Annotated in this window: 111 protein-coding genes and 1 tRNA gene (2 of these 112 cut by a window edge); 53 read left to right on the forward strand and 59 right to left on the reverse strand. The window is 37.0% G+C overall.

The features are described from left to right. Positions 1 to 879: the 5' portion of an NCS2 family permease gene (locus DYE19_RS05750; RefSeq protein WP_115322933.1), read on the reverse strand. 435 nt of this gene lie to the left of the window's left edge; only the first 879 of its 1314 coding nucleotides appear in the window; the start codon lies at positions 877 to 879; its stop codon lies off the left edge, out of view. A gap of 150 nt (positions 880 to 1029) precedes the next feature. Then, positions 1030 to 1434 carry a DUF805 domain-containing protein gene (locus DYE19_RS05755; protein WP_115322934.1) on the reverse strand — a complete coding sequence of 135 codons (405 nt, stop codon included), beginning with the start codon at positions 1432 to 1434 and terminating at the stop codon, positions 1030 to 1032. Positions 1435 to 1644: 210 nt separating this feature from the next. Here DYE19_RS05755 and galE point away from each other — a divergent pair, with 210 nt between their 5' ends. The 3 genes from galE (at position 1645) to adk (ending at position 4740) form a co-directional block, all read left to right on the forward strand. Continuing rightward, complete coding sequence (galE, locus tag DYE19_RS05760) at positions 1645 to 2661, forward strand: UDP-glucose 4-epimerase GalE (protein ID WP_115322935.1); 1017 nt, start codon at positions 1645 to 1647, stop codon at positions 2659 to 2661. A gap of 2 nt (positions 2662 to 2663) precedes the next feature. Then, a complete protein-coding gene (locus tag DYE19_RS05765) occupies positions 2664 to 3947 on the forward strand; it encodes an AmpG family muropeptide MFS transporter (protein WP_049216001.1) in 1284 nt (427 codons plus the stop codon). 148 nt (positions 3948 to 4095) lie between these two features. Beyond that, complete coding sequence (gene adk, locus DYE19_RS05770) at positions 4096 to 4740, forward strand: adenylate kinase (RefSeq protein WP_049216003.1); 645 nt, start codon at positions 4096 to 4098, stop codon at positions 4738 to 4740. 66 nt (positions 4741 to 4806) lie between these two features. Here the strand turns inward: adk and sucD are convergent, their stop codons facing one another. From sucD to sucA, 5 genes are all read right to left on the reverse strand, one after another. Next, positions 4807 to 5676 (reverse strand): succinate--CoA ligase subunit alpha, encoded by an 870-nt coding sequence (sucD, locus tag DYE19_RS05775; protein ID WP_049216005.1) that lies wholly within the window; start codon positions 5674 to 5676, stop codon positions 4807 to 4809. A gap of 1 nt (position 5677) precedes the next feature. Further along, positions 5678 to 6844, reverse strand: coding sequence for an ADP-forming succinate--CoA ligase subunit beta (gene sucC / locus DYE19_RS05780; protein ID WP_115322937.1), 1167 nt, complete (start codon positions 6842 to 6844; stop codon positions 5678 to 5680). Positions 6845 to 6941: 97 nt separating this feature from the next. After that, a complete protein-coding gene (locus DYE19_RS05785) occupies positions 6942 to 7322 on the reverse strand; it encodes a VOC family protein (RefSeq protein ID WP_115322938.1) in 381 nt (126 codons plus the stop codon). Positions 7323 to 7408: 86 nt separating this feature from the next. Then, the gene (gene odhB / locus DYE19_RS05790) at positions 7409 to 8632 is read right to left on the reverse strand and encodes a 2-oxoglutarate dehydrogenase complex dihydrolipoyllysine-residue succinyltransferase (protein WP_115322939.1); all 1224 of its coding nucleotides are present in this window, start codon (positions 8630 to 8632) and stop codon (positions 7409 to 7411) included. Positions 8633 to 8700: 68 nt separating this feature from the next. After that, positions 8701 to 11496 carry a 2-oxoglutarate dehydrogenase E1 component gene (sucA, locus tag DYE19_RS05795; protein WP_115322940.1) on the reverse strand — a complete coding sequence of 932 codons (2796 nt, stop codon included), beginning with the start codon at positions 11494 to 11496 and terminating at the stop codon, positions 8701 to 8703. Positions 11497 to 11809: 313 nt separating this feature from the next. Between sucA and DYE19_RS05800 the strand changes: the two genes are divergently transcribed. Further along, positions 11810 to 13102 carry a citrate synthase gene (locus tag DYE19_RS05800; protein ID WP_049216013.1) on the forward strand — a complete coding sequence of 431 codons (1293 nt, stop codon included), beginning with the start codon at positions 11810 to 11812 and terminating at the stop codon, positions 13100 to 13102. Positions 13103 to 13247: 145 nt separating this feature from the next. Here DYE19_RS05800 and DYE19_RS05805 read toward each other — a convergent pair whose 3' ends face one another. Then, positions 13248 to 13379: an entericidin A/B family lipoprotein gene (locus DYE19_RS05805; protein WP_049216015.1), complete on the reverse strand. Its 132-nt coding sequence runs from the start codon at positions 13377 to 13379 to the stop codon at positions 13248 to 13250. Positions 13380 to 13639: 260 nt separating this feature from the next. On the opposite strand from DYE19_RS05805, the gene DYE19_RS05810 reads away from it, so the two are divergent. Next, complete coding sequence (locus DYE19_RS05810) at positions 13640 to 15460, forward strand: AMP-dependent synthetase/ligase (protein WP_115322941.1); 1821 nt, start codon at positions 13640 to 13642, stop codon at positions 15458 to 15460. A 143-nt stretch (positions 15461 to 15603) separates the two neighbouring features. Here DYE19_RS05810 and znuA read toward each other — a convergent pair whose 3' ends face one another. The 3 genes from znuA to mltA all read right to left on the reverse strand — a co-directional run bounded on the left by znuA (position 15604) and on the right by mltA (position 18680). Beyond that, positions 15604 to 16674: a zinc ABC transporter substrate-binding protein ZnuA gene (gene znuA, locus DYE19_RS05815; protein ID WP_115322942.1), complete on the reverse strand. Its 1071-nt coding sequence runs from the start codon at positions 16672 to 16674 to the stop codon at positions 15604 to 15606. A 144-nt stretch (positions 16675 to 16818) separates the two neighbouring features. Then, the gene (gene tcdA / locus DYE19_RS05820; protein ID WP_049216022.1) at positions 16819 to 17580 is read right to left on the reverse strand and encodes a tRNA cyclic N6-threonylcarbamoyladenosine(37) synthase TcdA; all 762 of its coding nucleotides are present in this window, start codon (positions 17578 to 17580) and stop codon (positions 16819 to 16821) included. Beyond that, entirely contained in the window at positions 17580 to 18680 is a 1101-nt protein-coding gene (gene mltA / locus DYE19_RS05825; RefSeq protein WP_115322944.1) for a murein transglycosylase A, read from the reverse strand. The genes tcdA and mltA overlap by 1 nt, the downstream gene beginning before the upstream one ends. A gap of 237 nt (positions 18681 to 18917) precedes the next feature. On the opposite strand from mltA, the gene DYE19_RS05830 reads away from it, so the two are divergent. Further along, positions 18918 to 18994: transfer RNA gene (locus tag DYE19_RS05830), tRNA-Met, on the forward strand. Between the two features lie 127 nt (positions 18995 to 19121). Here the strand turns inward: DYE19_RS05830 and mpl are convergent. Further along, complete coding sequence (gene mpl, locus DYE19_RS05835) at positions 19122 to 20495, reverse strand: UDP-N-acetylmuramate:L-alanyl-gamma-D-glutamyl-meso-diaminopimelate ligase (RefSeq protein WP_049216026.1); 1374 nt, start codon at positions 20493 to 20495, stop codon at positions 19122 to 19124. Positions 20496 to 20638: 143 nt separating this feature from the next. Between mpl and fbp the strand changes: the two genes are divergently transcribed. The 4 genes from fbp (at position 20639) to dcuC (ending at position 25090) form a co-directional block, all read left to right on the forward strand. Continuing rightward, positions 20639 to 21640: a class 1 fructose-bisphosphatase gene (fbp, locus tag DYE19_RS05840; protein ID WP_049216028.1), complete on the forward strand. Its 1002-nt coding sequence runs from the start codon at positions 20639 to 20641 to the stop codon at positions 21638 to 21640. A 121-nt stretch (positions 21641 to 21761) separates the two neighbouring features. Further along, entirely contained in the window at positions 21762 to 22256 is a 495-nt protein-coding gene (locus tag DYE19_RS05845; RefSeq protein ID WP_115322945.1) for a hypothetical protein, read from the forward strand. Positions 22257 to 22561: 305 nt separating this feature from the next. Further along, on the forward strand, positions 22562 to 23683 hold the full coding sequence (locus DYE19_RS05850) for a M20 family metallopeptidase (protein WP_049216032.1): 1122 nt from the start codon (positions 22562 to 22564) through the stop codon (positions 23681 to 23683). Between the two features lie 12 nt (positions 23684 to 23695). Then, on the forward strand, positions 23696 to 25090 hold the full coding sequence (dcuC, locus tag DYE19_RS05855) for a C4-dicarboxylate transporter DcuC (RefSeq protein WP_115322946.1): 1395 nt from the start codon (positions 23696 to 23698) through the stop codon (positions 25088 to 25090). A 70-nt stretch (positions 25091 to 25160) separates the two neighbouring features. On the opposite strand, the gene DYE19_RS05860 is transcribed toward dcuC, so the two are convergent. Then, a complete protein-coding gene (locus DYE19_RS05860) occupies positions 25161 to 25970 on the reverse strand; it encodes an HI_1241 family integral membrane domain (protein WP_115322947.1) in 810 nt (269 codons plus the stop codon). 135 nt (positions 25971 to 26105) lie between these two features. Between DYE19_RS05860 and DYE19_RS05865 the strand changes: the two genes are divergently transcribed. The 8 genes from DYE19_RS05865 (at position 26106) to DYE19_RS05900 (ending at position 36483) form a co-directional block, all read left to right on the forward strand. Then, positions 26106 to 26786 (forward strand): trimeric intracellular cation channel family protein, encoded by a 681-nt coding sequence (locus DYE19_RS05865; protein ID WP_049216038.1) that lies wholly within the window; start codon positions 26106 to 26108, stop codon positions 26784 to 26786. A gap of 16 nt (positions 26787 to 26802) precedes the next feature. Beyond that, positions 26803 to 28065, forward strand: a complete 1263-nt coding sequence (gene proA, locus DYE19_RS05870; protein WP_115322948.1) for a glutamate-5-semialdehyde dehydrogenase — start codon at positions 26803 to 26805, stop codon at positions 28063 to 28065. Between the two features lie 98 nt (positions 28066 to 28163). After that, positions 28164 to 29516, forward strand: a complete 1353-nt coding sequence (gene lysC, locus DYE19_RS05875) for a lysine-sensitive aspartokinase 3 (RefSeq protein WP_115322949.1) — start codon at positions 28164 to 28166, stop codon at positions 29514 to 29516. Between the two features lie 174 nt (positions 29517 to 29690). Beyond that, a complete protein-coding gene (gene purA, locus DYE19_RS05880; protein WP_049216044.1) occupies positions 29691 to 30989 on the forward strand; it encodes an adenylosuccinate synthase in 1299 nt (432 codons plus the stop codon). Positions 30990 to 31183: 194 nt separating this feature from the next. Further along, positions 31184 to 32581 (forward strand): cytochrome-c peroxidase, encoded by a 1398-nt coding sequence (locus DYE19_RS05885; protein ID WP_049216290.1) that lies wholly within the window; start codon positions 31184 to 31186, stop codon positions 32579 to 32581. Between the two features lie 301 nt (positions 32582 to 32882). Next, positions 32883 to 35024, forward strand: coding sequence for an anaerobic ribonucleoside-triphosphate reductase (gene nrdD / locus DYE19_RS05890; protein ID WP_115322950.1), 2142 nt, complete (start codon positions 32883 to 32885; stop codon positions 35022 to 35024). A gap of 237 nt (positions 35025 to 35261) precedes the next feature. Beyond that, on the forward strand, positions 35262 to 35726 hold the full coding sequence (gene nrdG / locus DYE19_RS05895) for an anaerobic ribonucleoside-triphosphate reductase-activating protein (protein WP_115322270.1): 465 nt from the start codon (positions 35262 to 35264) through the stop codon (positions 35724 to 35726). 79 nt (positions 35727 to 35805) lie between these two features. Beyond that, positions 35806 to 36483, forward strand: coding sequence for a glycosyltransferase family A protein (locus DYE19_RS05900; RefSeq protein WP_167409462.1), 678 nt, complete (start codon positions 35806 to 35808; stop codon positions 36481 to 36483). Between the two features lie 33 nt (positions 36484 to 36516). Here the strand turns inward: DYE19_RS05900 and DYE19_RS05905 are convergent, their stop codons facing one another. The 3 genes from DYE19_RS05905 to DYE19_RS05915 are packed head-to-tail and all read right to left on the reverse strand — an operon-like array spanning position 36517 to position 38440. Continuing rightward, a complete protein-coding gene (locus DYE19_RS05905) occupies positions 36517 to 37317 on the reverse strand; it encodes a TatD family hydrolase (protein ID WP_115322951.1) in 801 nt (266 codons plus the stop codon). Between the two features lie 12 nt (positions 37318 to 37329). Next, positions 37330 to 37887, reverse strand: a complete 558-nt coding sequence (locus DYE19_RS05910; RefSeq protein WP_082303082.1) for a peptidylprolyl isomerase — start codon at positions 37885 to 37887, stop codon at positions 37330 to 37332. 43 nt (positions 37888 to 37930) lie between these two features. Beyond that, positions 37931 to 38440, reverse strand: a complete 510-nt coding sequence (locus DYE19_RS05915; RefSeq protein ID WP_115322271.1) for a peptidylprolyl isomerase — start codon at positions 38438 to 38440, stop codon at positions 37931 to 37933. 153 nt (positions 38441 to 38593) lie between these two features. Between DYE19_RS05915 and cysS the strand changes: the two genes are divergently transcribed. Continuing rightward, positions 38594 to 39973 (forward strand): cysteine--tRNA ligase, encoded by a 1380-nt coding sequence (gene cysS, locus DYE19_RS05920; protein WP_115322952.1) that lies wholly within the window; start codon positions 38594 to 38596, stop codon positions 39971 to 39973. Between the two features lie 76 nt (positions 39974 to 40049). Here cysS and DYE19_RS05925 read toward each other — a convergent pair whose 3' ends face one another. After that, positions 40050 to 40697: a tellurite resistance TerB family protein gene (locus DYE19_RS05925; RefSeq protein ID WP_115322953.1), complete on the reverse strand. Its 648-nt coding sequence runs from the start codon at positions 40695 to 40697 to the stop codon at positions 40050 to 40052. Between the two features lie 508 nt (positions 40698 to 41205). Here DYE19_RS05925 and frdA point away from each other — a divergent pair. From frdA to frdD, 4 genes are read left to right on the forward strand one after another with little or no spacing between them, the layout of a single operon-like run. Next, positions 41206 to 43020: a fumarate reductase (quinol) flavoprotein subunit gene (frdA, locus tag DYE19_RS05930; RefSeq protein WP_115322954.1), complete on the forward strand. Its 1815-nt coding sequence runs from the start codon at positions 41206 to 41208 to the stop codon at positions 43018 to 43020. Next, on the forward strand, positions 43013 to 43783 hold the full coding sequence (locus DYE19_RS05935) for a succinate dehydrogenase/fumarate reductase iron-sulfur subunit (protein ID WP_049216061.1): 771 nt from the start codon (positions 43013 to 43015) through the stop codon (positions 43781 to 43783). Before frdA ends, DYE19_RS05935 begins: the two co-directional genes overlap by 8 nt. A 10-nt stretch (positions 43784 to 43793) precedes the next feature. Next, on the forward strand, positions 43794 to 44192 hold the full coding sequence (gene frdC / locus DYE19_RS05940) for a fumarate reductase subunit FrdC (protein WP_049216063.1): 399 nt from the start codon (positions 43794 to 43796) through the stop codon (positions 44190 to 44192). Between the two features lie 13 nt (positions 44193 to 44205). Next, positions 44206 to 44556: a fumarate reductase subunit FrdD gene (frdD, locus tag DYE19_RS05945; protein ID WP_049216065.1), complete on the forward strand. Its 351-nt coding sequence runs from the start codon at positions 44206 to 44208 to the stop codon at positions 44554 to 44556. 250 nt (positions 44557 to 44806) lie between these two features. On the opposite strand, the gene lptG is transcribed toward frdD, so the two are convergent. Next, on the reverse strand, positions 44807 to 45874 hold the full coding sequence (gene lptG / locus DYE19_RS05950; RefSeq protein WP_174694534.1) for an LPS export ABC transporter permease LptG: 1068 nt from the start codon (positions 45872 to 45874) through the stop codon (positions 44807 to 44809). An 8-nt stretch (positions 45875 to 45882) separates the two neighbouring features. Further along, positions 45883 to 46989 carry an LPS export ABC transporter permease LptF gene (gene lptF, locus DYE19_RS05955; RefSeq protein WP_049216069.1) on the reverse strand — a complete coding sequence of 369 codons (1107 nt, stop codon included), beginning with the start codon at positions 46987 to 46989 and terminating at the stop codon, positions 45883 to 45885. A 115-nt stretch (positions 46990 to 47104) separates the two neighbouring features. On the opposite strand from lptF, the gene DYE19_RS05960 reads away from it, so the two are divergent. Further along, positions 47105 to 48586, forward strand: a complete 1482-nt coding sequence (locus DYE19_RS05960) for a leucyl aminopeptidase (RefSeq protein ID WP_115322955.1) — start codon at positions 47105 to 47107, stop codon at positions 48584 to 48586. 142 nt (positions 48587 to 48728) lie between these two features. On the opposite strand, the gene mtnN is transcribed toward DYE19_RS05960, so the two are convergent. The 4 genes from mtnN to dsbC all read right to left on the reverse strand — a co-directional run bounded on the left by mtnN (position 48729) and on the right by dsbC (position 52597). Beyond that, a complete protein-coding gene (gene mtnN, locus DYE19_RS05965) occupies positions 48729 to 49418 on the reverse strand; it encodes a 5'-methylthioadenosine/S-adenosylhomocysteine nucleosidase (protein WP_115322956.1) in 690 nt (229 codons plus the stop codon). Further along, positions 49418 to 50089 (reverse strand): thiol:disulfide interchange protein DsbA/DsbL, encoded by a 672-nt coding sequence (locus DYE19_RS05970; protein ID WP_115322957.1) that lies wholly within the window; start codon positions 50087 to 50089, stop codon positions 49418 to 49420. Before DYE19_RS05970 ends, mtnN begins: the two co-directional genes overlap by 1 nt. 9 nt (positions 50090 to 50098) lie before the next feature. Then, positions 50099 to 51820: a single-stranded-DNA-specific exonuclease RecJ gene (gene recJ, locus DYE19_RS05975; protein WP_115322958.1), complete on the reverse strand. Its 1722-nt coding sequence runs from the start codon at positions 51818 to 51820 to the stop codon at positions 50099 to 50101. Between the two features lie 90 nt (positions 51821 to 51910). After that, complete coding sequence (gene dsbC, locus DYE19_RS05980) at positions 51911 to 52597, reverse strand: bifunctional protein-disulfide isomerase/oxidoreductase DsbC (RefSeq protein ID WP_049216080.1); 687 nt, start codon at positions 52595 to 52597, stop codon at positions 51911 to 51913. Between the two features lie 159 nt (positions 52598 to 52756). Here dsbC and prfB point away from each other — a divergent pair. The 9 genes from prfB (at position 52757) to rnb (ending at position 61938) form a co-directional block, all read left to right on the forward strand. Then, positions 52757 to 53855, forward strand: a protein-coding gene (gene prfB, locus DYE19_RS05985) for a peptide chain release factor 2 (RefSeq protein ID WP_115322959.1) whose coding sequence is annotated in 2 segments (ribosomal slippage) — positions 52757 to 52831 and positions 52833 to 53855 — 1098 coding nt in all. Because the reading frame shifts where the segments join, the coding sequence is not laid out codon by codon here. An 85-nt stretch (positions 53856 to 53940) separates the two neighbouring features. Next, a complete protein-coding gene (gene lysS, locus DYE19_RS05990) occupies positions 53941 to 55446 on the forward strand; it encodes a lysine--tRNA ligase (protein WP_049216083.1) in 1506 nt (501 codons plus the stop codon). A gap of 48 nt (positions 55447 to 55494) precedes the next feature. Then, positions 55495 to 56166: an acylneuraminate cytidylyltransferase family protein gene (locus DYE19_RS05995; protein WP_115322960.1), complete on the forward strand. Its 672-nt coding sequence runs from the start codon at positions 55495 to 55497 to the stop codon at positions 56164 to 56166. 141 nt (positions 56167 to 56307) lie between these two features. Further along, a complete protein-coding gene (gene queC / locus DYE19_RS06000) occupies positions 56308 to 56982 on the forward strand; it encodes a 7-cyano-7-deazaguanine synthase QueC (protein ID WP_115322961.1) in 675 nt (224 codons plus the stop codon). A gap of 3 nt (positions 56983 to 56985) precedes the next feature. Then, positions 56986 to 57411, forward strand: a complete 426-nt coding sequence (gene queD / locus DYE19_RS06005; protein WP_115322962.1) for a 6-carboxytetrahydropterin synthase QueD — start codon at positions 56986 to 56988, stop codon at positions 57409 to 57411. An 8-nt stretch (positions 57412 to 57419) separates the two neighbouring features. Further along, positions 57420 to 58049 (forward strand): 7-carboxy-7-deazaguanine synthase QueE, encoded by a 630-nt coding sequence (locus DYE19_RS06010; RefSeq protein WP_115322963.1) that lies wholly within the window; start codon positions 57420 to 57422, stop codon positions 58047 to 58049. 229 nt (positions 58050 to 58278) lie between these two features. Continuing rightward, positions 58279 to 59034: a Nif3-like dinuclear metal center hexameric protein gene (locus tag DYE19_RS06015; protein WP_115322964.1), complete on the forward strand. Its 756-nt coding sequence runs from the start codon at positions 58279 to 58281 to the stop codon at positions 59032 to 59034. Between the two features lie 77 nt (positions 59035 to 59111). Then, positions 59112 to 59894 carry an enoyl-ACP reductase FabI gene (gene fabI, locus DYE19_RS06020; protein WP_049216094.1) on the forward strand — a complete coding sequence of 261 codons (783 nt, stop codon included), beginning with the start codon at positions 59112 to 59114 and terminating at the stop codon, positions 59892 to 59894. Positions 59895 to 59961: 67 nt separating this feature from the next. Continuing rightward, complete coding sequence (gene rnb, locus DYE19_RS06025) at positions 59962 to 61938, forward strand: exoribonuclease II (protein WP_115322965.1); 1977 nt, start codon at positions 59962 to 59964, stop codon at positions 61936 to 61938. A 53-nt stretch (positions 61939 to 61991) separates the two neighbouring features. On the opposite strand, the gene murA is transcribed toward rnb, so the two are convergent. Genes murA through mlaF form a run of 7 tightly spaced genes read right to left on the reverse strand, consistent with a single transcriptional unit; the run spans position 61992 to position 66715 of the window. Next, positions 61992 to 63269 carry a UDP-N-acetylglucosamine 1-carboxyvinyltransferase gene (gene murA, locus DYE19_RS06030; protein ID WP_115322966.1) on the reverse strand — a complete coding sequence of 426 codons (1278 nt, stop codon included), beginning with the start codon at positions 63267 to 63269 and terminating at the stop codon, positions 61992 to 61994. 21 nt (positions 63270 to 63290) lie between these two features. Beyond that, positions 63291 to 63548 carry a BolA family protein gene (locus tag DYE19_RS06035; protein ID WP_115322967.1) on the reverse strand — a complete coding sequence of 86 codons (258 nt, stop codon included), beginning with the start codon at positions 63546 to 63548 and terminating at the stop codon, positions 63291 to 63293. Positions 63549 to 63551: 3 nt separating this feature from the next. Further along, complete coding sequence (locus DYE19_RS06040) at positions 63552 to 63908, reverse strand: STAS domain-containing protein (protein ID WP_049216102.1); 357 nt, start codon at positions 63906 to 63908, stop codon at positions 63552 to 63554. 4 nt (positions 63909 to 63912) lie between these two features. After that, positions 63913 to 64551: a phospholipid-binding protein MlaC gene (mlaC, locus tag DYE19_RS06045; protein ID WP_115322968.1), complete on the reverse strand. Its 639-nt coding sequence runs from the start codon at positions 64549 to 64551 to the stop codon at positions 63913 to 63915. Between the two features lie 43 nt (positions 64552 to 64594). Beyond that, positions 64595 to 65101: an outer membrane lipid asymmetry maintenance protein MlaD gene (gene mlaD, locus DYE19_RS06050; protein WP_049216105.1), complete on the reverse strand. Its 507-nt coding sequence runs from the start codon at positions 65099 to 65101 to the stop codon at positions 64595 to 64597. 40 nt (positions 65102 to 65141) lie between these two features. After that, on the reverse strand, positions 65142 to 65924 hold the full coding sequence (mlaE, locus tag DYE19_RS06055; protein ID WP_115322969.1) for a lipid asymmetry maintenance ABC transporter permease subunit MlaE: 783 nt from the start codon (positions 65922 to 65924) through the stop codon (positions 65142 to 65144). Beyond that, positions 65921 to 66715, reverse strand: coding sequence for a phospholipid ABC transporter ATP-binding protein MlaF (gene mlaF, locus DYE19_RS06060; protein WP_115322970.1), 795 nt, complete (start codon positions 66713 to 66715; stop codon positions 65921 to 65923). The genes mlaE and mlaF overlap by 4 nt, the downstream gene beginning before the upstream one ends. Positions 66716 to 66950: 235 nt before the next feature. Between mlaF and lptC the strand changes: the two genes are divergently transcribed. From lptC to rapZ, 5 genes are read left to right on the forward strand one after another with little or no spacing between them, the layout of a single operon-like run. Then, on the forward strand, positions 66951 to 67538 hold the full coding sequence (gene lptC, locus DYE19_RS06065) for an LPS export ABC transporter periplasmic protein LptC (RefSeq protein WP_049216111.1): 588 nt from the start codon (positions 66951 to 66953) through the stop codon (positions 67536 to 67538). After that, on the forward strand, positions 67519 to 68037 hold the full coding sequence (gene lptA / locus DYE19_RS06070) for a lipopolysaccharide transport periplasmic protein LptA (RefSeq protein WP_049216113.1): 519 nt from the start codon (positions 67519 to 67521) through the stop codon (positions 68035 to 68037). The genes lptC and lptA overlap by 20 nt, the downstream gene beginning before the upstream one ends. Before the next feature lie 8 nt (positions 68038 to 68045). After that, positions 68046 to 68771: an LPS export ABC transporter ATP-binding protein gene (lptB, locus tag DYE19_RS06075; RefSeq protein ID WP_115322971.1), complete on the forward strand. Its 726-nt coding sequence runs from the start codon at positions 68046 to 68048 to the stop codon at positions 68769 to 68771. A 2-nt stretch (positions 68772 to 68773) separates the two neighbouring features. After that, positions 68774 to 69301 carry a PTS IIA-like nitrogen regulatory protein PtsN gene (gene ptsN / locus DYE19_RS06080; protein WP_049216117.1) on the forward strand — a complete coding sequence of 176 codons (528 nt, stop codon included), beginning with the start codon at positions 68774 to 68776 and terminating at the stop codon, positions 69299 to 69301. 22 nt (positions 69302 to 69323) lie between these two features. Beyond that, on the forward strand, positions 69324 to 70181 hold the full coding sequence (gene rapZ, locus DYE19_RS06085) for an RNase adapter RapZ (RefSeq protein WP_049216119.1): 858 nt from the start codon (positions 69324 to 69326) through the stop codon (positions 70179 to 70181). Between the two features lie 32 nt (positions 70182 to 70213). On the opposite strand, the gene xseA is transcribed toward rapZ, so the two are convergent. The 4 genes from xseA to DYE19_RS06105 all read right to left on the reverse strand — a co-directional run bounded on the left by xseA (position 70214) and on the right by DYE19_RS06105 (position 73549). Further along, complete coding sequence (gene xseA / locus DYE19_RS06090) at positions 70214 to 71548, reverse strand: exodeoxyribonuclease VII large subunit (protein WP_115322972.1); 1335 nt, start codon at positions 71546 to 71548, stop codon at positions 70214 to 70216. A gap of 63 nt (positions 71549 to 71611) precedes the next feature. Further along, on the reverse strand, positions 71612 to 72811 hold the full coding sequence (locus DYE19_RS06095) for a ribosomal protein uL16 3-hydroxylase (RefSeq protein WP_115322973.1): 1200 nt from the start codon (positions 72809 to 72811) through the stop codon (positions 71612 to 71614). Between the two features lie 8 nt (positions 72812 to 72819). Continuing rightward, a complete protein-coding gene (locus DYE19_RS06100) occupies positions 72820 to 73122 on the reverse strand; it encodes an RnfH family protein (RefSeq protein ID WP_049216124.1) in 303 nt (100 codons plus the stop codon). Further along, complete coding sequence (locus DYE19_RS06105; protein ID WP_115322974.1) at positions 73109 to 73549, reverse strand: type II toxin-antitoxin system RatA family toxin; 441 nt, start codon at positions 73547 to 73549, stop codon at positions 73109 to 73111. Before DYE19_RS06105 ends, DYE19_RS06100 begins: the two co-directional genes overlap by 14 nt. Positions 73550 to 73635: 86 nt before the next feature. Here DYE19_RS06105 and DYE19_RS06110 point away from each other — a divergent pair, with 86 nt between their 5' ends. From DYE19_RS06110 to DYE19_RS06125, 4 genes are all read left to right on the forward strand, one after another. Next, positions 73636 to 74700 (forward strand): glycosyltransferase family 9 protein, encoded by a 1065-nt coding sequence (locus DYE19_RS06110; protein WP_115322975.1) that lies wholly within the window; start codon positions 73636 to 73638, stop codon positions 74698 to 74700. A 58-nt stretch (positions 74701 to 74758) separates the two neighbouring features. After that, positions 74759 to 75343 (forward strand): aminoacyl-tRNA hydrolase, encoded by a 585-nt coding sequence (gene pth / locus DYE19_RS06115; protein ID WP_049216131.1) that lies wholly within the window; start codon positions 74759 to 74761, stop codon positions 75341 to 75343. Positions 75344 to 75380: 37 nt separating this feature from the next. Then, positions 75381 to 76472: a redox-regulated ATPase YchF gene (gene ychF, locus DYE19_RS06120; protein WP_115322976.1), complete on the forward strand. Its 1092-nt coding sequence runs from the start codon at positions 75381 to 75383 to the stop codon at positions 76470 to 76472. 87 nt (positions 76473 to 76559) lie between these two features. Next, positions 76560 to 77969: a basic amino acid/polyamine antiporter gene (locus DYE19_RS06125; RefSeq protein ID WP_115322977.1), complete on the forward strand. Its 1410-nt coding sequence runs from the start codon at positions 76560 to 76562 to the stop codon at positions 77967 to 77969. Between the two features lie 28 nt (positions 77970 to 77997). Here DYE19_RS06125 and DYE19_RS06130 read toward each other — a convergent pair whose 3' ends face one another. Further along, positions 77998 to 78846 carry a LysR family transcriptional regulator gene (locus tag DYE19_RS06130; RefSeq protein ID WP_049216137.1) on the reverse strand — a complete coding sequence of 283 codons (849 nt, stop codon included), beginning with the start codon at positions 78844 to 78846 and terminating at the stop codon, positions 77998 to 78000. Positions 78847 to 78938: 92 nt separating this feature from the next. Between DYE19_RS06130 and DYE19_RS06135 the strand changes: the two genes are divergently transcribed. Then, a complete protein-coding gene (locus DYE19_RS06135; protein WP_115322978.1) occupies positions 78939 to 79541 on the forward strand; it encodes a LysE family translocator in 603 nt (200 codons plus the stop codon). A 141-nt stretch (positions 79542 to 79682) separates the two neighbouring features. Continuing rightward, positions 79683 to 80411, forward strand: coding sequence for a nitroreductase family protein (locus DYE19_RS06140; RefSeq protein WP_115322979.1), 729 nt, complete (start codon positions 79683 to 79685; stop codon positions 80409 to 80411). A 229-nt stretch (positions 80412 to 80640) separates the two neighbouring features. Here the strand turns inward: DYE19_RS06140 and DYE19_RS06145 are convergent, their stop codons facing one another. Both DYE19_RS06145 and DYE19_RS06150 read right to left on the reverse strand, forming a co-directional pair. Next, a complete protein-coding gene (locus DYE19_RS06145; protein ID WP_115322980.1) occupies positions 80641 to 81882 on the reverse strand; it encodes a Zn-dependent hydrolase in 1242 nt (413 codons plus the stop codon). 246 nt (positions 81883 to 82128) lie between these two features. Further along, positions 82129 to 82686, reverse strand: coding sequence for a YtfJ family protein (locus DYE19_RS06150; RefSeq protein ID WP_115322981.1), 558 nt, complete (start codon positions 82684 to 82686; stop codon positions 82129 to 82131). A 143-nt stretch (positions 82687 to 82829) separates the two neighbouring features. Between DYE19_RS06150 and DYE19_RS06155 the strand changes: the two genes are divergently transcribed. Beyond that, the gene (locus DYE19_RS06155) at positions 82830 to 83162 is read left to right on the forward strand and encodes a zinc ribbon domain-containing protein YjdM (RefSeq protein WP_049216147.1); all 333 of its coding nucleotides are present in this window, start codon (positions 82830 to 82832) and stop codon (positions 83160 to 83162) included. A gap of 46 nt (positions 83163 to 83208) precedes the next feature. On the opposite strand, the gene DYE19_RS06160 is transcribed toward DYE19_RS06155, so the two are convergent. Beyond that, positions 83209 to 83421 carry an excalibur calcium-binding domain-containing protein gene (locus tag DYE19_RS06160; RefSeq protein WP_115322982.1) on the reverse strand — a complete coding sequence of 71 codons (213 nt, stop codon included), beginning with the start codon at positions 83419 to 83421 and terminating at the stop codon, positions 83209 to 83211. 197 nt (positions 83422 to 83618) lie between these two features. Between DYE19_RS06160 and rbsD the strand changes: the two genes are divergently transcribed. From rbsD to DYE19_RS06195, 7 genes are all read left to right on the forward strand, one after another. Next, positions 83619 to 84038 (forward strand): D-ribose pyranase, encoded by a 420-nt coding sequence (rbsD, locus tag DYE19_RS06165; RefSeq protein WP_049216151.1) that lies wholly within the window; start codon positions 83619 to 83621, stop codon positions 84036 to 84038. A 12-nt stretch (positions 84039 to 84050) separates the two neighbouring features. Then, the gene (rbsA, locus tag DYE19_RS06170) at positions 84051 to 85547 is read left to right on the forward strand and encodes a ribose ABC transporter ATP-binding protein RbsA (RefSeq protein WP_115322983.1); all 1497 of its coding nucleotides are present in this window, start codon (positions 84051 to 84053) and stop codon (positions 85545 to 85547) included. A gap of 16 nt (positions 85548 to 85563) precedes the next feature. Beyond that, a complete protein-coding gene (gene rbsC / locus DYE19_RS06175; protein ID WP_049216156.1) occupies positions 85564 to 86532 on the forward strand; it encodes a ribose ABC transporter permease in 969 nt (322 codons plus the stop codon). 28 nt (positions 86533 to 86560) lie between these two features. Next, entirely contained in the window at positions 86561 to 87448 is an 888-nt protein-coding gene (gene rbsB / locus DYE19_RS06180; protein ID WP_049216158.1) for a ribose ABC transporter substrate-binding protein RbsB, read from the forward strand. Between the two features lie 88 nt (positions 87449 to 87536). Next, on the forward strand, positions 87537 to 88460 hold the full coding sequence (gene rbsK, locus DYE19_RS06185) for a ribokinase (protein ID WP_115322984.1): 924 nt from the start codon (positions 87537 to 87539) through the stop codon (positions 88458 to 88460). Between the two features lie 157 nt (positions 88461 to 88617). Continuing rightward, positions 88618 to 89613 (forward strand): substrate-binding domain-containing protein, encoded by a 996-nt coding sequence (locus tag DYE19_RS06190; protein ID WP_115322985.1) that lies wholly within the window; start codon positions 88618 to 88620, stop codon positions 89611 to 89613. 300 nt (positions 89614 to 89913) lie between these two features. Then, on the forward strand, positions 89914 to 91377 hold the full coding sequence (locus DYE19_RS06195) for a S8 family peptidase (protein ID WP_115322986.1): 1464 nt from the start codon (positions 89914 to 89916) through the stop codon (positions 91375 to 91377). Between the two features lie 26 nt (positions 91378 to 91403). Here the strand turns inward: DYE19_RS06195 and DYE19_RS06200 are convergent, their stop codons facing one another. From DYE19_RS06200 to DYE19_RS06290, 19 genes are all read right to left on the reverse strand, one after another. Beyond that, positions 91404 to 92567 carry a chorismate mutase gene (locus DYE19_RS06200; protein WP_115322987.1) on the reverse strand — a complete coding sequence of 388 codons (1164 nt, stop codon included), beginning with the start codon at positions 92565 to 92567 and terminating at the stop codon, positions 91404 to 91406. Between the two features lie 58 nt (positions 92568 to 92625). Next, on the reverse strand, positions 92626 to 93780 hold the full coding sequence (locus DYE19_RS06205) for an iron-containing alcohol dehydrogenase (protein WP_115322988.1): 1155 nt from the start codon (positions 93778 to 93780) through the stop codon (positions 92626 to 92628). A gap of 245 nt (positions 93781 to 94025) precedes the next feature. Then, complete coding sequence (lpxC, locus tag DYE19_RS06210) at positions 94026 to 94943, reverse strand: UDP-3-O-acyl-N-acetylglucosamine deacetylase (protein WP_049216172.1); 918 nt, start codon at positions 94941 to 94943, stop codon at positions 94026 to 94028. A gap of 45 nt (positions 94944 to 94988) precedes the next feature. Continuing rightward, entirely contained in the window at positions 94989 to 96296 is a 1308-nt protein-coding gene (gene ftsZ / locus DYE19_RS06215) for a cell division protein FtsZ (RefSeq protein ID WP_049216174.1), read from the reverse strand. 84 nt (positions 96297 to 96380) lie between these two features. After that, complete coding sequence (ftsA, locus tag DYE19_RS06220) at positions 96381 to 97661, reverse strand: cell division protein FtsA (RefSeq protein WP_049216176.1); 1281 nt, start codon at positions 97659 to 97661, stop codon at positions 96381 to 96383. Between the two features lie 24 nt (positions 97662 to 97685). After that, a complete protein-coding gene (locus DYE19_RS06225; RefSeq protein WP_115322989.1) occupies positions 97686 to 98462 on the reverse strand; it encodes a cell division protein FtsQ/DivIB in 777 nt (258 codons plus the stop codon). Then, complete coding sequence (locus tag DYE19_RS06230) at positions 98459 to 99388, reverse strand: D-alanine--D-alanine ligase (protein ID WP_049216293.1); 930 nt, start codon at positions 99386 to 99388, stop codon at positions 98459 to 98461. Before DYE19_RS06230 ends, DYE19_RS06225 begins: the two co-directional genes overlap by 4 nt. Before the next feature lie 12 nt (positions 99389 to 99400). Next, on the reverse strand, positions 99401 to 100849 hold the full coding sequence (gene murC / locus DYE19_RS06235; RefSeq protein WP_049216180.1) for a UDP-N-acetylmuramate--L-alanine ligase: 1449 nt from the start codon (positions 100847 to 100849) through the stop codon (positions 99401 to 99403). Positions 100850 to 100865: 16 nt separating this feature from the next. Then, a complete protein-coding gene (gene murG, locus DYE19_RS06240; RefSeq protein WP_115322990.1) occupies positions 100866 to 101924 on the reverse strand; it encodes an undecaprenyldiphospho-muramoylpentapeptide beta-N-acetylglucosaminyltransferase in 1059 nt (352 codons plus the stop codon). Between the two features lie 81 nt (positions 101925 to 102005). Then, on the reverse strand, positions 102006 to 103196 hold the full coding sequence (ftsW, locus tag DYE19_RS06245; RefSeq protein WP_049216183.1) for a putative lipid II flippase FtsW: 1191 nt from the start codon (positions 103194 to 103196) through the stop codon (positions 102006 to 102008). 9 nt (positions 103197 to 103205) lie between these two features. Beyond that, positions 103206 to 104510 carry a UDP-N-acetylmuramoyl-L-alanine--D-glutamate ligase gene (gene murD / locus DYE19_RS06250; protein WP_115322991.1) on the reverse strand — a complete coding sequence of 435 codons (1305 nt, stop codon included), beginning with the start codon at positions 104508 to 104510 and terminating at the stop codon, positions 103206 to 103208. A gap of 26 nt (positions 104511 to 104536) precedes the next feature. After that, entirely contained in the window at positions 104537 to 105619 is a 1083-nt protein-coding gene (gene mraY, locus DYE19_RS06255) for a phospho-N-acetylmuramoyl-pentapeptide-transferase (RefSeq protein WP_115322992.1), read from the reverse strand. Continuing rightward, a complete protein-coding gene (gene murF / locus DYE19_RS06260; protein WP_115322993.1) occupies positions 105613 to 106998 on the reverse strand; it encodes a UDP-N-acetylmuramoyl-tripeptide--D-alanyl-D-alanine ligase in 1386 nt (461 codons plus the stop codon). The genes mraY and murF overlap by 7 nt, the downstream gene beginning before the upstream one ends. Further along, entirely contained in the window at positions 106991 to 108475 is a 1485-nt protein-coding gene (gene murE / locus DYE19_RS06265) for a UDP-N-acetylmuramoyl-L-alanyl-D-glutamate--2,6-diaminopimelate ligase (RefSeq protein ID WP_115322994.1), read from the reverse strand. The genes murF and murE overlap by 8 nt, the downstream gene beginning before the upstream one ends. 9 nt (positions 108476 to 108484) lie before the next feature. Continuing rightward, entirely contained in the window at positions 108485 to 110299 is a 1815-nt protein-coding gene (gene ftsI, locus DYE19_RS06270; protein WP_049216189.1) for a peptidoglycan glycosyltransferase FtsI, read from the reverse strand. Between the two features lie 17 nt (positions 110300 to 110316). After that, a complete protein-coding gene (gene ftsL / locus DYE19_RS06275) occupies positions 110317 to 110634 on the reverse strand; it encodes a cell division protein FtsL (RefSeq protein ID WP_049216190.1) in 318 nt (105 codons plus the stop codon). Then, complete coding sequence (gene rsmH / locus DYE19_RS06280; protein ID WP_115322995.1) at positions 110634 to 111599, reverse strand: 16S rRNA (cytosine(1402)-N(4))-methyltransferase RsmH; 966 nt, start codon at positions 111597 to 111599, stop codon at positions 110634 to 110636. The genes ftsL and rsmH overlap by 1 nt, the downstream gene beginning before the upstream one ends. Positions 111600 to 111718: 119 nt before the next feature. Beyond that, the gene (gene mraZ / locus DYE19_RS06285; protein WP_049216192.1) at positions 111719 to 112177 is read right to left on the reverse strand and encodes a division/cell wall cluster transcriptional repressor MraZ; all 459 of its coding nucleotides are present in this window, start codon (positions 112175 to 112177) and stop codon (positions 111719 to 111721) included. Between the two features lie 284 nt (positions 112178 to 112461). Continuing rightward, entirely contained in the window at positions 112462 to 114006 is a 1545-nt protein-coding gene (locus tag DYE19_RS06290) for a carbon starvation CstA family protein (RefSeq protein WP_115322996.1), read from the reverse strand. A gap of 290 nt (positions 114007 to 114296) precedes the next feature. Here DYE19_RS06290 and DYE19_RS06295 point away from each other — a divergent pair, with 290 nt between their 5' ends. Further along, positions 114297 to 114527 carry a zinc ribbon domain-containing protein gene (locus tag DYE19_RS06295; protein WP_115322997.1) on the forward strand — a complete coding sequence of 77 codons (231 nt, stop codon included), beginning with the start codon at positions 114297 to 114299 and terminating at the stop codon, positions 114525 to 114527. A 76-nt stretch (positions 114528 to 114603) separates the two neighbouring features. On the opposite strand, the gene artM is transcribed toward DYE19_RS06295, so the two are convergent. Next, on the reverse strand, positions 114604 to 115287 hold the full coding sequence (artM, locus tag DYE19_RS06300) for an arginine ABC transporter permease ArtM (RefSeq protein WP_049216195.1): 684 nt from the start codon (positions 115285 to 115287) through the stop codon (positions 114604 to 114606). After that, positions 115287 to 115343, reverse strand: partial view of an arginine ABC transporter permease ArtQ gene (gene artQ, locus DYE19_RS06305; RefSeq protein ID WP_115322998.1) — the 3' end only. 615 nt of this gene lie beyond the right edge of the window; the window shows 57 of its 672 coding nt (coding positions 616-672); its start codon lies off the right edge, out of view; its stop codon occupies positions 115287 to 115289. The genes artM and artQ overlap by 1 nt, the downstream gene beginning before the upstream one ends.

Raw genomic sequence — 115343 nt, forward strand, 5'->3', positions numbered from 1 at the left:
ACTTACAGAGTCAGATGTTAACGCTTTACCACCATTGATAATTTGACCATCTTTATCTAATAAGTTTGCTTGGCCAGCAACTGCGCGGATTGTACCCGTTGCATCGAATACAGCTGTCATCACAAGGGCAAATACCACAGGTAAAATAGCAGGTTGTAATGCCCCCATAATATCTAATTGTAAGAATAATGAGTTTTCACCGAAAGTTGGCATTTGGAAAACTTTACCACCAAATTTTACATTTGGATCGAAGATTAAACCTACGATAGTGATTGCAATAATCACCCATAAAATGCCACCTTTTACTTGCATTCTTTCTAAGCCGATAATTAATGCCAAGCCGATTAATGACATTAATACAGGAAATGAAGTGAATTCGCCTAATTTTACAGGTAAACCCGCTTGGTTACTCACTACTAAACCCACCCCATTTGCTGCAATTAGTAATAAGAATAAACCGATACCAATACCTGCCCCATGTGCAATGCTGATTGGTAAATTACGTAAAATCCATGCACGAATGCCTGTTGCAGAAATTAATGTGAATACAACCCCCATTAAAAATACCGCACCTAACGCGACAGGAATACTCACTTGTTGACCTAAAACTAAACTGAACGCAGTAAAAGCGGTTAATGAAATCGCACAACCAATTGCCATAGGCACATTTGCCCATAAGCCGATTAAGATTGAGCCAAAACCCGCGACTAAACATGTTGCAATGAATACTGATTCCGGGGGAAAGCCTGCTGCACCAAGCATATTTGGTACAACAATGACAGAATACACCATAGCCAAAAACGTTGTTAATCCCGCGATCACCTCTTGGCGAACACTTGAACCACGTTGAGTGACTTCAAAATATTTTTCTAAAGACATATTGTTTCCTTAAATTAAAGTAGTAAAGTAAAAAAATAAGCGCATATTCTACGCTAAATTTTCTAATAGTAAACGTTTGCGTAATTGATTTTATCTAAATTCTAAAAAAATTGGCACCATTTAGGTGCCAACAAGAAGTTAACGAAAAAACTAACTGACTAATGTTGTTTTATTTTTAGGTTCATCTTTAAGCTCATGAGCTTTAGGATCTTGACCAAAGCGATTGCTACCTGACGTTCCCTTAAAACCACAGAAAATCAGCACCACTAATGACCCTATTGGAATGATATTAAGTAAAACCCACCAACCGCTATAATTAATATCATGTAAGCGTCGCGCTGACACGGCTAATGTCGGCAAAAACGTAGCTAAAACATAAATACTAGAGATAAGCCCAGTCTTTTTTTCTATATCAAAAGTACCAAGATTGATATCAATAAAAACCAGTGCTGAAATAATCAGAAAATGAATCAAACTGTACATCCAAAATTCTTTTCGTCTTGCTCGTCCACTAAACGTCGCATAATTTTTTAAGACTGTTAAATACCAATTCATTGTGTTTCACCCTCAATCAAATAATCATTGTTAAACGAGATTAGTTCATTAAATATACTTTTCAATTTACTGAAAAAACCTGTGAGAGTAAATGGTGACTTTACTAATTTTTATCCTATTTCTTTCCCTTCAGAGCAGAAAGTTTTATACTGTGAACAGTTTTTTATTCATAAATAACATTAACAAATTAAAGCAACTAAGGATAGAACTATGGCAATTCTTGTTACAGGTGGTGCTGGTTATATCGGCTCGCATACTGTTGTTGAACTACTTAATGCAAATAAAGATGTTGTTGTTTTAGATAATCTTTGTAACGCTTCCCCAAAATCTCTCGAACGTGTATCCCAAATCACGGGTAAAACAGTCAAATTCTACCAAGGCGATATTTTAGATAGTGTACTTTTACAAAAAATCTTTGCAGAAAATAAAATCCAATCCGTGATTCACTTCGCAGGGCTAAAAGCCGTTGGTGAGAGTGTACAAAAACCAGCGGAATACTATATGAATAACGTAACAGGATCGCTCATTTTAATCCAAGAAATGAAAAAAGCTGGCGTGTGGAATTTTGTATTTAGTTCTTCTGCCACGGTTTATGGTGACCCAGAAATTATTCCGATTACTGAACATTGCAAAGTCGGCGGCACAACCAACCCTTACGGCACCTCAAAATTGATGGTAGAGCAAATTTTAACAGACGTTGCTAAAGCAAACCCTGAATTTAGTATCACTATCTTACGCTACTTCAACCCTGTGGGCGCACACGAAAGTGGCTTAATTGGTGAAGATCCAAACGGTATTCCAAACAACTTATTGCCTTATATCAGCCAAGTAGCCATCGGTAAATTACCACAACTCTCTATTTTTGGTAGCGATTATGATACTCACGACGGCACCGGGGTACGTGATTATATCCACGTTGTGGATCTTGCTATTGGTCATATTAAAGCGCTTAATCGTCACGAAGGCGATTCTGGTTTACACATTTATAATTTGGGAACGGGCACTGGCTACTCTGTATTAGATATGGTGAAGGCCTTCGAGCAAGCCAATGACATCAAAATCCCTTATAAACTTGTAGATCGTCGTCCTGGTGATATCGCCACTTGTTACTCTGATCCAAATTTAGCGAAAAAAGAGCTCGGTTGGACAGCAGATCGTGGTTTGGAACAAATGATGAAAGACACTTGGAATTGGCAAAAAAATAACCCGAAAGGCTATCGAGAATAATTATGCAAAATAAACCAAGCTTATTGTCACAAATATTTAGTCGTAATATGCTGCTCTGTATTTTTACAGGGTTCAGCTCTGGCTTACCCTTATATTTGCTATTTCAGATGGTGCCTGCCTGGTTATCTTCAAGTAATGTAGATGTAAAAACTATTGGCTTTTTTACTTTGATTGGTTTTCCTTACACTTGGAAATTTATCATTTCACCACTACTCGACCGCTATTATCCTAACTTTTTAGGTCGTCGTCGTAGTTGGATGTTTATGACCCAAGTAGGCTTACTCGGGCTGATAGCTCTACTTGGTCAATATAACCCAGCAGAGAATATCCAAACTGTTGCCATCATTTCAACGACAATTGCTGTATTTTCTGCGGTGCAAGATATTGTCATCGATGCTTACCGTCGTGAAATTTTAAGTGATGAAGAACTTGGTTTAGGTAATTCTATTCATGTTAATGCTTACCGTATTTCTGGATTAATCCCTGGCGGCTTATCCTTAATTCTCGCAGATAGCTTAGCTTGGGATATGGTGTTCATCTTCACCGCTTTATTCATGATCCCTGGTTTGATTCTTTCATTATTCCTCAGCAAAGAACCAAATGTGCCACAAATTGACCGCTCTTTACCGTTCTATCATACTTTTGCACTGCCATTTAAAGAGTTCTTTGGTCGTAAAGGTGTTGCTTCTGCATTAGGCTTAATCCTCTTTATCTTCCTGTATAAATTTGGTGATTCCCTTGCGACATCATTACAAACCAAATTTATTTTAGACATGGGCTTCAGTAAAACAGATATCGGAACCGTTGTGAAACTAAACTCACTATGGGCATCGATTATTTCAGGAATGTTAGGCGGTATTTTGATGCTGCGCATCGGTATTAACCGATCATTATGGTTATTTGGTTTTGTACAATTAATCACTATTCTCGGTTTTGTGTGGATGGCAAGTTACGGCAAATTCGAAACCATAGGCTCATTTGAATTTTTTGTTTTAACCGTTGTAATTATTGGTGAATATATTGGGGTTGGTTTAGGTACCGCAGCATTTGTGGCATTTATGGCGAGAGAAACTAACCCACTTTATACTGCAACACAACTTGCGATTTTTACTAGTTTAGCAGCGATTCCAAGCAAGATCTTTAGCGCATTTTCGGGTGTAATTGTAGCAGATTACGGTTATTATACTTTTTTTTGGATCTGTTTCTTTGCTGCGATTCCTGGCATGCTAATGTTATTTAAAGTCGCGCCTTGGCAAGATAATACTCAGCAAGATAAACAAATTTAACGTGTTTTCAATGGTTGACATTTCTGATGAATTGGGCAACCATTAATTGTTTTGTTACTAAAAACAATGAAAAATAATACCGCACTTTTACGACTCTATTAAAAAAGTGCGTTTAAAAATACGACTATTTTAATCAACAGAGGTCATTATGAAAATTATCCTATTAGGTGCACCAGGTGCGGGAAAAGGAACACAAGCACAATTTATTATGAATAAATTTAATATCCCACAAATTTCAACAGGGGATATGTTACGTGCTGCGATTAAAGCAGGAACCGAATTAGGTAAACAAGCAAAAACCTTAATGGATGCAGGTCAATTAGTGCCTGATGAATTAATTATTTCATTAGTTAAAGAACGTGTAGAACAAGATGATTGCGTTAAAGGTTTTTTACTTGATGGCTTCCCACGTACAATTCCACAAGCGGATGCATTAAAAACAGCAGGTATCCAAATTGATTACGTTTTAGAGTTTGATGTACCCGATGAAGTGATCGTAGAACGTATGAGTGGTCGTCGAGTCCACCAAGCATCTGGTCGTACTTACCATGTGGTTTACAACCCACCAAAAGTGGAGGGTAAAGATGACGTCACAGGAGAAGACTTAATTATTCGTGCGGATGATAAACCTGAAACCGTATTAGATCGCTTAAAAGTCTATCACTCAACAACTAAACCATTGGTGGACTACTACCAAGCAGAAGCAAAAGCAGGGCATACGCAATACTTCCGTTTAGATGGAACTAAAAAAGTCGAAGAAGTCAGTCAAGAATTAGATTCAATCCTTGCTTAATTTGCTTACATCAAATAAAAAGGCTGTGTTAAACAGCCTTTTTTGTTATCTTTCCCAAAGTGCACTTTATTTTAAGAGAGACTTTAATGCAGTGCCTATTTCTGCCAAACTTCGTACAGTTTTCACGCCTGCTGCTTCAAGTGCTGCAAATTTTTCGTCTGCTGTGCCTTTACCACCACTGATAATTGCGCCAGCATGGCCCATACGTTTGCCTTTTGGTGCGGTCACGCCCGCAATATAACTCACAACGGGTTTAGTCACATACTCTTTAATAAAGGCTGCGGCTTCTTCTTCCGCTGAACCACCGATTTCACCGATCATCACAATGGCTTCCGTTTGAGGGTCATCTTGGAATAATCTTAAAATATCAATAAAGCTTGAGCCTGGGATTGGGTCGCCACCAATACCCACACAAGTCGATTGACCAAAACCTTCATCCGTTGTTTGTTTTACTGCTTCATAAGTTAATGTACCTGAACGTGAAACAATACCGATTTTGCCTTTTTTATGGATATGACCCGGCATAATTCCGATTTTGCATTCTTCAGGTGTAATCACACCAGGACAGTTAGGCCCAATCATACGTACGCCAGCTTGAGTTAAGCGTTGTTTCACTTGTAACATATCTAATGTAGGAATACCTTCCGTGATACAAATCACCAATTTAATCCCTGCATCAATGGCTTCTAAAATTGCATCTTTGCAACCTGGTGCTGGTACATAAATTACCGTTGCAGTTGCACCTGTTGATTCAACTGCATCACGCACAGTATTAAATACAGGCAAACCTAAATGAGTAGTGCCCCCTTTACCTGGTGAAACACCACCCACTAATTGCGTACCATAAGCCAGTGCTTGTTCAGAGTGAAATGTACCTTGACCACCCGTAAAACCTTGGCAAATCACTTTTGTATCTTTATTAATTAAAATAGACATATTATTTTCCCTCCGCTGCTTTCACTGCTTGGATCGCAGCATCAGTCAATGTGTTTGCCGCAATAATATTCACGCCACTGTTTGCTAAAATTTCACGACCTAAAGGTGCATTGTTACCTTCTAAACGGACAACAACAGGTACGTTTACACCCACTTCATTCACTGCTGCAATAATCCCTTCAGCAATTAAATCACAACGCACTATACCCCCGAAGATATTCACTAACACCGTTTTTACTGCACTATCAGATAAAATAATTTTGAAGGCTTCTGCTACACGTTCTTTAGTTGCACCGCCACCTACATCAAGGAAGTTAGCTGGTTGACCGCCGTGTAATTTAATGATGTCCATTGTGCCCATTGCTAATCCAGCACCGTTCACCATACAACCGATGTTACCTTCAAGAGCGACATAGTTTAATTGATGAGATTCAGCCAATGCTTCGCGAGGATCTTCTTGGCTTGGATCTTGCATTGCTTTTAATGCTGGTTGACGGTATAACGCATTGCTATCGACGACGATTTTTGCATCTAAACAAAGCAAGTTGCCTTCTTTGGTCACCACTAATGGGTTCACTTCTAAAAGCGCTAAATCTTTTTCCACGAACATTTTTGCCATTTGCACAAAAATATGCGCGAATTGTTTAATTTGGTCTCCTTTTAAACCTAATTTAAAGGCAAGCTCACGCCCTTGATATGGCATTCCGCCTGTTAATGGATCAATTGCCATTTTATGTAATAAGTGCGGTGTTTTTTCTGCCACTTCTTCGATATTCACCCCGCCCTCTGTGGAAACCATAAATACAACACGTTGAGAAGCACGATCAAGTACAGCACCTAAATACAATTCACGCTCAATGTTTGAACCCTCTTCCACATAAATGGTGTTTACTGGCTGACCATTTGCATCGGTTTGGAAAGTCACGAGGCGTTTGCCTAACCATTGTCCTGCGAAATTACGAACTTCCGCTTCATTGCGTACTAATTTCACACCACCAGCCTTACCACGTCCACCAGCATGAACTTGGCATTTTGCGACCCAAACATTACCACTGAGTTTTTTAATTGCTTCTGCTGCTTCATCCGCATTTTTACACGCATAGCCTTTGCCAACTGGTAATTGATATTCAGCAAAAATTTGCTTCGCTTGATACTCATGTAGATTCATTGTGTTGTATTCCTCATCGTTATATGATCAGCTCATCTTTACAGCTAATTATTTATTACAAGCAATGGATAAATGTAACTATTTTAAATTGACTAAGTTACTGCATTGAATGCAAGCCAATACGATTGCCTTCAGAATCTTCAATAACAGCATAAAATCCTTCATCGCCAATGCTCGTTTTTTCTTGTAATAACTTACCACCAAATTGAGTTGCTCGTTCAGCCTCTACTGCGCAGTCTTCACAAGAAAAGAAAAGAGTAAAATTATTTCCTCTAACAACAGGAAAATTTTTATCTTCGTATAACATGCCACCAATACCATATTGCTCATAGTCTGTTGAAAAGAAACAAACACTAACAGGTTCGCCAGACGGGCAATCCCCAATTGTTAGCTGTGCTTGAAAAACATCTTCATAAAATTTTTTGGCTCGTAATAAATTATCAACATGAATTTCAAACCAAGAAACAGGATTTCTCATATTCGCCTCTTAACAGTATTACAAAGGGTGATAAAAGTGCGACCAACTCGAAAAATTTTTAATAATCGACCGCACTTAGTAGGTGATTAAATTTCTAAGAGCAAGCGTGTTGGATCTTCAAGTAGCTCTTTGATTGTCACTAAGAAACCGACTGACTCACGTCCGTCAATTAAGCGATGATCGTATGACAACGCAAGATACATCATCGGGCGAATGACCACTTCACCGTTCACTGCCACTGGACGATCTTTGATGGCATGCATACCTAAAATCGCGCTTTGTGGTGGATTGATGATTGGTGTTGACATTAATGAACCAAATACGCCGCCGTTAGTAATAGTAAAATTACCACCAGTCAGATCTTCTACAGTTAATTTACCGTCACGACCTTTATCAGCTAGCGCTTTAATTTCTTTTTCAATATCTGCCATACTTAATTTATCGCAGTTGCGTAATACTGGAGTAACCAAACCTCTCGGAGTTGAAACTGCAATGCTAATATCGAAATAGTTGTGGTAAACGATATCATCACCGTCAATAGAGGCATTCACTTCAGGATAACGTTTTAACGCCTCTACTACTGCTTTGATATAAAATGACATAAAACCTAAACGAGTACCGTGTTGTTTTTCAAATTTCTCACCGTAAGTTTTACGCAGTTTCATAATTGGAGCCATATCTACTTCATTAAAAGTAGTTAACATCGCAGTGCTATTTTTCGCTTCGAGTAGACGTTCAGCAATACGTTTGCGTAAGCGGGTCATTGGTACACGTTTTTCTTCGCGATTACCTACATTGAAATTCGCTGGAGCTGGTTTGATTTCTGCTTTATTCGCTTGTTGCGCTTTTGCTGCTAACACTTTTTCTACATCTTCACGCGTGATGCGACCACCTACACCTGTACCTTTAATGTCTTCCGCATTTAAATCATGTTCTGCAATTAAACGACGTACACCAGGGCTTACTGAATCTGCGCCAACGGATTCAGTAGTCAGTGTTGCATTATGGCGATCAGCAGGAGTTGGTTCTTGTGTTGCAATTGATTCTTTAGTCACACCACCTGCAACCGCTACAGTAGAAAGTTTACCGAGAAGCTGTTTGCTGATAACAGTCGCCCCTTCTGCTTCAATAATTGTTTCTAATACGCCATCCGATACGGCAGGAACTTCTAACACTACTTTATCCGTTTCAATTTCAACTAAGATTTCATCACGTTTTACAGTATCACCTACTTTTTTATGCCATGTTACCACTGTTGCATCAGCAACTGACTCAGGTAAATCTGGTGTAATAATCTCAAAATTGCTCATTGTTTTTTCCTTTTTTCAGGTTTATTTTCTGAAAAGTGCAGTATTTTTTACCGCACTTTTAGTCTAAATTAAGCTAAAGCCTCTGTGACAAGGGTCGTTTGTTGTTCATTGTGTAATGACATATACCCTACGGCAGGCGAAGCTGATGCGGGACGTCCGACATAGCGTAACTTACCGTGTTCTGGAATAGAGGTAACAAAGTTATGTTGACTACAATACCACGCACCTTGGTTTAACGGTTCTTCCTGACACCACACATAATCAGTAACATGGCTATAAGGAGCTAAAATCGCTTTCATTTCCTCATGTGGATATGGATAAAGCTGTTCAATACGAATAATCGCAACATCAGTTTGATTATTCTTACGACGTTGTTCTAATAGATCGTAATACACTTTACCTGAACACATCACCACCCGTCTGACTTGTTTCGGATCTAACGCATCGACTTCAGGGATCACATTTTGAAATTTGCCATTAATTAATTCATCCATTGAAGAGACTGCTAATGGGTGACGCAACAAGGATTTCGGCGAAATCACCACTAATGGTCGACGCACCTTACGTAACATTTGACGACGTAATAGATGATAAATTTGTGCAGGCGTTGAAGGCACACACACTTGCATATTTTGTTGTGCACAGAGTTGTAAATAACGTTCTAAACGTGCAGATGAATGTTCTGGACCTTGTCCCTCATAACCATGAGGTAACAACATCACTAAACCACACATTCTACCCCATTTTTGCTCACCCGAACTGATGAACTGATCCATCACTACTTGCGCACAGTTTGCGAAATCACCAAACTGCGCCTCCCAAATCGTTAAGGTTTTTGGATCGGTTGTTGCATATCCATATTCAAAAGCTAAGACTGCATTTTCAGTCAGCACAGAATCCCAAACTTCAAAACGACCCTGTGAACCGTGCAAGTTGGCTAATGGAATATAAAGCGTTGCATCTTTTTGATTGTGTAATACAGAGTGACGATGGAAGAACGTACCACGTCCTGCATCTTCACCTGATAAGCGCACATGGTAACCTTCATCTAGCAAAGTCGCATATGCCATAGTCTCAGCCATACCCCAGTCAAAAAGTTTTTCACCTTTTGCCATTAAAGCGCGGTCAGAATAAATTTTATTTACACGAGAATGTAATTCATGCTGTGCTGGATATTCACATACCTTATTAGCGAGTCCCTTAAAACGTTCAGCATCAAATTTGCTTTCGTACTCACTCCATTCACGGCTAAGATATTTCGTCCAATCTTTCGTGGTTAAATCCATCTCTCGCCATTCTTCAACGACACAATCACCACGATCTAATGCATCACGATAGTTGTTAACTAGTTCTGTTGCTTTTTCTTCATTAATTACACCCTCAGCGACTAGGCGATCTGCATAGACTTTACGTGGTGTTGGATGTTTTTTAATGCGATCATACATCAACGGCTGTGTTGCAGATGGCTCATCTGCTTCATTATGCCCATGACGACGATAAGAGACTAAATCAATGAAAATATCACGTTTAAATAAAGTACGATATTCCACAGCCATACGTGCAGCATAAGCAACAGCTTCAGGGTCATCACCGTTGACATGAATCACTGGTGCTTCGATCATTTTAGCGATGTCAGTACAGTATTCTGTTGAACGAGTATCATGTGGATTTGAAGTAGTAAAGCCAATTTGGTTGTTAATCACCACACGAATTGTCCCTCCCACGCTGTAACCACGCGTACCTGACATATTCAAAGTTTCTTGTACTACTCCTTGCCCAATAACTGCAGAATCACCATGCACAGTGACTGGTAGAACTTTGGCTTTTTCATGGTCATTAATACGCTTCTGTCTTGCTCGTACTGAACCAATAACAACAGGGCTGACTATTTCTAGATGGGATGGGTTAAAAGCAAGCACTAAATGTACAATACCATCGTCTGTCATGAAATCAGAAGAAAAACCTTGGTGATATTTCACATCTCCTGTACCATTACCATGATGTTTGCCTGCAAACTCATCGAATAGTTCCGAAGGCTTTTTACCTAATAGATTAACTAGCATATTTAAACGACCACGGTGCGCCATTCCCATTGCAATTTCATCAATACCATTACGCTTACCGTGACGAACAATTTCTTTCATTAATAAAATAAACGAATCACTACCCTCCAGTGAAAAACGTTTGGCACCAGGAAATTTAGCACCTAAATAACGCTCTAGACCATCTGCTGCTGTTAATTCTTCTAAAAATTTTAATTGTTCTTCTTTTTTAAATGACTGTGTTAAACGCGCTTCTAGTTTATTTTGCAACCAAGTTCTTGCTTCAACATCATTCACATGCATAAATTCAAGACCGATAGTGCCACAGTAAGTTTTCTTTAATAAATCAGTTAACTCACGGAGTGAAATTTTATCTTTATTTGCGACTTCACCTCCAACATCAAATACTTCATCAAGATCACTCTCATTAAAACCGTGATATTTATAATCCAACGTTGGGGCTTCCATACGTTGCCATAAATTTAGTGGATCTAAATTTGCATGAAGATGTCCACGATTACGGTGTGCATTGACAAACTGAAGTAATTTAACTAAACGTGCACTCACGTGTGGATCAATAACACCGACACCATTAGGTGAATTATCGCGAGCTAAACGTTTAAAATAATCACGGACTTGAGAATGGGGTTGCTCAACAGCAACATGGGATTTTGGAAGGGAGTTAAAAATTTCTTGCCAACTGGCATCGACGGAGCTTGGTTCACGAAGGTAATCTTCATAGAGTTCTTCAATATAAGACTGGTTGATACCACCTAGAGCACTTGAAGTTAACCATTCGCTAATGGATTTATTTTGTTGCATTATGACCACCTGATACAAGTATTTGGTAATAATAAAGAATATCTTATCTATTATACTGAGAATTTAGTAAGAATATCCCTTTCTTTTCTTCAATCAGAGTTATATAGGATTAAAAAGCAAAACAGCAGAATAAGCAATACAATTATGTAACACCACATTAACATTTTTGCCATTTTTTGATCTCTGTCGCACTTTTAGAAAATAACATTTTATTTACAATTTTTTTTTCACAATAATAAAGACACTTGACTTTTTAAGCGTTATAGTTAATCGAAATACAATAAAACACAACTCAATAAAGGAAGAATGGCTTATGTCTGAATTAACTGCAAAATTAACCCTTAGCGATGGACGTGAATACGATCTCCCTGTACATAAAGGTAGTCTTGGTTATGATGCTATAGATGTACAATCTTTAGTAAAAAATAAACTTTTCACATTCGATCCTGGCTTTATGTCAACTGCCTCTTGCCGCTCTGAAATTACATATATTGATGGGGATAATGGTGTTTTATTACATCGAGGCTATCCTATTGCTGAACTTGCAAAAAATGCAGATTATCTTGAAGTTGCTCATTTATTGTTATTCGGTGAGCGTCCTTCTCCTGAAGAATACAAAAACTTCACCCAACTTGTTCGCCGTCATACCCTCGTTCATGAACAAATTTCTCGCTTCTTCCATGGTTTCCGTCGCGACTCTCACCCGATGGCAATTATGTGTGGTGTCAGTGGTGCACTCGCAGCCTTCTACCATGACTCACTAGATATTAACGATATTACACATCGAGAAATTACAGCTATCCGTTTATTAGCGAAAATGCCAACATTAGCCGCAATGTGTTACAAATATTCTATCGGACAACCATTCATGTTCCCACAAAACCATTTATCTTACTCAGGGAACTTTTTGTATATGATGTTCGCCACACCTTGTGAACCTTATGTTGTGAATCCTGTATTAGAACGTGCAATGGATCGTATTTTTATTCTTCATGCAGACCATGAACAAAATGCATCAACGTCAACAGTACGTACTGCTGCTTCTTCCGGTGCTAATCCATTTGCTTGTATTGCTGCTGGTATCGCATCACTTTGGGGACCTGCACATGGTGGTGCAAATGAAGCCTGCATCAATATGTTGGAAGAAATCGGTACAGTAGATCGTATCCCTGAATTTATTGCTCGAGCAAAAGATAAAAATGATCCGTTCCGCTTAATGGGATTCGGTCACCGTGTTTACAAAAACTACGATCCTCGTGCAAAAGTGATGCGTCAAACCTGTCATGAAGTATTAAAAGAACTTAATATCCAAAACCCATTATTTGATGTTGCAATGGAACTTGAGCGCATTGCATTAAGCGATCCTTATTTTATTGATCACAAGCTCTATCCAAATGTGGATTTTTATTCGGGTATTATTCTGAAAGCGATTGGTATTCCAACATCTATGTTTACAGTTATGTTTGCGCTAGCAAGAACCGTTGGTTGGATTGCCCATTGGAAAGAAATGTTCAAACCTGGCAATATGAAAATTGTCCGTCCTCGTCAACTTTATATTGGCCAAACTGAACGTACATTTGAAGCAATGGATAAAAGTAATTTATAAGGATTTTATAAAATCAATTGCTATTCGATTAAGACGAAATAAAGGCTGAGTTTACACATTATAAACTCAGCCTATTTTATAGTAACTTTACACAACTCTTACTTCATATTGAGTTTATGCTAACTTAACAAGCAATATCGCTTTATTATTTACTTACTGCTTGTTCTAATTTTTCACCTGCATTTTGAATATCTTTGCCAACGCCTTTTGTGGTTTCACAAGCAGTCAACGTCAAGGCAAACATAGTTGATAATAAAATTGCGACTAATTTTTTCATAGATAGCTCCTATCTTTCTTTAAGTTATCAATCGAGCTCAATAAACAAGCTCTATTTAATCCTATACTATTTTTTACAAAAAACAAAATGAGTCACATTATTCTTATCAAAAAGACATTACTAACATTTTTTAAATGTATTAGTCGAATACACTTTTTTTTATTTATTTTCTTCACAATTTTAATAAAAATAGCTAGTCTATTTAGGCGAACAGGTGTAAGCTAATAAAGTTAAGTACATTCTAATAAATCAAGGATACTATGGATAAATTGAACTTACACTTTGTAAACCGCATCCGTGAACAAGCTAAAATTTTATCAAATGAAACCGCTCTGCGTTATCGCAATGATTCTAACTGGCAAGATATAAACTGGAAACAATTCCAACAACATATAGACGAACTTTCTTATGCATTACTTGCTAATAATATCAATGTACAAGATAAAATAGCTATTTTTGCCCATAATATGCCACGTTGGACTATTGCTGATATTGGCACAATGCAAACCCGTGCTATTGTTGTTCCAATTTATGCTACGAGTGCAGCAAAACAAGTAGAATATATCCTCAATGATGCTGATGTAAAAATTCTCTTTGTCGGTGATCAAGAAGAGTACAATTGTACGCTAGAAATATTCGCAAACTGCCCTCAATTGCAAAAAATTGTTGCAATGAAAGAAAGCATTGATTTGCAGAATAACGATAAAGCTTGTCATTGGAAAACATTTATCGCTGAAGGCAGTAATGTACATCAATCTTTATTACATGAACGACTCGAGCATAAAAAATTAGATGACTTATTTACTTTAATTTATACATCAGGTACAACAGGGGAACCTAAAGGTGTCATGCTTGACTATGCAAATCTTGCTCATCAATTACAAGCGCATGACACTGCTTTTGCCACTTTAAACGTCAGCCAATATGATGTATCACTTTCATTTTTACCTTTTTCACATATTTTTGAACGCGCATGGGTAGCATATATACTACATCGTGGTGCAGTCAACTGTTATCTGGAAGATACAAATCAGGTGCGTGAGGCATTAACAGAAATTCGTCCAACATTAATGTGCGCCGTACCTCGTTTCTATGAAAAAATTTATACAGCTGTTTGGGATAAAGTACAAAAAGCACCCTTTTTACGACGTACAATTTTTAATTGGGCAATTTCCATTGGACAGAAAAGGTTTCATCTGGTTGCAGAAAAAAAACCAATCCCTTTCTTATTGCGTCGACAATATGCGTTAGCGGATAAACTAGTACTTTCAAAATTACGCCAATTACTTGGTGGGCGAATTCGCATGATGCCATGTGGTGGAGCAAAATTGGAACCAACTATTGGCTTATTTTTCCATAGCATAGGCATTAATATTAAGTTAGGTTATGGCATGACAGAAACAACCGCAACAGTTTCCTGTTGGGAAGACAGTCATTTTGAACCTAATTCTATCGGCACATTAATGCCAGGAGCTGAAGTTAAAATTGGTGAAAACAATGAAATTTTGGTGCGCGGTGGCATGGTAATGCGAGGTTACTATAAAAAACCACAAGAAACAGCTGAAACCTTCACTGATGATGGTTTCTTAAAAACAGGTGATGCAGGTGAAATTGATCAATATGGTAATTTATATATTACAGATCGAATTAAAGAGCTCATGAAAACGTCGAATGGCAAATATATTGCCCCTCAATATATTGAAACTAAAGTCGGTAAAGACAAATTTATTGAGCAAATTGCAGTAATTGCAGATGCCAAAAAATATGTTTCGGCTTTAATTGTTCCTTGTTTCACGAGCCTTGAAGAATACGCTAAACAATTGAATATCAAATATCATGATCGTATGGATCTGATTAAACATTCTGAAATTATTCAAATGTTTGAACAACGAATCAATGAATTACAAAAAGAGTTGCCTAGTTTTGAGCAAATAAAAAAATTTACGTTATTACCACAAGCTTTTACAACTAAGATGGAAGAAATTACACCTACACTCAAACTGCGCCGTAAGGTGATTGTAGAGCGTTACAAAACTCAAATTGAAGCTATGTACAAAGAATATACCCATAAAAAAGACTAGGATAACTAAAAAATAAAGGGCTTCAATATTGAAGCCCTTTGAATTACTTATCACAGTTATATAAAACTAAACTTAATGGATCCTTATTTAAATAAATGTCGGTAAAAGGAAATCCTTAAAGAGTTCCAAAATACAACCTAATTTTATTTACTTAAACAAGAGAAATAACTGTCCGCGGTGTATTGTAAGAAATTAGCATAAGAATTCACTCCTAAACTAACAGCATCCCCCATGGGATCCAAACGTCCAACATGTACGCCAGTGCCTTTACTTAATCCTTCAATTACTTTTGGTGTAAATTGAGGTTCAGCAAACAAACAATTCACTTTATGCTCTTTAATTTCCGATTTAATCTTAGCAAGCGTTTTTGCACCAGGTGCCACTAACGGATTAATAGTGAAATAACCAGTTTGGTTTAACCCATACGCATTATTGAAATAGCTATAAGCATCATGGAACACATAAAATCCTTTTTCTTTTACAGGCGCAAGTTGTTGCTTAATTTTTTCACTTTGCTCTGCTAAAGTGCGGTTAAATTCTACTAGATTTTGTGCAATTTTATCTTTTTTCTCTGGATAAAGCTCAGTTAAACGTGTTGCTAAACGAGAAGCAACTATCTTACTGATCTCTGGTGAATACCATACATGCCAATTAGTGCTATGGTCATGAGCATGGTCATGTTTGTGATCATGGCCATGTTTGTGATCATGGTCATATTTGTGGTCATGGTCATGCTTGTGGTCATGGTCATGTTTGTGGTCATGGTCATGTTTGTGGTCATGGTCATGCTTGTGGTCATGGTCATGCTTGTGGTCATGGTCATGCTTGTGGTCATGGTCATGTTTGTGGCCATGATCATGTGCCTCTCCTTCTAAAAATTGACCAATTTCAGCAAAATCTGCAATACTGAGGACCTTCTTAAATGGCATTGGACGTAATGTTTTATCAAGGAAAGCATCAATATCTTCACCAATCCAAACAATTAATTCAGCCGATTGTAATTTTTGAATATCTGAAGGCTTTAAGCTATAGTCATGTGGAGAAGCACCAGCAGGGACAAGCACCTCTGTATTGGTTACGCCATCCGCAATTGAAGAAGCAATAAAACCTAATGGTTTAATTGAGGTCACAACATTTGCACTGGCCAGATAAGAAAATGAAGCTAATGCAACAGCCAATGCGGTTTTCTGCAATGTTTTTGGTAAAAGACGCATATACAATTCCTTATTTAAGAATAGTTATCAAAAAGTCGCCCTAGACTACTCTCTTTTCTCATAAATTGCCATCTTTTTTTTATATGAAAAATAAGTTTTCATTAAAAAAGCGAATCACTATTCGCTTATTCTAACAAAATAACCTTAACTTAGTAATTTATCAATGACACGAGAAACAGCGAAAAAACCAAATGTTGCAGTAATCATAGTCGCAGCGCCAAATCCATTAGCACAGTTCATCGTTGCAGAAACATCACAAGAATCACCAACTTGCGGGAAAATTAATGGCTGAGTCGAAAAAACACAATCAATACCAAATTTACGTTTTGGATTTTGACTAAAACGATATTCTTTGCGTAACACAGAACGGACTTTCGCAGCTAATGGATCCTGAATTGTCTTACTTAAATCAGTAATTTGAATCTGTGTTGGATCCGTTTGCCCACCAGCACCACCAATTGTAATCACTTTTATTTTATTTCGTTTGCAATAAGCAATTAAAGCAGCTTTCGTTTTCACACTATCAATTGCATCAATTACATAATCATAGCCACGCGATAAATAATCAACTAAATTCTCAGCACAAATAAAGTCATCAATAATATTGACTTCACATTCTGGATTAATTAGTTTGACTCGTGTATACATGACTTCTGTTTTGAGTTGCCCTATATTGCCAGAAAGTGCATGAATTTGACGGTTAATATTAGTGACACAAATATCATCCATATCAATCATCGTCAATTTACCAACGCCTGAACGCGCTAACGCCTCAACACACCAAGAACCTACCCCACCAATACCAATGACACAAATATGGGCACCTCTCAAACGAGTTAATGCATCAGCACCATATAAACGTGCAATTCCACCAAAACGTTGTTCATAATTATCAATACGTTCCATTATTGTAATACCCACACTCTACCATAATGTTTTGATAAGCCTGCAATATGGCCTGCATCATCTCCTATACCACGATATAAATCGAAATGCTGACCTTTCACCGCGCCCCCTACATCTAGTGCTACCATTAAATGCAACTTATGCTCACCAGTCCAACGACCATGCGTATCAATTTGTGGTACTTCAACTAACAACAAGCTACCTAAAGGAATGACATTACGATCTGCTGCAACAGCAGCCATGGATACTAATGGTACTCCAGCCGCACCTTTTACTTTTCCATAAGGATCATTTTTAAAGAAAACATAGGACTCATTACGCTCAAGTAAAGCTTGTAATCGAGAAGGATTCGCTTTTGCCCAATCACGGATAGCTTGAATAGACATCTTTTCTTTTACAATCTCGCCATCCTCAACTAATAAACGACCTACACTGGTATAAGGAAATCCATTTTGTCCCGCATAAGCAAAATAATTTAAATTACCATCACCAAAGTCAACATATCCGCTACCTTGTACACCTAAAAGAAAATTATCTAACATCGAATCACTATAGGCTAATTCCAAGCCTTTTTTTGCTAAAGCGCCAGCATATACTTGAGCACGGCTAAAACGCTTATGCTTTGGCATAGCATAAATCGGTTGATTATATTTACCTTGTTGTGTACGACGCGCATGAATAACTGGAGAATAATAACCTGTCATTAATACATTTTGATAACCATCAAAGCCTTTCATAATTTGAGCCTGAATACCAAAATTAGCCAAATCTCTTACATCACCACCAGCTAAAACCCAATTAGTCACTTTGACATAATGATGATCAAATTTTTCTGTTAATTGGTTAGAATAATTTCTTACATTAGATACTTGTGTTAAAAAATCACCTTGATTGATAACCGCACTTTGATTATCAACACTTGATACCGTATGCAAAAGAGGATTTTGATATGCACGCCCAGCATACTTTGCCCCAAATTGTTGCGGATCAACTTGGTTTATGGCTGTTGATGTCCCTTTTGGATTAGAAGAGCAAGAAGCAAGCAGCATGACAGCTAAAAGTGCGGTCGCTTTTGCTAAAGATTTACGTAAAAACAGCATGTCTATTCCTAAATAATAATCCTTCAGATTAAAAGGGCATACGCTATCAGAAATCACTTGAAAAATATAGCCTCAAAACTCTATTTTATTTTCTACTTTAATTATCGTAGGTTTACTTAATTACTATAATTTAGAGCAAAAAACAAACGCATTGTTTATTTTTATAACAAACAATCAGATTGAATCCATTTTTTTATTGCAATAAATTTTGAAACCAGTATATTACGCCTCCACAGACGCGGGGTGGAGCAGCTTGGTAGCTCGTCGGGCTCATAACCCGAAGGCCGTCGGTTCAAATCCGGCCCCCGCAACCAGATCAAAAATAAAGCCGTTAGTTGAATGACTAACGGTTTTTTTATATCGTCAAAAAAAATTACCAATAAAAAAGGACAAGCTCATTTGTCCTTTTTCTTATTATTTCTCATGTATGAATAACTAGATTTACTCAAATTTTAACATTAATTTATCTAAGAGTTTTTGATGAATACCACCAAAGCTCCCATTGGACATGACTAAAATATGATCCGAAGGTTTTGACTCTTCGATAATTGCATCGACTAATTTATCTAAATTCATATTCCACATCACGGGCTGTACACATTGATTCGCAATATCAACCACATCCCAACCTATATTCTCAGGTTGAAATAAAAATACACTATCCGCCCTACCTAATGCTGGTGCGATTTCATCTTTATGTATTCCCATTTTCATTGTATTAGAACGGGGCTCTAAGACAGCTAAAATGCGTACTCCTCCACCAACTTTATCACGAAGTGCGGTCAATGTAGCTAAAATTTCGGCTGGATGATGAGCAAAGTCATCATATACAGTAACCTCACCCACCTCGCCTTTTACCTCTAATCGACGTTTTGGACTAATAAAAGTGGTCAACGCATGACAAGCCTCTTGGACGTCAACCCCTGCATGATGAGCTGCGGCAATTGCCATCAATGCATTATGCATATTATGTTGCCCCACGACATTCCAATGTACTTCTGCGACTTTTTCTCCATGATGAAATACAGAAAATTGTGTACAATCATTAGTAATACGTTTGGCAAACCATTCTTGATCTTCGCCTAAAAACTGTTGTTCAGACCAACATCCCATTTCAAGAGTCGTTTTAACACTTTGTTCATCGGCTACTGAGAATATACAACCGCTTGCTGGGATAGTGCGAATCATATGATGAAACTGGCGCTGAATTGCTTTTAAATCATCAAAAATATCAGCATGATCAAAACCAATATTATTAATAATCAACGTTTTTGGATTGTAATGAACAAACTTAGAGCGTTTATCAAAGAATGCAGTATCATACTCATCTGCCTCAATCACAAAATAGTGACTTTCTCCTAAACGTGCAGAAGTACCGAAGTTACCAGAAATACCACCAATCAAAAAACCTGGTTTTAAACCACACTTGTCGAGAATCCAACTTAACATACCTGTTGTAGTTGTTTTACCATGCGTACCAGACACAGCAAAAACCCAACGTTCACGTAATAAATTATCATGCAGCCACTGTGGTCCTGATGTATAAGGCAAATTATTTTCTAACACATACTCAACACAAGGATTTCCACGTTTCATTGCATTACCGATAATGACGACGTCTGGTGCTGGTTGTAATTGTGATACCTCAAAGTGAGGAATAATTTCAATTCCACTTTCCTGTAAAAAAGTACTCATTGGAGGATACACATTCGTATCCGAACCAGTTACTTTATAACCAAGTTGTTTAGCAATGATTGCCACGCCACCCATAAACGTGCCACAAATACCCAAAATGTGAATATGTTTTACTGTCATTTTTCTATCTCTATAAAAAAATTGTCATAAAAGTGTGTCGAAGATCACATTGTTCACATTCGACTTTTTATGAAAAACTCAAGATTGCTATAATAAATCAACTCACTACATGAGTAAAATTTATTAACAATAAGGATTAAAATATGAAAACGTTGGGTCAATTTATTGTTGAAAAACAAGCAGAATATCCTCAAGCAAAAGGAGAGCTTAGTGGGATATTGTCATCTATTCGACTAGTCGCAAAAGTTATTCATCGAGATATTAATAAAGCAGGTTTAACTAATAATATTATTGGTAACTCTGGCGTAGAAAATGTGCAAGGTGAAGCTCAAATGAAATTAGATCTTTTTGCTCACAACACGATGAAAAATGCCTTAATCGCTCGAGAAGAAGTTGCAGGTTTTGCTTCAGAGGAAGAGGAAAACTTCGTAGCCTTTAATACTGAGCGAGGGCGTAATGCCAAATATGTTATATTGACTGATCCGCTAGATGGTTCATCAAATATTGATGTCAACGTTGCTGTAGGTACAATTTTTTCAATTTATCGTCGTGTTTCACCAATTGGTACGCCTGTTACACTAGAAGACTTCATGCAACCTGGCCATCGTCAAGTAGCAGCTGGCTATATTGTTTATGGGTCTTCTACTATGCTTGTCTATACAACAGGTAATGGTGTAAACGGGTTTACTTATGATCCTTCTTTAGGCGTGTTCTGTCTTTCTCATGAAAATATCCAAATTCCTTCAAGTGGTAAAATTTATTCAATTAATGAAGGACAGTATTTGAAATTCCCTGCTGGAGTAAAAAAATATATCAAGTATTGTCAAGAAGAAGACAAACAAACCCAACGCCCTTATACATCTCGCTATATTGGTTCACTCGTATCTGACTTTCATCGTAATATGTTAAAAGGCGGGATTTATATTTATCCAAGTGCTACCAATTATCCAAATGGTAAATTACGTTTATTGTATGAAGGTAACCCAATGGCATTTCTTGCAGAGCAAGCTGGCGGTCTCGCAACTGATGGATTCAATCGGATTTTAGATATCCAACCAACAGCATTACATCAACGTGTTCCTTTATTTATTGGATCTAGAGAAATGGTAAATAAAGCGCAAGACTTTATGGCTGAATTCAGCTAAATGTAAAGTATTTTAAAGAGCCCGTAATTCATTTGACGGGCTATCTCTCTTCTCTTATTATACGCAGCACAAAAAATAACCTTAAAAAAATTATTACTACTTAATTTAGGAAAAGTTAGCTGTGAATTTTAAACAAATCTTGATGGCAGGAGTACTTGCGCTACCGCCTTTTTTACTCTGGAGTTGTGAACGCAGTGCTTCACCGTTAACGACATTGCCTAATAATCAAGAAGAAATCCAATACTTAAAACAATTTAATAGTATTGTTAAAATTACGCCTGCCGAGCGTTATATCACACAAGATGCACAAAACAATGATTTAGCAGCAATGACTTATCATGTACAAAATTTAAGTGATAAACCAATTAAAACCATTCTTTGGAATAGCGTTTATATTTTGGATTCAAACTTCCTTTATACTCATGATCTTCCTATTATTTTTGAAGCACCTTTAGCGCCACGTAGCCAACAAATGATTGCAGAAACAGTGCTTATTAATAATATCCCAAGAAAAAACAGACCATTAGTACTCAATACTAAAAATCCAATTAAAGTCATTATTATTGCTAGAGAAATTATTTTTGATGACGGAACTAAAGTAACAGTATCAAGATAATTCAGTTCGAGCATAAAATGTAAATCATCCATTAAGAATAAGGTTTTCCTGCCCTACGTTATACAAAACCTCAATGATTATATTCGACGAATATCTCATTACTTACTTTTCAATTTATAAAATAAACTTTATGCCAAAATACTAGACCATCAATTTATGTGATCCCTCCCACAAATATCATTATTTCCACCCTGATTACATTGCTATTACTATAAACAATATGTAACTATTTAAACCAAGTAATATCGTGCTGTTTGCTTTTTAGTTTGATCCTATTGAAATCATAAGTAAGAAGGAAAAAGTCTATGTTATTAAATTCATTTCTGAAAGATCTCGAATCTCTCGTCAATATCGATAGTTATAGCTACGATCCTGTTGGTAAAGCAAAAGTTGTTGATTTCTTTAAACAAAAATTCCAATCCATTGGTTGGATAGTAGAGGAACATTTTTTAGATGAAAAAGTCGGCTCTGCGCTTATCTGTAAAAATACACTCTCTGATGAATTTGATGTAGTACTATCAGGTCATATGGACACGGTCTTTAAAACAGGCACTGTAAGTGAAAGACCATTTAAAATCGAAGGTGATAAAGCTTTTGGACCCGGTATTGCAGATATGAAGGCAGGCTTACTTGCTGGCTTTTATGCTTGTCAGGCATTAACTGAAGAAAATGCCCTACAAAATGCACGAATATGTGTCCTATTCAATCCAGATGAAGAAATTAGTTCGATCTATTCTCGTCCACTATTAGAAAAAATTGCACGCAAAACTCGTTATGCCATTATTCTTGAGGCAGCTCGTATCAATGGAAATCTTGTGAATGAACGAAAAGGCATTGGTAAATATGTCATTGAATTTTTAGGTAAGTCAGCTCATTCTGCTGTTGACCCACAAAATGGAGCAAACTCAATTAATACTTTCATTCGTATCGCTCAAGAATTACTCAATAGTACTGCTCCAGAAAAAGGTACTACAATGAATATTGGTACGGTAGAGGGTGGGACCACACCAAATACCGTACCAGATTATGTTAAAACACAGATTGACTGTCGTTTCACATCTCTTGAGGAGAGTGAACGCTTAAATCAAGTCATTTATGCACTCCATGATACCGTGACAGAAGAACGTGTCAAAATTAAAGTCTCTGGTGGTATTACTCGTCCACCTTGGCGTCGTACTGAAGCTGGTTTGAAATTCTGTGCCGCAGTCGATGAGATCAAGGAGCGACTAGGAATAAAAGCAGAATGGGAATCAACTGCCGGGGGATCTGATGGTAATTTCTTTGCTGCACTTGGCGCTATTGTCATTGATGGAATGGGGCCAAGTGGTGGGAAATGGCACAGCCCAGATGAATACCTCAATATTGATTCTATCGAGCCAAGAATCAAATTAGTCACTGAAGTCATTAAATACTGTACTCAAAAATAAAGGGGAATACTTATGTTAGGACTTTTACTGGGATTAGTCGTCACAATAATTGTAGGCTATCTAATCATTAAAAAATATAAAGCCCAATTTGTTTTACTCTGTGGTGGTATTATTTTGATGTGTTTTGCTGTGCTATTTGGTTTAGGTGAAATTCTGCCTGCAAATAAATCTACAGGTTGGGTAGGATTCGATATTTTCGAATTTATTAAAAATTTATTCAGTACCCGTGCAGCCGATCTCGGTTTAATGATCATGGCAGTAGGTGGTTTTGCACGTTACATGGATAAAATTGGTGCAAGTGAAGCATTAGTTAATGTTGCTGTTAAACCATTAAATGCAATTAAAGCACCTTATTTAGTACTAGCACTAGCCTATATAATTGGGCAAATCTTGAATATTTTTATTCCAAGTGCATCAGGGCTTGGTCTATTATTAATGTTAACGATTTTCCCAATTTTAGTGAATCTTGGTGTAAGTAGAGAAGGTGCGGCGGCGCTAATTGCGACGACAGCTTGTTTAGATTTAGGTCCAGCATCTGGCAATGCGGTACTTGCGGCTAAAACTGCAAATATTGATATTGCAGAATATTTTGTCAACTACCAACTTAAACTAGCGATTGTCACGATGATCGTGATTGCGACCTCGCATTTCTTCGTGCAAAAATGGTTTGATAAAAAACAAGCACTACTTGGCAACGGAAGCATCATGGAGAATGGCATTGAGGCAGACACAAAAGTAGAAAACCAAAATAACTCAGCTTTACCTATTCCAACTGTCTACATTTTATTACCACTTTTACCTCTTGTCCTTATTTTAACCTTCAGTAAATTACTAGTAAGTAGTATCAAGATGAATGTTGCTACTGCGATGATCATCAGCTTATTTATCGCAATGCTATTTGAATTTGTTAGAAAAAAAGATGTAAAACAAGTATTTGCTGAAATGCAGGTTTTCTTTGACGGCATGGGTAAACAATTTGCAGCAGTTGTCACATTAATTGTTGCGGGTGAAACTTTTGCAAAAGGATTAACTGCAGTAGGTGCGATTGATACGATTATTTTAGGCGCACAAACCTCTGGTTTTGGTGTATTTTTGATGACTTTAGTAATGGTGTTAATCATTACACTTTCAGCAATCGTGATGGGCTCAGGAAATGCCCCATTCTTTGCCTTTGCAGCATTAGCTCCTAAAGTGGCAACAGGGTTAGGGATCTCGCCTGTATTAATGGTATTACCAATGCAATTAGTTGCAGGTATTGCAAGAAGTATGTCGCCAATTACAGCTGTCATTGTTGCTGTTTCAGGGGTGGCAAACGTATCACCGTTTGATTTAATTAAACGTACTGCGCTACCAATGGCGTTTGCATTACTTACGGTTTTCTTTGGTACATTTGTGCTTTATCATTAATCATGCTTAGCATCTACAAAAAATGGGCGTTTATCTGCGCCCATTTTGCTTGATATAAAAATGACTTTTTCTAGTGAATAAAGGCGAAACTTGCCCATACAGGTAGTGAAGTGACTATCAAAAGTAAAATCGCTAATGTGTTATAACTTAATTTCCATTGTTTAAAAATATGAACTGCAATAATAAGAGCAATCAGTAAATGTAGACAAAAATAGAGTATCCAAGCTAACTGATTCGCAAAAGTGACTGTATTTGACAAATACATCAATAGCCCCAGACCACTAAGTGCATTCAAAAACAAAAGCGATAACATAAAAAATGGTAATAATGCTATTAAGCCTTGTAAGCGGTTACGAGATACAACTAATGCCAGATTAGCCAAAATAATTCCTACTAATCCTTGTCCGAAAATATTGTATTGGATAAAAGAAGAAATAGAGAGTTCGATAAAGATCAATAAATAACAGAGGCTCCCTAATATGCCCATCAATCCTGCAATAATTAGCATCGATTGGCGTAATTGATTGTCTTGCGGTTGACGCCATGTAGCTAAAACAATTGCGATTCCACATAGACTCATCATGTCTGTCAAAATAAAGTGGTAGTTAGAAAAAAAGCTAATAATAAACCACATTCCCCAAAATACTGCAAAATACCAATTAACTTTACTTAAACGTTCACGTTGTCCTGGGCAGATCTGACCTTTCATAAAGACTAATACGCTTACTAATTGTGCTATCAATATACCAAATGCAAAATGAGAAATCGCTTTTGATTGTGGTTGTAAAAACATTGCAAAAAAATCAATACTCAGAATTAATATGAGTGGAAATACAGATGAAAGTGCGGTAAATAATGGGGATTGTTTTTGTTCTGACATAAATCGTGCTGCCTTAATAAAATGAATTTGCCAATTATGCAAGAATTAGAAAGCACGGTCAAAATTTCCTATTCTTTTGTACAATTCCCCTCTAAAATAATCTTATTTTTAACCGCACTTTTAGAGATAAAATTTATGCTGTTAAGTGTATTATACATTATAGGTATTACTGCTGAAGCAATCACAGGCGCTTTAGCCGCAGGGCGCGAAAAAATGGATATTTTTGGTGTCATTATCATTGCTTCTATGACAGCGATTGGTGGGGGGTCTGTACGTGATGTTTTATTAGGTCATTACCCACTAGGTTGGGTGAAAAATCCAGAATATTTTCTAATTGTTGCTGGAGCTGCTGTACTTACTGTCTTCATTGTCCCCTTTATTCGCCCATTTATGCGCTACTTCCACACTATTTTCTTAGTCCTAGATGCACTAGGATTAATTGTATTTTCGATTATCGGCGCGCAAATTGCGCTAGATATGGGGCACGGATTTACTATTGCGATCATAGCCGCAATCATTACAGGTGCCTTCGGAGGGGTGCTACGAGATCTGCTATGCAATCGAATCCCTTTAGTTTTCCAAAAAGAGCTATATGCGAGTATTGCATTGATTGCCACGAGCATTTATATTGGCCTACAACACTTAAATATTGACCAAAATCTTGTCATCATTATTACCTTAATAAGTGGATTTATTGCTCGCTTGTTGGCGATCTATTTTGAATGGGGATTGCCTGTATTTGACTACCAAGAGCAACAAATTGCGAAAAAGCCTAGTGATGATACATTACCGCAAAAAACACAATGGAAAAAATGATTCAGGAATAAACACAATGACAATCAACTTACAGAAAATGGGAGAACAAGCCAGACAAGCCGCGTTTATCCTATCTCAACTTTCTCACCAACAAAAAAATGCCGCTTTATCAATCATCGCGGAGCAACTAGAAGCACAATCAGAATATATTCTTGCTGCAAATCAAAAAGACATTGAGACTGCAAAAAAAAATGGTTTATCAGACGCGATTATTGACCGTTTGTTATTGACTCAAACACGCCTAAATGCAATTGCTAACGATGTACGCCATGTTATTTCACTTCCTGATCCTGTCGGTAACATCATTGATGGGGGAATATTAGACAGCGGTATTAAAGTTGAACGTATTCGTGTACCACTTGGTGTAATTGGTACAATTTATGAGGCTCGTCCAAATGTCACTATTGACGTTGCAACACTCTGCTTAAAAACGGGTAATGCTGTTATTTTACGCGGGGGTAAAGAAACGCAACATTCTAATAAAATCTTAGTGGAAGTTGTACAAAGTGCGTTAGTACAAGCGGGATTACCAAAATATGCAGTGCAAGCTATCACTGACCCAGATCGTGCTTTAGTAATGGAACTTTTAAAACTCGATCGTTATGTTGATATGATCATTCCTCGTGGTGGAGCTGGCTTACATGAACTTTGTAAGCAACACTCAACTATTCCTATTATCGTAGGTGGTATCGGCGTATGTCACTTGTTTGTTGAACAAAGCGCAGATTTAGACAAAGCATTACCTTTAATCGAAAATGCTAAAACTCAGCGCCCAAGTACCTGTAACACACTCGAAACCTTATTAGTTCAACGCTCGATTGCAGCTTCTTTCTTACCGAAATTAGCAGCCCATCTAACTGTAAAAAATATCAAATTTCATGCAGATCAGACCGCTCTTTCAATCTTGCAATCTGTACAAACAAATGTTGAGCCAATACAAGAAGAACAATTAAGTCAAGAGTGGCTTTCTTACGATTTAAATGTTGTTATTGTCGAAGATTTAGCAGAGGCAATTGCCCACATTCGTAAATATGGCAGTCAGCACTCTGATGGCATTTTGACTAATTCACAGCAACTTGCTCAACAATTCATTGCACAAGTCGATTCTGCTGCACTATATGTAAATGCAAGTACTCGTTTTACTGACGGTGGACAATTTGGTTTAGGAGCTGAAGTAGCTGTAAGTACCCAGAAATTACATGCTCGTGGTCCAATGGGGTTAGAGGCACTAACGACATACAAATGGGTTTGTGTTGGGGACTATACGTCTCGTAAATAATTAGAATTAACCCAAATGAATTTATTTGACAATTTTTTATAACTCATTGTTTTATAATATTGATACAACATCATAACAATAATTTTAAGGAGCCAATTATGTCTCATCTGTCTATCGCAAAATTTGGGGGAACTAGCGTTGCTAATTACAATGCAATGTATGCTTCTGCCAAAATCGTTATTAATGATCCTAATACACGTGTTGTTGTTCTATCCGCTTCAGCTGGTATCACTAATTTATTGGTCTCTCTAGCAAATGGCTGTGATTTAGCCGAACGTACAAAACTAATTAATGAAGTACGTCAAATTCAAGAAAACATCTTGAGTGAATTAAAAGATGATAGTGGTGTACGTTATAAAATTGAAAAATTGCTGGCGAATATTGAAGCCCTTGCAGAAGCGGCGAGTCTCGCAACATCTCTTGCACTCACAGATGAATTAATCAGTCATGGAGAAATGATGTCTTCTTTAATTTTCGTTGAAATACTACGTGAATTAAATACGACAGCAACTTGGTTAGATATTCGCACAGTCATCGCAACAGATAGCCACTTTGGAAAAGCCATTCCTCAAGATAAAAAAACACAACAACACAGTGACCAAATATTGAAACCACTGATTGATCGTGGAGAACTCATTATTACTCAAGGGTTTATTGGGCGAGATGAACAAGGCAAAACAACAACATTAGGACGAGGAGGTAGCGACTACTCTGCCGCCTTGTTAGCAGAAGTACTTAACGCTAAAGATGTCTTAATCTGGACTGATGTTGCAGGCATTTATACAACAGATCCTCGTATTGTTCCTAATGCAAAACGTATTGATACAATGAGTTTCTGCGAGGCAGCCGAAATGGCAACATTTGGTGCAAAAGTGCTTCACCCAGCTACTTTACTCCCAGCTGTTCGCAGTAATATTCCTGTCTATGTGGGATCGAGTAAAGCTCCTGAAGCAGGAGGAACATGGGTAGTTCGTGATCCACAACCAAGACCAACTTTTCGTGCAATTGCACTACGCAGAGATCAAGTTCTCTTGACACTTTCTAGTTTAAATATGTTACATGCGCAAGGTTTTCTAGCAAAAGTCTTCACACTCTTAGCGAAATATAAAATATCTGTGGATGTTGTTACAACCTCTGAAGTCAGTATCGCTTTAACTTTAGATAAAACAGGCTCTGCCTCCTCAGGAAATAACTTACTTTCAACAGATTTAATTGATGAATTGACCAAACTTTGTAGTGTCAAAATTGATCATGACTTATCACTAGTTGCCTTAATTGGTAATGAGTTACATACACACTCAGGCATAGCGAAGCGTATTTTTGACACATTAGAAAACTACAACATCCGTTCAATTTGTTATGGCGCGAGTACTAATAATATTTGTATGTTAGTACATAATGAAAATGCCGATGCAATTGTCAGTGCTTTACATCGTTCTTTGTTTGAATAAAATTCTACTAGAAGGGCGGTCAAAATTTTCAATTTTTTGACCGCCCTTTTCTTTTCTACAATTCTAACAAGTTATCAAATAAAAACGTAAATTACATTGAGATTAGTATCAGAAAATAGTAAAGTAATTTGCTGTTCATCTTGTTTATCACAAAGCTTAAAGGCGGAAAATACTATGGGAAAAAGTGTTGTTATCTTAGGCGCACAATGGGGCGACGAAGGTAAAGGGAAGATTGTTGACTTATTAACTGATCGCGTGAAATACGTTGTACGTTATCAAGGTGGTCATAATGCAGGTCACACTTTAATTATTAACGGTGAAAAAACTGTACTTCGTTTAATTCCATCAGGTATTTTGCGTGAAAATGTGACTTGCTTAATTGGTAATGGTGTTGTGCTCTCTCCTGCTGCTTTAATGCAAGAAATGGGAGAGTTAGAAAGCCGTGGTATTAATGTGCGTGAACGTCTCTTAATTTCAGAAGCTTGTCCACTCATTCTTCCTTATCACGTTGCAATGGACCACGCTCGCGAAGCAGCCTTAGGCAAAAATAAAATTGGTACAACAGGTCGTGGTATTGGTCCTGCTTATGAGGATAAAGTTGCACGTCGTGGATTACGTGTAGGTGATTTATTTGATCGCAAGGCATTTGCACAAAAGCTCAAAAATATCTTAGAGTATTACAATTTCCAATTAGTACATTACTACAAAGTTGATCCTATCGATTTCCAGAAAACGCTGGATGAAGTCATGGCTGTTGCTGATATCATTACTAGTATGGTAGCAGATATTACAACAATCTTAGATAAAGCACGTTTGAATAACGAAAATATCTTATTTGAAGGTGCACAAGGCACTATGTTAGATATTGACCATGGTACTTACCCATTCGTCACCAGCTCAAACACAACAGCAGGTGGCGTAGCAACTGGTGCAGGTTTTGGACCTCGTAATTTAGATTATGTATTAGGTATTATCAAAGCATACTGTACTCGTGTTGGCAGTGGTCCATTCACAACTGAATTGTTTGATGATATTGGTGCAGAAATTGCGCGTAAAGGAAATGAATTTGGCGCAGTAACAGGGCGCCCACGCCGTTGTGGTTGGTTTGATGCTGTTGCTATTCGCCGCGCGATTCAACTTAATTCTATTTCTGGCTTTTGTATGACTAAGTTAGATGTATTAGATGGTTTTGACGAAGTAAAAATCTGCGTTGCTTATAAAATGCCAAACGGCGACATTGTTGAATATGCACCACTTGCAGCAAAAGACTGGGAAGGAGTCGAACCAATTTATGAAACAATGCCGGGCTGGAAAGAAAATACTTTTGGTGTAACAAATGTAAACCAACTACCAGAAGCATGCCGAAACTATGTAAAACGTATTGAAGAAGTCACAGGCGTACCAGTGGATATTCTTTCAACAGGTCCTGACCGTATCGAAACGATGATCTTACGCGATCCATTCGAAGCATAATTCATTTGCTCTTATCATCAATGGAAAGCAAAACTTGCTTTCCATTTTCTTTTCGATCTCTAATTGATTGAAAACCTCTATTAATACCATAGATTTAATAAATCAAATTTATTAATTTAGATCAAAAAACCTCATATTTTATAATGTTAATATCCTTACTTAGAATAACAAAAGGAGTGCTTATATTTATGAAAATGAAAAAATTATTATTATCTGCAGTAACGCTCGCAACCGTCGGTTTTTTAGGCACTGTAGGTTATATTCATATCTTCGATAAACAACAGGCTGCTACATTATTAGCACAAACACAATTGAGTGGGCAGGCTCATAATGTTGCCAAAGTACTCTATGACAATGGCTGCCAATATTGTCATACAACAAATACAGAGCTTCCCTTTTATGCTAAATTTCCTATTGCAGATAAAATAATGCAGGAAGATATCCAAAAAGGTACCAGAGTATTTTTACTCAATGATATTCTTGATGGATTAAAAGATCCAAGCAAACTATCTGAAGTAAGTCTCGCCAAATTAGAACAAGTGCTGATTAAAGATGAAATGCCAATCGCAAAGTTCATTCATGTCCACTGGGGCTCACGTCCTGATGTAGAGGAAAAAGCAACAGTATTAAATTGGATCCGAGAACAACGCAAAAACCATTTTCTCCCACCACATACAGAAGGAACTGATCCAACTCGTTTAGTCCAACCGATCCCTGATAGTGTAGACACCGATCCATTAAAAGTCGCTTTAGGTAATATGCTCTATCATGATGGACGGCTTTCTGCTGATGGGACAATTGAATGCCACACTTGTCACCAACTTAAACTTGGTGGCGTCGATGGGCTAGCTGTTTCAACAGGCATTGATGGATTAAAAGGTGGTATCAATGCACCAACTGTCTATAACTCTGTTTTTAACATTTTACAGTTTTGGGATGGACGTGCGAAAGATCTTGCGGCACAAGCAGGCGGTCCTCCTCTCAATCCTGTAGAAATGGGCTCAAAAAGTTGGGATGAGATTGTTGCAAAATTTGAACAAGATGACTCTTTTAAACAACAATTTCTTGCCGTATATCCTGAGATCAGCGAAGCAACGATTACTCATGCTATAGCTGAATTTGAAAAAACATTAATTACACCAAACAGTGCCTTTGACCGTTATCTAAAAGGAGATAAAAATGCACTAAATCAAGATCAATTACGTGGTTATCAATTATTTAAAGAGAACAAATGTGATACTTGTCACGTTGGTGTCGCAATGGGAGGACAGTCATTCGAGTATATGGGATTATTCGATGACTATTTTGCGGCAAGGGGCACCCCATTAACCGAAGCAGATCAAGGTCGTTTTGCACATACACAAGACCCAGCAGATATGCATAAATTTAAAGTACCAACATTACGCAATATTGCATTAACTGCACCTTATATGCATGATGCACGTACTAACGATCTAAAAGAAGCTGTACGAATCATGCTACATTATCAAAGCGGTAAAGACTTACCAAGTAAAGATATCGCAGATATTGCAGCTTTCTTGCAATCATTAACAGGAGAATATCAAGGAAAGTTACTCACAATTGAAAATTAATCATCCCCTCCATATTTCTCTGCAGACCTAGTTTAGACTAGGTCTTTTTTACTTCCCCCTAAGAAAGAAATATTTCGTATTTTTTTGATGCAGGTCACATTTTTACAAAATATATTTGATAATAATTCTCACCTAAAAATAAGAATTTTATTAATAAAACCAATTGCTAATCAGATTACGCCTAATTTTTTATCTCCAAAAGGTCCCATGCAACACAATATATTGTGGTTGAAAATAAAAATACAACTAGATATAGTATTCACGTTATTTGGGTCATACACATAAAATAGGGTAAAACAATATGGCATCGTTCTTTGTAATCAAACGTGATGGTTCACGTGTAGGCTTTGAAATTCAGCGTATTATCAATGCGATCAAAAAAGCAGCACAAGCAGTTAATGTCGAAGATGATCGCTATTGCTATGCTATTGGTCAACAAGTTTGTGATGAAATTTTTGCACGATATCAACAAGAAATTGACATTAGTCACATTCAAAAGATTGTGGAAAATCACCTCATGTCAAGCCAATATCCAGAAGTAGCACGTGTTTATATTGAATATCGTCATGATCGTGATCTGGCTCGTGAAAAACGTAGTCATCTCACTAAAGAAATTGAAGGGCTAATCGAACAAAGTAATGTTGAGTTACTGAATGAAAACGCAAATAAAGATGCTAAAGTCATCCCAACACAACGTGATTTATTAGCAGGTATTGTGGCAAAACATTATGCTAAACGTTATATCTTGCCACGTGATGTTGTTGAGGCCCACGAAAAAGGCGAAATTCATTATCATGATTTAGATTATGCGCCTTTTTTCCCAATGTTTAACTGTATGCTAGTTGATTTAAAAGGCATGTTAAATAATGGCTTCAAGATGGGAAATGCTGAAATTGAGCCACCAAAATCTATTGGTACAGCAACAGCAGTCACTGCACAAATCATTGCACAAGTTGCTAGTCATATTTATGGCGGAACAACAATTAACCGCATTGATGAAGTATTAGCCCCTTATGTTCAACTCAGTTATGAGAAACACCTTAAAACCGCTGCTGAATGGCACATACCTGATGCAGAAAACTATGCAAAAGCCTTAATTGAAAAAGAATGTTTTGATGCATTCCAATCTTTAGAATATGAAGTAAATACATTGCATACATCAAATGGGCAAACACCATTTGTGACTTTTGGTTTTGGCTTAGGAACAAGCTGGCAATCAAAATTAATCCAGCGTTCAATCCTGAAAAACCGTATCCGTGGTCTAGGCAAAAATCATAAAACGCCTGTATTTCCGAAACTTGTCTTTACGATTAAAAAAGGTATTAACCAAAATCCAGCCGATCCTAACTATGATATTAAACAGCTTGCTTTAGAATGTGCTTCTAAACGCATGTATCCTGATATCCTCAACTATGATCAAGTCGTCAAAGTCACAGGTTCGTTCAAAGCGCCAATGGGCTGCCGTAGTTTCTTAAGCGCTTACTATGAAAATGGTGAGGAAATGCATGACGGGCGTAACAATCTTGGTGTTGTGAGTCTAAACTTACCGCGTATTGCAATTGAAGCTAAACGTCGTAATCCACAACAAAGTGCGGTTGATTTTTACAAAATTTTAGATCAACGTCTCGCCATTGCTAGAAAAGCATTGATGACACGTATTGCTCGTTTAGAAAACACTAAAGCCAGAGTAGCTCCAATCCTTTATATGGAAGGTGCCTGTGGTGTGCGCTTAAAAGCTGATGATAATGTATCACAAATCTTTAAAAATGGACGAGCATCTATCTCGCTTGGTTATATTGGTATTCATGAAACAATCAATGCACTCTATGGCGATAAACACATGTATGATGATGAACAATTGCGTCAAAAAGGCATCGAAATTGTGCAATATCTCAGCAAAGCTGTACAGCAATGGAAAGCAGAAACTGGCTACGCATTTAGTCTGTATTCAACACCAAGTGAAAATTTATGCGATCGTTTCTGTCGTTTAGATACTAAACAATTCGGTATTATTGAAAACGTCACAAACAAAGGCTACTACACTAATAGTTACCATTTAGATGTAGAAAAAAAAGTCAATCCATACGATAAAATCGACTTTGAATTACCTTATCCTACATTAGCAAATGGTGGATTTATTTGCTATGGTGAATATCCAAATGTTCAACACAATTTAAAAGCGTTAGAAGATGTTTGGGATTATAGCTACGATCGCGTTCCTTACTATGGTACAAATACACCTATCGATGAATGTTATGAATGTGGTTTCACTGGCGAATTTGAATGTACGAGTAAAGGTTTTACTTGTCCAAAATGTGGTAATCATGACAGTGAAAAAGTATCTGTAACACGCCGAGTCTGTGGTTATTTAGGTAGCCCCGATGCTAGACCGTTTAACGCAGGTAAGCAAGAAGAAGTGAAAAGACGCGTGAAACATTTGTAATTTACTTTTACCCCCTCCCCCCTTTTTATAAAAAGCGGGGAGGAGTGATCTGTTGATAACTGACTTATTTAAAGCCCTTTTTAATGTAAGCAAATTGCTTATTATGGAAAATCTAATTTATAAGAAAAAAATATTTTTGATACCAGATATACATTCATATAAGTTCTTTTTCTTTTACATTAATTTAAATAATGAATAACAGACTATCATCCCTAATATAGAAGCAATAATAGTATTATGAATTATCTTCAATACTACCCTACTGATATTGTTAATGGCGAAGGCACACGTTGTACATTATTTGTCAGCGGTTGTATTCATGCCTGTAAAGGTTGCTATAACAAAAAAAGCTGGTCTTTTAATGCTGGTATTCCTTTTGATCATGCAATGGAAGAACAAATTATCCGTGATTTAAAAGATACTCGAATCAAGCGTCAAGGCCTAACTCTGACAGGTGGAGATCCTTTACACCCAGCTAATATTGCTGTGCTTTTACCTTTCGTAAAAAGAGTTAAACAAGAATGTCCTGAAAAAGATATATGGGCGTGGACGGGTTATACATTACAAGAGCTCGACGGATTACAGCGTGAAATTTTGCCCTATATTGATGTCCTTATTGATGGTAAATTTGAACAAGAAAAAGCAGACCCTAGCCTAGTATGGAGAGGGTCATCAAACCAAATCATCTACCGTTTTAAATAATCTTAACACTTAAGATTTCATTAAGATCTCTTTAGTAAAGTAATACTTGTTTAAATTACTCACTATGTTGGAGGACGCAATGAAAACAAACACAGTTAGCATTATTTTAACTCTAGATCCTATTGAAACATCACTTGGTATATTGCTAGAAGATCTATTAGCACAGACTCATCGACAATTTGAGGTTATTGTGGCTAGTTTAGGCAATACAGAGCAAAATAAAGCTATTGTTGAAAGCTATCGTGATAAATTAGATTTACAATTTATTCAACTCGATGGACAAGCAGTAAATGTTGCTAAAAATCTTGCTGTAGAAAAAGCTAAGTATGAGCGTTTACTATTTTTAAATCCTAAATTGCGTTTAGCACCCGATTTTATCTATCAATCTTTATCCTATTTAGATAAACAACAACTTTGGTTAGCTAGTGGAAAGCTACAAGTACAAGACGTGTCATTAATCACCCGTTTAGTCCTTGATGGATTTAATCTATTGATGTGGCTTTCTAAATTTATGAACCCATTAAGTACATTTGACTGTTTATTTACGACTAAACAAGTACATAATACAATCGGTGGATTCGATATTCACGAAACAAAAACTTGTAACTATCTGCAAAAAGCAGTTAAAACCTTTAATTACAATGTAATCAATACAGGTGCACAATACGCTAGAGGTCAAATTGAACAGCAAGGCACATTAACATTTATTGGCAAGTATTTACGTGACTATCTACGCTTATTGGTTAAAAATATCTAGCGAGTCTCACACTCAAAAATGGCTAAGTTTCACTTAGCCATTTCCATTTGCAAATAAATCAACACTTTGTTGCCAAATACATTGTTCTATCTGTTCTGGTGTTTCTGTTCTCAACTCACATAAAGATTGGAATACATTAAATACCCGCTCTGGGCGATTCACTTGTCCTTGGAAACCAAATACAGGCATATCTGGTGAATCAGTTTCTAACAATAAACAATCTAAAGGCAAACGCCGAACAGCATCACGCGTTTTATTGGCACGCTGATACGTGATTGTTCCTCCTACACCAATCTTATAACCGAGCTCGACAAAACGCTTGGCTTGCTCATAGCTTCCAGCAAAACCATGTATTACACCTCGTTTTGCTAGTGGGATACGTTTTAGAAAAGTAAATAACTGATCATGTGCTTTACGCGAATGTAAATTAACTGGCAAATCATATCGCTTTGCGAAATAAAGTTGTGCTTCTAAAAACTCACATTGCTTACGCCAAAGTAAATCTGTTAATAATTCAGGAATCGCTCGTTCTAAACCAATCTCAGCTACTGCCGTACAATTTAATCTCTGTTCAGATAATGCTTTCTCTAATAAAACAAGATCATGCTGGCTATGCTGGGCAATATAAAGTGGATGTAACCCAAGCCCATAATATAAATGTTGAGGATAAAGTGCGGTCATTTTTTGAATAAAATTGAAATCTTGAGCAAGTACAGAGACAATCAAAATTTTATTGACCCCTACTTGTAATGCATTACTCAATAGCTGTTCAATCGACTCACCAGTATCGCGTTGTAAATAGTCTAAGTGAGTATGAGTATCAAAAAATGCCATTATGCCAAAGCCCTATTCAACAGTAACTGACTGAATTATTATCTCTTGCTTCGGTACATCACGATGAAACCCTGAACGCCCTGTGTCCACTTGGCTTATCTTATCCACAACATCCATACCCTCAATCACGTTGCCAAAGACCGCATATCCCCACCCTCGTGCTGTTTCTGCACTAAAATTTAAAAAATCATTATCTACAGTATTAATAAAAAATTGCGATGTCGCTGAATGGGGATCAGAAGTACGAGCCATTGCTACTGTACCACGTAAGTTTTTTAGTCCGTTATTTGCCTCATTGTGGATAGGTGCGTTGGCTTTCTTTTGTTTCATATCTACCTCAAAGCCTCCAGCCTGCACCATAAAACCATCAATAACTCGGTGAAAAATTGTTCCATTGTAAAAACCAGATTCACTATATTGAAGAAAGTTTTGACTCGAAATAGGTGCTTTCTCTTGCTCTAAAGCGATTTTGATTTCACCGTAGTTAGTATGTAAAACGACATTTTTTGCTTGTGTACTAACTGCTAATAAACCAATACTAAGGATACTCAATACTTTAAATATTTTCATAATGATATTCCTAAAAAACTCCCCTCAATTGAGGGGAAATTCATTATTCAACAGTGACAGAAGTAATAATAACATCGTCTTTTGGTACATCTTGGTGGAAACCTTTATTGCCAGTTTGCACCACTTTTATTTTATCGACAACATCCATACCTTCTACAACTTCACCAAATACGGCATAACCCCATTCTTGTACAACTTTTTTACCAAATAATTCTTTTGCACGATGATCTAAAAACGTATTATCTGCAACATTGATAAAAAATTGTGCTGTTGCTGAATGTGGATCAGAAGTACGTGCCATTGCAATGCTACCACGTTTGTTACTCAGTCCATTATTTGCTTCATTTTGGATTGGCGCATTGGTATTTTTCTCACGCATACCCACTTCCATACCACCACCTTGAATCATAAATCCATCAATAACACGGTGAAAAATTGTGTTATTATAGAAACCACTTTGACAGTAATTTAAGAAATTTTCCGCAGTGATGGGTGCTTTTTCGTGATTTAATTCAATTTTAATATCGCCAAAATTTGTGTGTAATGTAACCATTGCCATTATCCTCTGAAATTTCAAAGCGTTTATTATTCCATAAAAGCCCAAGAAATGCTATAAAGTGGCAATTCTAGGCGTATGTGCATATACGCTAACTAAAAGTGCGGTCTGTTTTCACTAAATTTTGAAGAATAATAAGAGAGCAAACAAATGCTAAAAATTTTTAATACATTAACGAGAGAGAAAGAAGTTTTTACCCCTATACAAGCAGGTAAAGTCGGGATGTATGTCTGTGGCGTTACTGTCTATGATTTATGCCATATTGGGCATGGTCGAACCTTTGTTTGCTTTGATGTTATTGCTCGTTATCTACGCTATTTAGGCTATCAATTAACTTATGTACGTAACATCACAGATGTTGATGATAAAATCATTAAACGTGCATTAGAAAATAAAGAAAGCTGTGAGCAACTCGTTAATCGTATGGTCTTAGAAATGTACAAAGACTTTGATGCACTTAATGTTTTACGTCCTGACGTTGAGCCAAGAGCTACACACCATATTTCTGAAATTATTGCGATTGTACAAAAACTGATTGAGCGTGGACATGCTTATGTCGCAGAGAATGGTGACGTGATGTTTGATGTAGAAAGTTTTAGTCAATACGGTAAATTATCTCGTCAAAATCTTGAACAATTGCAGGCAGGTGCACGTGTTGAAATCGTAGAAATCAAGAAAAACCCAATGGATTTTGTATTATGGAAAATGTCAAAACCAGAAGAACCAAGTTGGCAATCGCCTTGGGGGGCTGGTCGTCCAGGCTGGCATATTGAATGTTCTGCGATGAATTATAAAGAGCTAGGCGAACATTTCGATATCCACGGCGGCGGCTCCGATCTGATGTTTCCGCATCATGAAAATGAAATAGCCCAATCTTGTTGTGCACATGGTAATGATTATGTAAATTATTGGATTCATTCGGGCATGATCATGGTTGATAAAGAAAAAATGTCGAAGTCACTTGGCAACTTCTTTACTATCCGTGATGTTTTGAATCATTATAATGCAGAAAGTGTACGTTATTTCTTATTAACTGCACATTATCGTAGCCAACTGAATTACAGTGAAGAAAATCTTAATCTTGCACAAGGTGCATTAGAACGTTTATATACTGCACTACGAGATACAGATCCAAATGCCCTCCCTAATGGAGGTGAACACTTTGTTCACTCCCTTAAAGAAGCAATGGATGACGATTTCAATACGCCAAATGCAATCTCAGTGTTATTTGAGATGGCTCGAGAAATCAACAAGTTGAAAGCAGAGAATAACGTGCAAGTAAGTGGTTTAGCAGCGCAAATGCGTGAATTGGCTGCTATATTGGGTTTATTATACCAAGATCCTGAAGCCTTTTTACAAGCAGGTTCAAATGATGATGAAGTGGCAATAATTGAAGCGCTTATCAAACAACGTAATGAAGCACGAGCAGTAAAAGATTGGGCTGTCGCAGATGCGGCACGCAATAAACTAACTGAAATGGGTATTGTATTAGAAGATGGTGTAAACGGCACCACATGGCGTAAGCTATAAAAAAGAATACTTTTCTCTGAATGAGGAAAACAATAACGGCAAGGAAAAATATCCTTGCCATTATTTTTATCTAGAGTTAAAAACCTGCTTGTTTTTCTAACTGCTCGACTAACGCATCATCTAAATTTAAAGCAGTCGCTAGTTGTGATAAAAACACAATTTCTTTACGCGTTAATTCTTGGCAAACTATACGTGCAGCAAGATAAACTTGAGTAGCAAGTGCCGTATCATTACCTACAATGCGTCCAATTTCGGCAACAGTAATTGGATGAGCAATTTCTTGTTCAACCCATTGCTTCAACTCAGGATCATTTCCTCCTTCTTCAGCGATAATAGCTCTTTCCTTTTCATCAATTTCACCGTCTGAAATTGCTGCTGCAATCATAGTACGTAAGATAATCACACTCTTATCTTCCGACTGCTGAGTTGTATTAAAAGCGGCTTCAGATAGATTTCCATCGGTTTGATTAGTGGCAGTTGACTGATTTTTTTGATAATTCTGATATGCCTGATAAGCAATACTCCCTAATGCGGCTAAAGACCCTAACTTAGTTAATTTAGCACCACCACTACGTCCTAATACCATTGACAAAATACCAGCTAAAGCAGCCCCACCACCAAGTTGAGTAATTTTTTCTGCTGTATTCTGACTTGGCTTATTAATTTTCCCCGCAGTTTTTGTTACTGTGCCCAATACTTCATTTAAAATACGATTGAAATTCATGTTAGCTTTCCTTCATCAAATAACTAAATTTAGAGAATATTTAGACAACGATAACTAGAATAAATTCCATATTCATTAGAAATTACTCAAATAAACTACAACTCAAGCCCCCCTTCAAAGTGAGATATAAACATTCACTGATGAAAGTAAAACTTCATTAGAATGCATAATTTAATGGTTTTAAAACAATTTGAATCTAGTGCATTATGAAACTCAAAGTTAGATTCAACTATCAATCTAACCTTCGAGCTCTTACTTAAAACGCGGTGAGTTTTTTATAGATTTCCTTGTGCTTTAATGATTAAAAGCAACCTTTAAATAAAATTTGAATCAAGAATAATGCTTATAAAATGACCCATTTTTAACTTTTTTGAGGTAGATCACGAAACTGAGCTTTTATTGTAAAAAAAGATTATTAATCTTTGAAAATAATGGCAAAATGAAGAGACCCTAAATTAATCAATTTTGGTTTATTTTTATTTTTTACTTTCTTGATTGGAGGAATATCGTGCAAACTGTTAATGTCGATATTGCAATTGTCGGTGCTGGTGGTGGCGGTTTACGCGCAGCTATTGCAGCAGCGGAAGCAAACCCTAACTTAAAAATCGCTTTAGTTTCAAAAGTATATCCTATGCGTAGCCACACAGTTGCGGCTGAAGGTGGTGCTGCGGCAGTTATCAAAGAAGAAGATTCTTATGATAAACATTTCCACGATACCGTAGCAGGTGGTGACTGGCTATGTGAACAAGATGTTGTTGAATATTTTGTACAACACTCGCCTGTTGAAATGACTCAGCTTGAACGCTGGGGATGCCCTTGGAGCCGCAAAACAGATGGTGATGTTAACGTGCGCCGTTTTGGCGGTATGAAAATTGAACGTACTTGGTTTGCTGCGGACAAAACGGGGTTCCATTTACTTCATACCTTATTCCAAACATCTATCCAATATCCACAGATTGTTCGTTTTGATGAGCACTTCGTCCTTGATATTCTTGTTGATGATGGTCATGCACGCGGCATGGTTGCAATGAATATGATGGAAGGTAACTTAGTACAAATTAATGCTAATGCAGTTGTGATTGCTACAGGCGGTGGCTGTCGTGCATTCCGCTTCAATACCAATGGTGGTATCGTTACAGGTGATGGGCTTTCGATGGCATATCGCCATGGTGTTCCATTACGTGATATGGAGTTTGTACAATATCACCCAACAGGCTTACCAAATACAGGTATTTTAATGACTGAAGGTTGTCGTGGTGAAGGTGGTATCTTAGTTAATAAAGATGGTTATCGTTACTTGCAAGACTATGGACTAGGTCCAGAAACGCCAATTGGCAAACCTGAAAATAAATATATGGAGCTCGGTCCACGTGACAAAGTTTCACAAGCATTCTGGCAAGAACTACAAAAAGGTAACACTCTAAAAACAGCAAAAGGTGTTGACGTTGTTCATTTAGACTTACGCCATTTAGGTGAAAAATACTTACATGAACGTTTGCCGTTTATCTGTGAATTAGCACAAGCTTATGAAGGTGTTGACCCTGCGAAAGCACCAATTCCAGTACGCCCAGTTGTTCATTATACAATGGGTGGTATTGAAGTCGACTTCAATAGTGAAACACGTATTAAAGGCCTATTCGCTGTGGGTGAGTGTGCCTCTTCAGGTTTACATGGTGCAAACCGCTTAGGTTCAAACTCACTTGCAGAATTAGTCGTTCTCGGTCGTGTAGCGGGTGAATACGCAGCACAACGCGCAGTTGAAGCGCCAGCTGTCAATCAAACAGCCGTAGATGCACAAGCAAAAGATATCGTACAACGCTTAGATGACCTATATAACCAAGAAGGTACTGAGTCTTGGTCTGAAATCCGAGATGAAATGGGCGATGCAATGGAAGAGGGCTGTGGTATCTATCGTACACAAGAAAGTATGCAAAAAGCAGTTGATAAAATTGCAGAATTAAAAGAACGTTATAAACGTATTCGCATTGCTGATCGTTCAAGCGTCTTCAATACCAATGTCCTATATACTGTTGAATTAGGTTATATCTTAGACGTTGCACAATCAATTGCAAATTCAGCAATTGAGCGTAAAGAATCTCGCGGTGCACACCAACGTTTAGATTATACAGAGCGTGATGACGTCAATTACTTGAAACATACACTTGCATTCTATAATGGTGATGATGCGCCACGCATTGAATACAGCGATGTAAAAATCACTAAATCACAGCCTGCAAAACGTGTTTATGGTGCAGAAGCTGAGGCCCAAGAAGCTGCAAAAGCGCAAGCAACCGAAACAAATAAGGAGAACGCAAATGGTTAATCAGGCTATCATGAACATTGAAGTATTGCGTTACAATCCTGAACAGGACAAAGAACCATACTTACGCACTTATCAAGTACCTTATGATAACCAAACTTCATTACTTGATGCATTAGGCTATATCAAAGATAAACTTGAACCAGAACTTTCTTATCGTTGGTCTTGTCGTATGGCGATTTGTGGCTCTTGCGGTATGATGGTGAATAACAAGCCAAAATTGGCTTGTAAAACATTCTTACGTGACTACAGCGGTCATATGCGTATCGAACCATTAGCTAACTTCCCTATTGAACGTGACTTAGTTGTTGATTTAAGCCACTTTATTGAAAGCCTAGAAGCAATTAAGCCTTACATCATTGGTAACCAAGCACCTGCATTAGATGGAAAACCACATCCATCCGCAGAATTAGCAAAAAGCCGTACAAAACAAACACCAGCTCAGTTAGAAAAATACCGCACATTCTCGATGTGTATTAACTGTGGCTTATGTTATGCGGCCTGCCCACAATTTGGCTTAAACCCTGAATTCGTTGGTCCTGCGGCATTAACTCTGGCCCATCGTTACAATCTCGATAATCGTGATCATGGCAAAGAAGAACGTATGAAGATTATCAATGGTAAAAACGGTGTTTGGAGCTGTACATTTGTTGGATATTGTTCAGAAGTCTGTCCAAAACATGTAGATCCAGCTTCAGCGGTAAACCAAGGTAAAGTCGAAAGTGCAAAAGACTTTGTAATTGCAATGCTTAAACCGCAAAAGTAAGGAGTGTAAAATGACAGCAACAACCAGTAAACGCAAAAAATATGTGCGTGAAATGAAACCAACTTGGTGGAAAAAGTTAGATTTTTACAAACTTTATATTGCACGTGAAGCAACAGCAATTCCCACACTTTGGTTCTGTTTAGTATTACTTTATGGTGTAATCAGCTTAGGAAATTTAGAAAGTTTTGCTAATTTTGTTTCTTTCTTAAAAAATCCAATCGTGATTATTCTTAACATTATTACACTTGGTGCAATGTTATTAAATACAGTGACTTACTATGTAATGACCCCTAAAGTCTTAAATATCATTGTAAAAAGTGAACGTATTAATCCAAAAATTATTACAACGGCATTATGGGCTGTCACTGGACTTATCAGCCTCGTCATTTTAGTGTTTATGTATGTATAGCGAGGAGAAAAAGATGAAAGATACACCAAAACGTTCTAATGAACCTGTTGTATGGTTACTATTCGGTGCAGGTACAACTGTAAGTGCAATGTTCTACCCAGTACTGGTCTTAGTCCTTGGCTTCTTATTGCCATTTGGTTTAATTGATCCTAAAAACACAATTGAACTTGTCGCGTTTTTACATACAGGTATTGGGAAATTATTGTTACTTGTCTTATTAATTTTCCCAATGTGGGGAGCGATGCACCGTATTCATCACGGTATGCATGATTTCAAAATTCACATCCCTGCAAGCGGCGTCATTTTCTATGGATTATCAACACTTTATACTGTATTAGTATGCTTTGCTGTATTTAGTTTATAATCTATATAATCAATAAAAAAGGCGGTTTTATCCGCCTTTTTTATGTTTAACATATCTTAAATTAGCAGCAATTTAATTGCATTTTTAACCTTTTTATATTTAAAGACTAGCTGATAGTGTAAGAATTTATAGTTAAAATTTAAATTCTATTTTTATTAACTAACGTATTCTGTATTAAAAAGATATCTTAGCAAGTAGCTATCCTTTTTATTTCTATTACGTATTTACTCCATGGTCTCTTTTTACCATTTTAAGTACGCTTTCGACTTAATAGCCACCATGTAATTAACAAAAACAAAATACTTGGCATCAATGCTCCAGCTAAAGGAGTCACATTATAGACTAAGCTTAATGGACCAAAAATCTCATTAACGACATAAAATAAGAATCCAAAACAAATCCCAGTGACAATTCTCGCACCTGCGGTTACGCTGCGTAATGGTCCAAAAATAAAAGATAATGCAAGCATCATCATCACACCGACTGACAATGGTTGAAATAACTTACGCCAATAAGTCAGCTCAAATTTTTTGGACTCTTGTCCTGTTTCTTTTAAAAACGCAATATAATTAGACAGTCCAGTAATAGACAAAGACGTTGGTCGTAAAGAGGCAATACCTAATTTATCTGGCGTCAAACTCGTTTGCCATTCTGTATTTAATTGATTTATGGTCTTAATTTCATCATCTAAAATTTCTGATTCATTCAGTTGTGTTAAAATCCATTTACCATCTTGGTAAGAGGCAGAATTTGCATGTTTTACACGTTTGAGCTGTCGATTATCAGCAAAACTATAAATATAAACATCACTTAACTCAATATCATCCGTAATCCGTTTAATATAAATAAAGTCATTGCCATCTTTTGCCCAAATGCCATTTTTCACAGATAATAATGATCCACCCGAAATCGCTTTTGAGCGCATATCACGTGCAAATTGCTCAGTTTGCGGAATACCCCATTCACCGATCAACATCGTCAGTATGACGAGTGGTAATGCAGTTTTCATTACAGCAAAGCCAATCTGCAAACGAGAAAAACCTGATGCTTGCATAACAACAAGTTCACTTCGACTCGCTAAATTACCTAAAGCAATTAATGCGCCTAACAACGCTGCCATTGGAAAAAAAGTTTCAATATCTTTAGGGATAGTTAATACCGTATAAAGAATAGCTTGTAAAATATCGTAGGTCCCTTTTCCCACACTCCGAAACTGTTCTACAAACTTAATAATGGCCGATAAGCCAACTAACATAACTAATGTTGCAAAAATCGCCCCTAAAATGCTTTTTCCCAGATAACGGTCTAAAGTATTCATCATTTTAACTATCCTTTTAATGCAACACTCTTATTGAGCCAATAGCGTACTTTATACATTGATGCGCTACTCCAACTATTCAATATAATCCCCAATAGGAAGAAAATAAAATTCACTAATGGCATTAAAAGACTCGCATCTAATTTCCCAGCACTCCATGCTGATTTTAAGGAGCTTTGTAATAAAAAATAAATTAAATATAATAGTAATGCTGGAATAATTTTAGCAAAACGCCCTTGTCGAGGATTAACACGACTCAATGGTACTGCAATCAACGCCATTAAAGGGACTGCCAAAATCAAGCTTAAACGCCAATTCAATTCTGCCTTTGCCGCAGATGTACTTGTATTAACTAAAGTCCAAAAGCTTAGCTCTGCTGCATCATGATCTTCATTGTTGGTATTTTGATAACCCAAATAAGCTTGATACTCATCAAAATGAGTAATTCGAAAATCGGGAAAAGCACTGCTTCCTTCAACACGTTGGCTATTTTGTAATTTCAGAATTTGATCGCCATTAGGTAACGCTGTTAACATGCCTTGTTCCGCAACAAGCACTGAAGGCTTTAAATTCCCTTTTTCTCTAGTCTGGAATAAATAGACATCATGAATAGTATTATCTTCTATCTTATCAATAAACAATACGAATTCATTATTGTTAGTGTTGATGAATTGACCTGAAGCAAGTGCTCCCATCGTTGGATTTGCCTTAGCATCTTCTAGAATTTCACCTTGCTTTTGAATTGCCCAAGGTGTCAACCAAAATACATTATATGTAGCTAAAGCAGCAGTAAAGAAAGAAAGAATTAATACAACTCGTACTAAAATACGCTGTCCAACACCACAAGCTCTCATTACTGTAATTTCACTTTCAGCATATAAGCGTCCAAAAGTTAATAAAATTGCAATAAATAAACATAATGGCAACATTAACTGTGCCATTGTTGGCATACCTAATCCAAGTAAAGACATGACTAAATCGGCAGGTACTTTACCACTTGCGGCAGAGCTTAATACACGAACAAGTTGTTGACAAAAGAAAATCAGAAGTAGAATAAATAAGATTGCTATTTGGCTCTTAAATACTTCTTTAGTTAAATATCGGGTTAAAATCACATTATTGCCTATATTTTTCTTGCAATTTATATAGAATGGTCTAATTTGGCTAATTTGTTGCCGTATGATAACTTATTTTTAAACCGAAAACAGTAAAAATCTTTGAGAGGATAAAATGAAATATTGTGCAAAATCGACCGCACTTTTAGATATAAAAAGTAACATTATTGTCAGTATTTTCGAAGAGGGGGAACTTTCCTCCGCAGCTAGAAAAATTGACGAAATTTCACAAGGTTATTTGAGTAAATTAATTGAATCTAGCGAAATCACAGGCAAAATTGGTGAGGTATTAGTATTACGCCATATTCCTAACTATACTGCTGAACGTGTTTTTGTTGTCAGTGCTGGGAAAAAAGGCGAAATAAACGAAAAACAATTCAAACAAATTATCCAAAATACTATTCAAGCAGTCAAATCGACTAAAGCACAGCAAGTTATCAGCTACTTATCTGATGTTGAAATTAAAGATCGCGACCTATATTGGAATATCCGTTTCAGTGTTGAAGCTATCGAATCAAATTTCTATCAATTCGAACAATTCAAAAGCAAAAAAAATGATCAACAAATTACATTAACCGAGTTAATTTTTAGTGTTGAGAGTGAAATGGCTCAACAAGCAATTCAACATGCACAAGCTGTTGCTTTAGGCGTCAAATTCGCTAAGGATATCGCAAATTGCCCTCCTAATATCTGTAATCCTGTTTATTTAGCTGAACAAGCAAAAGAATTAGCGACACGTTCTGATTTAATCAAAACGACCGTGTTAGGTGAAAAAGAAATGGCTGAATTAAGCATGAATGCTTATTTAGCAGTCTCTCAGGGCTCAGTGAACGAAGCTCAACTTTCAATTATTGAATATCGCAATCATCCAAACCCTAGCGCTAAACCAATCGTATTAGTAGGTAAAGGATTGACTTTTGATGCTGGAGGTATTTCTCTCAAACCAGCAGAAGCAATGGATGAAATGAAATATGACATGGGTGGTGCAGCTGCAGTTTATGGTGTTATGAATGCGATTGCAGAACTAAAGCTACCATTAAATGTCATTGGCGTATTAGCTGGTTGTGAAAACTTACCAGATGGCCAAGCTTATCGTCCAGGTGACATTTTAACAACAATGAAAGGACTAACCGTCGAAGTATTAAATACAGACGCTGAAGGTCGCTTAGTACTATGCGATACATTAACTTATGTTGAACGTTTCGAGCCAGAATTGGTTATTGATATTGCAACCTTAACAGGTGCCTGCGTTGTGGCATTAGGTGCACACAATAGCGGTCTCATTTCAACAGACGATGAACTTGCTCAAGCCTTAGCACAAGCTGCTGCAGAAACAACAGATAAAGCATGGCGATTACCACTAGGTGAAGAATATCAAGAACAATTGAAATCAAACTTTGCTGATCTTGCTAATATCGGTGGCCGTTGGGGTGGTGCAATTACTGCTGGGGCATTTTTATCTAATTTTGCAGACAAATATCCTTGGGCTCATTTAGATATCGCAGGTACTGCATGGTTACAAGGTGCTAACAAAGGAGCCACAGGTCGACCTGTTCCATTATTAGTACAATTCTTAATTAACCAATCTGCTAAATAACAATATAAAGCCACTTTACTAGAAGTGGCTCTCACTCGGAAATAAAACGTTAGCATCAAAACGTATTGTGATGCCAGTAAAAAAGTGCGGTAGAAATGTTGAAAACTTTCTACCGCACTTTTGTTGTTTTTGCTTAATAAATCTATAGTCTCTCTAACATACCTAAGACTATTTGTGAGGATTGTTTTGCTGCCAGAGGTAAAAACTCTTCAAAAGACATATTAGCTTCTCCATCCCCCCCATCTGAAATAGCTCTAACCACTACAAAAGGTAAGTTAAATGCATGGCAGACTTGCGCAATTGCCGTAGCCTCCATTTCGACAGCCATCACATTGGGGAAATCTACTTTAATTTTAGCTAAGGCTTCACCACCATTAATAAAGCTATCACCAGAACAAATCAACCCTCGCTTTACATTATGTCCTTGTGCTAATGCAATAGTTTCAGCTAAAGCAGATAACCTTTCATCAGAAACAAAAGCAGGTGGGCAAGCAGGTAATTGTCCTTTGACATAACCAAATGCTGTCACATCTACATCATGATAAATCGTCTCATTTGAAATCACAATATCCCCCACGTTCAGACCAGCTGTTACTCCTCCCGCAGATCCTGTATTAATGACAATATCTGGACGAGTTAATTGTAATAATGCTGTTGTTCCCATTGCAGCAGCGACTTTACCAATACCTGATTGCACTAAAGCAACGGATTTACCCTGAATGTCACCTTCATAGATAGTACAACTCGCCACTTGAGTAATCACTTTATTTTCCATTAAATTGGCTAAAATTTCGACTTCCTGTGCCATTGCACCCACAATACCAATTTTCATTACTTTTGTTTTTCCTTTATTAACTTATTCACTAAAAAATCTAATACGGCAAGGCTGTAATCATCATTATACAATGTACTTGCAGTTAATACATATCGTCCATCGATCACAACATAAGGGTAAGTAAACACACCATATTCTTCAGTGCGTTTTTCAGCCAATTCTACTTCATGTGTAACCTTAGCTGAATAAAATGCTTTCGTAAAATCATCTTTATTTATCCCTTGCTTCTCTAACCATGAACGCAACTCATCAAAATGAGCCAAATGAGAAAAACGCTGTTTCTCTGCTGTTTCAAATAACAATAATGCTGAGAGATCCTCTGCTTTAATCTCTTGTAAAGCATAAAAAACTAAGGCCGAATATTGTGCTTTATCTGTTGCGACAGGTCGTTCTATAAGTTTGACTTTATCGAAATTAATTTGAGAGTATAACTCTAGAATATCTAGAGCTGAAGAACATACACGACAATCATAATCAAAAAAGAATTGGATCAATAATGGCTCATTTGGATTTGAAATATAAATAGGTGTTTGATACGAGAAATAATCTTGCCCGTCTAAAAAATATTGTGGCTTATCTTCATTTAAATATAGCGAAGGCGCTCCATTAGCTGCTAATGTACTACGACAAAAACTAAATAAAACTAAAAGAAAACCAATTCGCCACATGTTAAATAATTAACTTACTATAGGTGCAATATAGTCGACTAATAATTGCAAGCTACGATTACCTCTAAATTCATTCACGTCTACTTTATAAACCAACCTTGCCGACTTAATAGACAAATCAGGATAATAACGAGTATCGACATTAAAGGCAATGGCATCAAGTAATGGTCCGCCTTGTTTTGGCTCTACCATCATTTTTAAATGTTTATCTCCAACGAGGCGCTGTTGTAAAATGCTAAACTCGCCATCAAAAACAGGCTCTGGGAAAGCCTGCCCCCAAGGTCCAGCCTGTTTTAACCTTTCTGCTACATTGAGATTAAATTGTTGCGAACTCAATTCTCCATCAGTCCAAATAATGCCTTGCAATTTATCTTCTCCGAGCCACTCACTCACCAATCGATTGAATTCAGTTTGAAATACTGTTAAATATTCTTCACGAATCGTTAAGCCTGCCGCCATTGCATGCCCACCGAACTTTAAGATCATATCTGGGAATTTACTATAAATACGTTCCAATGCATCGCGTAAATGAATCCCCTCTACTGAACGGGCTGAGCCTTTTAAAATACCCTCTTGTTCACGAGTAAATGCAACCACAGGACGATGAAATTGATCTTTAATTCTTGATGCTAAAATACCAAGCACCCCTTGATGCCAATCAGCTTGATATAGCACAATGCCAATAGGTAGTGTTTGTTCAAGTGCGGTCAATTTTCGACAAATTTCAAGTGCCTCTAGCTTCATTCCTTGTTCAATTTCTTTACGCGTTTGATTGAGTCCATCCAGTTCTAAGGCAAGTGCCCGTGCGGTTGCCATATCCTCTGCTAATAATAGCTCAACACCCACAGACATATTATCCAATCGTCCAGCAGCATTTAAACGTGGTGCAATAGAAAAACCAAGATCAGAAGCCGACAACTGACTAATCTCACGATTTGCAACTTCAACTAATGCACGAATGCCACAACGACAATGTGAAGCGCGAATACGACTCACCCCTTGATAAATTAAAATACGGTTGTTTTGGTCTAATGGCACGACATCTGCAATCGTCCCAAGCGCAACAAGATCCAACAAATCACTAAAATTAGGTTGTGTCTTTTGATCAAAAATGCCGATCTCACGTAACTTAGCACGTAATGCCAGCATTAAATAAAAGGCAACACCAACACCTGCTAAGGATTTTGATGGAAATCTGCAATTGCTTAGATTTGGATTGACAATAGCCTCAGCATTAGGCAAAACCTCTGGGGGCAAATGATGATCAGTAATGAGAACTTTAACGCCATGTTGCTGTAAAAAAGTAACACCTTCTACAGACGATACGCCATTATCGACTGTGATTAACAATTGTACTTCTTGCGCTAAAGCCTGTTCAGCTACCGCAATACTTAAACCATAACCCTGCTCAAAGCGATTTGGCACTAAAAACGTGACATGACGGAAACCTAATTGTTGCAAGGCGAGAACTGTTAGTGCTGTACTCGTTGCCCCATCCGCATCAAAGTCGCCAACTATAACAATTTTTTGTTGCTGATAATATGCCTCAACTAATAATGCAACAGCTTCCTCTATACCTTGTAACAACTGTGGATTTAATAATGCGGCTAAAGTGCGGTCTAATTGTTGTGAGTTTTGAATATGACGCGAACGATACAAACGATCTAATAAAGGATCTACACAAATTGACTCGCCATCTGGCACAATCCGACGTTGAATTAATTTATTCACCAAACCAACCTACAATGAAAATGAGAAAATGAACAGATTAAGCAATTAAGGACGCTAAAAGGCGTCCTTACTTTAATTGGTATACGTCATTTATTGACGATTTAATTCTGCAAGTAGTGCTTTGGGCTCTAAATACCCACCGATTAACTCACCAGTTGAAGTAATAATAGAAGGTGTACCATTTACACCAAATTGAAGACCTAATTGATAATGTTTCTTCACGATCTCTGGTATTTTTAACTCTTTTGGTAAATTACCTTTTTCAGCTTCATTTAAAGCAAATTGTGGATCCTTAGCAGCAAAAATCGCCTCCATTTGACGAGCAACTTTTGAGTTCACTCCGGCACGAGGAAAAGCCAAATAACGTACAGTAATTCCTAACTCATTGTACTCTTTAATCTTTTCATGTAGCACTTTACAGTAATGACAACTAATATCCATAAAGACGGTCACAACATGTTTTTCATTTTTAGCAGGATAAACGATCATTTCTTTATTTAATTGATTCAATTTCTCTAACAAAAGTTTCCCTGCAACATCAGTCAAACCATTTTCACTAAGTTCATATAATTTCCCATCTAAAACGTATTTTGCATCATCTGTAATATAAAAAATACCTTGTTCAGTGATTGCGGTTTTTAAGCCATTAACAGGTGAATCTTTTAATTCAATATTCTTGACTCCCATATTATTCAGCCGTTCTGAAATAGCTTGTGTCGAGGCTAAAAGCTGTGCTGATAATGTCAATCCTATAAGTGTAGTCAAAAATCTTTTCATTTTTTATTCCTATTAATAATCACATCAATATCCAAAAACTAAAGTTAAGGATTATAAAGGGATTCCATATTTGTGCAAGCAAAGAAGCTAAAATTGCCTACCATATAACCCTAAAATAGCGTATAATTAATACTTAATTTTCACTATAAAACTTGCAGTATGTTTGAAATTAATCCGATAAAAAATAAAATCTCAGACCTTGCTGAGCGCACACAAGTGCTTAGGGGGTATCTTTGACTTTGATACTAAAGTTGAACGTCTAGAAGAAGTTAATGCTGAACTTGAACAACCTGATGTCTGGAATGAGCCAGAAAAAGCACAAACTTTAGGTAAAGAACGTGTTGCCCTTGAAACAATCGTAAATACAGTTAAAGCTTTAGAACAAGGCTTAGAAGATGTTGAAGGTTTACTCGAACTTGCGATTGAAGCTGAAGACGAAGACACCTTCCATGAAGCAAATTCAGAGCTTGAAGATCTAGAAGAGCAATTAGCAAAATTAGAATTTCGCCGTATGTTCAGTGGTCAACACGATGCAGCAGATTGCTATGTCGATCTTCAAGCAGGTTCTGGTGGGACTGAAGCACAAGACTGGACTGAAATGCTATTAAGAATGTACCTACGTTGGGCAGAAAGCAAAGGCTTTAAAACAGAGTTGATGGAAGTTTCCGATGGCGATGTTGCTGGAATTAAATCAGCTACAATTAGAATTTCTGGTGAATATGCCTTTGGTTGGCTACGTACTGAAACAGGAATTCACCGCTTAGTACGTAAAAGCCCATTTGACTCAAACAACCGACGCCATACTTCTTTTAGTGCTGCTTTTGTCTATCCAGAAATTGATGATGATATTGATATAGAAATTAATCCTGCAGACTTACGCATTGATGTATATCGTGCTTCTGGTGCTGGAGGTCAGCATGTTAACAAAACAGAAAGTGCAGTACGAATTACCCATATGCCAAGTGGTATCGTTGTACAATGTCAAAATGATCGCTCTCAACATAAAAACAAAGATCAATGTATGAAACAGTTGAAAGCGAAGCTCTATGAAATGGAGTTACAGAAAAAAAATGCAGATAAACAAGCGATGGAAGATAATAAGTCTGATATTGGTTGGGGAAGCCAAATTCGCTCTTACGTACTTGATGATTCGCGCATTAAAGACTTACGTACAGGAATAGAAAATCGAAATACTCAAGCCGTCCTTGATGGTGATTTAGATCGCTTTATCGAAGCTAGCTTAAAGGCAGGACTATAATTCCAAAAAGTATAGTCAAAGCTTAGTAGAAATTGACTGTACTTTGTTCCTCTCCCTAAAATTAATGTAAATTTAAAGGAAAAATATGTCAGAACAAACTCAAGAACTCGATCTTAATGGCGAAATGTTAGTTCGTCGTGAAAAATTAGCCGCATTACGTGCAAAAGGTAATCCGTTTCCAAATACTTTCCGTCGTGATGCATTAGCTGCTGACTTACATACCCAATATGATGCGATTGAAGGCGAAGCATTAAAAGCACAAGAAGTCGAAGTAAAAGTTGCTGGTCGTATTATGACTCGTCGCACAATGGGTAAAGCTACTTTTATCACATTACAAGATATGTCTGGTCGTATCCAGCTTTATATCGCTCGTGATAACTTACCTGAAGGCGTTTATGCTGAAGATGTGGGAACATGGGATCTAGGCGATATTGTAGGTGTAAAAGGAACGCTATTCAAAACAAAGACCAATGAACTCACTGTACGCTGTACTGAAGTTGCTTTATTAACGAAAGCACTTCGCCCATTACCAGATAAGTTTCATGGTTTAAGTGATCAAGAAACACGCTATCGCCAACGCTATTTAGATTTGATTGCGAATGAAGATTCACGTCGTACTTTCATTATTCGTTCAAAAGTGATTGCAGGTATCCGTGATTATTTTATTTCCAAAGGCTTTATGGAAGTAGAAACACCAATGTTACAAATCATACCTGGTGGTGCTTCTGCGCGTCCATTTATCACTCACCACAATGCGTTAGATGTTGATATGTATTTACGTATCGCACCAGAGCTTTATTTAAAACGTTTAGTTGTTGGTGGTTTTGAGCGTGTATTTGAATTAAATCGTAACTTCCGTAATGAAGGTGTATCTGTTCGCCATAATCCTGAATTTACTATGCTCGAATACTACCAAGCCTATGCGGATTACCATGATTTAATGGATAACACAGAAGAACTCTTACGCAAACTAGCACTGGATATTTTGGGTACAACGATTGTTCCTTATGGTGAGCTGGAGTTTGATTTTGGTAAACCATTTGAACGTATCACAATGCATGATGCCGTACTTAAATATGGTGCAGATAAAGGTATTGTGAAAGAAGATTTATATGATTTTGATCGTGCTGTCGCTGTGGCCAAAAAATTAGGTATTGAAGTACAAAAATCTTGGGGTTTAGGTAGCCTTGTAAATGTCATTTTTGAAGAAGTAGCAGAACATCACTTAATTCAGCCAACATTCTTAATGGCTCATCCAGCGGAAATTTCACCATTAGCACGTCGTAATGATGAAAATCCTGAAGTTACTGATCGTTTTGAGTTATTTATTGGTGGTCGTGAAATCGGTAACGGTTTCTCAGAATTAAACGATGCCGAAGATCAAAATGAACGTTTCGATGCACAAGTTGCTGCAAAAGAAGCTGGTGATGATGAAGCTATGTTTAAAGATGAAGATTTTGTGACCGCACTTGAACACGGCTTACCACCAACAGCGGGTGAAGGCTTAGGGATTGACCGTTTAGCAATGCTCTTTGCTAATGCAGCTTCAATTCGTGATGTTATCCTCTTCCCAGCAATGAAACAGAAATAATGTCGTTTACTAAAAGGGCTCAAGCCCTTTTTTCAATAGGAGCACATGATGAAAAATATTGCTATTATCCCAGCCCGAGCAGGCTCAAAAGGGATTCCAGATAAAAATCTTCAACCTGTTGGAGGGCATTCTCTGATTGGACGTGCAATTTTAGCAGCTAAACAAGCTGACGTCTTTGACCAAATTGTAGTAACCTCAGATGGTGATAACATTTTGCGAGAAGCAGAAAAATATGGTGCAACAGCTATTAAACGCCCTGCTGAACTAGCTCAAGATAATTCTAGAACAATTGATGCAATTTTGCATGTGCTCGAAAAATTACAAGTGACTGAAGGGACTTGTACTTTACTACAACCAACTAGCCCGCTGCGCGATCATTTAGATATTAAAAATGCAATGGATATGTTTGTTAATGGTGGTGTAAATTCAGTAGTTTCTGCGTGTGAATGTGAACATCACCCATACAAAGCATTCACTTTAAGTAAAGAGCATGAGGTTTTACCTGTACGTGACATTGCTGATTTTGAGGCTGCACGCCAAACCTTACCAAAAATGTATCGTGCCAATGGCGCTATTTACATTAATGACATTGCACAACTACTCAAAGAAAAATATTTCTTTATCCCTCCACTGAAATTTTACTTAATGCCAACTTATCGTTCAGTAGATATTGATGTGAAACAGGATTTAGAACTAGCGGAAATTTTAGCGAACAAATAGCCGCACGTTACCGTGAGTGGGCATTGCTACTGCTCAATGCAGTGACAATCCCGCTTTTTTATTTTTACAGTGGTTCGTAAACCTCCCACTTGAACAATGGATATAACCAATCCTTGTTCGAAACAAAACTAGGAAAACAATATGAATATTACAAATCCAAATAACAACCGCAAAGCAGTTGTTATCTTTTCAGGTGGACAAGACTCCACCACCTGTCTGATTCAAGCCATTCAAGAATATGGTGTCGAAAATGTGGAGACTATCACCTTCCAATATGGACAACGCCACACTATTGAGCTAGAAAAAGCACAATGGATTGCACAAGATCTTGGTATTAAACAGACCCTAATTGACACCTCTGTCATCAAAGCCATCACGCAAAATGCCTTAATGGACGACAACGCAAAAATTGAGCAACAAGGTCATACGCCGAATACGTTTGTGGATGGTCGTAATGCATTATTTCTGCTTTATGCAGCCATCTATGCGAAAGGGCAAGGAATTCAAGACATTATCACTGGTGTCTGTGAAACCGATTTTAGTGGCTATCCCGATTGTCGAGATATTTTCATTAAGTCAATGAATGTCACACTCAATCTTGCGATGGATTATCAATTTAATCTTAAAACACCTTTAATGTATTTGACTAAAACACAAACATGGCAATTAGCCGATGAGCTTGGTGCATTGGATTATATTCGCCAACATACGCATACTTGTTACATCGGTGTTGAACAAGGCTGTGGTGAATGTCCAAGCTGTATATTACGTGAAAAAGGTCTACAAGAATATCTATCAATGAAAAGTGCGGTCTAAATTGTGTTTAAAATTGTAAAAGAGTTTAGCTTTGACATGGCACATATGCTTGATGGTCATGATGGGAAATGTAAAAATTTACATGGGCATACTTATAAGTTACAAGTAGAACTTTGTGGTGATTTACATCAAAGTGGTCCCAAAAGAGGTATGGTAATTGATTTTTCAGATTTAAAATCTATTGTCAAACAACATATTTTAGATCCAATGGATCATGCTTTTATTTATGATTCTCATAGTGAAAAAGAAACAAAAGTTGCTGCTTTACTACAATCTTTAGATTCTAAAACCTTTGCTTTAACCACTCGTACTACTGCCGAGGAAATGGCTCGTTTTATTTTCAACTGTTTAAAATATGAAGCACATTTGCCTATTTCTGCGATTCGTCTTTGGGAAACACCAACTTCATTTTGTGAATACGAGGAGTAAGAAACATAATGCAAGGTCAACGTGTTTTACAACAGAAATATAACATTGTTGAAATATTTGAAAGTTTACAAGGAGAAGGCTTTAATACAGGGATGCCAAGTATATTTATACGCTTTGGAAAATGTAATTTAGCCTGCCCGTGGTGTGATACTCATTATAATCAGTATAGTACTTGGACACTTTCACAGATTCTCAATAAAGTGCGGTCATTTTCTAGTAAAAATATCATTATCACAGGTGGTGAGCCGACTATTGTACCTAAACTTGATGTATTACTCGATCATTTAAAAGCCAATGGTTATTTTCTCGCAATTGAAACAAATGGTTTAAAAACAATCCCTAGGCAAATTGACTATATTGCTACAAGTCCAAAGCGGTTATATCAGTATAAATATCAGCAACAATGCATTCCGTTTGCCCATGAAGTGCGCATTGTTGCAGATGAAAATGTATTAGATTTTTGTCAGCAAATCGAGCAACAAATCAAAGCTGAGCGTTATTATCTATCGCCTTGTGAAGTAAATAGTGAAATGAATTTGCTCGACACTATTACACAATTAGGAATTTTAAACCAACGAGTTAATAAGCCGAAATGGCAATTGAGCATACAAGTACACAAATTAGTAGGAATTGAATAAAAGGTTATTTATCACCTTTTTCATTTTTTCTTACATATCACTTGATCATTGTATAATAAAATATATAATGAATTTGTTTTTATTTAAGCAGTAAAACGGCTCGGCTAATGTGAACACTCCCCCATAATCTTGAAAAAGATTTTCACATTAGCCATTTTTTTCTTCTTATTCCAGATCAAATCCTTTACCATTGCCTCATTCTTTTATCACTATAGGATAATTAACAGGCATGAATCATATTGAACTTGAACACATTTTAAATCAAAAATTAAATAGCCAAAGCATTTCGGACTACGCCCCTAATGGCCTACAGATAGAAGGAAAAAAAGATGTAAATAAGATCATCACAGGTGTCACAGCCAGTCAAGCGCTAATCGATTATGCCGTATCTCAGCAAGCTGATGCGATTTTAGTCCATCATGGCTATTTTTGGAAAAATGAAAATCCCTGTATTCGCGGTATGAAAAACAAACGCATTAAAACGTTATTAATGAATGATATCAATTTATATAGCTACCATTTGCCTTTAGATATTCACTCAGAATTGGGCAATAATACCCGTCTTGCTAGCCTATTAGGTATTAAAAACTTACAGCCGTTAGAACAAGGCTCTATGAGCATCCCTGTTTATGGTACATTAACCACACCATTAACAAGTGAAGAATTTGCAATGCGTATTGAACAAACTCTTCATCGCAAGCCACTTGTTTGTAGCGAAAACGCACCGCACTTAATTCATACTGTTGGGATCTGTACTGGTGGAGGTCAAAGCTATATTGATTTAGCAGCTAATCAAGGGGTTGATGCTTTTATTACTGGTGAAGTTTCTGAACAAACGATTCATTCAGCTCGTGAGCAAGGCATTCATTTTTTCTCTGCTGGTCATCATGCCACTGAACGCTATGGCATCCAAGCTTTAGGGGAATGGATTGCAGAAAATTATGGATTAACGGTTGAGTTTAAAGACATTGATAATCCAGCTTAAAGGAAGTCAGCTTTGTATTTATCCCTATTTTCCCTTATACTAACCACAATTTTTTAACATATGAAAAGGTATTGATTATGGGCTTTTTAACAAATAAACGTATTTTAATTGCAGGTGTTGCAAGTAATCGCTCTATCGCTTACGGCATTGCACAAGCGATGAAACGTGAAGGTGCAGAACTCGCTTTTACTTATCAAAATGATAAATTAAAAGGTCGTGTAGAAGAATTTGCAAAAGAATTAGGCTCAGAGATTGTTATCCCTTGTGACGTAGGTACAGATGAAAGTATTGAGCAATGTTTTACAGAGTTAGCAAAACACTGGGATAAATTTGATGGATTCGTACATTCAATTGCATTCGCACCAGCAGACCAATTAGATGGTGATTATGTTGATTCAGTTAATCGTGAGGGTTTCCGTATCGCCCATGATGTGAGTTCTTATAGTTTCGTTGCAATGGCAAAAGCAGCTCGCAGTATGTTAAATCCAAACTCAGCACTATTAACCCTTTCATACCTAGGTGCAGAACGCGCAATTCCAAACTACAATGTGATGGGTCTAGCAAAAGCCTCATTGGAAGCTAATACTCGTTTTATGGCAGCCTCTTTAGGAAAAGAAGGTATTCGTGTTAATGCAATTTCAGCAGGCCCAATCCGTACACTTGCTGCATCTGGCATTAAAAATTTCAAAAAAATGCTAGCCAATTTTGAACAAACAGCCCCTTTACGTCGAACAGTAACAATTGAAGACGTGGGCAACTCGGCTGCATTCTTATGTTCAGATCTAGCCGCAGGTGTCACAGGTGAAGTATTACACGTTGATGCAGGCTTCAGTATTGTAGCTATGGGTGAACTTGAATAAGTTTTTATTATTATTTCTAAGCGGACAGTCTTGTCCGCTTTTTTTGACGTTTAATGGATATTTCTGAATGTTCCAAAATAATCCCCTCCTTTCCCAATTAAAACAACAAATCCGAGACAGTAAACTACAAGTTGAAGGTATAGTTAAAGGTTCTGATAAAGCATTTGGTTTTCTTGAGTGTGATAAAAAAAGCTATTTCATCCCACCAGCCGCAATGAAAAAAGTCATGCATGGTGACAAAATTAAGGCGTTAATTGAAGTAATTGGTGATAAAGAACAAGCTGAACCAGACCAATTACTCGAACCTATGTTAACTCGCTTTGTTGGGCGTGTTCATTTTAATAAAGATCAAAAATTACAAATCCTAGTCGATCATCCACAAATAAATCACCCGATTGCTGCAAGCCCAACTAAATTAGTACAAGAAGAATTACAAGAAGGAGATTGGGTCGTTGCCCATCTTAAGAACCATCCATTACGGGATAATCGTTTCTTTTTTGCTCAAATTAATGAGTTTATCTGTAAAAGTGATGATGAATTTGCCCCTTGGTGGGTCACTCTAGCACGCCATCAACAATCACGTTATCCAGTAAAGGGTTTAGCGCATTACGAAATGTTAGATCAGCAAACTCGTGAAGATCTAACCGCACTTTATTTTGTGACTATTGATTCAGAAAGCACAAAAGATATGGATGATGCACTCTATATCGAACCTATTTTAACTAGTGAAGTTCAAACTGGTTGGAGATTAGTTGTTGCTATCGCCGATCCAACTGCCTATATTCCACAAGACTCACAAATTGATAAAGATGCAAAACAACGTTGTTTTACTAATTATCTACCTGGTTTTAACATCCCAATGTTACCACGTGAACTGTCTGATGAACTCTGTTCTTTAGTAAAAGACGAAATTCGCCCTGCACTTGTTTGCTATATTGACACAGATTTAGCAGGAAACATTGTAGGTAACCCTCGCTTTGTATCTGCCTATGTACAATCTAAAGCTAAACTAGCTTATAATTTAGTCTCTGACTACCTAGAACAAAAGCTAAATGCATGGCAACCAGAAAATACAGAAACAGCCCAACAAATTCATTGGCTTTTCCAATTTACGCAAGCGCGTATTGAGTGGCGCAAAAAGCACTCTTTATTATTTAAAGAAAAACCTGATTATTCATTCATCCTCAGTGAAGATGGTAAAGTAAAAGACATAAAGGCTGAATACCGTCGTACGGCAAATCAAATTGTAGAAGAGGCGATGATCGTAGCAAATATTTGTGCTGCACATTATTTAGATGAGCAAGCCCAAGGAGGTATTTTTAATACTCATAGCGGATTTGATAAAAAATGGTTAGTGTCTGCCAGCCAATTTTTATTAACTCATCTCACTAATGAAGAAAACCTAGCTGAATTAAGTCAACGTTATTCAGTGGATACCTTATCAACATTAACTGGTTATCGCCAAATGCGTCATGATCTTGAAAAAATAAACAACGATTATGTTGAATTCCGTTTACGTCGTTTCCTTACTTTTGCTGAATTTAAATCTGAACTCGCACCGCACTTTGGCTTAGGTCTATCTGGCTATGCCACTTGGACATCACCCATCCGTAAGTACTCAGATATTATTAACCATCGCCTCATTAAAGCAACGTTAACTAATCAATCTTGTGAAAAGCCACAAGAGGATATATTAACCCGCCTACAAGAAGCTCGCCGCCAAAATAGACTCGTCGAACGCGATATTGCAGACTGGCTATACTGTCGTTATTTAGCTGAAAAAGTAGAAGAAAACGTTATTTTTAATGCTGAAGTACAGGACATCACTCGGGCTGGTTTACGTGTACAGCTTCTTGAAAACGGTGCTTCAGTCTTTGTTCCAGCATCAACCTTACATAATAACAAAGATGAAATACAAGCAAACACTGATGATATTGCTTTTTATATCAACGGCGAACTTATTTATAAACTTGGTGATATAATTCAAGTAAAATTAACAGATGTGAAAGAAGCAACTCGCAGTATTATCGGAATAGTAAACTAATAGAGATAAAAAAGGGAAACAATTGTTTCCCTTTTTTATCACAATAAATCAAGTTAGCATTCTTCGTTCTCACTGGAAAAGCGTTCAATTCTTGCACCTAGACCACGTAACTTTTCTTCAATACGTTCATAACCACGGTCAATATGATAAATACGATCGACAATAGTTTCACCTGTTGCTATGCAACCTGCCAATACAAGACTAATTGATGCACGTAAATCTGTTGCCATCACTTCCGCACCAGAAAGATGATCAACGCCATGGCAAATTGCAGTATTTCCTTCGATTTCAGCTTTTCCACCCATACGGATTAACTCAGGAATATGCATAAAACGATTTTCAAAAATAGTTTCAGTGATAATACTCGTACCAGAAGCAACCATATTTAGCAAAGTAAATTGTGCTTGCATATCTGTTGGAAAACCAGGATATGGTGCAGTACGAATATTGACTGCACGAGGACGATTACCTAGCATATCTAAAGTAATACTGTTTTCTGTCACATCAACTTGTGCTCCTGCTTCACGTAATTTATCAATTACAGCATCAAGTGTATCTGCTTTCGTATTATGGCATTCAATGCGACCGCCAGAAATTGCTGCGGCAACAAGGAAGGTTCCTGTTTCAATACGATCTGGCACGATACTATGTTCACAGCCAGTTAAATGATCAACACCTTCGACGATAATCGTATCTGTCCCAGCACCTGAAATTTTCGCGCCCATTTTATTTAAAAATATGGCTGTATCAGTAATCTCAGGTTCACGGGCAGCGTTTTCAATCGTTGTTTTACCTTTAGCTAAGGTTGCAGCCATCATAATAGACAAAGTGGCACCGACACTCACTTTTTCTACAACAATACGCGTACCAACCAAACGATGATCTACAAATGCTTTAACATAACCATCTTCTAATGCAATTCGCGCACCTAAACGCTCTAATCCACTAATATGTAAATCAACGGGACGAGCACCAATTGAACATCCTCCTGGTAATGACACTTGTCCTTGATTAAAACGCGCAACTAATGGCGCTAATGCCCAAATAGAGGCTCGCATCGTTTTAACGAGCTCATATGGCGCAATAAAATGATCGATTTTTGATGCATCTAAATGCACCGCACCATGTTCATCACGTTCAACAACAACACCTAATTTACGTAAAATTTTTAATGTTGTTTCAATATCTTTTAACTCTGGTACATTAGTTAATGTAACTGGCTCTTCCGACAAAATAGCGGCAAATAAAATCGGTAACGCTGCATTTTTTGCACCAGAAATATTAACCGATCCTTTTAAACGAGATTGCCCGTAAACACGAAATTTTTGCATAAGAATGTCCCACAACTTACTTTAAGAAAGTTGATTAAATAAGCGATCACGCTTCCATTTTTCAACAGTATAGGTTTTAATTGTTAATGCATGAATTGCATTACTTGAAATATATTCCATTAATGGTGCGTAAATCAGTTGCTGTTGCTTCACTCTAGATAAACCTGCAAACTCATCACTCACAGCTATCACGCCATAATGAGCATTCTCACCTTGTACATATACTTCATCTAAGTTTAATGCTTCTTTTAAAATTCGTTCTATTTCTTGCGTTTCCATTAACTATTTTCCGTCGGATTGAACAAATGTTGCTATCCAAGCGGATAGCCCAAATAAATCTGCCAGAGTAAAAAATTGGCTTGGCACATTTTTCAAAATAATACGTTGCTCCCGTTTTACCGTCGTTTGGCAATATTGCAAAAAATCACACAACAATGCAAAGCCAGCAGAATCAATTCTATTCACCTGAGACAGATCCCAATAGATATATGACATGCTGAGTTTTTCTGCTGATAAAAAAGAAGCACGTTGCTCCCATAAAGGCAGCAACGTGTCACGAGATAACTCCCCAATTAATTGGAAAGCTATTTTATCATCATTTTTGTTTATTGCCCAAGTTAAACTTTTTAGTGCTTTCATTTACTTATTTACTTAATGTCACTGGTACTTTAGCTGCTTTTTCAACTTGGTCAGTTAGTGCATCTAAACCGCTTTTTGCAATTGTTGGTGCCCATTCTTTTTCTTTCGTTTCAACCATACTGACACCTTCAGCACTCATATCAAATACTTGCCATTTACCAGATTTGCTATTTTTGTACCAATAAAAAGTTAAATTAACGGGTGCCTGATTACCACTTTGAATCACTTTGACACGAATACTGGCTGTTTTATCTGCTGATTCTGTTTTTGGCTTTTCAATTTGTAATTTTTGGTCAGAATACAAGGTTAATACTTGTGCATAAGTCTGTTCAATATATTGTTCAAAGGCAACAAAGAACTTTTCCCTTTGCTCTGGTGTAGTCGCTTTAAAATTTTTACCTAGCACTTTTGAGCCCGCATATTTAACATGAACATAAGGCATCAGTTCAGTACGCACAATTGTTCTCAAATAATTAGGGTCTTGTTTAATTTTAGCTTGATTAGCTGTAATGTTTTTAAATAATTTATCTGATACTTCTACAGTTAAATCATAAGGCGTATCTGCTGCAAATACTTGGAGAGAAAAAAGTGCAGTTATAATTACCACCATTTTTGCCATCATACTTTTTAATACTGTTGACATAGTATTCTCCTATTTAACTTCTTAACAAATTTAAAATTCAGCACTATTGCTCACTTACTTCTGGGTTAGTACTCGTATCGTTTTTATTACGATCACCATATAAGAATTGTCCAACTAAGTCCTCTAACACTAATGCAGATTTTGTATCTACAACTCGCTCACCCTCTTTCCACATCGCAACTTCACCATCATCAAAACCAACACTTAATGCAATATATTGCTCACCTAATAAGCCTGATGTTTTAATTGATAAAGAACTTGTTTCTGGAATTTCATTATAACGTTCATCAATTGCAATTGTTACAATGGGTAAATAACTTTTCTCATCTAAAGTAATATCAGTCACACGACCAATAACAACCCCGCCCACTTTCAGTGGAGCACGGACTTTTAGTCCACCAATATTATCAAAAGTTGCATGAATTTTATAAGATTTAGTTTCACTAAATCCTTGTATATTCGCCACCTTTAAGCCTAAAAAGACTAATGCAGCAATACCTAATAATAAAAATAAACCAACCCAAAATTCATATATCCGCGTTTGTCGCATACTATTTCCTTTATATCCAACTAATTAAATCAAGCAATAATTAACTCGCACCAAACATTAATGCCGTTAATACAAAATCTAAACCCAATACGACTAATGAAGCATGTACAACCGTTCTAGTTGTGGCTTTACTAATTCCTTCTGAAGTTGGAATACAATCATAGCCATTAAATAATGCAATCCAAACAACAGCTATAGCAAAACAAACACTTTTAATAAAACCATTTAATAAATCATTTTCCCAAGTCACTGCGTTTTGCATAACAGACCAAAAACTACCTGCATCAACACCTTTCCAGTCTACGCCAACTAATGAGCCTCCCCAAATACCAATTGCAGTAAAAATTACAGCAAGAATTGGCATTGCTATCACACCAGCCCAAAAGCGCGGTGCAATAACACGACGAAGAGGATCAACTGCCATCATTTCTAAACTGGATAATTGTTCTGTTGCTTTCATCAAACCAATTTCAGCAGTTAAAGCAGATCCTGCTCTTCCTGCAAATAAAAGTGCGGTCACAACGGGACCTAATTCACGTAATAGCGAAAGCGCGACAAGTTGCCCTAAACTCGTTTCTGCGGAAAAATCCACTAAGACAACATAACCTTGTAGACCCAATACCATACCAATAAATAAACCTGATAGCATGATAATAAGTAAAGACTGGACGCCAAGCACATGCAGTTGTTTCACTAATAAAGGGAAATGCTTTCTGACTTGTGGCTTGCCGACTAGTGCCCCCCACAACATAAACCCTGCCCGCCCAGCTGCACGGCAAGCACTAATTGCGTTGTGCCCAAAATGAGAAATAAATTTGATCATTTAAATAGTTCCTCCACATAGTCTTGCGCAGGAAAATGAAAACGAACAGGTCCATCCGCCTCTCCATCTAAAAATTGGCGAACTTGGGGATCTTTACTTTGTAGCAATTGAGTTGAGGTCCCTTCTGCAATCACACGCTTATCAGCAATAATATAAGCATAATCAGCAATACTTAATACTTCTTGCACATCATGAGACACAACAATAGAAGTAAGTTGTAATGCTTCATTTAATCGTTTAATTAAACTTAAAATGACGCCCATACTAATCGGATCTTGGCCAGCAAAGGGCTCATCAAACATAATGAGTTCTGGATCAAGTGCAATTGCTCTCGCTAAAGCTGCACGTCTTGCCATCCCACCTGATAACTCGGAAGGCATTAAATCTGCTGCGCCACGCAAGCCTACAGCCTCAAGCTTCATCAAAACAATCTTACGAATCAATGACTCAGGAAGATGTGTATGTTCACGAATGGGGAATGCGACATTATCAAAAGTAGAAATATCAGTAAATAGTGCTCCTGACTGAAATAGCATCCCCATTTTTTGGCGAACTTGATATAGTTCTGAATTAGAAAGCTGACAGATATTTTGTCCATCAAACCAAATCTCACCTTTCTCTGGCTGTAGCTGACCACCAACTAACTTCAGTAATGTTGTTTTACCTATCCCAGAAGGCCCCATAATTGCAGTAATTTTTCCTTTTTCAAACTGCAAATTCAAATTGTCATAAATTGTGCGCTCGCCTCGTCTAAAAGTGAGATTTTTCACTTCGATTAAGGGATTATTCATAAAATCTCTTTACTAACTAGAATACGTCAAAATTAAAGGGGGATATTCTACCAATTCCCCTTGAATGTCAAATTTTCGTCGATGCAAAATATACGCTCTTTCGACTATTTATATATGAAAACGTTCATTAAGATAAAATTTTTTTGAAAACAAACCCAACATTGATTTGTTTTATAAAAATTATGCTATGATTAGAGGTTAATGATTAACCCTAGCTAAATTTAAAATACGTTTTATGAATATTCGTTGGAATATTGTTTTATCTGCTATTGCGCTTGTATTACTTGCTTGGTTTTATTCACTTAATCAAAGTGAAGACAATCTTAGTACACTAATAAAAAAGCCAGATAGCCCAGAATATACAGGTCAAAAAATGAGAACAACTGTATTTTCTCCAACTGGAAAAAAACAATATTTTGCTTCCGCTGAATCAATCTCACATTTTACAACATCGGGTAAAACACATTTTCAAATGCCTATGGTTTATTTATTTGATATTGATACATTAAATACTGATTCTGGCAACGATAAAGAAAGTTGGAAATTGAGTGCTAACAAAGCCGTTTTAACTAAAAACAATATGCTGTATTTAGAAGGGAATGTCATTGCAGAAAGTCTTTTTACCCATTCTCGTTTACAACGTGTTGAAACAGAAAGTGCCGTTGTTAATTTATCAACACAAGACATTACATCAGATACAACAGTGAAGATTTATGGACAAAACTTCCACTCAACAGGTTTAAAATTAAGTGGCAATTTGCATCAACAAATTGCGACATTAAAAGAGCAGGTAAATACATACTATGAAATCAACAAGCAATAAACTCATCTTTTTAGCCACATTACTCACTGTGACATTACCTGCTTTTGCGCTTAAAAATGACTCACAGCAGCCGATTAATATCGTATCTGATAATCAATCTTTAGATATGGATAATAGTATTGTGACATTTACTGACAATGTCGTCATTACCCAAGGCTCTATTTTAATTAAGGCAAATAAAGTTATTATTAAACGCCCAGCTGATAATTCAGGCAAAAAAGACACGATTGAGGCATTCGGGAATCCTGTTACATTTTTTCAAAAACTTGATGATGGGAAACCCGTTGAAGCGCAAGCCAATAAAGTCCACTACGATCTAAGTCATGAGTTTTTGACCTTAACTGGTAATGCACAATTGAAACAATTGGATAGTAAAATCCATAGCGATATGATTACTTATGATGTAAATAAACAACAATTAAAAGCAAATAGTACTGGTCATGCTCGTGTCAGAACTATTTTAATTCCAACACAATTAAATGATAAAAATAAGAAATAAGGTTTGCCATGTCTATCCTTTATGCTGAGAATTTAGCTAAAAGCTATAAAAGCCGTCAAGTTGTTTCAGATGTAAGTTTAACTGTACATGCAAATGAAATTGTTGGATTACTTGGTCCAAATGGTGCGGGAAAAACAACTACATTTTATATGGTTGTTGGGCTCGTCAATCATGATCAAGGTAAAATTCGTATTGATGATGAAGATATTAGTTTATTACCTATGCACAACCGTGCCCAAATAGGTATTGGCTATCTTCCACAAGAAGCTTCTATTTTTCGACGTCTAAGTGTCTACGATAATTTAATGGCAGTGCTTGAAATCCGTAAAGATCTTACCCATGAACAACGTCGAGCAAGAGCTGATGAACTTATTGACGAATTTAATATTGGTCATATCCGTAATAACTTAGGACAATCACTCTCTGGTGGGGAACGTCGCCGTGTCGAAATTGCTCGTGCTTTGGCTGCAAATCCTAAATTTATTTTACTTGATGAGCCGTTTGCGGGAGTAGACCCCATTTCAGTAATTGATATAAAAAAAATAATTATGGATCTACGTGACCGTGGTTTAGGTGTGCTGATTACTGATCATAATGTTAGAGAAACGCTTGACGTATGCGAAAGAGCATACATTGTTAGTGCAGGCAAAATGATTGCAACGGGTACACCTGAAGAAATTCTAAACAACGAACAAGTGAAACGTGTATATTTAGGCGAAGAATTTAGACTGTAGTTATGATTAAATTTACCGAATTACTGAAACCTGAACATATTCGTCAAGGGTTAATTTGTACTAGCAAGAAACGCTTATTTGAAATTATTACTCAAGTCATTGCAGAGCAAGTTCAATTTGAAAATGCAGAACAATTTTGTTTTGAATGTTTGTTAAGCAGAGAGAAAATTGGCAACTCTGGATTAGGTAATGGAATTGCCATGCCAAAAGCACGAATTCCTGAAGGTAAACAGCCCCTTGCCGTTTTCATTCATTTAGACTCACCGATTGAATATGAATCAGCTGATCACCGTGAAGTCGATTTAATTCTTGCTCTTTTAATACCAGAAAAAATGTGTGAGCAATATATTTCTGTACTGCCTGAAATTGCAGAAAAGTTATCTGATAAAACACTTTGCAAACGATTAAGATCAGCACAAAGTGTTGATGAAATTTGGCATATTTTTGAAAATATAGATCAGCTTAACTCACAGCAAGATGAACATCAAGATAATGACGAAGCTGTCGAATATAATACTACATCCGTTTAATTAACTAGTAACAGGTAAGCTTATGGAAATTATTATTATAAGTGGCCGTTCAGGTGCAGGGAAATCTGTTGCTCTCCGTGCTTTAGAAGATATTGGTTATTATTGCGTTGATAATTTACCTCTAGATTTGCTCCCTAAACTAGCGGATATTTTATCAGTAAATCATAAATCTGTTGCAATCAGCTTAGATATTCGTAATTTACCCTATTCATCAAAAACACTTGAACTATTACTGAATAAAGTACAAGAACAACATCAAATTAAAATTATTTTCTTAGATACTGATCGCAGCACTTTAATTCGCCGTTATAGTGACTCACGCCGTTTACATCCATTATCTGTTCAAGATTTATCATTAGAAGCTGCGATTGACGAGGAACAAAACCACTTAGATCCTCTTATTCAATGTGCTAATTTAATTATTGATACAACGCGTCTTTCTACTCATGAGTTAGCTGAACGTTTACGTAATTTTCTGCGTGGTACATCAGATAAAGACTTAAAAATTATTTTCCAATCTTTTGGCTTTAAATATGGTTTACCACTAGATGCAGACTATGTATTTGATGTCCGTTTTTTACCAAATCCACATTGGAATCCTGAATTACGCCCGTTAACTGGCTTAGATGATGCTGTTGCAGAATTTTTAAATAAACATAATGAAGTTAATCACTTTATTTATCTTACGCGTAACTACATTGAAACTTGGCTGCCGATGTTAGAGCAAAATAATCGCAGTTATTTAACTATTGCCATCGGTTGTACTGGTGGAAAACATCGCTCAGTGTATATCACGGAACAACTTGGACAATATTTCCAAGCTAAAGGAAAAAATGTTCAAATTCAGCATAAATCACTCACCAAACACAAGAAGAGCTAAACAAACAAAAAAGGAACAGTTTTGTTCCTTTTTTAACGCTTGTTCACTTCCACAATCTCACTAATAATACGACCTTGCAGTAAGGTTGTTTTTAAACGTTCTCCAACACGAACCTGTTGAATATTTGTCACAGCTTGACCTAAAGAATTTTCTGCGATCGAATACCCTCGAGCTAAGACTTTTAATGGGCTTAGCCCATCTAACTTACCACAAGCATGGGCCAATTGGTGTTGTTTTTGTGTAAATAGACGATTCAATGCGATATTCAGTCTTGTCTCTACTTGATAAACATATTGTTGTTGCTTCTGTACACGTAAAGGCAATAGATTATTTTGTATTCGCTTCGACAAGATACTCAATTTATCCTGACGTTTATCTATTTGTGCTTGTGTACTTAACTGCAAACGATGGAACAGCTGTTGCATTCTTTGCTGCTGCATTCTTAACTGCACATGTGGATGTTGACGTTGTAAACGAAGCCGAACATATTGCAAAGCTTGACTTTTCTCACTAAAGACGCGATCTAGTGCTATTTCTAAACGCTGTTTTTTATAAACCAGTTGTTGTAATAATTCTTGCTGATCACGACTGACTAATTCCGCTGCTGCTGAAGGAGTAGGAGCGCGTAAATCAGCCACAAAATCCGCGATCGTCACATCTGTCTCATGTCCAACCGCACTAATAATTGGAATCACTGAATTAAAAATTGCGCGTGCTACAAGCTCTTCATTGAAACACCAGAGATCCTCTAACGAGCCACCTCCTCGACCGACAATTAATACATCCACTTCTCGGCGCTGGTTTGCCAGCTCAATCATTTGTACAATTTCAATAGCAGCATCTTTACCCTGTACAGCAGTAGGATAAATCACGATTTTCAAGCTAGGATCTCGCCGTCGCAATATGTGCAAAATATCTTGTAATGCTGCCCCCGTTTTAGATGTCACAATACCAACAGCTTTACTAAAGGGCGGTAGATTTTTCTTAAGATTTTGTGCAAACAGCCCTTCTGCAGCTAACTTCATTTTTAACGTTTCAAACTGCTGCTGTAATAGACCCTCGCCCGCAGGATGCATGCTTTCAATAATAATCTGATAATCACCTCGCGCCTCATATAAACTGACACTTGCACGAACTAATACTTGCATACCATTTTGCGGACGAAAACTAACACGTAAGTTTTTCATACGGAACATTGCTGCGCGTATCTGAGCATGTTCATCTTTTAAAGTTAAATACCAATGCCCTGATACTGGCTGACTAAAATTAGAAATTTCACCCGTTAACCAAACTTGTCCTAGTTGATTTTCTAGCATTAAACGTACAGATTGATTCAATTGAGAAACAGAATAAATTTGATCAGACATTATTAGAAATACCTTAATTTAGTACATTAATTGCTTCGTTTATAACAGTAACAGATAAAATCACTACAATGACTCAAGCAATACCCAACCATCATCAATCCAGTTACATAACGAGTCAATGAACAAGTCTAATGCTGTTTCTGGCTCTTCAGTCTGTGAGCACAAGCTTGTTAAATACGCAAAATCCACTCGCTTACCATCAGCAAGTTGTTTTAGGACTTGTGCTTCTATTTCATTTAACTCATCTAGCCATTCACCGTTTGCATAAAGGCGTAATGGGTTCTCAAGATAAACTAACTTACAATTATTATCTTGTACAATTGTACTATTCTCTTCTAAAAGCGACCGTACTTCGTCTAAATCACAATATTCCTCAGTTTCCAATAAATCATAACGTCTACTACTCACAGTTGTCGCTACAGCATGTTCAAATAAATGCTCAAATTGTTCTGATTCCGCTAATTGATCCAAAAATTGCTGTTTCATTGTTCTGACCATTACAGAATCTAGTTTACCTGTTTCCTGTTCAGCTGGAGTAAGACGCAGTGGAATATGTAGCTCAGTTGTAGCTATATCAGGTAGTGCTTGACAAATCACTTTGTTCACATTTTCTAATAAATCAGCCATATTAGGGTAACGTAAACCAAAAGAGAAAGTTAAACAATCGTTTTCCGCAACACCATAATGTGATAAACGAGAGGGCACATAAAGAACATCGCCTGGAGCTAAAACCTCATCTAAAATTAGCTCTCCCATATCGTCAAAAATACGGATCGGCTGATTTGCTTTAAATTCTGTGCTTGGATCACACCATTTACCTAATTGCCAACGACGATGACCATAGCCTTGGACTAAAAACACATCATATTCGTCATAATGCTTACCAACAGAGCCACCTTTAGGTGCATAAGACACCATAATATCATCGCGTTGCCACTGTGGAATAAACCCAAATGCCCCCCAAAGCTCTCCCAATTCAGTTGACCATTGCTCTAGATTTTGAACTAAAACAGACCACTTCTCAGGCAAACCTTTAAAATCGTTAGTATTCAATGGACTACACTTTACTTGCCAATCATTATCTGAAAACTGTTTAATTAGACGCGCTGTGACATCTTCTTGTTGTGCTAACTCAATAATATCTTCTGGCTGAAACATATTGACTATTTGTGGTAAGCCATTACGAATTAATAGCGGTTTTTTTTGCCAATAATCACGTAAAAAGATCGCCGAGGTTATATTTTCTGGTAAACAAAATTTCATATGTCATCCTATTTTTTTTCTTTCTGTTGAGCAGCTTGTTGCTCAGCACGTTTACGACGAATTTCCTTTGGATCAGCCAATAATGGACGATAGATCTCAACGCGATCGCCTTCTTTTAACAAATCTGTGAGTTTTGCGGGACGGCTAAAAATACCTACTTTATTTTCTCGTAAATCAATTTCAGTAAATTGTTGCAAAATACCTGACTGCAAAATAGCAGTTTGAATCATTGTACCTTCTTCTACACTGAGTTTCTTTAAATAATGTCTATTAGGATAGGCATAAACAACTTCAATATTAATTTGCGCCACCGTATACCTCTTTTGCTCTCTGTTTAAAGGCGTGAATCATTCTGGTTGTTAAATGAGTAAAAATCTGCCCAAATGCCATAGCAATAAGTGGATTAGAAAATTCAAATTCTAATTTTAATGCGATTTTACAACTGTGTTCATCTAATTGGTCAAAAGTCCATTCTCCTTGTAAAAATTTAAAAGGACCTTCCACTAATTGCATTTTAATTGAACGATTTTCCAACATTGTATTTTGGGTTGTAAAACGTTGACGGATCCCTGCTTTTGCAATGACTAATTCTGCTGTAACTTGATTTGTTTGATCAGTTAAAGTGCGTCCCGCTACACAACCTGGTACAAAATCAGGATACTGTTCATAATTATTGACTAATTGATACATCTGCTGTGCACTATAAGCAACTAATGCACTTTGATTAATTATTGGCATCTTATTACTACTTATTTTTCAAAAAAATTTTGTGTATTATAACGGAAAAGTGTGCTCTAAATAAGCAAAGAATTGGGACAACGACAATGAACTTTAAACAACTATTTATTTTATTATTAGAAAATCGACAAAAACAGCCATCCCCAATTCAATTCAATCAAGTTAAATCGATCCTTCTTCGACCGTTAGGTTTTGCGATCGGTGATGCTGCTGTCCATACTGCTCACCTCAAACAACTAAAAGCCCTCTTTCCCCAAGCAAAACTAGGCGTTGTTGTGCACGGTGCTAATAAAGCAATTTACCAAGCTTCAGGGCTGGTTGATGAATTTGTGGAGCGTAATCTTTTTAGTTATATCAAACACAGTAAAAAATGGGATCTTCTACTCGATTTTGAAAACAACTTTAATTCTTCTTCTCTCTTCATGGATCGGATTTTGATGCCCAAATGGATTGTTATTTTCCGCAAATATAATAAGAAGTATTACAATTTTGAGACAATTAAAAGCTATGATATTCATTGTCCTCAAAAAGATAATGCGCGTTTAAGTCATTATTTAATGCAATCTGTGTTTGCTGAACATTTTGTGTTGCCAGAACCAGAAAGCGTACTAAATACAACAAAAGAAAATCGCCAAAAAGTCGAAAACTTTTGGCAAAACAATAAGTTTCGCTTACTCCTCTGCCCTCAAGGTAGCAAACGACAAATTCCTGAATCTGAACTCGCGACATTACTCAATGCCAGTTTAGTCGGCGAACTCAATCAAAAAGTAGAATGTCTCGTCGGCTACACGCCAACTGCTCAAAATTATTGTGCGCAGCTTATACAATTATGTCCAACATTGGAGATTAAATGCTCACCTAAAACCAGTTTGGACGAATATTTAGCACTCGTTGAAAGTGCTGATCTTGTTGTTGCAGTAGATGGTGGATCATTACATTTAGCTTGTGCTTTCCAAAAGCCATTACTCAGTTTTTTTGCTAACAGCCAACCTAATTTAGGCACTTGGGAGCCTCTAATTCCTTCTGATATTCCACACCTTAAAGTCATTAGTGCTCATAGCGAGAACACGACTTCTGGAAATACGCAAAATTTCCCATTGGAAAAGGCTATTCCTTGGTTAACTCAACAGATCACAAGAGCACAACATTGAGTAAAAAGTCGTTTTCCGCTACAATACGCCACTATTTTTGAGTTGTGGAAGAGAGAGAATGTCTGAAATCAAATTAATTGTGGGATTGGGTAATCCAGGCGATAAATATACGGATACTCGCCACAATGCGGGTGAATGGTTAATTGCACGTTTAGCACGTCGCTATAATATTAATTTAGTTCTCGAAAATAAGTATTTTGGTAAAACTGCGCGTGCTATCATTCATGGCCATGAAATACGTTTTTTAGTCCCGACCACATTTATGAACTTAAGTGGAAAAGCCGTGAGTGCACTGGCTAACTTCTATCGTATTAAACCTGAAGAAATTTTAGTCATTCATGATGAATTAGATTTACCACCAGGTGTTGTAAAAATTAAACAAGGTGGGGGACATGGTGGTCATAATGGCTTACGCGATACAATTGCACAATTAGCAAATAATAAAAATTTCTACCGTTTACGTGTTGGTATTGGTCATCCCGGTGATAAAAATTTAGTATCTGCTTATGTATTAAGCAAACCTTCACCAACTGACTGGCAGTTGATTGATAAAGCATTAGATGAAGCCACCGCCTGTATTGAAGTTTTAATCAAAGAAGGGATCACTAAAGCGACAAACAGATTAAACAGTTTTAAAGCATAATTATTTTTTAAAGATCACAACGTATTAAGGAAAGAATATGGGATTTAAATGTGGCATTGTTGGTTTACCTAACGTCGGAAAATCGACATTATTTAATGCATTAACTAAAGCGGGTATTGAAGCAGCAAATTACCCATTTTGTACGATTGAACCTAATACTGGCGTAGTACCAATGCCCGATTCTCGTCTAGATGCACTTGCGGCTATCGTTAATCCAGAACGTGTCCTCCCAACAACAATGGAGTTTGTTGATATTGCAGGACTAGTTGCGGGGGCAAGTAAAGGTGAAGGATTAGGGAATAAATTTTTAGCTAATATTCGTGAAACAGATGCTATTGGACATGTTGTTCGTTGTTTTGAAAATGACGATATCGTACATGTTGCAGGTAAAATTGATCCTGCCGAAGATATTGATACGATTAACACAGAATTAGCATTAGCAGATTTAGATAGCTGTGAGCGAGCCATACAACGTTTACAAAAACGTGCTAAAGGCGGTGATAAAGAGGCTAAGTTTGAACTCTCTATCATGGAAAAAATCTTACCTGTCCTTGAAAATGCAGGAATGATTCGTTCAATTGCTTTGGATAAAGATGAGTTACATGCGATCAAAGGCTATAACTTCTTAACATTAAAACCAACAATGTATATTGCGAATGTCAATGAAGATGGTTTTGAAAATAATCCTTATTTGGATCGTGTACGTGAAATTGCAGAAAAAGAAGGTGCAGTAGTTGTACCTGTGTGTGCTGCAATTGAATCTGAAATTGCAGAATTAGACGATGATGAAAAAATTGATTTTCTCCAAGATCTAGGTATCGAAGAACCTGGTCTAAATCGTGTTATTCGTGCAGGCTATAAATTACTCAACTTGCAAACTTACTTTACTGCGGGTGTTAAAGAAGTACGCGCTTGGACCATTCCTATTGGTGCGACAGCACCAAAATCAGCTGCAGTGATTCATACGGATTTTGAAAAAGGCTTTATTCGTGCTGAAGTCATTTCATATGATGACTTCATCCAATATAAAGGCGAATCTGGCGCCAAAGAGGCAGGCAAATGGCGCTTAGAAGGAAAAGACTATATAGTACAAGACGGCGATGTGATGCACTTCCGCTTCAATGTCTAAAATTGATTAAAAGAGCACCGCACTTTAATTATATAAGTGCGGTGCTTTTTCATTGACATTCATCATAAAAAAATAAGAGAAGACAAGATGTCGAATAAAAAAATTGGATTATTATCCCTGACTGCATTAGTACTCAGTTCAATGATCGGTTCAGGAATCTTCAGTCTGCCTCAAAATATGGCTGAGGTCGCTGGTGCTGAAGCATTAATTATTGGCTGGATTATCACTGGTATTGGTATCATCTTTCTTGGCTTATCTTTTTTCTATATATCTCGCTTGAAACCTGAACTTGATGGTGGAATTTATACTTACGCACGTGAAGGCTTTGGCGATTTAGTGGGATTTCTCTCTGCATGGGGATACTGGTTGTGCGCGACAATCGGGAGTGTAGGATATTTAGTTGTTGCCTTTGAAGGATTAGGTTTATTCACTGATAGCGCAGATCATGTACTATTTGGGCAAGGCAATACGCTTTTTGCTTTTTTGGGTGCTTCCATTGTTGTTTGGTTAGTTCACTGGTTGATCACAAGAGGCGTCAAAGAAGCCGCTTTTCTTAATCTACTCGCCACTTTTGTGAAAGCTTTCCCATTAATCTTATTTATTCTCTTAGCTGCTTGGTATTTTTCACCACAAACCTTTAATTATGATATTAAAGCCGTTGAACTAAAGAATAATATTTCCGATCAAGTTAAAAATACGATGTTAATTACATTATGGGTGTTTGTTGGTGTTGAAGGTGCTGCTGTCCTTTCAGCACATGCTAAAAAACGCAGTGATGTCGGACTAGCTACCGTATTAGGTATTGTGATTGCCTTAATTTTATATGTTGCAATTACAGTTTTATCGCTCGGGATCCTACCTCGTGAAACAATTGCCAATATGCCGAATCCTTCTATGGCAGGGTTGCTAGAAAGTATGATTGGCAGTAGTGGCAAAATTATTATAACCGCTTGTTTAATTGTCTCCGTACTCGCCTCATACATTAGTTGGACAATGTATTCAGCCGAAGTCCCTTATCGTGGCGCAAAAAATGGCGCATTTCCTAAAATCCTCAATAAAGTGAATCAAAATGAGACTCCAATCAATTCACTTTGGTTTACTAATATCGTTGTACAATTTTGCTTAATATTAGTACTAATGACCGGGAAAAGCTACAATGCGCTGTTATTGATCTCAACCTCTATGATTCTAGTACCCTATTTATTAATTGGTGCTTATTTACTTAAATTATCTATTCAACAAAATAGTGCTTGGCACATCAAGTTAACAGGTCTGATAGCATCTATTTATGGTTTATGGATTCTTTATGCCGCAGGCTTAAACTACTTATTACTATCTGTCTTACTTTATGTACCAGGCATCGTTATTTATTTATATTCAAGGTACCAACATCAAGGTAAAACTCTACAACTTAAAACAAACGAAAAAGTTTTACTATGTATAATTACTGTGGCGTTTATATTTGCGCTATATAATAACATAAACAATCTTACCTAATTAAGTGCTGGCAAAAGTGCGGTCAGTTTTAGCGCATTTTTGCCATCTCTTTTCTAATCCATTGTAGAAAAAGCATTTTCTTTGGATGAGTAGTAAAGTCAGTTTCTGATAATAAATAATAAGCAGAACCATCAGGTATAAAACCATAAGGTGCTTGCAAAATCCCTTGATTAATTTCCTGTTCGACCATCCACTGAGAAACAAGTGCTACCCCAACTCCACCAAGTGCGCCTTGTAAAGCAAGAAAAAAACGCTCAAAAAAGACATCATGATACAAAGGAAAATCTATACCTGTTCTTTCCATCCAATCTTGCCAAGCTCGTGGGCGAGTATAAGTATGTAACTTTTGTTTTAATGTTAAATTTGGGATATGTACAGGTCCCATATATTCATCTGCTATTTTTTCTGCGTACAAATTCTGTGACCAAATAAAATCATTACGACGCAACGCAATATCAATCGTATGGCGCTTAAAATCCACTTGACCACCAGCAGCCAAAACGACAAGATTAAATTGATATTCGGCTTGAAACTGTGCCATTCGTGGAATCAACCATTTCATTGCTAAAGTAGGTTCACAAGACACAACGAGATCATCATTTTGTTTCTTATTAATTTTTTGTAAACCCAATTCCAATGTATTGAAAGCAGCTTGGCAAGTTTCATATAAACATTGTCCTGTTGCAGAAAGCACTAAATTACGCCCATTTTTTACAAACAATGCTTCAGCAAAATACTGCTCAAGTAATTTAATTTGTTTACTCACTGCACTATGAGTGACTGACAATTTTTCTGCTGCCATAGTGACACTGCCATACTCTGCCACAAAATAGAAAAACTTAAGTGCCTTTATTGGCAAGCGCTTTATTTGTTCCAAAATCTCACACCTCATTGTCATTTTTTTCAATTTTATCCTAATTTATTTTCAGGCAAAATACAGGCAGTTTTACTTTTGTTCAAGGAGAAAAAATGGATGAATTAATCGCTGTAATGAGTATTACTGTTCTCGCTGTTATCAGCCCTGGTAGTGATTTTGCAATGGTTAGTAGAAATAGTTACCTCTATGGTAAAAAAGCAGGTATGCTCACAGCTATTGGTATTGCTACCGCTGTATGGGTACATGTATTTTATACAGTTTTTGGGGTAAGTATACTGCTTATTACATTCCCAATACTGTTCCATTTTTTCAAAATATTAGGTGCCTGTTATCTCATTTATATTGGCATACAAACTTATCGTCATCCAGTAATACAAGTCAATTTACAACTTACGGATACACTATTAACGTCTATGTCCGCCTTCAAGATAGGTTTTATCACTAACGCATTTAACCCTAAAACAACACTTTTTGTATTAAGTACTTTCACACAAATGGTCAATGCTAAAACGTCTCTTTGGATTCAATTAGGTTATGGTGCATTTATGTCACTAACTCATCTTATATGGTTTGCACTCGTTGCCTTATTATTATCACAAACTGCTATTCGTCATTTGTTATTAGCCAAACAAATCTATATCAATCGGATAATTGGCGTAATTTTAGTCGTACTAGGTAGTTTATTACTTATTTAGCACTATACTGTCTCATTTTTATTGTATTAAATCTTCTTTATCTGTCGAAATAAATAGTCTATATCTTGTTCAGTTTGGTATAGTAATCATACTTCATCTACATCGAACTAAAGTAGCTCACTTTTTTAAGGAATAATGATAATGACACTATCCGATCTTCTCCAACGACGCCGTGCTGTACGTTATTTTGATCCAGAACACCCACTTGATGACCAGAAAGTAAAATATTGTTTACAGCTCGCGACATTAGCCCCAACGAGTTCTAATATGCAACTATATGAGTTTTATCATATTACTGACAAGACCTTGCTGAGCAAGTTAGCTGAGGCCTGTTTAAACCAGCAAGCTGCCACCAGCGCACAACAGATGGTCGTATTCGTTACTCGTCAAGATTTATATCAGCAGCGAGCACAGGCGATCTTAGATTTTGAAATTGACAACATAAAGCGCAATAGCCCAGTCGAGCGTCACGCTAATCGTATCAAGGGGAAAACAGATTACTATGGCAAATTAATGCCTTTTGCTTACCGCCGTTGCTTCGGTCTTCTTGGTTTATTTAGAAAAGTACTAGCTAAAACAATCAGTCTATGGCGACCTATCTATACGGAAATGTCAGAATCGGATATGCGAGTCGTGACACACAAAAGTTGTGGATTAGTCGCCCAAACTTTTATGCTCGCAATGACAGAACAGGGTTATGATACTTGTCCAATCGAGGGTTTAGATAGCAGTCGGGTTAAGAAAATTTTAGCCCTTCCAGCAGGAGCTGAAATTAATATGATTGTCTCTTGTGGGGTACGTAAAGCAGGTAGAGGTATCTGGGGGGAACGATATCGCATTCCTTTTGAGCAGATTTATTACCAAAAATAGTCAATAACAAATAAAAAATGGGCATTTAAGATGATTTATCATGTTAAATACCCATTTTATCTCTTAGCTAGACCGTATTTTAAACGATATAAGCTATTTCTTCGAAAAAAGAGAGTTTATTGACATTTCAATCTATCCCCGAAATTAAAGCTTATCCATTCAGTTGATTTTCTACAACATCATCAAACTTTCTCAAAACAGACCGCACTTTTACTGTCGCAGTACACATCTAAGCAGAGATCAACTCAGCTTGTGTTAATACAACTTGTTGTAATACGCGAATTCCAGCCTCAATATCTTCCCATTTAGTAAACTCCAATGGATTATGGCTAATACCATCACGCGATGGTACAAAAATCATTCCTGTTGGACATAACTTTGCCATATGCATAGCATCATGCCCTGCACCACTTGGCATAATCTCATAACTATAGCCCAATTGCTCAGTTGCCAGACGAATCTGTTCAATAACATCATCGGATAAAATAACAGGACTGTCCTTAGAAATCAGCTGTAATTCTGTTTTTAAACCACGTTTTACAGAAACTTCTTCAAGCTGTTTTTGCAAAGCAATAAAAACTGACTCTCTTGCCGAAACATGGATACCTCGGATATCCACTAACAATTCACAAGCACCAGGTACCACATTCATTACACCAGGTTTGACGGCTAAATTTCCAACTGTCGCAACAGTTGAATGTCCCGCAGTAATCGCAGCTTGTTCAATAGCTAATGCCACTTCTGCGCCACCTAATAAAGCATCATGGCGATAATGCATAGCGGTAGCACCTGAATGATCTGCTTGTCCTTGAATTTTGACTAGACAGCGAATTGGTGCAGCAATCCCTGTAACGACACCAATTGTTTTATTTTCATTTTCTAAACGCGGTCCTTGTTCAATATGTAATTCAAAAAAACATTTAAACTCATTGGCTTGACGTCGCGCTTTTTCAACTAATTCAAAATCTAATCCGACTTCAGTGAGAGCGTCTGCTAAACTTTTACCTTGTTTATCTTTTAACTGACGCAACCCTGCTTTATCTACTACACCACACATCACTTTACTGCCTAATGTAGCGTAGTTAAAACGACTCGACTCTTCACACGTAAAAATAATTAATTCCAAAGGATAACGCGTTTTGACACCTTGTTCACAAGCACTGAATAGAATTTCCAGACCAGCAATTGAACCCAAGGGCCCGTCAAATTTGCCAGCATTCACAACGGTATCAATATGTGAACCGAAAGCAACCGCAGGTAGATGATCTTCAATACCAGCCTTACGAATAAACACATTCCCAATTTCATCACGTCGAATGGAAAGATCATATTGCTGACATAATTCAAATAAATAATTATGTGCTAACTCATCTTCTGGACTAAATGCTAAACGTGTTAACTCCCCTTCCACAGAAGAAATTGACGCCAGTTTTTCAATGATATCTTGTACTCTAGCGAGATTAATTGACATAAGTTCTCCTTTTTTGTTGGATAATCAAATTCGGTTTAAATCAATCTAGTGAAATCGCTTTCAATAAAAGCAGTAAGAATTATGTCCATAGTATCAAATATACTATTCTTTATGTTGATTTTATGAAAAAACAGAGATCAGCAAAAAATAAATGCTTATCTTCAGTAAGAGATAGAAACATAAAATCTGTTCCTTTATTATGTTAACAATATCATTCAAAGAACAGATTTTTATCAATATAGCTTATTATTTAGTTAATTCAGTTACTAAGTTAATCACATCCTGTACTTGTTGTGCTGACAATGCACCTTCATGGATAAATTTCACTTGCGCATTTTTATCTAGCACGACAATCAGACTCTCTTTTTCCTTCAAGTTCCACGCATTTTTGACCGCACTTTGCTGATCGAGAATCACTTGGCTACGAGTATTGCTTTTTTTCCCTTTTTCAGCACTACTTTTGACAAAACTGCCTGTCCCAAATACAACATCGTCTGCATTAATAATCGTCGTTGTTTGATATTTTTCTGCATTCAATTGTGCTGCCTTAATGGCCTCCATCAATGGTTCATTTTTTTCTTTTACACTACTACGCCCTGCAAAATGGTGCAAAATACGCACTTTACCAGCTAAATTTTTAGAATACCAAGGCTGATAACTGATTTTTTCTCCTTGTAGTACTAATTCACCATCAGTCGCCACATTTACGGCAGGTAAATATGTATTCAATTGAATATTGTGTGCCAAAACATGTGGCGCGAATAACATTGTAGCAAGTGTTAAAGCCAAGGTTATTTTTTTCATTTTAGTTTCCTTTTTTGTGATAAATCTAGTGATTCTACGGGAAAAATAATTTTCAACAAATCAGAGTTGTTAATGTAGATTTTTGGTAGAATTTCGCTTTTTTGCTATACTTTCGCATCATTTTATTGAAGAAGGAAAAAAGAATGGAACACATGCCAAATTGTCCAAAATGCCAAAGCGAGTATGTTTATCATGATTCAATCAATTTTGTTTGCCCTGACTGTAGTCACGAATGGTCTGGCAACGATGTCGTGGAAAGCGATGAAAGAGTTGTTAAAGACAGTAATGGCAATATTTTACAAGATGGCGATTCTGTCATTTTAATTAAAGATTTAAAAGTGAAAGGTTCTTCAATTGTACTGAAGAAAGGCACTAAAGCGAAAAATATTCGTTTAGTCGATGCCGATCATGATGTCGATTGTAAAATTGATGGACAAAGCTTTTCGTTAAAATCTGAATTCTTGAAAAAGGCTTAATATGCAAAATGTGCTATTAAAACATCAGTTAATAGCACATTTTTTATTATTTGCGACATTTCGAAGAACCATAGCTACTCCCACCAGGTAAACATTCACAAGCCTCACCATCACCATCGGCATCTAAATGATATGCTGCATATCTTTCCATATAAGCTTGTGCTTGTGCCTGTGTTTTAAAATTCTTGCAGCTCATCCGTTTTGCTACAGCATTATAAGAAATACTTAAAATAAGTAATCCAAGCAAAATGTGTTTCATTTTATCTCCCCTTCATTATGTTGTAACCAACAATTGGAGTTATTTTAAACACACATAATGTAGACATAAAGCGAAATAGTTTGATCTACTTCACAGATCGAACAAAACTCTTTTGCACTTTTTTTATTTATCCTTACACTGATTACAACCTCATCGAAACGTTTCGATGAAAATAAAAAACTAAGTTGAGGTATCTAATGAAAAAAACAACTGTACTCAATGCACAATTATCCCAAGTCATAGCCACTTTGGGGCATACTGATAGTTTGACTATCTGTGATGCAGGGCTACCTATTCCAACGCAAGTTGAGCGCATTGATTTAGCACTCAGTGCAGGGGTTCCCAGCTTTTTACAAACGTTTAATGCCGTAGTCTCAGAAATGTTTGTTGAACGTGTCGTCATCGCACAAGAAATAAAAGAAAAAAATCCGAAAATATTGACCGCACTGTTAAACAGCCTCTCTCAACTTGAACAACAGCAAGGTAATCACATTGATGTGGAATATGTTAGCCATGAAACATTCAAGGCTTATACACATCATAGCAAGGCCATTGTACGCAGTGGCGAATGTTCACCTTATGCTAATGTAATTTTATATTCAGGCGTACCATTTTAAGGGTTATTCAATATGCAACATCAACCTTTACTCAAAATTAGCGGTATTGATAAATCCTTCCCAGGTGTCAAAGCATTAAGCAATGCCTGCTTATCTGTTTATGCAGGGCGTGCCATGGCATTAATGGGTGAAAATGGAGCAGGTAAATCAACTCTAATGAAAGTATTAACGGGTATTTACAGCAAAGATGCAGGCACCATTGAATATTTAGGTCAACAAGTCACATTCAAAGGTCCTAAAGACTCTCAAGAAGCAGGGATCAGCATTATTCACCAAGAATTGAACTTAGTCAGTAACTTAACTATCGCTGAAAATATTTTCTTAGGTCGTGAATTTACTACCCCATGGGGGGGAATTGATTGGAAAAAAATGCACCAAGAGGCCGATAAATTGCTCAAGCGTCTTGGTGTACCACACAGCAGCCACCAACTTTGTGCAGAATTATCCATCGGTGAGCAACAAATGGTAGAAATTGCCAAAGCTCTCAGTTTTGAATCTCAAGTTATCATTATGGATGAGCCAACCGATGCGTTAACTGATACTGAAACTGAAGCTTTATTTAAAGTCATTCGTGAACTAAAAGCGGAAAAACGTGGCATTGTCTATATTTCACACCGTATCAAAGAAATTTTTGAAATTTGCGATGATGTTACCGTACTGCGGGACGGGCAATTCATTGGCGAAGCGGCTGTCATCGATCTTGACGAGGATCGCTTAATTGAAATGATGGTTGGGCGTCGCCTCGATGAACAATATCCTCATTTAGATCAAGCACCAGGCGAAGTGTTACTTAAAGTAGAAAGTCTCACAGGCAGCGGAGTGTATGATGTGAATTTTCAGTTACACCGTGGTGAAATTCTCGGTATTTCGGGCCTAATGGGTGCAGGTCGCACAGAATTAATGAAAGTTATCTATGGTGCACTACCACGTAGCAGCGGAAAAATACGCCTCAATGAGAAAGAAATCCACAATACCTGTCCACAAGATGGCTTAAATAATGGCATTGTCTATATCTCGGAAGATCGTAAAGGTGATGGCTTAATTCTTGGTATGTCAGTCAAAGAAAATATGTCGTTAACTGCCTTAGAATATTTTTCCAAAGCCATTCAAATTGATCACAGTGCAGAAAAATTGGCCGTAGGCGATTTTATCACGATGTTCAATATAAAAACCCCAAGCCAAGATCAACAAATTGGCTTACTGTCGGGGGGGAATCAACAAAAAGTAGCTATCGCAAAAGGATTAATGACTCGCCCTAAAGTCTTGATTTTAGACGAGCCAACTCGAGGCGTTGATGTTGGTGCCAAAAAAGAAATTTATCAACTGATCAACGAATTTAAAAAAGATGGTTTAAGTATCATCATCGTGTCCTCTGAAATGCCTGAAGTACTTGGCATGAGCGATCGCATTTTAGTGATGCATGAAGGACGTATTAGCGCAGAATTCCAACGTGGTGAAGCCACTCAAGAGAAATTATTAGCCGCCGCTATCGGTAAAAGTGCGGTCTAAATTTTAAGGATTTATTATGACGACTCAAGCAAAACCCTTTCAATTAGGTAAATTTTTAATTGAACAACGCTCAGTTATTGCTCTATTAGTATTGATTGCAATTGTTTCTATAATCAATCCTGATTTTTTCAGCATTGATAATATTCTGAATATTCTACGTCAAACCTCTGTTAATGCGATTATTGCTGTCGGTATGACCTTTGTGATTCTGATTGCTGGTATCGATCTCTCTGTTGGTTCAGTGTTAGCATTAACGGGAGCTATTGCAGCATCAATGGTTGGTGCAGAACTTCCTATTTTATTCGTTATTCCAGCCACGCTACTTATTGGTACTTTACTTGGTGGTGTCAGTGGTGTCATCGTCGCTAAAGGTAAAGTACAGGCATTTATTGCAACACTAGTAACCATGACATTATTACGTGGCGTAACAATGGTCTATACTGATGGTCGCCCAATTAGCACAGGTTTTTCTGAAGGTGCTGATGCCTTTGCTTTCTTAGGTACAGGTTATGTGCTCGGTATTCCTGTCCCTATTTGGATTATGGCATTTGTTTTTGCTGCATCTTGGTATGTCCTAAAACACACGCGTATTGGTCGTTATATCTACGCTTTAGGCGGTAATGAATCAGCTACGCAACTATCGGGGATAAACGTCAATAAAATCAAGATTTTTGTCTTTGCAGTCAGTGGTTTCTTATCTGCACTGGCAGGCTTAATCGTCACCTCGCGTCTTTCTTCTGCACAACCTACTGCTGGTGTCTCTTATGAGTTGGATGCTATCGCTGCAGTTGTTGTCGGTGGAACCAGCTTAATGGGTGGTAAAGGACGTGTTATGGGGACATTAATTGGTGCATTAATTATTGGTTTCCTAAACAATGCACTCAACCTATTAGATATTTCATCTTATTACCAGATGATTGCGAAAGCCTTAGTCATTTTGGTCGCTGTTTTAGCCGATAATTACTTAGGAACGAAAAAAGTTTAACCCACTCACTCTGTAAGGAGAACTGATTATGAAAAAACTTCAAAAATTAACTACTTTGGCGTCAGCATTAATGCTCAGCCTCGCTGTAAGCGGTACTGCGCTAGCTAAAGAAACTATCGCATTAGCCGTATCAACTTTAGATAACCCATTCTTTGTCACATTAAAAGACGGTGCGCAAAAAAAAGCAGATGAGCTTGGTTATAAACTCGTTGTACTTGACTCGCAAAACGATCCTGCGAAAGAGCTAGCTAATGTTGAAGATTTAACTGTACGTGGTGTGAAAGTGCTTTTGATTAACCCAACAGACTCAGAAGCAGTCGTTAATGCAGTGAAGATGGCAAACCGCAATAAAATCCCTGTGATCACTTTAGACCGCGGTGCGGTTGCAGGTGATGTTGTCAGTCACATTGCTTCAGATAATGTTGCAGGTGGTAAAATGGCAGGTGATTTTATCGCGCAAAAATTAGGTTCTGGTGCAAAAGTGATTCAATTAGAAGGTATTGCAGGGACATCTGCGGCACGTGAACGTGGCGAAGGTTTCAAACAAGCGATTGATGCACATAAATTTGATGTATTGGCGAGTCAACCTGCTGATTTCGACCGTACTAAAGGTTTAAATGTCATGGAAAACTTACTTGCCAGTAAAGGGGATGTCAAAGCTGTCTTTGCACAAAATGATGAAATGGCGTTAGGTGCCTTACGTGCGATTAAAGCAGCAAATAAAGATGTTTTAGTGGTCGGATTTGATGGTACTGATGATGGTGTCAAAGCCGTTGAAACAGGTAAAATGGCAGCAACTATTGCACAACAACCTGATTTAATTGGTGCTCTTGGTGTCGTGACTGCTGATAAATTATTGAAAGGTGAAAAAGTCGACGCTAAAATTCCTGTGGATTTAAAAGTCATTAGTCAATAATACATCATCTCTATGATGCCTCGTTGGGCAGATCATCAAATCTGCCCACAGTTCAACGCAGTAAAACACAAAGATGAGCGAAAAGAAAATGAAAAAATTAACCGTTCTTGGCAGTGTAAATGCCGATCATGTGATTTCCGTACCGCATTTTGCTAAACCTGGTGAAACCTTAACAGGTAGCAATTATCATATTGCTTATGGTGGTAAAGGGGCCAATCAAGCAGTCGCAGCGGCACGCTTAGGGGCTAATATTGATTTTATTGCCTGTATTGGTGACGATGATATTGGTCAAGCAATGAAAAAAGCATTCGCACAAGATGGTATGAATACAGACGCTGTTGTTGAAATCAAAAATAAAATGACAGGCATTGCAATGATTCAAGTCTCTGCTAGTGGTGAAAATAGTATTGTGATCTCCGCTGGTGCAAATGCTTATTTAAATGAAGATATTATTGATACTTTTGCTGATAAAATCATACAAGCTGATGCGTTATTAATGCAGCTTGAAACGCCATTAAGTGCGGTGATTTCTGCTGCCAAATTAGCAAAATCATCCCATACTCAAGTTATTTTAAACCCTGCTCCTGCTCAAGCATTGCCAGATGAACTTCTCACGCTACTAGATATGATCACGCCTAATGAAACAGAAACAGAAATTTTAACAGGAGTAAAAGTAGTAGATGAACAAAGTGCACAACAAGCCGCCCAAGTTTTCCATCAAAAAGGTATAAAAACGGTACTAATTACGCTGGGCTCAAAAGGTGTTTATGTTAGCCAACAAGGACAAACAAGTGAAATTGTCGCGGGTTTTCGCGTTGAAGCAAAAGATACAACCGCTGCTGGCGATACATTTAATGGTGCCTTAATGACAGCATTATTAGAAGATAAACCACTTGCTGAAGCTATCCGCTTTGCTCACGCAGCGGCAGCCATCAGCGTGACGAGACAGGGGGCTCAGCCTTCCATCCCAACAAGAGAAGAAACGCTTAATTTTCTCAAAAATAATACATAATTAACTATTTCCCCGTATAAACCACTTGAGTATCAGATCACTTTTAGTTAAAAAATATTCATTAAAAGTGAAATGGTAGGTTAATCGGGGAGCTTTTCTTTGCTGATGTGATACAAGTAAAGAAAACGAGATACTTCAAGAACAAGGAAACGATCTTATGGCCACAATGAAAGACATCGCTAGGATAGCACAAGTATCGACATCTACCGTATCCCATGTGATTAATAATTCACGTTTTGTCAGCGATGAAATTCGTACCAAAGTATTAAATGTTGTTCAAGAACTAAATTACACCCCCTCTGCTGTTGCACGCAGCCTGAAAGTAAAAGAAACGAAAACTATTGGCTTACTGGTCACGGCAACGAATAACCCATTTTTTACTGAAGTAGTCAGTGGTGTTGAACAATATTGCAATCAGCATAATTACAATCTGATTTTATCTAATACGGAGGGTAATACCGAACGATTACGTAACAATCTGCAAACCTTAATTCAAAAGCAAGTAGATGGTTTGCTGTTAATGTGTTCTGACTCACGTATCCAAATCGGTAAAGATCTTAATGTAAACTTACCTTTTGTCATTATGGACTGGTGGCCAACTGAAGAAAGTGCAGATAAAATCTTTGAAAATTCAGAATATGGTGGCTATTTAGCAACAAAAGCGCTCATTGATAAGGGACATAGACACATTGCCATTATCACAGGTAATCTTAAGAAATCACTCGCGCATAATCGACTTAATGGCTATAAAAGAGCACTTGCTGAAGCTAATATTCCATTACGATCTGAACTGATTATAGAAAGTCATTTTGACTTTGAGGGTGGTATGGTTGGAATGGAAAAAGTACTCGCTATCACTCCTCGCCCAACTGCAGTTTTTGCTTGTAGTGATAGTATTGCTTTTGGCGCCTACCAAACTATCTGGCGACAAGGATTGACCATTCCTCAAGATATTTCAATTATTGGTTATGACAATATTACTTTGGCTCAATATATGTCCCCACCTCTCAGCACTATCAACCAACCTAAAGCAGAATTAGGAAAACTAGCAGTGGAAACACTACTACAACGTATTAAAAATCCTTCAGAAATACACCGCACTTTATTACTCCAGCCTGAACTTATCCTACGTGAATCTATCCAAGCTTTATAAAGAATATGTTAACAAATTTTAATTTGACTATTATAAGCACAATTCATAAAAATATTCTTAACCATAAAAACTAGTGAAAATAAAAGCTTTAATAAAAAGTAATTATTTAATAATAATCTTATAAAATGTTACTTAATTAATATAAATGGATTAAAAAATTACTTAAAATATAATAAATATACAAATTTAGATCTAATTATCAACAATTAGAATACTTATATTATTAAAAAATTGATGACGTATTTTAATTGAACTAAGATAAAAACCACATCTATATAAAACATCATAAAAGAATTTATCATGCAACAAAAATATCAAAAATTGATTATTCCTACTTTATCTCTCTTTTTTGCCTCCTGTGGCGGTGGCGGAGGTAGTGAAAATGCGACACCACCGATTAATCAACCTAATACATCAAGAAATAACCATACGTTGTTACCTGAAATAATACAGCTAGATAATGATGAGTCGAGTACAATATCAAATTCAGACTCAGAAAATTCAACTAACATAAATGTTGAACCCCTACCTAATTTAGAGGCTTCATCTAATTTAGATGAAGATAAGGTATCTAATTCAAGTATCGTAATTAAATCTAATTCAAATTCTATTTCTGATCTTCATACAAATATATTATCTAAAACGAATACGAATTTACCAATCCATACACCTTACAATGTTCAAAATAATCAACACACTCCTATTACTGATAAAGAAAAACCTCATACTAAAAACTTAACGCCTACTCTAGAGGTAACTGAAACATCCGAAAATAAATTACAAACATCACGATTAACAACAAATAATAAACATGACTCACTCAATAATCCTACTCATGATATAAATGCATCAGAAGTATTCTCTTTATTACCTAAACATACACAGTATATTGATGATGAAAATACAATCAAAGATGTTGCGATCATAGATACAGCTTATTATCTTAGTGACAGTTTTAAAGACAAAAATGGTCAACTCAGACTACAACTACATAATCAACATAGCGCATTAACACCTACAATATCTTCCCATGGTACGATGGTCGCCGCAGTAATTAATCGATATAACTCAACAGCAACCATGTACGCATACAATACTCACCATAATACCAGTCAAATCTTTCTAGTAAGAAATACTGACTATGACATTGCTCACAGCAAAGGAGTGAGAATTTTTAACAACTCTTACGGTTCTGATGCAATAGACTCTGAATATGCTATTTCATTGGGAAACAATATAGAAAAATATGCAAAGGAAGACAGTATATTTATCTGGTCTGCCGGAAATGAAAATAAAAACCATGCCTCACCCGATTCATTACATCCGACAATAAATGATGATACAAGAAATGGCTGGATAAGCGTTGCCGAGGCGGATTACAGCAATGGTATTTATAGAACGACTGAACGAAAAATCTATGACTATGATCATTTGAATCAACTTAAAGCGTCTAATTATATAGGAGAAAGTGCCAAAACTTGGGGAATCGCTACACAAGGCACATATTGGTTACCTTTAAAAGACAAAGATGGAAAAGCAAACTATACATTTGCTTCAGGGACCTCTTTTTCAGCACCTCGAGTAACTGCTGCTGCGGCTAATGTTTGGACTAAATTCCCATGGATGGATAATCACCTTGTTGTCGTTAGCCTATTATCCACAGCAGATAAACCAGGCACCTTTTTAAAAGGACAAAACTGGGGGAGAAGTTGCACTCTATTCAGATTCAACTTCCTTTATTGCTTAAACCTCTTTATGTACTAAAAAACCATCCAACAAAAATAAGTTTTCTATGCTTCAAGTTCAACTGGCTTAATAATTTCACTTGGATAGCAGCCCAATACTTTTAGATAGTGACTAGATTGTTTAAGTTCTTCAAGTGCTTGTTGTGTTTCAGGATTATGAATATTAGCTTCAATTTCTAAATAAAACATTTCTTCCCAAGGTTTGCCATAAATCGGACGGGATTCTAATTTAGTCATATTGATTTGGAACTTTTTAAACACTAATAACGCATCCACTAATGCTCCTGCTTTCTGTGCAGTGCTCATCAGCAGTAACGTTTTGGTATGAATTTGTGGTGAAACGTTTAAAGGTTTTTTAGCCACTACAATAAAACGCGTAATATTATTTGCTTGATTCGCAATATCTGTTTTTAACACCTTTAAACCATACAAAAGCCCACCATCTTCATTACCTAATGCAGCAATATTCGGTTTATTTAAACTCGCAACCAATTGCATTGCATGTGAACTACTTTCACAGTATTCAATATGAACACGACCTAGACTTTTAATAAATTGGCTACACTGCTGAATAACTTGTGGATGGCTATATAATGTATCTATTTGACCTAAATCTTCTTGTCCATTAACTAATACACAATGACGGATAGGATAAGCAAGTTCTCCTACTAAGGATAAATCCGTATGCTGCAATAAATCATAGACTTCATTAATTGCACCAGAAGTCGTATTCTCCAAAGGCAATATACCATAGTCAGCTTCCCTCTGACTCACCTTAGCAAAAATCTCATCAAAAGTACTACAGCTTAACTCCACTAGCTGTTCCTGATAACGTGTAGCATAATTACGTGCTGCTAAATGTGAATAAGAACCTCGCTTACCTAAAAAAGCGACATGAATATTCTGCTCACGTTGCTCATTTAATTTTTTCTGCAAATAGACTTGTTGTGTAGCAACAGAATCTTCAATGATCCGTTGAAAGACTTGGGTAATATATTGTGCTTCAAGCTGATAATTTTGTGTTTCTGCAAATTGGATTAACTCTTGTAATAGCTGTTGTTCTCGCTCTAAATCACGTAATGGCTTTTGGCTGACCTCTTTACTGCGAGCAACATCAAAAGCCAAACGGTGGCGTTCTGATAATAATTTCAACAAATTACGATCGATTTGCGTAATTTGCTGACGAATTTCACTCAAATCAAAAGACATATGACTTTCCTGTATCAAATTAAAACTCGGGAAAAACTAACCGCACTTTTGTTAAATATTACAATGCGGCATATAAGATTTCCTTGATCGCCTGACGATCTAAGTTTTTATGTTCACCTAAATTATTACCTTGATGTTTAATTAATTTATCTAAAATAACAGAAAATTGGCTGTCATCAATAGCATAATCACGAAAACGTGTTTTAACTCCCATTTGTTCAAAGAAATCGCGAGTTTTATCAATAGCAACTTGTACCGCTTCATCTTGATCCTGACCTTGATAGTCCCATACACGTTGTGCGAATTGAATTAATTTTTCACGTTTATTTGTTTTTTGGTGAGTCATTAATGCAGGTACAATTAACGCTAATGTTTGAGCATGATCTAGACCATATTGTGCGGTTAGTTCGTGTCCAATTGCATGGGATGCCCAATCTTGTGGTACACCAACACCCAAAATATTATTTAATGCCATCGTTGCCGACCACATAATATTGGCTCTAGCCTCATAATCTGTTGGATTTGCTAGCGCTTTAGGCCCTTCTTCAATTAAAGTTTGAAATACCCCTTCGGAAAAACGATCTTGAATTTTGGCATTAACTGGATAAGTCATATATTGCTCAAAAGTATGTACAAACGCATCTACTACACCATTGGCAGTTTGTCTCTCGGGTAAAGAATAAGTAGTCGTTGGATCGAGTACTGCAAATTGTGGGCGTACTAAAGGCGAGGCAAAAGATAGTTTTTCAGCGGTTTGTTTACGGCTAATCACTGCATAACTATTCATTTCTGAGCCTGTTGCAGGTAATGTCATAATCGTACCAATTGGCAGGGCATGCTCAATGCGTGCGTGCTTTGCTAAAATGTCCCAGGGCTCCCCATTAAAATACACTGCACTCGCAATAAACTTACTTCCATCTAATACAGATCCACCTCCTACAGCAAGAATAAAATCTAAACGCTCTTGTTTCACTAATGCAACTGCTTTCATTAGAGTCTCATAAGTTGGATTCGGTTCAATACCTGAAAACTCGATCCAGTAAAAACCATCTAATGCTTGCTCAACTTGTGCAAATACACCATTTTTCTTCACGCTACCGCCACCTGTTGTAACGAGAATACGTGCATCTGGTGGAATATAGTTATTAATAGCCTGAATCTGTCCTTTACCAAACATGGCTAATGTGGGTAATTGGAATGTAAAATTAAACATAATTATTCTCCTATTTACAAAATAGTATTCACATGATGCTCAATGTGCAGTAATTTCTTCAATTTTCATATGATATTACTACACCATCGATTATGTTTAGGCTTTAGTTAAATAGATAATTAAACATATTAATAAAACACTCTATAGTAAGCGAAGTTTCAATCTCACTTGATTGTTCAGTATGTTAGATAAATAAAAAAAGCTATACTCAGCAAAAGTATAGCTTTTTTATTCAAATAAGCGAACTAAATCAAGACTTGAGTTGGTATCGCATAACCTTGTGGTACAGCTTGTTTATCTTCAAAGGTTACAAACTCCCAAGCATCTTGATTATCCAACACAGCTCTTAATAATTTATTATTCAAACCATGTCCTGATTTATAGGCTTTGAAATCACCAATAATGTTGTAACCTGCCATATACAAATCACCAATCGCATCTAACATTTTATGACGCACTAACTCATCTTTAAAACGTAAACCATCTTCATTTAAAATACGATAGTCATCTAACACGATTGCATTATCCAAGCTACCACCTAAAGCAAGGCCTTGAGACTGAAGATATTCAATATCTTTCATAAAACCAAAAGTTCTGGCACGGCTAATTTGTTGAACAAAAGCTTGTGCTGAAAAATCCATAACGTAATTACGCACATCTTTACCAATTGCTGGATGTTCAAAATCAATTGTAAAATCTAAGCGGAAACCATTATATGGTGTAAATTCTGCCCATTTATCGCCGTCTTCTACACGTACTTTCTGTTTTACACGAATAAATTTTTTAGCCGCATTTTGTTCTTCAATACCAGCATCAAGTAACAAATAGATAAATGGACTAGCACTGCCATCCATAATTGGAATTTCAGGTGCATCGACTTCAATAATCACGTTATCGATCCCTAAACCAGCCAATGCTGCATTTAAGTGTTCAACAGTTGAAATTCGTGCGCCCTCTTCATTTACTAAACAAGTACAAAGCATCGTATCACGCACAGCATTCGCATTTGCTGAAAAAGTGACTGGCGGATTTAAATCCGTACGACAATAAATAACACCCGTATTTGGCATTGCTGGGCGTAAAGTTAATGTGACTTTATTGCCACTATGCAACCCCACACCAGTGACTTTAATGCTTTGCTTTAATGTTCTTTGTTTAATCATATTCTTCTCTTAACTTATTGTGTGTACAACAAGATTAATTGCAAATTATTTATCTGTATTACGGATGAAATTCTGTACATTAAACAAATTTTCATCTTTTTGCAAGTTATTCGTTGGACGCGCAGTAATTGGCGTATCTAAAATACTTGTTTTAGTTAAATCCGTTGGTCTTGGAGGAATATGGCTTGGTTGTGCGCCATATCCCTGTGTAGCAGTTGGGTTACCACTTAAATTTGTAGGCTGTAACGGTCTAGCCGATCCAGCTGTATGAGTATGTTGAATAGGTTGTTGACGATGCATTGCTGGCATTTCAGGCGGCTCAATATCGCCAATACCTGTTGCAACAATAGTTACACGAATCTCATCAACCATTTCTGGTACTAATGTTGTACCAATAACAACCGTTGCTTCTTCTGATGCAAACTCAGCAACAGTCTGACCAACAACATTAAACTCATCTAAACCAAGATCCATACCAGAAGTAATATTAACTAATACTCCTTTCGCCCCAGAAAGATCGACACGCTCTAATAAATCGCTTTTTACTGCAATACGAGTAGCATCTTCTGCACGCCCTTCACCCGCTGGACCTTTACAAGAACCAAAACCAATCATCGCCTGCCCCATTTCTGACATAACCGTACGCACATCAGCAAAGTCGACGTTGATTAAGCCTGGTGAGGTGATCATATCGGAAATACCTGTGACGGAGTTACGTAACACATCATTAGCAGCAGAGAATGCTTGAAGCAATGTTGCGTTTTTAGGTAACGCTTTAGCTAATTGCTCGTTAGGAATAATAATGAGAGAATCGACGTGTTTAGAAAGCTCTTTAATCCCCATCTCAGCAAATAACATACGTTTTTTACCTTCGAAGGAGAAAGGTTTAGTAACGACAGCAACTGTCAAAATACCAAGTTCTTTTGCAATCTGCGCAACAATTGGTGCAGCACCAGTTCCAGTACCCCCCCCCATACCTGCTGCAATAAAGACCATATCAGCGCCTTCAAGCATTGCGCGAATTGCTTCTTGATCATCTTCTGCCGCTTTACGTCCAACATTTGGGTTGGCACCAGCACCTAAGCCTTTTGTTGTTGAACCACCAATTTGTACAGTTTGTTGAACTTGGCTTTTACGTAATGCTTGAGCATCAGTGTTCACTGCATAAAAAATAATTTTTCCGTGTTCATCTGAATTCATTACAGCTTCATCTAATAGTGTAGCACCGGCATCATTTTTAAGCATGCTGGCTACCATATGGTTTACGGCATTACCGCCACCACCACCGACGCCCACAACTTTGATGAGAGCTCCGTCCATTTCACCAAGATCGTAATCTACTGGTTCAAACATATTTATTCTCCGTCAATGCTAATTCTCTGCTAGCACATTATTAAAACCTAAATATTTCTTATTGTAGATGAAAAATAGGAATTCTCAAAACTCTGAACCCACTTTCCTTGCAAATTTTTTCATTCCTGACCATAAAGAACCAAAAAATCCGCTTTCACTACTATAAGCATCATTTATCGGACTTTCATCATTACTGCTATATTCATATTGTAATAAACCAAGTACAGTAGAATATTGCGGTTTTTTCTCAACAAGATGAGTCACACCTGTAATATTTAATGGATTACCAATACGTACATGCAAACCAAATACTTCCGTTGCACATTCTTTTAAATCTTTAATTTGTGCTCCACCACCAGTAATCACAATACCAGCAATAAGCTCAAATTTCATTTGTTTACTTTCTAAGTCATATTTAAGCTGGATAAGCTCTTCTTTAACTAACTCTAGAATTTCTCGATAACGCCCTGCAGTTACCATAGATAAGCGTGCTTTTGAACAGCGTTCAATCACACTACCATCTATGCTCATCACATCAAATTGTTCATCTGGGTTTTGTCTAGGTGGACTGACGGCACTACCATATTTCACTTTAATATTTTCTGCTTCCACTCGGGAAGTTGTTAAATCATAAGCAATATCATCAGTAACACGATTACCTGCATAAGGAATCACTTTACTAAAACGCAAAGAGCCATTGGTATACACCATGACTTCCATTGTACCTGCACCAAAATCAATCAAACAAACACCTAAATCTTTTTCATCTTCTGTTAATACAGAATGGCTTGTTGCAATACCTGAAAAAATGACTTTATCAATTTTCAGCTTACAACGTTCTACTGCTTGACGTAAATTATTTAACCAATCTTGATGACAAGCAATTAAATGTACATTTGAGGTTAAACGACCGCCTTGGAAGCCTAGTGGATTTTTAATATTTTTTTGCTGATCAACTGCATATTCTTGTGGCAAACGATGTAAAACAGCTAAACCTTCTGGCATTTTAATAGAACTAGCTGTATGCAAAGCTGCATCAATATCTTCTTGAGTGACTTCTCCATCTGCAATTGGGGCCGCTCCACTATCATTCCAACTCTGAATATGTTGTCCTGTAATAGCCAATGTCACACTAATAATTTCACAATCCGCTACTGACTCTGCGAGTTCAATAGCACGTTGCACTGAAGTAACAACAGCATTTAAATCTGTGATATTGCCTTTATCAATACCTTTTGCAGGGCAACTTCCTACGCCTAAAATATTTACTACACCATCGGGTAAAAGTTCACCGACTAACGCAACTACTTTGGACGTACCCACTTCCAATCCAACAATAATTTTTGATTCCACAATCTTTGCCATTTTTATCACTTCATATCATCTAAACTAATTCGTGGTAGTTTCTGAAAAACCGACCGCAGCACCAACACGATATCTTAAATCAACATAAGATAATTTCTTATTCTCGGGGACTTCAATTTGTGGATAAATTGTGACAAAACGATCAAGTTTTGCTTTCCACTCACCTCTGCCTAATTTTAATACAAGATCGTTATCAAGTACAATTTGCCATGCGCCACGATCATCAATTGAAACAGCTTTGAGAACCAAACCTTTTTCTTTTAAATTAACATATACTTGATTCCACGCATCTAACACTTTAGCACTTTGATAATCAGGTCCAGATAAATGAGGTAGGTTCTTATCCTTTAATTTTTCAAATGGCAGCTGAAATATCGCACCATCACTAGACAAAAACTCACCCTCATTCCAAATCGCGATTGGGGTATATTCAGCGAGAGCTATACTTAACTTATCAGGCCATATCTTACGTACTACAGCTCCTTTTATCCAAGGCATAGTTTCAATTTGCTCACGTACAACTTCAATGTCTTGCCCAAAAAAACCTTTTAACTCACCCATTTTCAATACAACATCACGTATATCATCATAGGTAGTAAAACTAGGGTTACCTGTGAGAATGAAGGCACTAATCGGCTTATCATCTAACTTTTCCATTAATTTTTGCCAATTAGAATAGGCATAAAAAAACACCGCAGTAAAAAACAGTAAACCAATTAGCGTTACATTCTTCATTAGAAGCGTTTTCGATTCACTTGTTTTTTTAATACCTTGGGCTGTTTTACGTTTTAAGCCTTTCATTCAGCACTCAACTCCAAAATTCTGACTACTAATTGTTCGAAAGAATAACCTACTGTTGCCGCTGATTTAGGAAATAAACTATGACTTGTCATGCCTGGGTTAGTATTTACTTCTACTAAACGAAATTGGCCTTGGCTATCTAACATGACATCAATACGACTCCAACCTCGGCAACCAACCACATCATAAGCACGTTTAACGAGTTTTTTTAATTCCTCTTCTCGTTCGTCAGTAAGACCCGACGGGCAAAAATATTGTGTATTATCAGAAATATATTTTGCATCGTAATCATAAAACTCGCCTTCAGGTACAATACGAATTGATGGTAGTACTTCATTATCTAACACAGGGACTGTTAATTCAGCACCAGATAACCATTCTTCAATTAGAACTGTTTCATCATATTGAAGTGCAAAATCCACCGCACTTTTCAATTCTTCAACAACATTAACTTTTGTCAGTCCAACACTTGATCCTTCTAAAGAAGGTTTAACCATGAGAGGCAAGCCTAATTTTTCGACAACTGCGCTTGGATTAAGTTCTGACACATTATTTTTTGTCACAATTTCCATTTCTGCAACAGGTAAACCAAAGGCTTTCCACAACATTTTTGTACGCATTTTATCCATCGTCAAAGCAGATGCCATAACGCCACAACCTGTATAAGGAAGACCAATTTGCTCTAATAATCCTTGCATAGTACCGTCTTCACCGCCTCGTCCATGCAATATATTAAATACACGATCAAAACCATGTTCTTTTAAGGTCGCAACTGGAAATTCCGTTGGATCGATTGGGTGGGCATCGAACCCCTGACTCAATAGAGCATTTAATACAGCTTGACCAGAATTTAATGATACTTCACGCTCCGCTGATGAGCCCCCCAATAACACAGCAATTTTTTGTTCTTTTAATTTTTTTTTCATATTGTTATCCATTTAAGCTTTGCTCCAATTCTCCGCTAATTGGCGTGCAATTTTACTTACATTGCCAGCTCCTTGTGCCAAAATTAAATCGCCATCTTGTAATACTTGATCGAGAATCTCACCCAATTGATTATGATCAGATACAAAAATTGGATCGACTTTACCTAAATTACGAATAGAACGACACAATGAACGGCTATCTGCGCCAGCAATTGGTGATTCACCAGCTGCATATACATCAAGCATAATTAATATATCAACTTGTGACAGTACTTGAACAAAATCATCAAATAAATCGCGTGTTCTTGAATAACGATGAGGTTGAAAAATCATCACAATACGCTTATTTTCCCAACCTTGGCGAGCGGCTTGTACTGTTACCCCCACTTCTGTTGGATGATGGCCATAATCGTCCACTAACATGACTTTACCATTTGGACGAATAAATTGTCCTAATTGGTCAAAACGGCGACCTGCTCCTTGGAAATCAGCTAATGCTGCAAGAATAGCATCATTGCTAATGCCCTCTTCTTTTGCTACTACTAAAGCCGCTGTAGCATTTAGAGCATTATGTCTCCCAGGCACATTTAGTAAAACATCAATTCGTTCACCTGTCGGCGTAATCACTGTATAGTGACCTTGAAAGCCTGTTTGTTGATAATCTTCAATACGATAATCCGCTTTTTCAGCAAACCCATAAGTAATCACTTGACGCCCTACTTTCGGGGTTAGCTCAGTAAGCACATCATCATCAGCACAAAGAACAGCTAAACCATAGAAAGGCAAGTTATGGAGAAAATTTACATAAGTCTGTTTCATTTCTTCAAAAGAACCATGATAGGTTTCCATATGATCTGGTTCAATATTCGTCACAACAGACACCATGGGTTGCAAATGTAAAAAAGAGGCATCACTTTCATCTGCTTCAGCAATTAAATAACGACTACAACCTAAATGTGCATTAGCTCCTGCTGATTTAACTAGGCCACCATTAACAAAAGTCGGATCTAATCCCGCCTGCGCATAAATCATTGAAATCATGGCTGTTGTTGTAGTCTTTCCATGTGTTCCTGCAATCGCAATACCATGACGAAAACGCATAATTTCAGCGAGCATTTGTGCACGTTGAATCACAGGAATACGTTTCTCCTGAGCAGCAAGGACTTCAAGATTATCTGGTTTAATTGCACTTGAAACGACAACAACACTTGCTCCATCAATGTTTTCTGCCGAATGAGAAAAATGAATTTTAGCGCCCAATAAAATTAGGCGATTTGTCACCGCACTTTCCATAATGTCAGAGCCTGTCACAAAATACCCTTCATTCAGTAAAACCTCAGCAATTCCGCCCATACCTGCACCACCAATTCCTACAAAATGAATTTGACGCACTCGACGCATTTCAGGAATTACATCACGTACTCTTTGCTGAAATTCTTTGCCACATTTTGATGTCATCATATTTCTGTCCTACTTGTTAATTCGCTTCCTCAATGATCACTTCAGCTACACGTTGCGCGGCAAGAGGTCTTGCCATTGCTTTAGCTTTATTTGCCATGATACGTAATTTTTCGCGATCAAATTGACTCACTAAATCGACTAATGTCTGAGTACTCAACTCTTTTTGCTGGATAATTTCAGCTGCACCAACATCTGCCAAATATTTTGCATTTAAATATTGTTGCTGATCTTTATGTTGAAAGGGTACAAAGATCGCAGCTGTACCAACTGCTGCTAATTCACAAACCGTTAATGCACCAGAACGGCAAATAACAAGATCTGCCCATGCATAAGCTTCCGCCATATCATCAATAAACTCCGTTACACTCACAGTAGCATGAGAAGAATATAATCCTTGAACTTCCTCTACAGCACCTTTCCCTACTTGATGCCGTACTTCAAGCTTATCTCTCAATTGCTCAACAACTTGTGGTAAAGTATGGTTTAATACTCTCGCCCCTTGGCTTCCCCCAACAACTAAAACACGTAATTTACCTTCACGCCCAGCAAAACGTTGATCTGGTGTAGGTTGTAAAAATAAATCTTGGCGAACAGGATTACCGACAACTTCAGCAGTTGGAAAAGCAGTTGGAAAAGCTTGTAACACACGTCTTGCAATTTTAGCTAACCAACTATTTGTTAATCCCGCTACAGCATTTTGTTCATGTAAAATTACAGGCACGCCACAAAGTTTTGCTGCAATTCCACCTGGCCCAGAAACATATCCACCCATGCCTAATACAGCATGAGGCTGATAGGTTTTAATAATTTGTCGAGCTTGTAATACTGCACGAAAAATAGCAAAAGGTGCTGCAAGTAATGCTTTAATACCTTTACCACGTAACCCTGAGATTTGAATAAATCGGATTGGAATCCCATGTTTTGGAACGAGTTGAGCCTCCATACGATCTTTTGTGCCTAACCAACAGATTTCCCAACCTTGTTTTTGTAAACATTGTGCAACAGCAATTGCAGGGAACACATGTCCTCCTGTTCCACCTGCCATCACTAACAATCTTTTATTTTGCTCTGCCACGTTTTTTTCCTTTTTATCTTATTCACGGTTTACTCATTGATATCCACTTTTGACAAAAGTGCGGTCAATTTTTGACACCTTCTAATCATCACGCAAACGCGCTTGGCCAATTTGCATTAAACGGTTTTCATGATCGATACGAAGTAGTAAGCCAACTGTCATCGACATAATAATCAAACTTGAGCCACCATAACTGATCAAAGGAAAAGTAAGTCCTTTGGTCGGTAATAAGCCTAGTGACATACCTAAATTGACAAAACCTTGAAAGAAAATCCAAAAACTAATACCAAACGCTAAAAAACCTCTGAAACGTTGCTCTAATAATAAGGATTCACGCCCAATTTTCATCGCACGTAAAATTAATAAACCCAGTAAAATAACAATGACCACAATACCGAAAAAACCGAACTCTTCACCAACGACAGCCATAACAAAGTCAGTATGTGCTTCTGGCAAATACTCTAATTTTTGAATCGAATTGCCCAATCCTTCGCCACCCCATTCACCACGACCAAATGCCATAAGTGAATTAGACAACTGAAAACCTGTACCATAAGGATCTTTAAATGGATCTAAAAAACCCGTAAAACGTTTTAGACGATAAGCAGAGGAAAGTACAAGCCAAACAAATAAAAGACCACCAAACGCAGCTAACCCTATAAACTGCCAAAAATTCGCGCCAACAATGAATAACAAACCAAAAGTAATCACAAAAAGAACAACAGTACTACCTAAGTCAGGTTGTAGAAGTAAAAATGCTCCCATGATACCCATCAATGCAAAAGGCTTAAAAGCACTTAATTTACGACTGCGAACCTCATCATATTTACGAGTAAAGTAGCTAGCCAGAAAACAAGTGAGTGCTAACTTAGCAAATTCTGCTGGCTGAAAATTAAATAATATCATTGGAATCCAACGTCGAGCACCATTAACAGACAAGCCGATACCAGGGATTAAAACAATGACTAATAAAAATAGCGCTAAAGCAAAGAGACGTACATGCCATTTTTCCCATTTTTCGATTGGAATCTGTACGCATAAATAGCAAGTCACACAAGACAGGAAAACATAAATCGCATCCCGTTTAGCAAAATGAAATGGATCTTTAAATAGGCGTGTACCAACAGGAATAGACGCCGAAGAAACTGCTAATAATCCGATTAAAAGTAATACAATAAATAACCAAAGTAAGGCTCTATCGTACAACAAGTTAGTCGGAGTAATACGCACCCAACGGTCATATTGCTGTTTTACCTCTTCTAGAAATTGCATTGCGACGACCTAACTTAATTGAGCTAAATGAGTAAATACTTCACCACGTTTTTCAAAACTTGGAAACTGATCTAAACTCGCACAGGCAGGCGACAGTAGCACTATATCGCCTGGCGTTAAATTCAAGCGTAAGTGAGTAATAGCTTGCTCCATAGTGTTAAAAAGTTGGCTTTGCTCTGATAATTTGGCTAATTTCGGACCATCTTGTCCAAAACAATAACAGTAGATATGTGGCTGATTGATTAACTGTGCTAATTCTGAAAAATCAGCACCTTTACCATCCCCTCCTAAGAGCAAATGTAAATTCCCCTCTACTTGTAAACCTGTTAATGCGGCAACAGTACTTCCCACATTTGTTGCTTTAGAGTCATTAATCCAACGCACTCCATGAGCCATATGGGCTAATTGAAAACGATGAGCTAACCCCGCAAAACTACGTAATGCACTACGAATACCGCCTAAATCGATATTAGCTGCTTGTGCCAAAGCTACCGAAGCTAACGCATTCATGTAATTATGGCGACCAACTAATTTCATTTCATCACAAGACAAAATTATTTGCTCTTTTGCCATTAAATATTGCTGACCATTTTCAGTTTTTAACCAATAATCAGCATGCTTTTCACCAAAACTGACAACATTTTTTAAGTATTCCGTTGTCGTTAAAGGATCTTCTATATTAATGATTGCTGTTTTTGTATTGTGATAAATTTTTAGCTTAGCCTGACGATAATCTTCCAAATCAACATAGCGATTCATGTGATCTTCACTCACATTTAATACTGTTGCTGATGTTGCTTGTAAGCTATAAGTCGTTTCTAGTTGAAAGCTAGAGAGCTCTAGGACATAAATATCGTAAACTTCATCTAATAAAGAAAGAGCAGGAATACCAATATTACCTCCCATTCCGACTTTCAGGCCCGCTGCTTTTGCCATTTCTGCAACTAATGAAGTTACGGTACTTTTTCCATTAGATCCTGTAATTGCGATTATTGGTTTATCTGCTTCACGACAAAATAATTCAATATCACCAACGACTTCTATCCCAGCTGCAAGTGCGGTCTGAATTTCAGCTGTTTTAACTGCCAGTCCTGGACTAATCACTATCAAATCACTTTCTAGTAACCATGTCTGATTTAAACTTCCAGTATGTAGTGGTATATATTTTGGTAATTGTTCTGCGCCAGCTGGTTGTTGCCGTGTATCAATAACACGTACATCAGCTTCTTTTGTCACCAAAAAATCAACACAAGATAAACCAGTTTTACCCAATCCAATAACACAGACTTTTTTATTTTTATAAGAAGTTTGCATGGTTTTTCTCTTATCATTTTCTATCATTAACGCAGTTTTAAAGTTACTAAACCAATTAAAACAAGCATTAAAGAAATAATCCAAAAGCGTACAATGACACGAGGCTCTGGCCATCCTTTTAACTCAAAATGATGGTGAATAGGTGCCATACGAAAAATACGTTGTTTACGTAATTTATAAGAGCCGACTTGTAAAATCACCGATAATGTTTCAACGACAAAAACACCACCCATAATCACTAATAAAAACTCTTGACGTACTAATACTGCAACAACACCTAATGCACCACCAAGCGCAAGAGACCCAACATCGCCCATAAACACTTGAGCTGGATATGTATTAAACCACAGAAAACCTAGCCCAGCCCCGACAATAGCAGTACAAAATACAACTAATTCAGCGCTAAATTTAATATAAGGAATATGCAAATACTCAGCAAAATTAATGTTACCTGTTGCCCATGCAATTAGCGCAAATGCACCTGCGACAAAAACTGTTGGCATAATCGCTAAGCCGTCTAAACCATCGGTTAAATTCACAGCATTACTCGTACCAACAATCACAAAATAAGCTAGTACAATATAGAATAAACCTAATTGAGGCATAACTTCTTTAAAAAACGGTACGACCAAACGTGTTGCATCAGTATCTTTACCTAAGGCGTACATGCCAAAAATAGCCACTAGCGCAATGGCAGATAACCAAAAATATTTCCAACGCGCAATCAAACCATCGGTATTTTTACGTGTAATTTTACGATAATCATCGACAAAACCTACTGCACCATACCCCAGTAACACAAACAAACTAAACCAAATATAAGGATTGGCTAAGTTTGCCCATAAAATAGTACTCACCCCAATAGAAAATAAAATCATCACACCACCCATTGTTGGCGTGCCGCGCTTACTAAAATGACTTTCTGGACCATCATTACGCACTTCTTGACCAAATTTTAATAGTTGTAAACGACGAATCACTTTTGGACCAATCCATAACGACAACAAAAGTGCTGTTAGTAATGCAAGAATTGCACGTACTGTAATATAAGAAATCACATTAAATCCACTGTGATATTGCTGTAAAAACTCACCGAGCCAGACTAACATACAAAATTATCCTTCAAAGTATTAATCACATCTTCCATTTTCATTCGACGTGATCCTTTTGCTAACAATACAATTTTTTGATTTTGTTGTAATTTTTCTTTAATCAAAGTCATTAAATAAGCACAAAGTTCAGCTTTTTCAGTAAAATGTTGCCCAAAACAAGCCTGAGAAATAGATGCACTTTCTGAGCCAAAAGATAACACTAGTTCTAATTCCGCCGCTTTTGCATAATTTGCAACTTGCTGATGACAAAATTGTGTATTTTCGCCTAATTCTGCCATATCGCCAACCACTAAAATGCGAAAAGCTGAATATTTTTTTAGCACATTAATCGCAGATTGTAATGAGTCTACATTCGCATTATAAGTATCATCTAATAACAGTAAATTAGTGCAAGGCTGTATAGGAAATAAACGTCCTTTGACTTGTGAGCGCACTTCTAAACCTTGTTTAACCTGTTCTAAATTTGCACCGACATTCATTGTTAATGCTGTGGCTGCTAATGCATTTTTTATATTATGTTCACCTAAATAAGGTAACTTAATTTGTATTTGCCCAGCTGGAGTGTGCAAATCAAATACTGAGCCAGACTCACTAAACCGAATGTTATCAGCATAAAAATCTGCTTCCGTATCTTGATATGCAAAATATTGTCTTTGACGCTCGCCAATCTCTGACGCCCACATCGACGCACTGTAATCATGATCTTTATTAATAATCGCAATACCATTTGCTGGTAAACCACGAAAGATTTCTCCTTTCGCCTTTGCTACGCCGTCAAGACTGCCAAATCCTTCTAAATGTGCGGCTGCAACATTATTCACTAACGCTACATTCGGCTGAACTAAATCGGTAGTATAAGCAATTTCACCTTGATGATTCGCGCCAAGTTCAATCACTGCGAAGCGATGTTGTTCCGTCAAGCGTAATAAAGTTAAAGGTACCCCAATGTCATTGTTAAAATTGCCTTGTGTAAACAAAACTTTGTCAAAACCGACCGCACTTTGTAAGATACTGGCTGTCATTTCTTTCACCGTAGTTTTACCTGATGAGCCTGTCATCGCAACGGTTAAAGGTGAAATAGCAGTTTTCACCCATTTTGCTAATTTTCCTAAAGCAAGACGTGTATCTTCAACAATAAGCTGCGGTACCGAAAGTTCTAAATTAACTTGTTCAACAACTAATGCACAAGCACCTTGCTCAATCGCTTGGCCTAAATAATTGTGCGCATCAAAATGCTCGCCTTTTAGTGCGAAAAAAAGACTTTCACTTACGGCTTGACGTGTATCAGTATTAATACTTTGTATTACTACATCGGGGCTACCTACAAGTCGTGCATGTAAAATGTCAGCCAATTGGTTTGTTGTTAGTTTAAGCATCTTGATAACTCATATTAAAATATTTTCTAACGGTTTCTTGATCAGAAAAATGCTGCTTTTGTTTTCCGATAATTTGATAATCTTCATGCCCCTTGCCTGCGATCAAAATCACATCATCTTTTGCTGCATGTTGAATAGCAAAAGCAATCGCTTTTTCACGATCATTAATGACATCTACAATATTTGGTGCAATAAAACCAGCTAAAATATCCTTAATAATCTGAGTAGGTGACTCAGTACGAGGATTATCATCCGTCACAATGACATTATCTGCGAATTGTTCAGCAATTTTTGCCATTAAAGGGCGTTTACCACGATCACGATCGCCACCACAGCCAAATACACACCACAACTGACCATGACAATGTAAACGAGCCGCTTGTAATGCCTTCTCCAAGGCATCTGGCGTATGAGCATAGTCTACAATCGCAGTGGCACATTGTTCTGTATTTAACATTTCCATACGTCCACAAACGCCTGTTAATTGCGAGACTGAACTCACTAATTGTGACATCTCATAACCTAATGAAAGTAAGGTGGCCAAAACAAGTAATAAATTACTCACATTAAATTCACCAATCAAATGGCTTTGTAACTTACCACTACCCCAGCTTGACTCAAACTGAATCACTGCACCTTGATGTGTAAAATCAACATGTGTTGCTTTTAGCCATTTTGCTTGGTTAGTTTGAAAATCGGGAAAACGACTTACTGCCACGGCATCTGGTAACTCTTTCAACCAAGTAATGCCCATTTCATCATCTGCATTAATAACTTGATATTTTGGCTTTAATTCAGTAAATAAACGTTTTTTTGCTAATGCGTAATTTTCCATCGTATGATGGTAGTCAAGATGGTCACGGCTCAAATTTGTAAAAATTGCAACATCAAAATCAAGTGCCTCAACACGATGTTGTACGAGTCCATGCGAAGACACTTCAATTGCAGCAAAATCAGCACCTTGCTTTACAAATTGAGCTAATGAAGATTGAATTTCAACAGCAGATCCTGTCGTATTAGCAGCTTCTTTTACTTGCCCCCAAAGCCCATTTCCAATAGTTCCCATAACAGCACTTTTATGCCCAAGCAATGTTGTCCACTGAGCTAAAAGTTGTGAGATTGTGGTTTTACCATTCGTTCCCGTCACGCCAACTAAAGTTAGTCCTTGTGAAGGATGGTTGTAAAAAAGATTAGCTAACTGTGATAAATGCTGACTCAGTTGATAAAAAGAAATGATAGGAACATCTTGTTCAAAACGAACTTGCAAATGTTGTGTTGGTATATCAGCTTCAGATAATACAGCACGTGCACCATTTTCAATCGCTTGTGCAATGTAGTAACGACCATCTACTTGATGCCCTTTTAGAGCAACAAAAAGACAGCCTTGCTGTACAGCTCGACTGTCTAAAATCATTTCCGTAAGTTCAATGTTTGGGGCAAGTTCAACTTGCCCCAAAAGTGCGGTCAATTTTCGCATAATTTTTTCTTAATTAGTTTTTGTTCCATTATCACTATTCAAACGTACAACACGTCTTGCTGTTTTCTCTTGTGGCATTGCATCAGGTGGAATATTATTGGTTCTCAAAGCATAACCCATAATATTTGAGAACACTGGTGCTGAAATTGCGCCACCGTAATATTGACCTGCTTTGGGATCATTAATTAACACAATCAAAGCATAACGAGGATCTGAAATAGGCGCGACGCCTGCAGTATAAGCAATATATTTATCTACATAGCGACCATTCTCAAGTTTTTTTGCCGTTCCTGTTTTAATCCCAACACGGTATCCTTCTACCATTGCTTTTTTATTTTTAATCGCTACTTTTTCCATCATATTCACTACTTCACGTGTAATTTTTTCAGAATACACACGCTGACCAATAACTGGAGGATCAACTTTAGTGATAGAAAGTGGACGATAAATACCAAAGCTGCCTAACGTCACATAAGCTCGTGCGATTTGTAATGGTGTAGCGTTGATACCATAACCATAAGCAACGTTAGCACGTTCAATATCAGACCAACGTTTACGGTTTGCATTTAGTAAGCCTGATTGCTCACCGATTAGACCTAGATCCGTTGGTTTCCCTAAGCCCGCATTCATATAAGTTTCCATTAATGCATTTGGCGGCATACGCAACGCTAATCGACTTACACCACGGTTACTTGAATGTTCTAAAATCCCATCTAATGTCAACTGATCGCGAGGCGCAACATCTCTTATTTCATGTCCATTCAGAACTAAAGGACCCGTATTAATAATCTCATTACGCTTTGCTGCCCCGCGCTGCAATGCAGCAAGTACGACAAAAGGTTTTACTGTCGAGCCAGGTTCAAAAGTATCCGTAATTGCACGGTTACGCATTAAATCAGCCTTCACACCAACACGATTATTTGGGTTATAAGAAGGCGCATTTGCCATGGCTAATACTTCACCCGTACGAACATCGACTAATACAGCTGTACCAGATTCTGCTTTATTTTCTGCAACTGCTTTTTTAATCTCACGATAGACCATGGATTGTAATTTTTCATCAATACTTAAAGTAACATCTTGAGCATCATATTTTTTAACATCAGCAATATTCTCAACAATATTGCCAAATTTATCTTTACGATAAGTCCGAGAGCCCGATCTTCCGATCAACAATGAATTAAAACTCTTTTCAATTCCTTCAATCCCTTCACCATCAATATTGGTGTAGCCAATCAAATGAGCGACTTCCTCAACACGTGGGTAAAAACGACGAGCTTCATTTTTCAACACAATGCCTTTTAATTTCAATTCTCTAACATAATCAGCAACGGTTGGTGACACTTGGCGTGAAAGATAGACAAAACGTGATTTTGGATTTTTTTCAATACGCTTAATAATTTCACTATAAGAAACCCCTAAAGCCTCAGCTAAAGCTTTCCAACGCTCTTTATCTACTAAAGAATTTTTCTCAAAAATATCTTTAGGATCAGCAACAATAGAATACATTGGTACACTAACTGAGAGTAATTGTCCGTGACGATCTAAAATTGAACCTCTTACAGACTGAATTTCTTGTGTGCGTAAAGAACGTTTATCCGCTTCATCTGCTAACGAATCAGCATTAATAATTTGTACATTTGCTGCTTTACCAATTAACACGACTAAGCAGCTCATAATTACTGCTAACGAGAAAAAATAACGCCATTTCAAAAAACTGTTTTCATAAACGACTTTCGGTTTATTCAGTTTAATCGCATCATTTTTTGCAATTTTTACACTCTTTGCTCGTTTGATTTTCTTTGTCGTATTAAATTTAACCATACTGTTATCCTCAAATATTACTCTAGGATCAACACTTCTTGTTCTGGTTGAACTCGCTTCATACCTAATTGACTCGCAATCGCCTCAATACGCGTATTATCACTTTGCGTTGCTTCTTCTAATTTTAAATTCAAATATTCATTTTCAAGAGCTTGATGTTCTAAGACTAACTGCCCTTTTTCAGCAACTAAAATACGTGTCTGGTGTGTCATCCAAATCGTCGCTAATGCTGTAATCACAATCAATAACAATAAAGCCATAATCGTTTTATTTGCATGAAATAAATCTTCTAAAATAATATTTTGTAGCGGATAGCGATCATTATTTTCTAGCATTAAATCTTCTCCGCGATACGTAATACGGCACTTCTTGAACGAGGATTGTAAGCTTGTTCTTGTTCACTTGGCATAATTGCTTTACCAATAGTCTTTAACGTTTGTGTACGTTTAATTTGGTCATCGCGTAATGGTAAACCTTTTGGTAGATTCTCACCTTTACTTTGCTTGCGCATGAAGTGTTTCACCATGCGATCTTCGAGTGAGTGAAAGCTGATGATAGATAGACGGCCTTTTTTTGCTAATACTGCTAATGCTGATTGCAGTACACTTTCTAACTCATCTAATTCAGAATTAATAAAAATACGAATAGCCTGAAAAGTTCGCGTAGCAGGGTGTTTATGCTTATCTTTAAAAGGCACAGTATTAGCAATAAGCTCTGCTAGCTGTAATGTTCGAGTCAAAGGTTCAGTACCATTTTGTAACGCACTTTTGTTGTAGCTAACGACAGCATGAGCAATACGCTTAGCAAAACGCTCTTCACCAAAAGTTTTTAGTACCCAAGCCAAATCCTGCTCTGAGACTTGCTGTAACCACTGAGCTGCAGATTGACCCTGTGTCGTATCCATTCGCATATCTAATGGACCATCCTTCATAAAACTAAAACCACGTTCAGCCTCATCAAGTTGTGGAGAAGATACGCCCAGATCTAATAAAATACCGTCTATCTTGCCTACTAGCCCTAATCTTTCACAAATTGCTGGAATCGCAGAAAAACTGTTATGTTCAATATGAAAACGTGGATCTTCAATTTTATTTGCTTCAACAATAGCTCGTGGGTCACGATCAATCGCAATTAAACGACCATCATCTGCAAGCTGAGAAAGGATTAAACGAGAATGCCCACCTCGTCCGAATGTACCATCAATATAAATACCTTTTTCTTTCAATGCCAAACCATCAACCGCCTCATGCAATAAAACGGTGATATGTTCAGATGATGAAAAAGTATTTTGCGTATTCATAACAATTACCAATGGTACAAAAATAAAAAGGATAAATATTTAAGGTAAGATAATGCGGTGCTAAGCACCGCTTATCTTTTGCTAGTGCTGCTGTTCTATTGTGAGAAAAATATCTTTCTTTATAATGACAGCATTTTTAATTCTTCAGATAGTGCAAATTGGCCACTTGCACCTAACGCCATATCTTTTTCAATTTGAGCTTGCCATTCTGCATCGCTCCAAATTTCAAATTTATTTAATTGCCCAACAAGCATGAGGCTTTTTTCTAATTTAGCGTGATGGCGTAATGGACCACTAATTAAAATACGTCCAGCACTATCTAACTCACATTCGGTGGCATAACCTAACATGACGCGTTGTAAACTACGTTGATTTGGATCGAAATTTGATAGTGCTAAAAGTTTTTGCTCGACTAATTCCCATTCTTTTAATGGATAAAGTAACAAACAAGGTTGGCGAATATCCACAGTGCAGACCATTTGACCAGCATTCTGTTCTAGGATTTCAGCACGATAACGGGTCGGGATCGCAATACGACCTTTCGAATCTAAGTTAACTGCTGACGCGCCACGAAACATCATTGTTTCCCTTTTGTGATTGTTACAAGATGAAATTTAGGAATTTTTGCCAACTTTTACCACAAAACTCCACTTATTACCACTTTTATTAAGTTTATTATTAGTTTGCTTAACTTGCAAGCAATTTAATAATTTCAGGCGTAAAGTTTTGTATATTTTTCATTAGTTCCAAAAGGAAGCAATACAATATCCCGCAATGAAAAAACTCATAAGAAAAAACAATAAAAAAACACCCTATCATCAATATAGATGATAGGGTGTGGTAAATACTTAAAGTAAATTGATTATTGTTTAACTAAATCATCTACCAATGCGTCTGGATCACCTTTGGCAATTGGTTTCAATACAGTAAAGAATAAGATGCTACAAAATACAGTTAAACCTAAACCAATATAAACTGAAAGTTGATAATCTAAGTTGAAACCAATTTTGTTGTAAGCTAAATATGTGAAACATACTGTGCTGATAAACATCGCAGGTAAAGTACATACCCAATGGAATTTACCATAACGGAATAAGTAAGCAGCAGCAGTCCATAACATAACCATTGCAGTTGTTTGGTTTGCCCAGCTGAAATAACGCCATAATACGCTAAAGTCAATTTTCGATACGATAAAACCTAAGACGAATAATGGGACAGCAATCACCAAACGTTTAACCAATGTTTTTTGTTCAAATTTGAAGAACTCAGCAATAATCAAACGTGCCGCACGGAAAGCAGTATCACCAGACGTAATTGGTAACACAACAACACCTAAAATTGCAAACACACCACCGACAGCACCTAAAAAGTAAATTGAAGAATCATAAACAACTTTTGATGGTGAACCTGCTGCAATAGCGGCTTGTAATTCTGTTGGATCTTGGTAGAAACTTAAACCTACTGCACACCATACCAAGGCAATCACACCCTCTGCAATCATTGCGCCATAAAAAATGAAACGCCCTTCTTTTTCATTTTGAGCACAACGTGCCATCAATGGTGTTTGTGTAGCATGGAAACCTGATAAAGCACCACAAGAAATAGTTAAGAATAATAATGGCCAGATTGGTAAATCACCTTTTGGTTGTAGATTTTGGAAGAATTTCTCAAAATCTAAGCCACCGACTGTGCGGAAAAACTCGATTGGTTCTGCAGAGTTTAAATGGCTACTGACCAAACCATACATCATACCAAATGTCATAAAGAGTAATAATGCACCAAATAGAGGATAAATACGACCAATGATTTTATCAATTGGTAATAATGTCGCAACGATATAATAAACAAAGATGATTGTCGTCCAGATCACTAAGACTGTCGCAGCGTCATAACCAAATACAGTTGCTGCTGCACCTGCACTTTCAACAACACCTAAATTGTCCATAGTAATGGTACTTAATAATTTTGCAGGACTCGCAACAAATACCACACCAACTAAAAGTAATAACACTACTGCAAGTAAATTAATAAATGCTTTTACTGGTGCACCTAAATAGCGACCAGCTAATGTTGGCATAGACGCACCACCATTACGAACACTCAACATACCACAGAAATAATCATGTACAGCACCTGCAAAAATACAACCAATCACAATCCACAACATAGCGACAGGCCCATATAGTGCCCCTAGGATTGGACCAAAAATAGGCCCCGTACCAGCAATATTTAATAATTGAATTAACCAAATTTTCTTAGTTGACATTGGCATATAGTCAACACCATCATTCATGCTGTAAGCTGGTGTTGTCTTTTTCGGATTGATCACAAAGACCTTTTCAATAAATTTTCCGTATACAAAATAACCAAGCAGCAAGATTGCAACACAAAAGAAGAACCATAACATAATGAAGTACCTATTTTAATAGATTAAATATTTGAACAACTTTTCTTATAAAAAGCCCTGTGTATTTTATTTCACTTGTTACAAGCAAGTAAACTGTATAATAAATTAGCATCACAAAATATTTACAACTTTGTGACACCTATCACGATTTAAACACTTATCTATTTCCTTTAATATAAGATCGATTGCTTTAACTAGGCTATTTTTGTTTAAAATTTGTAAAAAAATAACCGCACTTTTCATAGTGCTATGATAGGATTTGAAGAAAAAAATAATAAAGAGAGGAAAAAATGGCTTTACATCGTTGTCCTGAATGTCGACACAAAGTGAGTGATAGTGCAGTAAGTTGCCCTAATTGTGGTTTTTCATTTAAGGAAGAGGACTTAGCTCTTTATCGACAAAAATTAGAAGAACGACGTCTACATAACGAAGAAATAAATAAACAAAGTGCTAAACTACATATAGTGTGGTTCATCATTTTTGCGTTAGTTATTAGTATTGCAAGCTGGATTGTAAATTAACTGCCTATTTATCAATAAAAAAGCGAATTTTAAACAAAATTCGCTTTTTTCCTACTGTTCGTCTCTCTCCGCTCAGTTATGCTTTTTCAGCCTCTAAACGTTCAAATGCAAGTACTTTTGTTTCAAGTTTTCTTAATAACACTGTCGCAATTGCAGTAATAGCTAAATAAATTGCACCAGCAATACCATAAATAGTTAAGGCGTCATATTCCGTGCCATAAAGTTGTCGAGCATAGCCCATAATATCCATAATAGTGATAGTAGAAGCTAATGCAGTACCTTTAAATACTAAAATAATTTCATTAGTATAAGATGGCAATGCACGTTTTAGGGCATAAGGCATTAAAATTTTCAATGTTTCTAAACGAGTAAAGCCCAATGCAGCACAGCTCTCCCACTGCCCTTTACCAATTGCTTTGACTGCACCATGAAAAAGTTGAGTTGAATAAGCTGCACTGTTTAATGCTAATGTCAACATTGCACAAAACCATGCATCAGATAACAATGGCCATAATGCACTATCCACTATCCATTGAAACTGCCCAGGACCTGAATAAATCAAGAAAAACTGAACTAATAATGGCGTACCTGTAAATAAAGTGAGATAAACATTAATCGCACATTTAATTAATTTATTACCAATAGATAAACCAAAAGTGAATAGCAATGCTAGTAGAAACGCAATAGCCAAAGAAACAACCGTCAACACTAAACTCGTTGGAATACCTTGAATAATCACCATAAAATATTCTTGAAACATTATTTCACCTCTCGCTCAAAATGAGTAAAACGCAGTTCCAACTTACGAATAATAAA

The organism is Pasteurella canis (assembly GCF_900454865.1).
GTDB lineage: Bacteria > Pseudomonadota > Gammaproteobacteria > Enterobacterales > Pasteurellaceae > Pasteurella > Pasteurella canis.

What these genes read in the sequence shown, in the direction of transcription:
- DYE19_RS05755 (WP_115322934.1), bottom strand. Translation starts at nt 1,434, where the DNA reads ATGAATTGGTATTTAACAGTCTTAAAAAATTATGCGACGTTTAGTGGA.
- galE (WP_115322935.1), top strand. Translation starts at nt 1,645, where the DNA reads ATGGCAATTCTTGTTACAGGTGGTGCTGGTTATATCGGCTCGCATACT.
- DYE19_RS05765 (WP_049216001.1), top strand. Translation starts at nt 2,664, where the DNA reads ATGCAAAATAAACCAAGCTTATTGTCACAAATATTTAGTCGTAATATG.
- adk (WP_049216003.1), top strand. Translation starts at nt 4,096, where the DNA reads ATGAAAATTATCCTATTAGGTGCACCAGGTGCGGGAAAAGGAACACAA.
- sucD (WP_049216005.1), bottom strand. Translation starts at nt 5,676, where the DNA reads ATGTCTATTTTAATTAATAAAGATACAAAAGTGATTTGCCAAGGTTTT.
- sucC (WP_115322937.1), bottom strand. Translation starts at nt 6,844, where the DNA reads ATGAATCTACATGAGTATCAAGCGAAGCAAATTTTTGCTGAATATCAA.
- DYE19_RS05785 (WP_115322938.1), bottom strand. Translation starts at nt 7,322, where the DNA reads ATGAGAAATCCTGTTTCTTGGTTTGAAATTCATGTTGATAATTTATTA.
- odhB (WP_115322939.1), bottom strand. Translation starts at nt 8,632, where the DNA reads ATGAGCAATTTTGAGATTATTACACCAGATTTACCTGAGTCAGTTGCT.
- sucA (WP_115322940.1), bottom strand. Translation starts at nt 11,496, where the DNA reads ATGCAACAAAATAAATCCATTAGCGAATGGTTAACTTCAAGTGCTCTA.
- DYE19_RS05800 (WP_049216013.1), top strand. Translation starts at nt 11,810, where the DNA reads ATGTCTGAATTAACTGCAAAATTAACCCTTAGCGATGGACGTGAATAC.
- DYE19_RS05805 (WP_049216015.1), bottom strand. Translation starts at nt 13,379, where the DNA reads ATGAAAAAATTAGTCGCAATTTTATTATCAACTATGTTTGCCTTGACG.
- DYE19_RS05810 (WP_115322941.1), top strand. Translation starts at nt 13,640, where the DNA reads ATGGATAAATTGAACTTACACTTTGTAAACCGCATCCGTGAACAAGCT.
- znuA (WP_115322942.1), bottom strand. Translation starts at nt 16,674, where the DNA reads ATGCGTCTTTTACCAAAAACATTGCAGAAAACCGCATTGGCTGTTGCA.
- tcdA (WP_049216022.1), bottom strand. Translation starts at nt 17,580, where the DNA reads ATGGAACGTATTGATAATTATGAACAACGTTTTGGTGGAATTGCACGT.
- mltA (WP_115322944.1), bottom strand. Translation starts at nt 18,680, where the DNA reads ATGCTGTTTTTACGTAAATCTTTAGCAAAAGCGACCGCACTTTTAGCT.
- mpl (WP_049216026.1), bottom strand. Translation starts at nt 20,495, where the DNA reads ATGACAGTAAAACATATTCACATTTTGGGTATTTGTGGCACGTTTATG.
- fbp (WP_049216028.1), top strand. Translation starts at nt 20,639, where the DNA reads ATGAAAACGTTGGGTCAATTTATTGTTGAAAAACAAGCAGAATATCCT.
- DYE19_RS05850 (WP_049216032.1), top strand. Translation starts at nt 22,562, where the DNA reads ATGTTATTAAATTCATTTCTGAAAGATCTCGAATCTCTCGTCAATATC.
- dcuC (WP_115322946.1), top strand. Translation starts at nt 23,696, where the DNA reads ATGTTAGGACTTTTACTGGGATTAGTCGTCACAATAATTGTAGGCTAT.
- DYE19_RS05860 (WP_115322947.1), bottom strand. Translation starts at nt 25,970, where the DNA reads ATGTCAGAACAAAAACAATCCCCATTATTTACCGCACTTTCATCTGTA.
- DYE19_RS05865 (WP_049216038.1), top strand. Translation starts at nt 26,106, where the DNA reads ATGCTGTTAAGTGTATTATACATTATAGGTATTACTGCTGAAGCAATC.
- proA (WP_115322948.1), top strand. Translation starts at nt 26,803, where the DNA reads ATGACAATCAACTTACAGAAAATGGGAGAACAAGCCAGACAAGCCGCG.
- lysC (WP_115322949.1), top strand. Translation starts at nt 28,164, where the DNA reads ATGTCTCATCTGTCTATCGCAAAATTTGGGGGAACTAGCGTTGCTAAT.
- purA (WP_049216044.1), top strand. Translation starts at nt 29,691, where the DNA reads ATGGGAAAAAGTGTTGTTATCTTAGGCGCACAATGGGGCGACGAAGGT.
- DYE19_RS05885 (WP_049216290.1), top strand. Translation starts at nt 31,184, where the DNA reads ATGAAAAAATTATTATTATCTGCAGTAACGCTCGCAACCGTCGGTTTT.
- nrdD (WP_115322950.1), top strand. Translation starts at nt 32,883, where the DNA reads ATGGCATCGTTCTTTGTAATCAAACGTGATGGTTCACGTGTAGGCTTT.
- nrdG (WP_115322270.1), top strand. Translation starts at nt 35,262, where the DNA reads ATGAATTATCTTCAATACTACCCTACTGATATTGTTAATGGCGAAGGC.
- DYE19_RS05900 (WP_167409462.1), top strand. Translation starts at nt 35,806, where the DNA reads ATGAAAACAAACACAGTTAGCATTATTTTAACTCTAGATCCTATTGAA.
- DYE19_RS05905 (WP_115322951.1), bottom strand. Translation starts at nt 37,317, where the DNA reads ATGGCATTTTTTGATACTCATACTCACTTAGACTATTTACAACGCGAT.
- DYE19_RS05910 (WP_082303082.1), bottom strand. Translation starts at nt 37,887, where the DNA reads ATGAAAATATTTAAAGTATTGAGTATCCTTAGTATTGGTTTATTAGCA.
- DYE19_RS05915 (WP_115322271.1), bottom strand. Translation starts at nt 38,440, where the DNA reads ATGGTTACATTACACACAAATTTTGGCGATATTAAAATTGAATTAAAT.
- cysS (WP_115322952.1), top strand. Translation starts at nt 38,594, where the DNA reads ATGCTAAAAATTTTTAATACATTAACGAGAGAGAAAGAAGTTTTTACC.
- DYE19_RS05925 (WP_115322953.1), bottom strand. Translation starts at nt 40,697, where the DNA reads ATGAATTTCAATCGTATTTTAAATGAAGTATTGGGCACAGTAACAAAA.
- DYE19_RS05935 (WP_049216061.1), top strand. Translation starts at nt 43,013, where the DNA reads ATGGTTAATCAGGCTATCATGAACATTGAAGTATTGCGTTACAATCCT.
- frdC (WP_049216063.1), top strand. Translation starts at nt 43,794, where the DNA reads ATGACAGCAACAACCAGTAAACGCAAAAAATATGTGCGTGAAATGAAA.
- frdD (WP_049216065.1), top strand. Translation starts at nt 44,206, where the DNA reads ATGAAAGATACACCAAAACGTTCTAATGAACCTGTTGTATGGTTACTA.
- lptG (WP_174694534.1), bottom strand. Translation starts at nt 45,874, where the DNA reads ATGAATACTTTAGACCGTTATCTGGGAAAAAGCATTTTAGGGGCGATT.
- DYE19_RS05960 (WP_115322955.1), top strand. Translation starts at nt 47,105, where the DNA reads ATGAAATATTGTGCAAAATCGACCGCACTTTTAGATATAAAAAGTAAC.
- mtnN (WP_115322956.1), bottom strand. Translation starts at nt 49,418, where the DNA reads ATGAAAATTGGTATTGTGGGTGCAATGGCACAGGAAGTCGAAATTTTA.
- DYE19_RS05970 (WP_115322957.1), bottom strand. Translation starts at nt 50,089, where the DNA reads ATGTGGCGAATTGGTTTTCTTTTAGTTTTATTTAGTTTTTGTCGTAGT.
- dsbC (WP_049216080.1), bottom strand. Translation starts at nt 52,597, where the DNA reads ATGAAAAGATTTTTGACTACACTTATAGGATTGACATTATCAGCACAG.
- lysS (WP_049216083.1), top strand. Translation starts at nt 53,941, where the DNA reads ATGTCAGAACAAACTCAAGAACTCGATCTTAATGGCGAAATGTTAGTT.
- DYE19_RS05995 (WP_115322960.1), top strand. Translation starts at nt 55,495, where the DNA reads ATGAAAAATATTGCTATTATCCCAGCCCGAGCAGGCTCAAAAGGGATT.
- queC (WP_115322961.1), top strand. Translation starts at nt 56,308, where the DNA reads ATGAATATTACAAATCCAAATAACAACCGCAAAGCAGTTGTTATCTTT.
- DYE19_RS06010 (WP_115322963.1), top strand. Translation starts at nt 57,420, where the DNA reads ATGCAAGGTCAACGTGTTTTACAACAGAAATATAACATTGTTGAAATA.
- DYE19_RS06015 (WP_115322964.1), top strand. Translation starts at nt 58,279, where the DNA reads ATGAATCATATTGAACTTGAACACATTTTAAATCAAAAATTAAATAGC.
- fabI (WP_049216094.1), top strand. Translation starts at nt 59,112, where the DNA reads ATGGGCTTTTTAACAAATAAACGTATTTTAATTGCAGGTGTTGCAAGT.
- rnb (WP_115322965.1), top strand. Translation starts at nt 59,962, where the DNA reads ATGTTCCAAAATAATCCCCTCCTTTCCCAATTAAAACAACAAATCCGA.
- murA (WP_115322966.1), bottom strand. Translation starts at nt 63,269, where the DNA reads ATGCAAAAATTTCGTGTTTACGGGCAATCTCGTTTAAAAGGATCGGTT.
- DYE19_RS06035 (WP_115322967.1), bottom strand. Translation starts at nt 63,548, where the DNA reads ATGGAAACGCAAGAAATAGAACGAATTTTAAAAGAAGCATTAAACTTA.
- DYE19_RS06040 (WP_049216102.1), bottom strand. Translation starts at nt 63,908, where the DNA reads ATGAAAGCACTAAAAAGTTTAACTTGGGCAATAAACAAAAATGATGAT.
- mlaC (WP_115322968.1), bottom strand. Translation starts at nt 64,551, where the DNA reads ATGTCAACAGTATTAAAAAGTATGATGGCAAAAATGGTGGTAATTATA.
- mlaD (WP_049216105.1), bottom strand. Translation starts at nt 65,101, where the DNA reads ATGCGACAAACGCGGATATATGAATTTTGGGTTGGTTTATTTTTATTA.
- mlaE (WP_115322969.1), bottom strand. Translation starts at nt 65,924, where the DNA reads ATGATCAAATTTATTTCTCATTTTGGGCACAACGCAATTAGTGCTTGC.
- mlaF (WP_115322970.1), bottom strand. Translation starts at nt 66,715, where the DNA reads ATGAATAATCCCTTAATCGAAGTGAAAAATCTCACTTTTAGACGAGGC.
- lptC (WP_049216111.1), top strand. Translation starts at nt 66,951, where the DNA reads ATGAATATTCGTTGGAATATTGTTTTATCTGCTATTGCGCTTGTATTA.
- lptA (WP_049216113.1), top strand. Translation starts at nt 67,519, where the DNA reads ATGAAATCAACAAGCAATAAACTCATCTTTTTAGCCACATTACTCACT.
- lptB (WP_115322971.1), top strand. Translation starts at nt 68,046, where the DNA reads ATGTCTATCCTTTATGCTGAGAATTTAGCTAAAAGCTATAAAAGCCGT.
- ptsN (WP_049216117.1), top strand. Translation starts at nt 68,774, where the DNA reads ATGATTAAATTTACCGAATTACTGAAACCTGAACATATTCGTCAAGGG.
- rapZ (WP_049216119.1), top strand. Translation starts at nt 69,324, where the DNA reads ATGGAAATTATTATTATAAGTGGCCGTTCAGGTGCAGGGAAATCTGTT.
- xseA (WP_115322972.1), bottom strand. Translation starts at nt 71,548, where the DNA reads ATGTCTGATCAAATTTATTCTGTTTCTCAATTGAATCAATCTGTACGT.
- DYE19_RS06095 (WP_115322973.1), bottom strand. Translation starts at nt 72,811, where the DNA reads ATGAAATTTTGTTTACCAGAAAATATAACCTCGGCGATCTTTTTACGT.
- DYE19_RS06105 (WP_115322974.1), bottom strand. Translation starts at nt 73,549, where the DNA reads ATGCCAATAATTAATCAAAGTGCATTAGTTGCTTATAGTGCACAGCAG.
- DYE19_RS06110 (WP_115322975.1), top strand. Translation starts at nt 73,636, where the DNA reads ATGAACTTTAAACAACTATTTATTTTATTATTAGAAAATCGACAAAAA.
- pth (WP_049216131.1), top strand. Translation starts at nt 74,759, where the DNA reads ATGTCTGAAATCAAATTAATTGTGGGATTGGGTAATCCAGGCGATAAA.
- ychF (WP_115322976.1), top strand. Translation starts at nt 75,381, where the DNA reads ATGGGATTTAAATGTGGCATTGTTGGTTTACCTAACGTCGGAAAATCG.
- DYE19_RS06125 (WP_115322977.1), top strand. Translation starts at nt 76,560, where the DNA reads ATGTCGAATAAAAAAATTGGATTATTATCCCTGACTGCATTAGTACTC.
- DYE19_RS06135 (WP_115322978.1), top strand. Translation starts at nt 78,939, where the DNA reads ATGGATGAATTAATCGCTGTAATGAGTATTACTGTTCTCGCTGTTATC.
- DYE19_RS06140 (WP_115322979.1), top strand. Translation starts at nt 79,683, where the DNA reads ATGACACTATCCGATCTTCTCCAACGACGCCGTGCTGTACGTTATTTT.
- DYE19_RS06145 (WP_115322980.1), bottom strand. Translation starts at nt 81,882, where the DNA reads ATGTCAATTAATCTCGCTAGAGTACAAGATATCATTGAAAAACTGGCG.
- DYE19_RS06150 (WP_115322981.1), bottom strand. Translation starts at nt 82,686, where the DNA reads ATGAAAAAAATAACCTTGGCTTTAACACTTGCTACAATGTTATTCGCG.
- DYE19_RS06155 (WP_049216147.1), top strand. Translation starts at nt 82,830, where the DNA reads ATGGAACACATGCCAAATTGTCCAAAATGCCAAAGCGAGTATGTTTAT.
- DYE19_RS06160 (WP_115322982.1), bottom strand. Translation starts at nt 83,421, where the DNA reads ATGAAACACATTTTGCTTGGATTACTTATTTTAAGTATTTCTTATAAT.
- rbsD (WP_049216151.1), top strand. Translation starts at nt 83,619, where the DNA reads ATGAAAAAAACAACTGTACTCAATGCACAATTATCCCAAGTCATAGCC.
- rbsA (WP_115322983.1), top strand. Translation starts at nt 84,051, where the DNA reads ATGCAACATCAACCTTTACTCAAAATTAGCGGTATTGATAAATCCTTC.
- rbsC (WP_049216156.1), top strand. Translation starts at nt 85,564, where the DNA reads ATGACGACTCAAGCAAAACCCTTTCAATTAGGTAAATTTTTAATTGAA.
- rbsB (WP_049216158.1), top strand. Translation starts at nt 86,561, where the DNA reads ATGAAAAAACTTCAAAAATTAACTACTTTGGCGTCAGCATTAATGCTC.
- rbsK (WP_115322984.1), top strand. Translation starts at nt 87,537, where the DNA reads ATGAAAAAATTAACCGTTCTTGGCAGTGTAAATGCCGATCATGTGATT.
- DYE19_RS06190 (WP_115322985.1), top strand. Translation starts at nt 88,618, where the DNA reads ATGGCCACAATGAAAGACATCGCTAGGATAGCACAAGTATCGACATCT.
- DYE19_RS06195 (WP_115322986.1), top strand. Translation starts at nt 89,914, where the DNA reads ATGCAACAAAAATATCAAAAATTGATTATTCCTACTTTATCTCTCTTT.
- DYE19_RS06200 (WP_115322987.1), bottom strand. Translation starts at nt 92,567, where the DNA reads ATGTCTTTTGATTTGAGTGAAATTCGTCAGCAAATTACGCAAATCGAT.
- DYE19_RS06205 (WP_115322988.1), bottom strand. Translation starts at nt 93,780, where the DNA reads ATGTTTAATTTTACATTCCAATTACCCACATTAGCCATGTTTGGTAAA.
- lpxC (WP_049216172.1), bottom strand. Translation starts at nt 94,943, where the DNA reads ATGATTAAACAAAGAACATTAAAGCAAAGCATTAAAGTCACTGGTGTG.
- ftsZ (WP_049216174.1), bottom strand. Translation starts at nt 96,296, where the DNA reads ATGTTTGAACCAGTAGATTACGATCTTGGTGAAATGGACGGAGCTCTC.
- ftsA (WP_049216176.1), bottom strand. Translation starts at nt 97,661, where the DNA reads ATGGCAAAGATTGTGGAATCAAAAATTATTGTTGGATTGGAAGTGGGT.
- DYE19_RS06225 (WP_115322989.1), bottom strand. Translation starts at nt 98,462, where the DNA reads ATGAAAGGCTTAAAACGTAAAACAGCCCAAGGTATTAAAAAAACAAGT.
- DYE19_RS06230 (WP_049216293.1), bottom strand. Translation starts at nt 99,388, where the DNA reads ATGAAAAAAAAATTAAAAGAACAAAAAATTGCTGTGTTATTGGGGGGC.
- murC (WP_049216180.1), bottom strand. Translation starts at nt 100,849, where the DNA reads ATGATGACATCAAAATGTGGCAAAGAATTTCAGCAAAGAGTACGTGAT.
- ftsW (WP_049216183.1), bottom strand. Translation starts at nt 103,196, where the DNA reads ATGCAATTTCTAGAAGAGGTAAAACAGCAATATGACCGTTGGGTGCGT.
- murD (WP_115322991.1), bottom strand. Translation starts at nt 104,510, where the DNA reads ATGCAAACTTCTTATAAAAATAAAAAAGTCTGTGTTATTGGATTGGGT.
- mraY (WP_115322992.1), bottom strand. Translation starts at nt 105,619, where the DNA reads ATGTTAGTCTGGCTCGGTGAGTTTTTACAGCAATATCACAGTGGATTT.
- murF (WP_115322993.1), bottom strand. Translation starts at nt 106,998, where the DNA reads ATGCTTAAACTAACAACAAACCAATTGGCTGACATTTTACATGCACGA.
- murE (WP_115322994.1), bottom strand. Translation starts at nt 108,475, where the DNA reads ATGCGAAAATTGACCGCACTTTTGGGGCAAGTTGAACTTGCCCCAAAC.
- ftsI (WP_049216189.1), bottom strand. Translation starts at nt 110,299, where the DNA reads ATGGTTAAATTTAATACGACAAAGAAAATCAAACGAGCAAAGAGTGTA.
- ftsL (WP_049216190.1), bottom strand. Translation starts at nt 110,634, where the DNA reads ATGCTAGAAAATAATGATCGCTATCCGCTACAAAATATTATTTTAGAA.
- rsmH (WP_115322995.1), bottom strand. Translation starts at nt 111,599, where the DNA reads ATGAATACGCAAAATACTTTTTCATCATCTGAACATATCACCGTTTTA.
- mraZ (WP_049216192.1), bottom strand. Translation starts at nt 112,177, where the DNA reads ATGTTTCGTGGCGCGTCAGCAGTTAACTTAGATTCGAAAGGTCGTATT.
- DYE19_RS06290 (WP_115322996.1), bottom strand. Translation starts at nt 114,006, where the DNA reads ATGTTATGGTTCTTCTTTTGTGTTGCAATCTTGCTGCTTGGTTATTTT.
- DYE19_RS06295 (WP_115322997.1), top strand. Translation starts at nt 114,297, where the DNA reads ATGGCTTTACATCGTTGTCCTGAATGTCGACACAAAGTGAGTGATAGT.
- artM (WP_049216195.1), bottom strand. Translation starts at nt 115,287, where the DNA reads ATGTTTCAAGAATATTTTATGGTGATTATTCAAGGTATTCCAACGAGT.